This is a genomic window from Paracoccus sp. BR5-17 (assembly GCF_055693925.1).
Window position 1 is genome coordinate 677,438 of the sequence record NZ_JBVFUV010000003.1, and the last position, 97,563, is coordinate 775,000.

Annotated in this window: 105 protein-coding genes, 2 tRNA genes, 2 rRNA genes and 9 pseudogenes (2 of these 118 only partly in view); 54 read left to right on the plus strand and 64 right to left on the minus strand. The window is 65.0% G+C overall.

Annotated elements, in window-relative coordinates; genetic code table 11:
* Positions 1–8, minus strand: the beginning of a protein-coding gene (locus tag ACZ1HC_RS04650; protein ID WP_165054027.1) for a MerR family transcriptional regulator. It extends 418 nt beyond the left edge of the window; 8 of the gene's 426 nt are visible here — the first part of the coding sequence; its start codon is at positions 6–8; its stop codon lies beyond the left edge, outside the window.
* A gap of 231 nt (positions 9–239) precedes the next feature.
* On the opposite strand from ACZ1HC_RS04650, the gene merA reads away from it, so the two are divergent.
* A complete protein-coding gene (gene merA / locus ACZ1HC_RS04655) occupies positions 240–1,661 on the plus strand; it encodes a mercury(II) reductase (RefSeq protein WP_472698954.1) in 1,422 nt (473 codons plus the stop codon).
* 50 nt (positions 1,662–1,711) lie between these two features.
* On the opposite strand, the gene ACZ1HC_RS04660 is transcribed toward merA, so the two are convergent.
* Together ACZ1HC_RS04660 and ACZ1HC_RS04665 are read right to left on the minus strand one after the other, a co-directional pair.
* Positions 1,712–2,341 carry a DUF6441 family protein gene (locus tag ACZ1HC_RS04660; protein ID WP_472698955.1) on the minus strand — a complete coding sequence of 210 codons (630 nt, stop codon included), beginning with the start codon at positions 2,339–2,341 and terminating at the stop codon, positions 1,712–1,714.
* A gap of 5 nt (positions 2,342–2,346) precedes the next feature.
* Positions 2,347–2,661 (minus strand): head-tail joining protein, encoded by a 315-nt coding sequence (locus ACZ1HC_RS04665; RefSeq protein WP_472698956.1) that lies wholly within the window; start codon positions 2,659–2,661, stop codon positions 2,347–2,349.
* Positions 2,662–2,676: 15 nt separating this feature from the next.
* On the opposite strand from ACZ1HC_RS04665, the gene ACZ1HC_RS04670 reads away from it, so the two are divergent.
* Entirely contained in the window at positions 2,677–3,522 is an 846-nt protein-coding gene (locus tag ACZ1HC_RS04670) for a PGN_0703 family putative restriction endonuclease (protein ID WP_472698957.1), read from the plus strand.
* A gap of 1 nt (position 3,523) precedes the next feature.
* Here ACZ1HC_RS04670 and ACZ1HC_RS04675 read toward each other — a convergent pair whose 3' ends face one another.
* From ACZ1HC_RS04675 to ACZ1HC_RS04710, 8 genes and pseudogenes are all read right to left on the minus strand, one after another.
* Entirely contained in the window at positions 3,524–3,928 is a 405-nt protein-coding gene (locus ACZ1HC_RS04675; RefSeq protein ID WP_472698958.1) for a major capsid protein, read from the minus strand.
* Positions 3,929–3,962: 34 nt separating this feature from the next.
* Positions 3,963–4,535, minus strand: a pseudogene (locus tag ACZ1HC_RS04680) (major capsid protein); the annotation flags it as partial.
* Positions 4,536–4,560: 25 nt separating this feature from the next.
* On the minus strand, positions 4,561–4,926 hold the full coding sequence (locus tag ACZ1HC_RS04685; protein ID WP_097031803.1) for a head decoration protein: 366 nt from the start codon (positions 4,924–4,926) through the stop codon (positions 4,561–4,563).
* Between the two features lie 4 nt (positions 4,927–4,930).
* Positions 4,931–5,956 carry a head maturation protease, ClpP-related gene (locus tag ACZ1HC_RS04690; protein WP_097031804.1) on the minus strand — a complete coding sequence of 342 codons (1,026 nt, stop codon included), beginning with the start codon at positions 5,954–5,956 and terminating at the stop codon, positions 4,931–4,933.
* A 4-nt stretch (positions 5,957–5,960) separates the two neighbouring features.
* Positions 5,961–7,481: a phage portal protein gene (locus tag ACZ1HC_RS04695; RefSeq protein WP_472698959.1), complete on the minus strand. Its 1,521-nt coding sequence runs from the start codon at positions 7,479–7,481 to the stop codon at positions 5,961–5,963.
* Positions 7,482–7,485: 4 nt separating this feature from the next.
* Positions 7,486–7,701 (minus strand): phage head-tail joining protein, encoded by a 216-nt coding sequence (locus ACZ1HC_RS04700; RefSeq protein ID WP_472698960.1) that lies wholly within the window; start codon positions 7,699–7,701, stop codon positions 7,486–7,488.
* A 3-nt stretch (positions 7,702–7,704) separates the two neighbouring features.
* Positions 7,705–9,705, minus strand: coding sequence for a phage terminase large subunit family protein (locus ACZ1HC_RS04705; protein ID WP_472698961.1), 2,001 nt, complete (start codon positions 9,703–9,705; stop codon positions 7,705–7,707).
* Entirely contained in the window at positions 9,653–10,249 is a 597-nt protein-coding gene (locus ACZ1HC_RS04710; protein WP_472698962.1) for a hypothetical protein, read from the minus strand. Before ACZ1HC_RS04710 ends, ACZ1HC_RS04705 begins: the two co-directional genes overlap by 53 nt.
* 111 nt (positions 10,250–10,360) lie before the next feature.
* Here ACZ1HC_RS04710 and ACZ1HC_RS04715 point away from each other — a divergent pair, with 111 nt between their 5' ends.
* Together ACZ1HC_RS04715 and ACZ1HC_RS04720 are read left to right on the plus strand one after the other, a co-directional pair.
* Positions 10,361–10,630: a hypothetical protein gene (locus ACZ1HC_RS04715; protein ID WP_472698963.1), complete on the plus strand. Its 270-nt coding sequence runs from the start codon at positions 10,361–10,363 to the stop codon at positions 10,628–10,630.
* A 93-nt stretch (positions 10,631–10,723) separates the two neighbouring features.
* Positions 10,724–11,308, plus strand: coding sequence for a DUF3489 domain-containing protein (locus ACZ1HC_RS04720; RefSeq protein ID WP_472698964.1), 585 nt, complete (start codon positions 10,724–10,726; stop codon positions 11,306–11,308).
* Positions 11,309–11,393: 85 nt separating this feature from the next.
* Here the strand turns inward: ACZ1HC_RS04720 and ACZ1HC_RS04725 are convergent, their stop codons facing one another.
* The 3 genes from ACZ1HC_RS04725 to ACZ1HC_RS04735 form a co-directional block, all read right to left on the minus strand.
* The gene (locus ACZ1HC_RS04725) at positions 11,394–13,415 is read right to left on the minus strand and encodes a DUF2075 domain-containing protein (RefSeq protein ID WP_472700780.1); all 2,022 of its coding nucleotides are present in this window, start codon (positions 13,413–13,415) and stop codon (positions 11,394–11,396) included.
* A gap of 94 nt (positions 13,416–13,509) precedes the next feature.
* On the minus strand, positions 13,510–13,731 hold the full coding sequence (locus tag ACZ1HC_RS04730) for a DUF7220 family protein (protein WP_472698965.1): 222 nt from the start codon (positions 13,729–13,731) through the stop codon (positions 13,510–13,512).
* On the minus strand, positions 13,728–15,059 hold the full coding sequence (locus tag ACZ1HC_RS04735) for a site-specific DNA-methyltransferase (protein ID WP_472698966.1): 1,332 nt from the start codon (positions 15,057–15,059) through the stop codon (positions 13,728–13,730). The genes ACZ1HC_RS04730 and ACZ1HC_RS04735 overlap by 4 nt, the downstream gene beginning before the upstream one ends.
* A gap of 500 nt (positions 15,060–15,559) precedes the next feature.
* Between ACZ1HC_RS04735 and ACZ1HC_RS04740 the strand changes: the two genes are divergently transcribed.
* On the plus strand, positions 15,560–16,720 hold the full coding sequence (locus tag ACZ1HC_RS04740) for a hypothetical protein (RefSeq protein WP_472698967.1): 1,161 nt from the start codon (positions 15,560–15,562) through the stop codon (positions 16,718–16,720).
* A 10-nt stretch (positions 16,721–16,730) separates the two neighbouring features.
* On the opposite strand, the gene ACZ1HC_RS04745 is transcribed toward ACZ1HC_RS04740, so the two are convergent.
* From ACZ1HC_RS04745 to ACZ1HC_RS04755, 3 genes are read right to left on the minus strand one after another with little or no spacing between them, the layout of a single operon-like run.
* Entirely contained in the window at positions 16,731–17,165 is a 435-nt protein-coding gene (locus ACZ1HC_RS04745) for a DUF6362 family protein (RefSeq protein WP_472698968.1), read from the minus strand.
* Positions 17,158–17,358: a hypothetical protein gene (locus ACZ1HC_RS04750; protein WP_472698969.1), complete on the minus strand. Its 201-nt coding sequence runs from the start codon at positions 17,356–17,358 to the stop codon at positions 17,158–17,160. The genes ACZ1HC_RS04745 and ACZ1HC_RS04750 overlap by 8 nt, the downstream gene beginning before the upstream one ends.
* Positions 17,355–17,876 (minus strand): crossover junction endodeoxyribonuclease RuvC, encoded by a 522-nt coding sequence (locus ACZ1HC_RS04755; protein WP_472698970.1) that lies wholly within the window; start codon positions 17,874–17,876, stop codon positions 17,355–17,357. Before ACZ1HC_RS04755 ends, ACZ1HC_RS04750 begins: the two co-directional genes overlap by 4 nt.
* 648 nt (positions 17,877–18,524) lie before the next feature.
* On the opposite strand from ACZ1HC_RS04755, the gene ACZ1HC_RS04760 reads away from it, so the two are divergent.
* Entirely contained in the window at positions 18,525–20,135 is a 1,611-nt protein-coding gene (locus ACZ1HC_RS04760; RefSeq protein WP_472698971.1) for an AAA family ATPase, read from the plus strand.
* 5 nt (positions 20,136–20,140) lie between these two features.
* A complete protein-coding gene (locus ACZ1HC_RS04765; RefSeq protein ID WP_472698972.1) occupies positions 20,141–21,010 on the plus strand; it encodes an HNH endonuclease in 870 nt (289 codons plus the stop codon).
* Positions 21,011–21,125: 115 nt separating this feature from the next.
* Here ACZ1HC_RS04765 and ACZ1HC_RS04770 read toward each other — a convergent pair whose 3' ends face one another.
* The 13 genes from ACZ1HC_RS04770 to ACZ1HC_RS04830 all read right to left on the minus strand — a co-directional run bounded on the left by ACZ1HC_RS04770 (position 21,126) and on the right by ACZ1HC_RS04830 (position 31,256).
* A complete protein-coding gene (locus ACZ1HC_RS04770) occupies positions 21,126–23,717 on the minus strand; it encodes a VapE domain-containing protein (RefSeq protein ID WP_472698973.1) in 2,592 nt (863 codons plus the stop codon).
* Between the two features lie 8 nt (positions 23,718–23,725).
* Entirely contained in the window at positions 23,726–25,045 is a 1,320-nt protein-coding gene (locus ACZ1HC_RS04775; RefSeq protein WP_472698974.1) for an ATP-dependent DNA helicase, read from the minus strand.
* A complete protein-coding gene (locus ACZ1HC_RS04780) occupies positions 25,042–25,791 on the minus strand; it encodes a hypothetical protein (protein WP_472698975.1) in 750 nt (249 codons plus the stop codon). Before ACZ1HC_RS04780 ends, ACZ1HC_RS04775 begins: the two co-directional genes overlap by 4 nt.
* Positions 25,788–26,585 (minus strand): hypothetical protein, encoded by a 798-nt coding sequence (locus ACZ1HC_RS04785; protein ID WP_472698976.1) that lies wholly within the window; start codon positions 26,583–26,585, stop codon positions 25,788–25,790. The genes ACZ1HC_RS04780 and ACZ1HC_RS04785 overlap by 4 nt, the downstream gene beginning before the upstream one ends.
* A complete protein-coding gene (locus ACZ1HC_RS04790; protein WP_472698977.1) occupies positions 26,582–26,797 on the minus strand; it encodes a hypothetical protein in 216 nt (71 codons plus the stop codon). Before ACZ1HC_RS04790 ends, ACZ1HC_RS04785 begins: the two co-directional genes overlap by 4 nt.
* Before the next feature lie 11 nt (positions 26,798–26,808).
* Entirely contained in the window at positions 26,809–27,036 is a 228-nt protein-coding gene (locus ACZ1HC_RS04795; protein ID WP_472698978.1) for a DUF6511 domain-containing protein, read from the minus strand.
* 140 nt (positions 27,037–27,176) lie between these two features.
* On the minus strand, positions 27,177–27,407 hold the full coding sequence (locus ACZ1HC_RS04800) for a hypothetical protein (RefSeq protein ID WP_472698979.1): 231 nt from the start codon (positions 27,405–27,407) through the stop codon (positions 27,177–27,179).
* A gap of 79 nt (positions 27,408–27,486) precedes the next feature.
* A complete protein-coding gene (locus ACZ1HC_RS04805; RefSeq protein WP_472698980.1) occupies positions 27,487–28,254 on the minus strand; it encodes a hypothetical protein in 768 nt (255 codons plus the stop codon).
* A gap of 22 nt (positions 28,255–28,276) precedes the next feature.
* Entirely contained in the window at positions 28,277–29,134 is an 858-nt protein-coding gene (locus tag ACZ1HC_RS04810; protein ID WP_472698981.1) for an ATP-binding protein, read from the minus strand.
* Between the two features lie 104 nt (positions 29,135–29,238).
* Positions 29,239–29,721: a hypothetical protein gene (locus ACZ1HC_RS04815; RefSeq protein WP_472698982.1), complete on the minus strand. Its 483-nt coding sequence runs from the start codon at positions 29,719–29,721 to the stop codon at positions 29,239–29,241.
* Positions 29,722–29,756: 35 nt separating this feature from the next.
* Positions 29,757–30,104 carry a hypothetical protein gene (locus ACZ1HC_RS04820; protein WP_472698983.1) on the minus strand — a complete coding sequence of 116 codons (348 nt, stop codon included), beginning with the start codon at positions 30,102–30,104 and terminating at the stop codon, positions 29,757–29,759.
* Positions 30,104–30,370, minus strand: a complete 267-nt coding sequence (locus tag ACZ1HC_RS04825) for a helix-turn-helix transcriptional regulator (protein WP_472698984.1) — start codon at positions 30,368–30,370, stop codon at positions 30,104–30,106. Before ACZ1HC_RS04825 ends, ACZ1HC_RS04820 begins: the two co-directional genes overlap by 1 nt.
* A gap of 202 nt (positions 30,371–30,572) precedes the next feature.
* Positions 30,573–31,256: a hypothetical protein gene (locus ACZ1HC_RS04830; protein WP_472698985.1), complete on the minus strand. Its 684-nt coding sequence runs from the start codon at positions 31,254–31,256 to the stop codon at positions 30,573–30,575.
* 116 nt (positions 31,257–31,372) lie between these two features.
* Between ACZ1HC_RS04830 and ACZ1HC_RS04835 the strand changes: the two genes are divergently transcribed.
* The 6 genes from ACZ1HC_RS04835 (at position 31,373) to ACZ1HC_RS04860 (ending at position 35,270) form a co-directional block, all read left to right on the plus strand.
* Positions 31,373–31,621: a helix-turn-helix domain-containing protein gene (locus ACZ1HC_RS04835; RefSeq protein WP_472698986.1), complete on the plus strand. Its 249-nt coding sequence runs from the start codon at positions 31,373–31,375 to the stop codon at positions 31,619–31,621.
* 10 nt (positions 31,622–31,631) lie between these two features.
* Positions 31,632–32,048, plus strand: coding sequence for a S24 family peptidase (locus ACZ1HC_RS04840; RefSeq protein WP_472698987.1), 417 nt, complete (start codon positions 31,632–31,634; stop codon positions 32,046–32,048).
* 1 nt (position 32,049) lies between these two features.
* Positions 32,050–32,781 carry a hypothetical protein gene (locus ACZ1HC_RS04845; protein ID WP_472698988.1) on the plus strand — a complete coding sequence of 244 codons (732 nt, stop codon included), beginning with the start codon at positions 32,050–32,052 and terminating at the stop codon, positions 32,779–32,781.
* 322 nt (positions 32,782–33,103) lie between these two features.
* A complete protein-coding gene (locus ACZ1HC_RS04850) occupies positions 33,104–33,559 on the plus strand; it encodes a DUF2924 domain-containing protein (protein ID WP_472698989.1) in 456 nt (151 codons plus the stop codon).
* Entirely contained in the window at positions 33,556–34,881 is a 1,326-nt protein-coding gene (locus ACZ1HC_RS04855) for a recombinase family protein (RefSeq protein WP_472698990.1), read from the plus strand. The genes ACZ1HC_RS04850 and ACZ1HC_RS04855 overlap by 4 nt, the downstream gene beginning before the upstream one ends.
* 77 nt (positions 34,882–34,958) lie before the next feature.
* On the plus strand, positions 34,959–35,270 hold the full coding sequence (locus ACZ1HC_RS04860; RefSeq protein ID WP_472698991.1) for a hypothetical protein: 312 nt from the start codon (positions 34,959–34,961) through the stop codon (positions 35,268–35,270).
* A 526-nt stretch (positions 35,271–35,796) separates the two neighbouring features.
* On the opposite strand, the gene ACZ1HC_RS04865 is transcribed toward ACZ1HC_RS04860, so the two are convergent.
* From ACZ1HC_RS04865 to ACZ1HC_RS04890, 6 genes are all read right to left on the minus strand, one after another.
* The gene (locus tag ACZ1HC_RS04865; RefSeq protein WP_472698992.1) at positions 35,797–37,146 is read right to left on the minus strand and encodes a hypothetical protein; all 1,350 of its coding nucleotides are present in this window, start codon (positions 37,144–37,146) and stop codon (positions 35,797–35,799) included.
* 335 nt (positions 37,147–37,481) lie between these two features.
* The gene (locus ACZ1HC_RS04870; protein ID WP_472698993.1) at positions 37,482–38,081 is read right to left on the minus strand and encodes a hypothetical protein; all 600 of its coding nucleotides are present in this window, start codon (positions 38,079–38,081) and stop codon (positions 37,482–37,484) included.
* A gap of 731 nt (positions 38,082–38,812) precedes the next feature.
* Positions 38,813–38,902: transfer RNA gene (locus ACZ1HC_RS04875), tRNA-Ser, on the minus strand.
* A gap of 311 nt (positions 38,903–39,213) precedes the next feature.
* Positions 39,214–42,360 carry an efflux RND transporter permease subunit gene (locus tag ACZ1HC_RS04880; RefSeq protein ID WP_472698994.1) on the minus strand — a complete coding sequence of 1,049 codons (3,147 nt, stop codon included), beginning with the start codon at positions 42,358–42,360 and terminating at the stop codon, positions 39,214–39,216.
* The gene (locus ACZ1HC_RS04885; RefSeq protein WP_472698995.1) at positions 42,357–43,637 is read right to left on the minus strand and encodes an efflux RND transporter periplasmic adaptor subunit; all 1,281 of its coding nucleotides are present in this window, start codon (positions 43,635–43,637) and stop codon (positions 42,357–42,359) included. The genes ACZ1HC_RS04880 and ACZ1HC_RS04885 overlap by 4 nt, the downstream gene beginning before the upstream one ends.
* A 501-nt stretch (positions 43,638–44,138) precedes the next feature.
* Positions 44,139–45,710: a 4-hydroxyphenylacetate 3-hydroxylase family protein gene (locus tag ACZ1HC_RS04890; RefSeq protein ID WP_472698996.1), complete on the minus strand. Its 1,572-nt coding sequence runs from the start codon at positions 45,708–45,710 to the stop codon at positions 44,139–44,141.
* An 82-nt stretch (positions 45,711–45,792) separates the two neighbouring features.
* Between ACZ1HC_RS04890 and ACZ1HC_RS04895 the strand changes: the two genes are divergently transcribed.
* From ACZ1HC_RS04895 to ACZ1HC_RS04905, 3 genes and pseudogenes are all read left to right on the plus strand, one after another.
* Positions 45,793–46,434, plus strand: a complete 642-nt coding sequence (locus tag ACZ1HC_RS04895) for a TetR/AcrR family transcriptional regulator (protein ID WP_472698997.1) — start codon at positions 45,793–45,795, stop codon at positions 46,432–46,434.
* Entirely contained in the window at positions 46,421–46,954 is a 534-nt protein-coding gene (locus ACZ1HC_RS04900; RefSeq protein ID WP_472698998.1) for an isochorismatase family protein, read from the plus strand. Before ACZ1HC_RS04895 ends, ACZ1HC_RS04900 begins: the two co-directional genes overlap by 14 nt.
* Before the next feature lie 84 nt (positions 46,955–47,038).
* Positions 47,039–47,261 (plus strand): annotated as a pseudogene (locus tag ACZ1HC_RS04905) (transposase); the annotation flags it as partial.
* Here ACZ1HC_RS04905 and ACZ1HC_RS04910 read toward each other — a convergent pair.
* A pseudogene (locus ACZ1HC_RS04910) lies at positions 47,261–47,527 on the minus strand (integrase core domain-containing protein); the annotation flags it as partial. The pseudogenes ACZ1HC_RS04905 and ACZ1HC_RS04910 sit on opposite strands and share 1 nt — an antisense overlap.
* A gap of 313 nt (positions 47,528–47,840) precedes the next feature.
* Between ACZ1HC_RS04910 and ACZ1HC_RS04915 the strand changes: the two are divergent.
* On the plus strand, positions 47,841–49,040 hold the full coding sequence (locus ACZ1HC_RS04915; protein ID WP_472698999.1) for a serine hydrolase domain-containing protein: 1,200 nt from the start codon (positions 47,841–47,843) through the stop codon (positions 49,038–49,040).
* 64 nt (positions 49,041–49,104) lie between these two features.
* Here ACZ1HC_RS04915 and ACZ1HC_RS04920 read toward each other — a convergent pair.
* A pseudogene (locus ACZ1HC_RS04920) lies at positions 49,105–49,365 on the minus strand (transposase); the annotation flags it as partial.
* Between the two features lie 3 nt (positions 49,366–49,368).
* Here ACZ1HC_RS04920 and ACZ1HC_RS04925 point away from each other — a divergent pair.
* The 5 genes from ACZ1HC_RS04925 to ACZ1HC_RS04945 all read left to right on the plus strand — a co-directional run bounded on the left by ACZ1HC_RS04925 (position 49,369) and on the right by ACZ1HC_RS04945 (position 53,248).
* The gene (locus ACZ1HC_RS04925) at positions 49,369–49,818 is read left to right on the plus strand and encodes a hypothetical protein (RefSeq protein ID WP_472700868.1); all 450 of its coding nucleotides are present in this window, start codon (positions 49,369–49,371) and stop codon (positions 49,816–49,818) included.
* A gap of 4 nt (positions 49,819–49,822) precedes the next feature.
* Positions 49,823–51,898, plus strand: coding sequence for a prohead protease/major capsid protein fusion protein (locus tag ACZ1HC_RS04930; protein ID WP_472699000.1), 2,076 nt, complete (start codon positions 49,823–49,825; stop codon positions 51,896–51,898).
* Positions 51,899–51,972: 74 nt separating this feature from the next.
* Positions 51,973–52,308, plus strand: a complete 336-nt coding sequence (locus tag ACZ1HC_RS04935; protein WP_472699001.1) for a DUF2190 family protein — start codon at positions 51,973–51,975, stop codon at positions 52,306–52,308.
* Positions 52,308–52,619, plus strand: coding sequence for a head-tail joining protein (locus ACZ1HC_RS04940; protein WP_472699002.1), 312 nt, complete (start codon positions 52,308–52,310; stop codon positions 52,617–52,619). The genes ACZ1HC_RS04935 and ACZ1HC_RS04940 overlap by 1 nt, the downstream gene beginning before the upstream one ends.
* Positions 52,616–53,248 (plus strand): DUF6441 family protein, encoded by a 633-nt coding sequence (locus ACZ1HC_RS04945; protein ID WP_472699003.1) that lies wholly within the window; start codon positions 52,616–52,618, stop codon positions 53,246–53,248. Before ACZ1HC_RS04940 ends, ACZ1HC_RS04945 begins: the two co-directional genes overlap by 4 nt.
* Here ACZ1HC_RS04945 and ACZ1HC_RS04950 read toward each other — a convergent pair whose 3' ends face one another.
* Positions 53,249–53,623, minus strand: a complete 375-nt coding sequence (locus tag ACZ1HC_RS04950) for a helix-turn-helix domain-containing protein (protein ID WP_472699004.1) — start codon at positions 53,621–53,623, stop codon at positions 53,249–53,251.
* A 5-nt stretch (positions 53,624–53,628) separates the two neighbouring features.
* The gene (locus ACZ1HC_RS04955; protein WP_472699005.1) at positions 53,629–53,982 is read right to left on the minus strand and encodes a type II toxin-antitoxin system RelE/ParE family toxin; all 354 of its coding nucleotides are present in this window, start codon (positions 53,980–53,982) and stop codon (positions 53,629–53,631) included.
* Positions 53,983–54,057: 75 nt separating this feature from the next.
* Between ACZ1HC_RS04955 and ACZ1HC_RS04960 the strand changes: the two genes are divergently transcribed.
* From ACZ1HC_RS04960 to ACZ1HC_RS05025, 14 genes and pseudogenes are all read left to right on the plus strand, one after another.
* Entirely contained in the window at positions 54,058–54,477 is a 420-nt protein-coding gene (locus tag ACZ1HC_RS04960) for an acyl-CoA transferase (RefSeq protein WP_472699006.1), read from the plus strand.
* 24 nt (positions 54,478–54,501) lie between these two features.
* Positions 54,502–55,440: a phage tail tube protein gene (locus ACZ1HC_RS04965; RefSeq protein WP_472699007.1), complete on the plus strand. Its 939-nt coding sequence runs from the start codon at positions 54,502–54,504 to the stop codon at positions 55,438–55,440.
* Between the two features lie 2 nt (positions 55,441–55,442).
* Positions 55,443–55,880, plus strand: a complete 438-nt coding sequence (locus ACZ1HC_RS04970) for a hypothetical protein (protein ID WP_472699008.1) — start codon at positions 55,443–55,445, stop codon at positions 55,878–55,880.
* Between the two features lie 83 nt (positions 55,881–55,963).
* The gene (locus tag ACZ1HC_RS04975; RefSeq protein ID WP_165093516.1) at positions 55,964–56,107 is read left to right on the plus strand and encodes a DUF7697 family protein; all 144 of its coding nucleotides are present in this window, start codon (positions 55,964–55,966) and stop codon (positions 56,105–56,107) included.
* Positions 56,100–58,739, plus strand: coding sequence for a phage tail protein (locus ACZ1HC_RS04980; RefSeq protein ID WP_472699009.1), 2,640 nt, complete (start codon positions 56,100–56,102; stop codon positions 58,737–58,739). The genes ACZ1HC_RS04975 and ACZ1HC_RS04980 overlap by 8 nt, the downstream gene beginning before the upstream one ends.
* A gap of 10 nt (positions 58,740–58,749) precedes the next feature.
* Positions 58,750–59,826 carry a DUF2793 domain-containing protein gene (locus ACZ1HC_RS04985; protein ID WP_472699010.1) on the plus strand — a complete coding sequence of 359 codons (1,077 nt, stop codon included), beginning with the start codon at positions 58,750–58,752 and terminating at the stop codon, positions 59,824–59,826.
* A 19-nt stretch (positions 59,827–59,845) separates the two neighbouring features.
* Positions 59,846–60,133, plus strand: coding sequence for a DUF6127 family protein (locus ACZ1HC_RS04990; protein WP_085378178.1), 288 nt, complete (start codon positions 59,846–59,848; stop codon positions 60,131–60,133).
* A 74-nt stretch (positions 60,134–60,207) separates the two neighbouring features.
* Positions 60,208–60,883 (plus strand): annotated as a pseudogene (locus tag ACZ1HC_RS04995) (YcbK family protein).
* Complete coding sequence (locus ACZ1HC_RS05000) at positions 60,880–61,137, plus strand: hypothetical protein (RefSeq protein ID WP_472699011.1); 258 nt, start codon at positions 60,880–60,882, stop codon at positions 61,135–61,137. Before ACZ1HC_RS04995 ends, ACZ1HC_RS05000 begins: the two are co-directional and overlap by 4 nt.
* 28 nt (positions 61,138–61,165) lie before the next feature.
* Positions 61,166–61,300: a hypothetical protein gene (locus ACZ1HC_RS05005; RefSeq protein ID WP_472699012.1), complete on the plus strand. Its 135-nt coding sequence runs from the start codon at positions 61,166–61,168 to the stop codon at positions 61,298–61,300.
* Between the two features lie 763 nt (positions 61,301–62,063).
* A protein-coding gene (locus ACZ1HC_RS05010; RefSeq protein ID WP_472698529.1) for an IS5 family transposase occupies positions 62,064–62,832 on the plus strand; the annotation gives its coding sequence in 2 pieces (ribosomal slippage) (positions 62,064–62,401 and positions 62,400–62,832; 771 coding nt in all).
* A 133-nt stretch (positions 62,833–62,965) separates the two neighbouring features.
* On the plus strand, positions 62,966–64,168 hold the full coding sequence (locus ACZ1HC_RS05015) for a hypothetical protein (RefSeq protein ID WP_472699013.1): 1,203 nt from the start codon (positions 62,966–62,968) through the stop codon (positions 64,166–64,168).
* The gene (locus ACZ1HC_RS05020; protein ID WP_472699014.1) at positions 64,165–64,713 is read left to right on the plus strand and encodes a hypothetical protein; all 549 of its coding nucleotides are present in this window, start codon (positions 64,165–64,167) and stop codon (positions 64,711–64,713) included. The genes ACZ1HC_RS05015 and ACZ1HC_RS05020 overlap by 4 nt, the downstream gene beginning before the upstream one ends.
* Positions 64,714–65,315: 602 nt before the next feature.
* A protein-coding gene (locus tag ACZ1HC_RS05025) for an IS5 family transposase (RefSeq protein ID WP_472699015.1) occupies positions 65,316–66,085 on the plus strand; the annotation gives its coding sequence in 2 pieces (ribosomal slippage) (positions 65,316–65,652 and positions 65,652–66,085; 771 coding nt in all).
* Between the two features lie 570 nt (positions 66,086–66,655).
* Here the strand turns inward: ACZ1HC_RS05025 and tnpC (ACZ1HC_RS05030) are convergent.
* The 3 genes from tnpC (ACZ1HC_RS05030) to tnpA are packed head-to-tail and all read right to left on the minus strand — an operon-like array spanning position 66,656 to position 69,080.
* Positions 66,656–68,278 (minus strand): IS66 family transposase, encoded by a 1,623-nt coding sequence (tnpC, locus tag ACZ1HC_RS05030; RefSeq protein ID WP_472700781.1) that lies wholly within the window; start codon positions 68,276–68,278, stop codon positions 66,656–66,658.
* A gap of 59 nt (positions 68,279–68,337) precedes the next feature.
* Positions 68,338–68,688: an IS66 family insertion sequence element accessory protein TnpB gene (gene tnpB / locus ACZ1HC_RS05035; RefSeq protein ID WP_472699016.1), complete on the minus strand. Its 351-nt coding sequence runs from the start codon at positions 68,686–68,688 to the stop codon at positions 68,338–68,340.
* Complete coding sequence (tnpA, locus tag ACZ1HC_RS05040) at positions 68,685–69,080, minus strand: IS66-like element accessory protein TnpA (RefSeq protein WP_472699017.1); 396 nt, start codon at positions 69,078–69,080, stop codon at positions 68,685–68,687. The genes tnpB (ACZ1HC_RS05035) and tnpA overlap by 4 nt, the downstream gene beginning before the upstream one ends.
* Before the next feature lie 184 nt (positions 69,081–69,264).
* Here tnpA and ACZ1HC_RS05045 point away from each other — a divergent pair, with 184 nt between their 5' ends.
* Positions 69,265–70,101, plus strand: a complete 837-nt coding sequence (locus tag ACZ1HC_RS05045; protein ID WP_472699018.1) for a protein NO VEIN domain-containing protein — start codon at positions 69,265–69,267, stop codon at positions 70,099–70,101.
* Positions 70,102–70,104: 3 nt separating this feature from the next.
* Here ACZ1HC_RS05045 and ACZ1HC_RS05050 read toward each other — a convergent pair whose 3' ends face one another.
* Entirely contained in the window at positions 70,105–70,545 is a 441-nt protein-coding gene (locus ACZ1HC_RS05050; RefSeq protein ID WP_472699019.1) for a hypothetical protein, read from the minus strand.
* Positions 70,546–70,607: 62 nt separating this feature from the next.
* On the opposite strand from ACZ1HC_RS05050, the gene ACZ1HC_RS05055 reads away from it, so the two are divergent.
* The 5 genes from ACZ1HC_RS05055 to darG all read left to right on the plus strand — a co-directional run bounded on the left by ACZ1HC_RS05055 (position 70,608) and on the right by darG (position 73,755).
* Positions 70,608–71,282: a YcbK family protein gene (locus ACZ1HC_RS05055; RefSeq protein ID WP_472699020.1), complete on the plus strand. Its 675-nt coding sequence runs from the start codon at positions 70,608–70,610 to the stop codon at positions 71,280–71,282.
* On the plus strand, positions 71,279–71,536 hold the full coding sequence (locus ACZ1HC_RS05060; protein WP_472699021.1) for a hypothetical protein: 258 nt from the start codon (positions 71,279–71,281) through the stop codon (positions 71,534–71,536). The genes ACZ1HC_RS05055 and ACZ1HC_RS05060 overlap by 4 nt, the downstream gene beginning before the upstream one ends.
* A gap of 295 nt (positions 71,537–71,831) precedes the next feature.
* Positions 71,832–72,050, plus strand: a complete 219-nt coding sequence (locus ACZ1HC_RS05065; protein WP_093362793.1) for a helix-turn-helix domain-containing protein — start codon at positions 71,832–71,834, stop codon at positions 72,048–72,050.
* Positions 72,051–72,071: 21 nt separating this feature from the next.
* Positions 72,072–72,707, plus strand: coding sequence for a type II toxin-antitoxin system toxin DNA ADP-ribosyl transferase DarT (gene darT, locus ACZ1HC_RS05070; protein WP_472699022.1), 636 nt, complete (start codon positions 72,072–72,074; stop codon positions 72,705–72,707).
* A gap of 7 nt (positions 72,708–72,714) precedes the next feature.
* Positions 72,715–73,755, plus strand: coding sequence for a type II toxin-antitoxin system antitoxin DNA ADP-ribosyl glycohydrolase DarG (gene darG / locus ACZ1HC_RS05075; protein ID WP_472699023.1), 1,041 nt, complete (start codon positions 72,715–72,717; stop codon positions 73,753–73,755).
* A 9-nt stretch (positions 73,756–73,764) separates the two neighbouring features.
* Here the strand turns inward: darG and ACZ1HC_RS05080 are convergent, their stop codons facing one another.
* A complete protein-coding gene (locus tag ACZ1HC_RS05080) occupies positions 73,765–74,247 on the minus strand; it encodes an HNH endonuclease (RefSeq protein ID WP_472699024.1) in 483 nt (160 codons plus the stop codon).
* Positions 74,248–74,451: 204 nt separating this feature from the next.
* Between ACZ1HC_RS05080 and ACZ1HC_RS05085 the strand changes: the two are divergent.
* The 5 genes and pseudogenes from ACZ1HC_RS05085 to ACZ1HC_RS05105 all read left to right on the plus strand — a co-directional run.
* A pseudogene (locus tag ACZ1HC_RS05085) lies at positions 74,452–75,356 on the plus strand (IS256 family transposase); the annotation flags it as partial.
* 42 nt (positions 75,357–75,398) lie between these two features.
* Complete coding sequence (gene tnpB, locus ACZ1HC_RS05090; RefSeq protein ID WP_472700782.1) at positions 75,399–75,683, plus strand: IS66 family insertion sequence element accessory protein TnpB; 285 nt, start codon at positions 75,399–75,401, stop codon at positions 75,681–75,683.
* 59 nt (positions 75,684–75,742) lie between these two features.
* Positions 75,743–77,365: an IS66 family transposase gene (gene tnpC, locus ACZ1HC_RS05095; protein WP_472700781.1), complete on the plus strand. Its 1,623-nt coding sequence runs from the start codon at positions 75,743–75,745 to the stop codon at positions 77,363–77,365.
* A gap of 354 nt (positions 77,366–77,719) precedes the next feature.
* Positions 77,720–77,857 (plus strand): annotated as a pseudogene (locus ACZ1HC_RS05100) (transposase); the annotation flags it as partial.
* Positions 77,824–78,441, plus strand: coding sequence for an IS5 family transposase (locus ACZ1HC_RS05105; protein WP_298948992.1), 618 nt, complete (start codon positions 77,824–77,826; stop codon positions 78,439–78,441). The pseudogene ACZ1HC_RS05100 and the gene ACZ1HC_RS05105, both read left to right, overlap by 34 nt.
* Positions 78,442–78,453: 12 nt before the next feature.
* Here the strand turns inward: ACZ1HC_RS05105 and ACZ1HC_RS05110 are convergent.
* Positions 78,454–78,871, minus strand: a pseudogene (locus ACZ1HC_RS05110) (IS21 family transposase); the annotation flags it as partial.
* Between the two features lie 185 nt (positions 78,872–79,056).
* Here ACZ1HC_RS05110 and ACZ1HC_RS05115 point away from each other — a divergent pair.
* Positions 79,057–79,326, plus strand: coding sequence for a hypothetical protein (locus ACZ1HC_RS05115; protein WP_472699025.1), 270 nt, complete (start codon positions 79,057–79,059; stop codon positions 79,324–79,326).
* 31 nt (positions 79,327–79,357) lie between these two features.
* On the opposite strand, the gene ACZ1HC_RS05120 is transcribed toward ACZ1HC_RS05115, so the two are convergent.
* From ACZ1HC_RS05120 to ACZ1HC_RS05140, 5 genes are read right to left on the minus strand one after another with little or no spacing between them, the layout of a single operon-like run.
* Entirely contained in the window at positions 79,358–80,428 is a 1,071-nt protein-coding gene (locus ACZ1HC_RS05120; RefSeq protein WP_472699026.1) for a DUF1513 domain-containing protein, read from the minus strand.
* 4 nt (positions 80,429–80,432) lie between these two features.
* Positions 80,433–81,419: an imelysin family protein gene (locus tag ACZ1HC_RS05125; protein WP_472699027.1), complete on the minus strand. Its 987-nt coding sequence runs from the start codon at positions 81,417–81,419 to the stop codon at positions 80,433–80,435.
* A complete protein-coding gene (locus tag ACZ1HC_RS05130) occupies positions 81,416–82,987 on the minus strand; it encodes a di-heme oxidoreductase family protein (RefSeq protein WP_472699028.1) in 1,572 nt (523 codons plus the stop codon). The genes ACZ1HC_RS05125 and ACZ1HC_RS05130 overlap by 4 nt, the downstream gene beginning before the upstream one ends.
* Before the next feature lie 49 nt (positions 82,988–83,036).
* Complete coding sequence (locus ACZ1HC_RS05135) at positions 83,037–84,299, minus strand: imelysin family protein (protein ID WP_472699029.1); 1,263 nt, start codon at positions 84,297–84,299, stop codon at positions 83,037–83,039.
* Positions 84,296–84,478: a hypothetical protein gene (locus tag ACZ1HC_RS05140; RefSeq protein WP_472699030.1), complete on the minus strand. Its 183-nt coding sequence runs from the start codon at positions 84,476–84,478 to the stop codon at positions 84,296–84,298. Before ACZ1HC_RS05140 ends, ACZ1HC_RS05135 begins: the two co-directional genes overlap by 4 nt.
* Before the next feature lie 537 nt (positions 84,479–85,015).
* Here ACZ1HC_RS05140 and ACZ1HC_RS05145 point away from each other — a divergent pair.
* Complete coding sequence (locus ACZ1HC_RS05145) at positions 85,016–85,243, plus strand: hypothetical protein (RefSeq protein WP_472699031.1); 228 nt, start codon at positions 85,016–85,018, stop codon at positions 85,241–85,243.
* A 314-nt stretch (positions 85,244–85,557) separates the two neighbouring features.
* Here ACZ1HC_RS05145 and ACZ1HC_RS05150 read toward each other — a convergent pair whose 3' ends face one another.
* The 4 genes and pseudogenes from ACZ1HC_RS05150 to ACZ1HC_RS05165 form a co-directional block, all read right to left on the minus strand.
* Positions 85,558–86,211 (minus strand): plasmid partitioning protein RepB C-terminal domain-containing protein, encoded by a 654-nt coding sequence (locus tag ACZ1HC_RS05150; RefSeq protein ID WP_472700783.1) that lies wholly within the window; start codon positions 86,209–86,211, stop codon positions 85,558–85,560.
* Positions 86,206–86,361 (minus strand): annotated as a pseudogene (locus tag ACZ1HC_RS05155) (ParB N-terminal domain-containing protein); the annotation flags it as partial. The pseudogene ACZ1HC_RS05155 and the gene ACZ1HC_RS05150, both read right to left, overlap by 6 nt.
* Before the next feature lie 27 nt (positions 86,362–86,388).
* Positions 86,389–86,976, minus strand: coding sequence for a hypothetical protein (locus ACZ1HC_RS05160; RefSeq protein WP_472699032.1), 588 nt, complete (start codon positions 86,974–86,976; stop codon positions 86,389–86,391).
* Positions 86,977–87,540: 564 nt separating this feature from the next.
* Positions 87,541–88,767, minus strand: a complete 1,227-nt coding sequence (locus tag ACZ1HC_RS05165; RefSeq protein ID WP_472699033.1) for a recombinase family protein — start codon at positions 88,765–88,767, stop codon at positions 87,541–87,543.
* Between the two features lie 126 nt (positions 88,768–88,893).
* On the opposite strand from ACZ1HC_RS05165, the gene ACZ1HC_RS05170 reads away from it, so the two are divergent.
* Both ACZ1HC_RS05170 and ACZ1HC_RS05175 read left to right on the plus strand, forming a co-directional pair.
* Entirely contained in the window at positions 88,894–89,271 is a 378-nt protein-coding gene (locus tag ACZ1HC_RS05170) for an XRE family transcriptional regulator (protein ID WP_472699034.1), read from the plus strand.
* Between the two features lie 289 nt (positions 89,272–89,560).
* On the plus strand, positions 89,561–90,694 hold the full coding sequence (locus ACZ1HC_RS05175) for a Fic family protein (protein WP_472699035.1): 1,134 nt from the start codon (positions 89,561–89,563) through the stop codon (positions 90,692–90,694).
* A 230-nt stretch (positions 90,695–90,924) separates the two neighbouring features.
* Here ACZ1HC_RS05175 and ACZ1HC_RS05180 read toward each other — a convergent pair whose 3' ends face one another.
* From ACZ1HC_RS05180 to ACZ1HC_RS05190, 3 genes are all read right to left on the minus strand, one after another.
* Positions 90,925–91,575, minus strand: a complete 651-nt coding sequence (locus ACZ1HC_RS05180; RefSeq protein WP_472699036.1) for a hypothetical protein — start codon at positions 91,573–91,575, stop codon at positions 90,925–90,927.
* Positions 91,572–92,357, minus strand: coding sequence for a phage minor head protein (locus ACZ1HC_RS05185; RefSeq protein ID WP_472699037.1), 786 nt, complete (start codon positions 92,355–92,357; stop codon positions 91,572–91,574). Before ACZ1HC_RS05185 ends, ACZ1HC_RS05180 begins: the two co-directional genes overlap by 4 nt.
* Positions 92,358–92,436: 79 nt before the next feature.
* A complete protein-coding gene (locus ACZ1HC_RS05190) occupies positions 92,437–93,540 on the minus strand; it encodes a site-specific integrase (protein WP_472699038.1) in 1,104 nt (367 codons plus the stop codon).
* A 128-nt stretch (positions 93,541–93,668) separates the two neighbouring features.
* Here ACZ1HC_RS05190 and ACZ1HC_RS05195 point away from each other — a divergent pair, with 128 nt between their 5' ends.
* On the plus strand, positions 93,669–94,391 hold the full coding sequence (locus ACZ1HC_RS05195; protein ID WP_472699039.1) for a hypothetical protein: 723 nt from the start codon (positions 93,669–93,671) through the stop codon (positions 94,389–94,391).
* On the opposite strand, the gene ACZ1HC_RS05200 is transcribed toward ACZ1HC_RS05195, so the two are convergent.
* The 3 genes from ACZ1HC_RS05200 to ACZ1HC_RS05210 all read right to left on the minus strand — a co-directional run bounded on the left by ACZ1HC_RS05200 (position 94,315) and on the right by ACZ1HC_RS05210 (position 95,525).
* The gene (locus ACZ1HC_RS05200; protein WP_472700784.1) at positions 94,315–94,971 is read right to left on the minus strand and encodes a phage terminase large subunit family protein; all 657 of its coding nucleotides are present in this window, start codon (positions 94,969–94,971) and stop codon (positions 94,315–94,317) included. The two genes, ACZ1HC_RS05195 and ACZ1HC_RS05200, sit on opposite strands and share 77 nt — an antisense overlap.
* Complete coding sequence (locus ACZ1HC_RS05205) at positions 94,896–95,237, minus strand: hypothetical protein (RefSeq protein WP_472699040.1); 342 nt, start codon at positions 95,235–95,237, stop codon at positions 94,896–94,898. Before ACZ1HC_RS05205 ends, ACZ1HC_RS05200 begins: the two co-directional genes overlap by 76 nt.
* A 78-nt stretch (positions 95,238–95,315) precedes the next feature.
* Entirely contained in the window at positions 95,316–95,525 is a 210-nt protein-coding gene (locus ACZ1HC_RS05210) for a hypothetical protein (protein ID WP_472699041.1), read from the minus strand.
* A 59-nt stretch (positions 95,526–95,584) separates the two neighbouring features.
* Between ACZ1HC_RS05210 and ACZ1HC_RS05215 the strand changes: the two genes are divergently transcribed.
* Both ACZ1HC_RS05215 and ACZ1HC_RS05220 read left to right on the plus strand, forming a co-directional pair.
* Positions 95,585–95,905 (plus strand): terminase gpA endonuclease subunit, encoded by a 321-nt coding sequence (locus tag ACZ1HC_RS05215; RefSeq protein WP_472699042.1) that lies wholly within the window; start codon positions 95,585–95,587, stop codon positions 95,903–95,905.
* A complete protein-coding gene (locus ACZ1HC_RS05220) occupies positions 95,902–96,090 on the plus strand; it encodes a type II toxin-antitoxin system Phd/YefM family antitoxin (protein ID WP_472699043.1) in 189 nt (62 codons plus the stop codon). Before ACZ1HC_RS05215 ends, ACZ1HC_RS05220 begins: the two co-directional genes overlap by 4 nt.
* Positions 96,091–96,415: 325 nt before the next feature.
* On the opposite strand, the gene ACZ1HC_RS05225 is transcribed toward ACZ1HC_RS05220, so the two are convergent.
* From ACZ1HC_RS05225 to ACZ1HC_RS05235, 3 genes are all read right to left on the minus strand, one after another.
* Positions 96,416–96,492, minus strand: a tRNA-Met gene (locus ACZ1HC_RS05225).
* Between the two features lie 50 nt (positions 96,493–96,542).
* Positions 96,543–96,658, minus strand: a 5S ribosomal RNA gene (gene rrf / locus ACZ1HC_RS05230).
* 102 nt (positions 96,659–96,760) lie between these two features.
* Positions 96,761–97,563: ribosomal RNA gene (locus tag ACZ1HC_RS05235) — 23S ribosomal RNA — on the minus strand; it runs 2,031 nt beyond the window's last position.

Below are 97,563 nucleotides of genomic sequence, written 5' to 3' on the forward strand. Positions count from 1 at the left end.
TCGGTCATCGGCCAGTTTCCCCTTGAGCCTGTAGTTGCTACAGACCTTACACCTCTCATCAATAGCAGACGAGAGGTACGCGACGGGGAGCTTGCAGACGACCGAACGGACAGCCCGACCGCGGATCGCCCGGCCCGAAAGGGATGGCTCGCAGCGGGTGCCTGTTGGGCGCCTTTTACAGGTCTAGGCTGTCTGACGGCGGCAGCGGCGACTGAACACTCGAACGGACGGATGACCCCATGAAAGACGACTGCGCCCCGAAAGACGATTTCGACCTTGCCGTGATCGGTGCCGGCTCGGCCGGGTTCTCGGCCGCGATCACCGCCGCCGAAGGAGGCAAGCGGATTGCCCTGATCGGTCATGGCACCATCGGCGGGACCTGCGTGAACGTGGGCTGCGTGCCGTCCAAGACGATGATCCGTGCCGCCGAGGCTGTCCACGGCGCGCAGTCGGCGCATCGGTTCCCGGGCCTCAGGGGCGAGGCGCAGGTCGCCGACTGGGCGGCGCTGGTCGCGGCCAAGGACGATCTCGTCTCGACGCTGCGCCAGAAGAAATATGCCGACCTGCTGCCGGGCTACGATGGCGTGACTTATCTCGACGAGGGTCCGGCACGTCTGGTCGAAGGCGGCGTCGAAATCGGCGGGCGCAAGATCACAGCCCCCAAGGTCATCGTCGCCACCGGCGGGCGGCCCGCCGTGCCCGACATCCCCGGTATCCTGGACGTCCCGACGCTCGACAGCACGTCGCTCCTGGAGCTGGAGCGGCTGCCCGAGAGCCTGATTCTCCTCGGCGGCGGCTATATCGGCGTGGAACTCGCGCAAATGATCGCGCGGATGAGCACACGCGTCACCATCGTCTGCCGCTCGCGCCTGCTGCCGCGGGCAGAGCCGGAGGTCTCTAGGGCACTCGCCGAGGTCTTGCGTGCCGAAGGTCTCACGATCCTCGACGGCGTGACCTATGACGCCGCGCGGCGCGACGGCGACCGCGCCGTTCTGACGGTAACGGTTGACGGCAACGTACGCGATCTGACCGCGGATCACCTTGTCCTGACCACCGGGCGCGCGCCCAACACCGAAGGGCTGGGTCTGGCCGAAATGGGCATCGAGACCGATCGACGCGGCGCGATCAAGGTTGGCGACGACATGGCCACGACACGCCCCGGCATCTATGCGGCGGGCGATGTGACGGACCGGGACCAGTTCGTCTACATGGCCGCCTATGGCGCCAAGCTCGCGTCCCGCAACGCCGTGCTGGGCGGGGCCGAGCGCTACGACAACGCCGCGATGCCCTGGGTGGTGTTCACCGATCCGCAGGTCGCCGGCGTCGGCCTGACCGAGGCGCAGGCGCGCGCGGCGGGTCATGACGTCAAGACCAGCGTGCTGACCCTCGACAACGTACCCCGCGCGCTCGCCGCCCGCGACACGCGCGGCCTGATCAAGCTGGTCGCGGACCGGGCGACCGACCGCCTGCTGGGCGGCGTGATCATGGCGCCGGAGGGCGCCGACAGTGTCCAGACGCTTGTCCTGGCGTTGAAGTTCGGCATGACGACAAAGGCGCTCGGCGAGACGATCTTCCCCTATCTCACCACGGTCGAGGGCCTGAAGCTCGCCGCGCAGACCTTCGACAAGGATGTCGCGAAGCTGTCGTGCTGCGCGGGGTGACCCGAGCCGTCGGTTTCGTGGCTGCCGAGCAAGATTGCGCATCGATGCGATCACAACCTACCCTCCACCCAGTTCGCCACGATCAGCCCCGGCACGCCGTCCAATGCCCGGTCCGCATCCCGCGCCAGGTCCAGCCGCTTCGGCAGCTTCACCTGCGGCACCAGCAGGAAGATCGGCGCGGTGACCTTGCCGCGTCCGGTCTTCGAGCGCGACACTACCGCTTGGCCCTTCGTGTTCAGCCGGCTCTCAGCCACCAGCAGACTCGGGCCCGTCCGGCGATAGACGAACCGTAGCCGCAATCCCCGGCGTCGTTCCCATTCGCCGGGGGTGATCCGGCCGCCGCGCAGGGATTTGCCCGCGGCGGGCAGCGGGATCGCCAGCCAGAACCCGTTCTTCGAGCGGATCAGCGGGCCGGTGTCATGCGCACCGACGATGACCGGCGCCTTCGACCAGACCAGCGCCGCGGCGCTCAGGCTATCGCCGGTCTTTGGGTAGGTCTGGCTGCGGATCGAGCCCGCGAGCCGTCGCCCCAGCCCCGCACCGGTGATCTGCCCGCGCCAGGCGGTTTTGAGCCCGGTGCCGGCCTCGCGCATGGCGGCGGTCACCGCTTTCTCGCCGGCCTTCACCTCCGCGGCCATGGCGGCGACGAGGTCCGGCGTGATGTCGAGCTTCAACTTCATCGCGGTCAGGCCGGACGCAGATACACAGTCCAGACGAGCCGCTCGCGGTCGCGGACGGGCTCGCCCTGGATGAGGAAGGCCTCGCCGTCGATCTCGATGCGGTCGCCGGGACGCGGGTTGGCCACCGCGGAAAGGCGCAGATCCAGCCGGGTGGTTTCCGACCAGATCCGCGCCTCGCCGAAGCCGGTAACGTCATCGGGCCGGCGCAGGATCGCCCGGACCAGCGAAGGCGCGCCGCCCTCGGCGATGTAGACGATGTCGCGCGCGAGATGCGCATCCGCGAAGAGCGCGTCTAGGGCGGATGCGAACGCGCTGGTCATGGCTATACTGCTCCCATGAAACAGGAATCGATTTCAGAGCGCCTGACGAGGGTCCGAGCCGTTCAGGCGCTGTCAGAGGCGTTCATGCGCCAGCACCCGGACACGACCCTCGACCCGAAAGGCTATGCTGCAGATTTCCGTGACACCCTTCTTCCGCAGGTGTTGCCGGAGGATTTCGAAGCAGACCTGTCGTCCGGAGACGGCAATGAGCTGCAGACCAAGTTCCGGGCAGCGCATTCTTCATCCGGGCTGGCAGTCAACTGCTTCGCGCCGTTTCGGAGCCGGATCGCCGACCTCGCCATGCCGATGGCTGCCGGTTTCGACGATCTTCGCTTCGAAAGGAAATGCCCCACCGGACTCCGCGGCGGCCGTGCTCCCAACCTCGACGTCGTGCTGTCGGGCCCCGGCGGCGTGGTCGGGATCGAGTCCAAGCTGACCGAACACCTGTCGGCCCACCGGGCTGAATTTTCACCCGCCTACGAGGAGCAGATCAGGGACGCGCGGCGCCATCAGGGATACTTCCGCGAGATGCTCCGCCTCCGGGATCGCCCGGACCAGTACACATGGCTCGACGCTGCACAGCTCATCAAGCATGCCTTCGGTCTGGCTCGCACCTTTCCAGACCGCCCCGTGACGCTGCTCTATCTGTTCTGGGAGCCTGCGAACCCGGATGCCGGTCCGGAGTTCGCAGCCCATCGTGACGAGATCGAGGAGTTCAGGGCGCGCGTGGCAGGATCATCGCCGGCGTTCGAGGCGATGAGCTATCCGGAACTCTGGCGCTTCTGGCAGGATACCGAACCGGCCGACTGGCTGGTCCGGCATCTCAGCGATCTTCACGCCCGATACGGCGTCACGCTCTGACTCAGGTCCGCCGCGCCGATCGCAGCACCTGCGGTCGGGTGCAGATCGGCAGCGGGTTGCTCTCGATCTCGAGCCGCACCCACTCGTCGCGATCCCGGTCGGGGATCGTGCGGGCGTAGAGCGGCTGGCCCAGGGTGTTGACCGTCTCGAAGGTGTCGGCGGGGGCGTAGTAGATCTCGAAGAGCCCCTCGATGCCTTCGGGATAGAAGAACGCCTTGTCGGTCGGCACGGTGAAGCCGACGCCGCCCCGGTAGCGGCGGAAGGTGATGCCGCCGAAGCTGACCTCGTCGGCCACCCGGCCGCGCAGATCGGCCGCCGCGGCGGTGTTGAGGTAGGTCTCCCGCACCTCCTTGTGGGCGACGAGATCGGCGAAGAAGGCCGAGCCGCATTCGGCGCGGACCTGCACCGCCCCGGCTGAAAGCCCCCCTCGAGTCCTCGACGCTCTCGATCAACGCCTGACAGCGCTTGCGGAGCGCCCCCGAGGCCGGGCTTGCGTTGTCGAGGTCAAAGTCGATCTCGGCCGCCGGAGAGATGCCGAACTCGGTGAAGTAGTTCACCACCGTGGCGTGGTCCTTCGGGTCCTTCACCAGCCCCTGGATGCCGTTCAGCAGGTGGTACTCGAAGGTGGTCTCGGCGTCCTGACGGAGCTTGCGCAGCCGGTAGGCCACCTCGGTCTGCACCTGCTGGGTGGCGCTCTCGGAGCCGAAGTCGCGGACGGACTGGATCTCGGAGGCCCAGAGCACGTCCTGCTTCTTGAACTGGCGGCAGACGAAGGCGCGCATCTCGCGCCGATCGGGAACCTGCTGCTCGTAGGCCGAGCCGCGTTCGGAGAACGGAATCAGCGAGAGTGTGCCATCGCGGCTTTCGATCACGACGGTACGGGCGCGCACGCCGCGCGGGCTGAAGAGGGCCGAGCCCGAGAGCAGCGCGGGCTTGTAGGGAATGTTCTCGAGCGCGCGCGTGAGCTCGACGATGGTGAAGGCATCGCCTTCGAAGATGTCCATGGTGGCCATGAGGATGCCTCCTGTCGGGATTGGATCAGCGGACGAGGATGCCCGCGGCGAGGAGCGCCGTGTGGGCGGCCGCGATCTCGCCCTCGCTGGGGGTGCCCGCGAAGAAGAGGTCGTGGCGGTTGACGATGGCGGGTCCGCGAACGACGGCGACGGCGGGCGCATCGCCGGCGCTCGCATCCGCATTGCCCCAGAGCACCGCGACGGCTGTCTCGGTGCCGTCGACGGCGGCGGGATCGTGCGCGGCGTATTTGCCGGACGCGGTGATCTTGCCCAGCACCGTGCCGGGCTCAAGCGTGCCCGAGGCGACGGTGATCGTCTCGCGGGTGTAGTCGCGGAAGGCTTCCCAGACGAGGAAACCGCCGGGGTGCGTGCCTTCGACGAGCGTGGTCATGGTGTCATCCTTTCAGCTTGAAGGTGCGGGCGACGATCTCGCCCCAGGGGCGCGCGGCCGAGGAGCGGCCGGGCTGCGGGTGATGGGGCACGATCTCGGGTTCGGCCTCGGCCTTGGCGGCGAGGAGCGCGGCGCGCACCTCGTCGAGGCTCGCGTTCTCTTCGAGGAAGCGGCCGGCCATCTGCGCCTGGCCGGCAAGGAGGCAGAGATCGATGACGGCGCGGGCGTGGCCGATGGCATCGGCCCGGATCGCGGCGGGATCCGGCGGCGCGCCGCTGGGAGGTGGCGTCTCGGCCGGAGGCTGAGCGGTGTCGGCGGCGGCGGCCTGCTCGTTTTCGACATCAGAAAGCTGATCGCCTTCGGCGGCCTCGTCGGTGTCCTCGTCCGCTTCGATCTCGACGCAGTCGGCCGCGTCGTCGGAGTCCTGATCCGCTTCGACCTGCTCTACCAACACCGGCGGCGCATTGCGGAAGCGCCCAATGTCGAAGTTCGCGGCGATGCGGACGGGCTCGATCAGCCGGTCGGCGAAGCCCTGCGCCACGGCGTCCGACGCGTCGAACCATGTCTCGGCGGCCATGAGCGCGGAGACCTCTTCCGGCGTCCGGCCGGATTTCGCGGCATAGCCGGAGACGAGGCTGCCCTTCACCTTGTCGAGCGCCTCGGCCATGGCGCGCATGTCCTCGGCCGTGCCCATCACGAGGCCGGCCGGGTCGTGGATCATCAGGAAGGCGTTCTCGGGCATGACGATCTCGTCGCCCGCCATGGCGACGTAGGATGCGGCGGAGGCGGCGATGCCGTCGATCCAGACGGTGACCGTGCCCTCGTGGCGCTTCAGCGCGTTGTGGATCGCCACCGCGTCGAAGACCGATCCGCCGGGGCTGTTGAGCCGCAGATCGACAGGCGTGCCCTCAGGCAGCGCGCCCAGTTCTGCCAGAAACCCCTTCGCCGAGACCCCGTAGGCGCCGATCTCGTCATAGATTGCTACTTCCGCACCGGTCCCCCGGGCGCGGATCGCATACCAGCTTGCCATGTCGTCACTCCTGTTCGGTGGCCGGATCGGTCGTCGCCGCTCCGTCGTCCGTGTCGTTGCCGGCGCCGTTGCCGGGCTCGGCCCGCGTTGCCGGCGTCGCGCGGGCGCCCTGCGTCTCGCCGGGGCTCGTGCGGTAGCGAAGGCCGAGACCTGTCGCGCGGGCGGCGTCGGCGGCGTTCTCGCGGTCGATTTCCTCGATGTCGTAGCCGGTGGCCTCGACCACTTTGCGCCGCGACGTGATGCCGGCCTCCATCGCCAGCACCTGTGCCTGGATGTCCTTCAGCGGATCGACCCAGTCCCAGCGCGGCGGGATCCACTGCACCGGTCGCACCTCTGCCGGATCGGCCTCCAGCGCGCCCGACAGGACCGCGGTCTCCAGCCAGCGCCGCCAGACTGCCCGGCAGAGCTGGTGCACGATGACGCCATGCTGCAGCTGGCCGATGCGGCGACGGAACTCGACGAGTTCGGCCCTGAGACTCGAGTAGTTCGCTTGCCGGACATCGCCGGTGACGAGGTGATAGGGCAGCCCAAGCGAGGCCGCGACCGAGAGCAGCGTCCGGTACTGGAACGCCTCGTAGCCGCCGCCGACATCCGCCGGGGACGAGAACTTCACGTCTTCGCCGGGCAGCAGCACCTGCATCGTGCCGGGCTCGAGGCTCGCGATGGCCGCCCCGTCGAGATCCGCCTCCGCCTCTCCCATCATGGGCTCTTCCGGCGCGGTCTTGGTGATGAAGCCCGCGAACATCGCCGCGGTCTTCTTCCGGTCGAGCTCGGCGTCGTCGTACTGGTCGAGCAGGAACAGCCGCACCATCGCCGGCGCGATATGCGGCAGCCCCCGGATCTGGCCCGCGTCGATGGGGCGATAGATGTGCAGCACGTCCGCCGCCGGCACGCGCACCGTCTCCGGGATGGCCGCCCCCTGGTCGGTGCTGTCGCCCGGGTGGCGGCGGCGGAAGTGATAGGCCACGCGCCGCCCGATGGCGTCGAACTCGATCCCACAGCGGATGCGATTGCCGTTGGCCGCTGTCTCGGTCTTCTCGAAGGGCAGCATTTCCGACTGGAGAAGCTGCAGCTGCAGCGGGACGAGCAGTCCGTCCTCCGAACGCCGGGGACGAAGCCGGACGAAGCATTCACCGGCGACGAACATCTCGCGCGCGACCATGGCCTGCAGGCCGTAGAAGTCGGTCAACCCATCCGCATCGGCCTCGTCGGTCCAGGCGAGCCAGAGCCGCTGGACGCGGTCGCGCAGATCGGCGTCCCCGATCAGCGAGGACGGCTTGATCCCGTCGCCGACGAGGTTCGCCGCGAAGGCCTCGCAGGCGTTGGCGGCATAGCCGTTGGTCACGACCAGTTCGCGGGACCGTGCCAGGAGCCGCGGGCCGCCCGAGGCGACCAGCGCGTTGATGTTCTCGAGCGGCGGGTTCCAGCCGCGCAGCCGGCGCTTCGCCATCGCACCTTCGAGGCGGGCGCGCACGGCAGCGGGGCCGCCGGCGGTCCGGCGGCGGAAGCGGTCGAAGAAGCCCATGGGTTCAGAGCCCCTTCGCCGTCGTCACGCGGACCTGCCGGACGATCCGACGCGCCTCGGCGGCGGCGATCTCGCGGTCCAGCGCCTCGATGGCCCGGTCGATCTCGGCCACGCTCCGATAGTCCACGGTCTTGCCGTCATAGCTTACCCGCGCCACGCCCGAGGACCGCTGCGCGGTCAGCGCGTCGCGGCGGGCGCGGAGCTCGGCGGCCGTGGCCATTGATCACCTCATGTAACTCGAGCGCACCGTGCGCCGGCGCGGCGTCGTTCGTGTCGGGACGGTCGGCGCCGCTGCCTCGCCGGCCTCGGATCCGTCCTGCTTCGCCACCCCGAGCTGCGCTGCCAGATCGGCCCACCGCGCCTCCGGCCAGCGATCGGCGCCCGCGATCCACGCCGCCGCGCGGGCATAGACCCGGCAGTCCAGCGCCTCGTTGCGCTCGCGGAGCTTCTGCCATTCGAGCCGCGCGAAGCCGCGTTTCGTGCGGACCGTCACCAGCTGCTCGGCGGTCAGCTGCTTCAGCCACTCGCCGTCCGCCCATTCCGGCAGGTGGATCGTGCCGGGCGGACACAGCGCGCCCGCCGCCTGTTCTTCCCTCGTCGGCCGGTCCTGCCGCAGGAAGCGATAGGTCTCGGCCTTGAAGGTCGAGGTGGCCACGGTCCAGAGCCGGGCGCCGCGCCGGAGCCGCTTGCCCGCGACGGTCGCATCGACATAGGTCGGGCCGGTCACCGGGCTCGTCCGGGTGAACCCCTCGACGCCCTTGACGGGCGCCACCTGTGCGAACCCAACCTGCCGCGACCAGGCATAAACCGCGCTGGTCTCGTAGCCCGTGTCGATCGCGAACCGGGCGAGCGTCATCGTCTGGCCTGATGCGTGCGCCCATGTCCGCCCCAGCAGGTCGGTCAGCCGCTGCCAGCAGGCCGGATCGCCGGGCCCGCCCTCGAGCACGAGGTGGTCGACGAGCCAGCTTTCCAGCCCGCGACCCCAGGCCCAGACATCGACCTCGATCCGGTCCTTCTGCACGTCGGCCCCGGCCGTCAGGAACAGCCCGCCTGCTGGCACCGTGCCGGATGTCCAGCGCTCGCGCCGGTCGTAGAGCCGCTGCCAGTCCGGCGCCTCCCCCGTCTCGACCCATGTCTCGCCGAGGATCGTGTTGCGGAACGCCTTGATCGCCTCGTCCGACCCTTGGCACCCGTCCCATGCCCGCACGATCCGCTCCCAGCTCAGCCAACCGATCGGCGAGTAAAGCGCCGAGAGGTGATACCCGACCGTGGTCGGATCGGCTGCGGTAGCGGTCGCCCGCCATTCGCCGCCCTCCAGCATGGCCGTCTTGTGGTGCTCCGCGATGGGCGTCTCGCAGCCCTCGCAGTGATATTCCGCCGTTTCCGGGCGGCCCTTCTGCCAGCGCAGCCGGTCGAACTTCAGCCACTGCATCGCCCCGCAATGCGGGCACGGCACGAAGAACCGGCGCTGGTCGCTTGCCTCGAACTCCCGCTCGATCCGGCTCAGCCCCCGGATCGTCGGCGTTGACACCAGCAGCACCTTGCGCCGATGGGCGAAGGTCAGCGACCGGGCCTCGGCCAGCGTGACCGGATCACCTTCCTCGTCGGCCGAGGCCGGATAGGCGTCGACTTCGTCGAGGAAGATGTACCGCGCCGGGGTCGAGCGCAGCCCGACCGCCGAGTTCGCCCCGGTCATGATCAGGATGCCGCCCGCGAATTCCTTGGACAGCATCGTGTTGCCCGCGTCGCGGGATCGCGCAGGCTTCACCCGCTCCCGCAACTCGGGGCTCTCGTCGATCAACGGGTCGATCCGCTGGCGCGAGTTGCGTTTCGCCAGTTCAACCGTGGGCTGGACGGCGAGCATCGGGCCCGGCGCCTGGTGGATGGCGAAGCCGATCCAGTTGTTGCCCGCCTCGGTCGCCCCGACCTGCGCGGCCTTCATGAACACGATCCGCTGCGTGCGATCGCCGGGCGACAGCCGGTCCATGATCTCGCGCATGTAGGGCGTGCGCACCGTACGATATCGCCCGGGCTCGGCCGAGGCGCGGCCCGAGAGCATCCGGTGCCGGTCCGCCCATTCCGAAACGGTCAGGTCCGGGTCGGGCCGCAGCCCGTTGCCCCAGGCGCGCAGGACCTCGCCCGCGCCGTCGAAGCCAGTCAGGCTATCATCGTCACCGGAAGTCGGGCCGGACCTCGGCGAGTTCGTCGAGGTGGGCGCGTACATGTCTCTCCAGCACCTTCTGCATCGCGGCCGGCTCCACGGCGATCTGCTGGCCCGTCGCGTCGCTGCACGTGGCCGAGAGTTCGGCCGCCATCAGCGCCGCCGCGCGCACAGGCCAGGTCACCCACGCGTCCCGTTCCTCCCGCGCCAGGCGGAACACCAGCGCCAGCGCGCGGGACCGCTCGATCAGTTCCCCCTTCAGCTTCTGGAGCCGGATGCGCCGCTCCTGCGCCTTCAGCACCTCGTTCGCCGTCTTCGCCTGCAGGAAGGTCGTGCCACCGCCGACGGCGGGGACCGCCAGACCCTGTTCGCGGAGCGTGTCGCCGACAGCGGCCACCGCCGCCTCGGGGACGGGCTTCAGCTTCGGCGCGGGCGGCTTTCTCGTCTTGGACGGGTCCGTCGTTTCCGCCCGCCGGGCATCGCTGGCGGCCGCGTTGATGCTGCCGTCGGGATAGAGCACCAGCCGCTCGGCCGTCTTCGCCTTCTGGATCGCGCCCCGCGACAGCCCGACATGCGCGGCGTACTGGCGCTCGCTCATGCCCTGCATCGACGGCTCCGATTATCATTCATAATCATGTGCTTATCGAGTTGATAAGCGGTGCGGACAGAGCGAACACGGATGCAGGACAACGATGCAACTCACCACGGAGCCGCCAGAATGACCCGCCCAAACCCGATCACCACCCCGCACCACGAACTCCGCGCCCAAAAGGAGCGCCGGAACAAGGAAGCCGCGCTCGCCGCCTTCATCGGCAAGAAGGCCGAGATCGACGAGATGCTCGCCCGGCTGCAGGCGCTCAGCGACGACCATTTCAACTGCCATCCCGACGAGGTGGGCTGGGCCATGGTCGGTACCCTCGAACACTACGCCAGCCTCCTGAAGCGCATCACCGACAGCGCCTTCGGCGAGGGCGAACACGCCGAATGATCTCCGGCACCGCCGGAACTCCTGCCGCGCCCTGCGCGGCTCGGGGTCGTAGAAGGCACCGCATGACGCGGGCCTCGAACACGGAGACCCCGGATGACCAAGCTTTCCGACACCCAGCTCGTGATCCTCAGCGCCGCCGCGCAGCGCGAGGACCGCAACGTCCTGCCGCTCCCTGGCTCCCTCCGCGGCGGCGCCGCCACCAAGGTGGTCGGTGCGCTCCTCTCCCGCGGGCTGATCGCCGAGACGGCGACCGACACCCAGACCAAGGCGGACGCCGCGCTCAACCGCATCTGGCGCAACGACGAGGACGGCCGCGCCATCCTGCTGCACATCACCAACGCGGGCCTCGCCGCCATCAGCGTCGATCCGGACAGTGGCGACAACGCGCCCACGGGCGCTGACGCGGCGTCGAGCGCGGAGGCATTGCAGGACGCTCCCGCCGAGACCGACCCCGCGCCCAAGGCATGCACACCGCGCACGGGCACGAAACAGGCGAAGCTGATCGAGATGCTGCGCGCCAACGGCGGAGCGACCATCGACGAGATCGTCGCCGAAACGGGCTGGCAAGCTCACACCGTTAGAGGCGCCATGTCCGGCGCGCTCAAGAAAAAGCTTGGGCTGACCATCAACTCCGAGAAGGTCGAGGGACGCGGAAGGATTTACCGAGTCCGCGGCTGATTTGGCCTTCGCTAACTGGAACCGCGGTCAGCCACCCAGAGCCCGACGGTCGAGTGCAATCTCGGCCGTCCACGCTATGGTGAAATCAAACAATTGCGCGGACCTGTGCGGGCACCGCGGGCGATGTATTAACGTTCAGATTTCTCGCAGCAAGATCCTTCAAACCGCAGGCCTTCAAGAACGCATAGGTCTCGTCGTAGTAACTTGGCGGTCGCGTGGGGTCCGATACGTTACCCTCCGGGACAAAAATGATCATGCCCTGCCGGGCCCTCGTCAGGATCACGCGATAGGCGTTCTTGAGGTAGAGTTGCCGCTCATCCTGATTCACCCTCTGCCAGGAAGTGCCGCGGAAGTTGTAGAACCGCCAATCGTCTCCATCATGCCGTAAATCGGCGTCCCAACACACGCCAACCCAGTCAAGTTCAAGTCCCTGGACGTCGAATTCGGTGGCAACCTCTTCGAGGTAGAAGGACGAGCGTACATCTGTTCGGTCGTTCAGGAACCACGTTGAAGCGTCGACCTTTGCCTTCACGTTAAGCCCTTCGGGGCGCAGGCGATGCGCGCCTGAGGATGCAACAAGCCCAAAGCGTTCACTTCCGCGGGCGACGTTCCGAAGCCAATCCCGCGCAGCGTCGAGATCTCGCGTGAGCCAAATCGGGTAGCGATCCTCGACCTGATGATAGACCTCCCTTGCAGCTTCCTTGCGGTTATCGACGATGTGGCCGATGAAGCTCGACAGCGCTTCCGCCCGGAACGATCGCATCGATACGCTCAGATGGAGTTCGGTGGATCGTTGAACGGGCAGCTCGTGCAAAAGCCTCATCGAGGTCGCGTCCGTCACGTAGTCCCCGTCCTCGAGCCGATCTGAGATATAGATGTCCCAGTCCCGAAACCGGCCGTCGAGCGCCGACAACCATTCGCCAAGCCCAGCCTCACCGGTATTGATCTCCTGGCCACCGCCGATCAAGCAAACCACCACGCACCAATCCTCGTGACGATCCATCACGCTGATCAAGAACTCTGGCTCCGACATGTCGAAACCCAGATGCCCGCGTTTTGTCTGCATGAAGCGGCTGGCCTGATCACGGGTCCAAGCGCGTTGTGCTTCATCGAATACCGCGACCTTTTCGTGCGGCGCGCCGGTATTGTTCAGTGCCTCGTCCCGAAAATGGTGGATGTTCTGAATGAAGCTCGAGACTTTACGATGGGCATTCGTCTTTGTCGTTCCTTCACGCGCGGCCTCATCCCGCGCTAAGGCCTCCCGCAGCACCGTGACCAGGGGGCCGTTTCCCGAGAGGAACACGGCGTGCTCATCGGAGTGTTCTTGCGCGCGTTTGGTGGCGATGTTGAGGCCGGCCAGGGTCTTGCCGGCCCCCGGAACACCCGTGACGAAGCAGATTGATTTTCTCCCTTCCACCTTCGAGCGATCGATGATCGCAGAAATGCAGTCGGTCGTATGGCTTAGGTTCTGCGCGCTAGCGTCAGATCGCGCGATCTCCTCGACGGCGTGGTGTTGGTATAGGGCCTGGGCCGCTTCAACGATTGTAGGCGTCGGCTGATAGCCGGACCGCAGCCAATTCTGGACATCGATCGAATCGAGCCCAGGTACGGCGGCGCACCGGGCGATCAACGCCGGTAGCTGCTCAATTCGTGCGAGGACTGGTTCCGCGATGCCATCCGGCGCGAACCGCACGTCTGGTAGCCCGGCGACTGCCGCCTCGGTTGCGAGGACAATAGGGATAATCGGCAGATCGTGGCTGCCCTTGTGAAAGTTCTTCAGGTCCAGAGCGTAGTCATGGACCTGTTCGATGGCCGAGCGGTCAAAGTTCCGGGCGCCCACCTTGAATTCGAGAACAAAGACCGTGCCGTCGACAAGAAGAACAACATCCGCCCGCCTTCCCATTCGCGGGATCGCAAACTCGAACAGGATATGACCGCGTGCGAGGTCCGACAGGACCGGCTTGAGTAAGCGGATCTGGGCAATCCAGGCGCCGCGCTGCTGATGCTCGAGGGCGAAGCCATGATGCTGCACGAGAGTACCCAAGATGGACGCCTCGTCGGCTTCAAGAAACGCTTCAATTGGAGCGTCGTAATACGCCACCTGCATCAACTTCACCCGAGTTCCTCACCTGCCTCCCTATGCGTAAGCCATTGATCTGGTTTTTTCTACTGTGTGCGAACGGACTTTCATGCGCTTTGTGTTATCCCTGGCGAACCCGGATCGCCTCAAATAGCCGCCGAAGGACGAAAGACCGCGCGATGCTCACGACCGTGAACACCGCGCCCATCTTCAGGTTCTGCGCCAGTGTCGTGTGCAGCCCGAAGACCGGGAAGATCAGCATCTGCGCCAAGACGGCGACGCCGTAGCCGACCGCCACGTTGGCGATGGCCTCGACCAGCGACATGGCCCGGCTCTGCTTCATGCGACGGCATCCTCATCCTTCGCAGACTGGTCCAGCCGCTCGGCCTCCACCTGCGCGAAGGTCCGTCCGTCGCCGTCCAGGATCGCGTCGCGGCAAGTGTCGGCCTGCCAGCGCTCTATGGCGACGTCGACATAGGCCGGGCTGATCTCCATCGCGAAGACGCGGCGGCCGTTTGCCTCGCCCGCCATGATCTGCGAGCCGGAGCCCGAGAACGGCTCGTAGCAGAGCCCGCCACGGGCGACGTGTTGGCGCATCGGGATCCCGAAGGCGTCGAGCGGTTTCGGCGTCGGATGGTCGGGGCGCTCGTCCTTGGCGAATGACGGCATCTCCCAGGTCGAGGGCAGCGTCTGCTCGGCGACCTTCGGCGGGCGGTTCGGGCGGCGCCAGCCCATAAAGCAGGGCTCGTGCTTCCAGAGATAGAGGGACCGGGTGAGGACGCCGCGGTCCTTCACCCAGATGATCTGTTGGTGGACGAAGGCGCCGGCCTTCTCCCAGCAGGCCTCGAGCATCGCCTGGCGGCGGGAGGCGTGCCAGCAGTACCAGGCCGCATCCTCGGTGATCGCCTCGGCGACAGCTGCGGCGATGAAGCCGTCGTAGAGCTCCGCGCCTTGCGAACTGTCGTCCCAGGTGACGCCGTAGGACTGCGACCAGTCCTTGTTGCGGGTCGGATGGTTCGAGCCGTCGTAATCGACGAGGTACGGCGGATCGGTGGCGAACAGCACCGCGCGCTCGCCGTTCATCAGGCGGCGGACATCGCCATGGCTGGTACTGTCGCCGCAGAGCAGGCGATGATGCCCGAGCAGCCACAGATCGCCCGTGCGCGACGCCGGGTTGCGCGGCGGCTCGGGGATGGTCACCGGAGGCACGGAGCCGCCGGCGCCACCTGCTTCTTCACTGCCCCCGTCCGGATCGAAGGCCAGCAGCTTGTCCAGCTCGCCGTCGGAGAAGCCGACCAGCGACAGGTCGTAGTCGTCCGCGAGCAGGTCCTGCAGCTCGGCCGAGAGCAGCGCCTCGTCCCAGCTTCCGAGTTCCGTCAGCTTGTTGTCCGCGATGCGGTAGGCCCGGCGCTGCGCTTCGGTCAGGTGCCCGAGCACGATCACCGGAGCCTCGGTCAGCCCGAGCTGGGTTGCGGCCAGCACGCGCCCATGCCCCGCGATCAACTCGCCGTCCTCCGCCACGAGGCAGGGCACCGTCCAGCCGAACTCGGCCATGCTGGCGGCGATCTTCGCGACCTGGTCGGGCCCGTGCACCTTCGCGTTCTTCGCGTAGGGCTGCAGGCGCGCAAGCGGCCAGGTCTCGATCCGCTCGGGGGCGAAGGCGAGGGTCATGCAGGTTCCTGTCGATGGTCGATCGGCATCCGCCGGGTGGACTCCGGCACGGAGGGGTCCACCGGCTTCCGGCCGGACTCCGGCATCCGCGGGGTATCCACCCCGGGCGGCCGGTCAGATGTTTGAATTCACAGTGCTTTCATGGCGTCGCGGCTGGACGCTGGACTCCGGTGGCTTCCCAAAAATCCGGCCCTGTCGCTGGCGAAATGCCGAGCCAAGCCCGCCAGCATACGTTTCGGCCCGGAAAGGAACCGTAAAACAATGGCTTGGCTGCCTGGACCCCGGCTGGACCCCGGAAGCCAGCCCCGGTGTCCACCTCGGGATCAGCGTCGGTTCGCCTGAGCGCACGACCCCGAGTATATCGCCATGGATAGCGTCAGCGGGGCGATCCGTCTCGCCTTGCGGTGTCTCGCAGGAAATTGTCTCATCTCCGCAATGGCGCTTGACATCAGGGGGCGCCAATTCGCCGAAAAATCGCGTAGCCGGGGACGTGGCTGAAAATGGAAACGCTGGATAGGAGCCGGTTCATCGCCGTCTTCAGCAAGTTCAACGATGACCTGCGAGCTTACAATGGCAGCCAGTTCGTATCGTTCACCACAGGGGTTCCAGCGAAGTGGGAGAGCTACAAGGCCATCATAAGGAACATCGCGCTCCAACGCCTCGAGGCAGATGAATGGACCACCAACGACGTCGGCAGCGGAAAAATCCTTGCGGCAGTAATCCGCGCGATCGAAATCAAGGAAAGTCAGGACCTCAGGAACAATCTTGTACCGTGGGAACCTCGACACAATCAGCCGAGCGAAACGGGCCGGCTTCGCGAAGAACTCGGGAACGGCCCCGCACGCCAACGCTTCGAGCGTCACGTATTCGACCTCTTCCGGGAGCGGCGAGAGCCCGCCGACATCCTCGACGATCTCGTCGATCTGATCGGTCGTCGCTACAGCCTGATCGCGTATCTGTTCTACGTCTTCGATGACAACCGGTTCTTGCCGATCGGCACCACCACATTCGACAAGGCTTTCGAGCAACTCGGAATTGACGTTCGAACCACCGGTCGATGCTCGTGGTCGAACTACCAGGAGTTCATCGCGGCGGTGCGCTCTGTCCGAGCAGGGCTGACCAGCTGGGTCGGGGTCAAGGAAGTCCGCCTGATCGACGCGCATTCCTATCTCTGGCTGTTGGTGCGCCTGCCGCAGAAGATCGAACAGATGCAGCAGCAGGGCTTGCAGCGGCCCGGTGATCTCAAGGCGGCTATGATCGGCCTCGCTCAGAGCGTGATCAACCGCGTCGGCAATGCCAACGGGCAGTCAGTCGAGCGGGTGGTGAAGAACAAGGAGCTCTTCGGGTTCTCTTCGACGGAAGCGTTCTATGATTTTCTGTGCCAGGCGTGGGAAGAACAGGACGGGCGATGCTCACTGACAGGTCTGCCGATGCTGCTGCCGCAGAAAGGACGCCCGGTTACCGAATTGGTGGTGTCGATCGACCGAAAGGACAGCGCAGGCCACTATTCGCCGGAGAACATCCAGCTGACCTGTTGGTTCGCCAATCGCTGGAAGGGGACGCAGGCGGATGGCGATTTCGCTGCGCTGATCGATATTCTGCGTAGGGGCGAGGATGCCCAAGGCGATTATCCGCACCACTTTGGGGCCATCACGGAATAGCGGTGTACCTTCAGACACCCGCGCTTGATGCTCGCGCCACCACGAATTCCATCGACCGCTTCTTCGGCACCCGCCTCCCGTTCAGCCGCCAGACGATCACCGCGATCCCGTACTGCCAGCGCCGGTTCGCGGTGGCGCGGCTGATGCCGAGTTCCCAGCAGATCGGCTTCCATGGTTTCCGGTTCGCCCGGAGCCACAGCAGGCGCGCATCGGCTGGGTCGAGCCAGCGTAGCCAGAGCAGAGCATCCTCGGCCTGCGTGATGTCACGCGGGCCGGGCTTCGGCCGACGGGTCTTCGGCTCCTGACCGACCTGGTCGGCAAAGCTGTGAAAGTACTCGGGCCAGGCGTTGAAGTAGCCCTGCGGCTTTACCTCGGGCAACAACTGGAACACGTCGGCCGCGCTCTCGAGCCGGTCCTCGACCATGGCGGGGTTCCAGTCAGCCATTCGCGGCCTCCCGGTCGTCCGCCCGAGGCCCATACAGCTTCTCGCCCAGCTGACGCACCAGTTCCCGCTCCGGCCAGGTCAGGCGGTGATCGTCGACGGAGACGGCGAGCACGCCTTCGTCATGCCAGCCATCGCGCTTCACCTGATCCGGATCCCGGCGCGTGCCGCCGTAGCCTTTCGGGTGCCACCTCATCCCAAGCCCCCGTTCGTCTCGATCGCCCAGTGCAGGATGGCGATGGCATCGGCCTCGTTGTCATCGGTGGGGCTGAACCCACGCGCCCGCGCGGCGGCGATCATCGCCTCCTTGGGAGCGTTGCCCTTGCCAGTGGCGTGCCGCTTGATCGTGCCGACCGGAACGCCCTGGTAGGGAACGCCGCGCAGTTCAGCCCACGAGGTCAGGGTTGCCATCAGCCCGCCGTAGATGTGGGCCGCGTCGGTACCAGCGTGGCGGCGCACCTCCTCGAACCAGATCGCGGCGATGGGCCCGGACAGCCGATCGAGTTCGGTCAACCAGTTGGTGAAACGGAGGTAGCGCATGCCGCCACCGTCGAAGCGTCCGGGCCGGAAGCTGACCGTGCCGCTGGTGGTCAGTCCTTCATGGCTGCGGAGCGCCCAGCCGGTCGTGGTGCCGAGGTCGATGGCGAGGATGCAGGACCGGCTGATCGCGCCCGGTTCCGGGCGGACGTCCTGCGCGAGGATCGGTGTGTTCATCGTGAAGGCTCACAAGCTGTGGGCCTTCGGCTTTGGTCACCGCAAGATGTAGCATCCGGCAGACCGGCGCCAAAGCGAAAACGACCGTGGACGCTGCGGCCGGCGAAGACCGACGCGCTGCCCGTCCCGGTCCCAACCTCCGACCGCGTGGTCCCAACCTTCGAGAGGGTTGGGACAGCCCTTTATCGTTTCGCTCCAATGACTTGAATGGATGTGGTCCCAACCTCGGTGTCCCCAACGGGGGTCCTTCTCTTTTCGTATAGAAAAACATGTTTCCGACCTTTTCCGTTCTCCCACATGAATGTGTAGCAAAAGGTTGGGACCACAGGGTGAGGTTGGGGACACCGTTGTTTTTGAACGGCTTTTCGTGTCCCCAACCCCCTCGGGAGGTTGGGACAGGGTTGGGACCGCCAGGGGGTTGGGACAGGGTTCCAGACCCACGCCAGCCTCTGCCTGCAGCGCTGAAGAGAGAAGCTGCGCGATGCTGGCTGTGGTGCCGAACGTCGGACATCATCGGAAAGCTGGCGCCGAACGGTCTACACAGGTTAAGTCGACGCTGAAGAAGTCATCAGTTTCCACCGCCTACATGAGGTAATCAGCGATTTGGCCATAGCAATCGAGCCACCATCAAGAAGTCTTCTGAAGCGTATGGAAGCGAGATTCGCGCTGCAGCAGGACAACTGGGACGATTACAGTTTCAGAACGCTGTACCATCTGCACTTCCGGCATGGCGACGACCCGGAAGACGTAACCTACGTGGGCGGGGTAAAGATCCTACGTAAAGGTCAGAAGGCCGATGGAAAGCGGCGAATTGAAGAACCCTTCAACAAGCTTTCAAAGGATTGGATCTCGGTCGGTACCAGCCTCGACTACTATCAACGGATGAATGAGCTGCCCCGTGCCAGACGCAGGGCAATCATGAACTCCCTGAACGACGCGGTGGCGCATCCCGAACTTGTTCCACTCTTCGAGGATGAAGACGGGTGGAAGACCTCGCTTTTCCGCGACAATCCCGACTGGCGCAACTTCCTCAACGACGCACGCGCGCTCTTCGAGGGCAACTTCTCGGCCCTCGCGGACATCGAGCAGACATTCTCCTACACGCCAGCCGGCGCGGACGAACCGATCGAGTTCGATTTCGGCTCGCCCGAACCTCCCGGCTACGTCGGCCCCTATCGTCGCTTAGGTCCCGGGCGACGCAAGACGTTGCTCCCCGATCGCATCGTCGTGCTTGTCGGCCGCAACGGATCGGGCAAAAGCACACTGCTATCCCGCCTCGCCCACGTGGCATTCGCTTCGCCGCAGGATAGGGCCACGAAACGGTTGAAGGCACTAGGCACCCTCCAGCCGGCGTCGATCGGCTTCATGCGCGTGATTACAATTTCATACAGCGCCTTCGACAGCTTCACCGTGCCAGGTCTCGACGCCAAGGATCTTTCGCAGACAGCCGAAGACCTAGCCAGTGGCGAGGGACGATTCGTCTTCTGCGGGCTGCGAGACGTCGTCGCGGAGGCCCGGGCGGACGTCGAGAAGGACGAGGCTGTCAATCTAGATGACGACGGCGATGAACCGGTTGAGCGGCGGACGACAACCCGGCTCAAGCCGGTCGATCAGCTCGCTGACGAGTTTGCGGCGCTGATCGCGCGTATCCGCCGGCAGGAGGGCGTCGAGCTGCTCGAAGCGGCGCTGGAGCCTCTGCTTGGCGACCCATCGTTCGCAGAGCTAGAGGACCAAGTGGGCAGATTGACAGCGCGGAGCAGGTCGGCGCGATCCCTCTTCTTGGGCTGGAGTACAGGCCACAAGATCGCTCTGCACGTCGTGGCCTCGCTTGTAGCGCACGCGCAGCCGCGGTCGCTGGTACTCTTCGATGAACCAGAGGCCCACCTTCATCCACCACTGATGGCGGCGCTGATGCATTCGGTGCGCATCGTGCTGAACGAATTGAACGCCCTGTGCGTCGTTGCCACGCACTCGCCGGTGCTTCTTCAAGAAACGCTCTCGCGCCACGTCAGGCGAATACGCAGGACAGGCAAATCACTTGAGATTAGGCAGCCCGGTCTCGAGACGTTCGGCGAAAACGTGGGTGTCCTCACCTACGACACGTTCGGGCTCACGGCATCCAGCACAGACTTTCACAAGGTTCTGGACCTACTCGTCGAGGGCTGCGACTCGATCGAGGAAGTAGATGCCCTGTTCGATCCCGGACTCAGCGCCCAAGCCCGGGCCTATGTCCTCACGCAGTTCGCGCGCAAGGGATGAGGAACTTGCCGGAACCCAACCGGAACAGCGAACGGGCCGACCTGAGGAAGGCTGTGCGCGAATACCGGTATCGCAAGCAGACTTTCGGCCACGCTATCACCGACGACGAGGTGGAAGAGGTTGTGGCTCTCTATGACCTCTACGAACAGGGCCGGGGCGCACCCTGCGCGGAACTCAAGGGGCCCGACCTGCCCGACTCGCTGCGCGAGACGATCCATGCCGCCTACGCGAAGACCCAGCTTGGACGTACACTGCAGCCTTTACGTGAAATGCTCTTCAAGGGCGTGGATCTCTGCCCGGTCTGCGGCATCGATCCGGCTACCGAACTCGACCACCATCTGCCCCAGTCGGAATTCAAACCGCTTGCGATCCACTGTCGAAATCTCGTACCGATGTGCCACGCCTGCAACCATGCCAAGCTGGCCGGCTTCGACGAAGACGGTGAGGGCTTTCTCCACCCCTACTATGACCTGCTGCCGGACCTAGACTTCCTGATTGCGACCGTCGAAATCGATGGACCAATCTTGGTCGTTTCCTTCGGGATCGACCCAGCGGCGGCGCTACCAGCCGGCTTCGCCGACAGGCTCACCGCTGGGATGGAGACGCTGAAGCTGGAGGCGAGATATCAGCAAGAGGTGAACACCTACGTCGCCTCACACGCGGCGGCTTTGCACTTGGCGCATCGCGCTGAGGGCCAAGTCGGAGTTCGGCGAACGCTGCGGCTCCAGGCCCGCTACGAAACTAAAGCGTTCCATCGAAACCATTGGCGGCCTGCCCTACTGCGCGCGCTCTGCGCACATGACGGGTTCACTGATGGAGGGTTCGCGGCAGTTCTGCCGATCCAGAACGACATGCTCAATGACTTGGACGGTTGACCCAAAGGGCACCTACAGCCAACGGTTGAATAATCGCAACCGAACCACATGATCGGCGCGCGAAACGGACGCAGTCCCTGGCCGCTCGAGCGGCCACAAGGGCCGTGATGGATACCTACGTGGACTGCCGTCGATACCGCCACTCCCGCGGCGCCTCACGGCCGCCCTCGTCGCGCCGTCGGTACCGCTCCCAGCCGTTCGCCTTGAGGTAGGCCGAGACGCGCATCTGGTCGCCGCGAGTCCACCGCGCCGCTTCGAGCCCGATGGCTTCCTCCAGGATCTCGCCGACCGACACATCTCTCAGCGGCTCCTGGCGCGGAACGCTCTCGGTGCGGGAGTTGCCGTAGTCGGGGAAGCCGTCGGAGACAGTCCGGATCTCGTGCGTCAGCCAGTGCTCGATCAGGTCGTCCCAGGCGTCGGACTGGTAGCGGCGGTCCTGTTCCTCGCGGGCTTCGGCCAGCAGCGCCGGGTCGTCGATCCACCAGATCGCGCCGGCGCGAAAACGGTGGACGGCTTCGGCCCACAGCTGATCCCGGTCGCGGGCGAGCGCCGCGATGTCTATGGCGCCGCAGCGGAGCGGCCAGAAGCGGCGGTTGCCGGTCTCGTCACGAAGATAGGTGTCGGGGTTCACGGTGCCCGCGAAGACGCATTGGCGCGGGACCTCGACGGTGTAGCGCCCGTAGGGCGGGCGGAAGCGGTCGGTGGTCCGCGTCAGGAACGCCTTGATGCGCGAGACCTCGGCGCGGCCGATGGCATCGAGTTCGGCGATTTCCACGATCCAGACACCCTGCATGTGCAGTGCGGCGTCCTTCGAGCCGAGTTCCGGCAGCTCGTCGGTGAACCACTCCTCACCGGCGAGCACCTTGATCGCGGTTGATTTGCGCGCGCCCTGCGGCCCCTCGAGGATCAGCATGTGGTCGGCCTTCACGCCGGGCCGGTATATGCGGGCGACGGCCGAGATCAGCCAGAGCGCGCCGATGGTGTGATGGAACGCCGTCGGCTCGGCGCCGAGATAGGCGCTGGTCCAGGTCTCGATCCGGGGCGTGCCGTCCCATTTCAGGGTGTCGAGCCAGTCGCGGACGGGATGGATGCGCAGCTCGCGTGCGACGGCGCCGACAGCACGGCTCACGACCACCGGCGCCACGTTGATGCCGCGCAGCTGCAGCCATTCGGCGGTGCGGATGTCGTCGGCGTCCTCCCAGGGGCGCGGCAGGGAGGCGGCGGCGCAATCCCACGGCAGCGGCTGGCGGACCACGATCGCCTGCCCGAACTCGTCGAAGGCGAGAACGCCGGCGAAGGCAGGATCGGAGGTCAGCGCGACGATGACATTGGCCTCGTTGCGCTCGGGCGCGCCGGCGAGGTCGAGCCGGAGGCGCCTGAACCAGACGGGTTTCGGGATCGGCGCGTGCGGGTCGCCGGTGGCGTTCACGCGGCGGCCGAGTTCGGCCAGCTGCTGGGTCAGGACCGAGATGCCGATGCCGGTCGCGGACTTGATCCGCGCGATGACCTGCCGTTCGGGCAGCGGATCGAGCCTCGCCAGCGCGATGCGCCCGAGCAGCGTGGACAGGGCTTCGAACTCGGGCGGGTTAGTCAGCGTCTCGGCCGCGGCGATCAGCGTTGCGGGATCGTCAGCGGAGGCGACGATGGGCGTGGCCGTCTCCGGCTCCACTGGATCCCCGGCCTGTGGCTCCGGTGTGGTGTCTGTTGCGAGCGCATAATCCTCGGCGCGAGCGCCGCGCAGAAGGTCGTCGTTGAAGTCGTCCCCATGGAGCGGTCCAACGATCTCGTTCGGGATGTCGGCCCGGTTCAGACGGTCCGAGAGCGTCGCAGCCGCCTGGCGCCCGGCGTCCCCGGCATCGGCGTAGATGGTGATGCGCCGGGTGTCCTCGGGCCACTGGAACCGCGCCAGACCGTCGGCCGATAGCGCCCCCCAAACCGGCGTGCCGAAGATCGCGTGGGCCGCCAGCGCGGTCTCGATCCCCTCCGCGATGCCGATGTGTCCGTCCTCCGGAATCGGGAAGAGCCGGACCGCGGCGTCCTTCACGCTGCCAAGCATCTTCTTGCCCGGGGGCGCCTTGGCGCTGCCGTCGTCGAGCAGGAAGGTGCGGTGGATGCCCGGCGCGCGCTCCCCGTCCGGCAGCCGCAGGATCGCGATGAGGCCGGGCCAGCCACGGCAGCTGTCGAAGTCCGGAAGATCGGGATGGAACAGCAGGTCGGGCGAGCCGGGATCCGAGACCCCGCGGGCGCGCAGATAGGTCTCGCCAGGCGTACCCGCGATCGGCACGGCCCCGTCGACCAGCCGCGCGATCTCGGCGGTATGGTCGGGGCGCGCGCGCATGGGCGACGCCGGCGCGGGCCGCGGCGCGGGATGGTCGATCCCCGCGAGCCGCGCCGCCTCGTCGAAGAGCGCGCCGTCGCAGAGCCCCGTCGCCTGCGCGATCAGGTCGATGGGGCCGGCCCGCTCGCCGGTGGCGTAGTCGAAGCCCCAGCCGGCATAGGGTCCGTCGAGATGGATGGTGCAGGAGCCCTCCTTGCGCGGCGGGCGCCCGGAGAGGTCTGCGCAGCGCAAGGATCGACGGTCCCGCGCAAGCCGGGCCTCGGGGAAGAGCCCCGGCAACCAGTCGGCGGCCGTGCAGGCCAGCCGCTCCTTCACGGCCGCGAGGTCGTGCCGGGTCTTCGGGGCCGCGATGTCGTTGAGGTCGATCATCGCGCCCCTCAGGCAAGCAGGACGAGCCCGCGCTCGGCCCGGGTGATCGCGGTGTAGAGCCAGCGGCGGCGGTCGATCTCGCTGCGGCCTAGCCCGTCGTCCCAGACGATCACGTTCTCCCACTGCGAGCCCTGCGCCTTGTGCGCCGTGATCGCCCAGCCGAAGGTCGCCTCGGTCAGCAGGCGCTTCTCCTTGTAGTCGCGGTCGTGGCGCTTGTCGTCGTAGGCGACATGGTCCTCGAAATGCCCCTTGTAGATGCGCAGTCGGCCCGGGCGACCGTTCTGATCGGGCTCGCCGATGTGACGCCCGTCCTCGTCGTGCACGACGGCGGAGAAGTGGAGGCTGCCTTCGTCGACGATGTCCTCGAGCGTCACGAACATCCCGTTGATCAGCCTCAGATCGTTCTGGTTCTTCAGGCAGATGATCTTCTCGGCCGGCCCGGTAGGCAGCCAGGTCCCGCCGAGACCGGCAGCCGCGCGCATGGCGTTGTTGATCTGCAGCCGCGTGGCGTTCAGCCCGCAGATCAGCTGGCCGCCGCGCAGGGCCTGTTCCGGCGTGATGTCGCCCTTGCGGAGCTTGGCGACATGATCGTCGTAGACGCCGAAGCCGATGGGCCGCCCCTCGCGCGCCATGGTGGCGAGACGGATGATCGCGCTCTCGGCCGCCTGGCGGTGGATCTCGGTCAGCATCACGTCCGGCTCGTCGCGGGTGAAGGCGCCGTCGCCCCGGATCGGCGGCAGCTGACCGGGATCGCCGAGGACGAGGATCGGCTTGCCGAAGCTCATCAGGTCGCGCGCCATTTCCTCGCCGACCATCGACACCTCGTCGAGCACGATGAGCCGGGCGTCGGCCGCGTCGCTCTGCGGGTTCAAGGCGAAGCGCGGGTGCTTCATGGCCGAGAGCCCCTGGCGCATCGCCTCGATCGCGGCATCGGCCGTGGTGCGCGCGAACCCGGTCAGACGGAGCGCGTCGCGCTCGGCCAGCGCGATCTTCCGGGCGGCTTCCTCGATCTCCTCCTCGGTCGACTCGATCACCGAGTAGATCAGGCTGTGGATGGTGCGCGCCGGCGTGCCCTTGCGGGTCAGCACCAGCGCGGCCTTGCCGGTGAACGTGGCGGTGACGACGCCGGGCACGCAGCGGCCGTCCTTCGCGCTGCGGTGGGGCGAGAGGCCGAGTTCCTCGAGCGCGAACTTCAGCACGGTGGTCTTGCCGGACCCGGCATAGCCGAAGAGGCGGAACACCTGCTGCTGCTCCGTGCGGGTCTCGAACCACTCCTTGATCTCGCGGATCGCGGCGGCCTGCGTGGTGGATGGGGCGAACTCGGTCATGGCTGGGGTATCTCCACTGCGTAATCCTTGACGATCCCGCCGCGGGTCGGATCGCCCACCTCGCACTGGCGGACGAAGACCCGGCGCCCGTCGGCGAGCTGCCGCCAGTGACCGCGGCGGATGTGCCAGCGCGGGCTGGCGTGACTGCCGCCCTGCGGCAGCGTCGCGGCGCGCAGGCGGGCGGGATCGATGGCGACCTGGCGCCAGACCCATCCGCGCACGCCCTCGCGGGCCAGGCGGGACCGTTTCGCGAGCGACACCTTGCGGTCGCGGATGTCCGGGGACGCGCCGAGGATGGTCAGCGCGCGCCAGACGATGCCGGCGGCGACTTCGCCGTGACCGCGGACGGTCTCGTCGTGTCGCTCGGCCGGGTTGCCCTCGATCTCCGCCTTGCCGTCCGGATGCATCCAGATCCGCACGAGGCAATCCGTCCAGCCGCGCGGCGCCCGCTTGCGCATGAGGAACGTGGCCTCGACGAGGTCGCCGTCGGCGCGGGCGCAGACGATCAGGCCCGAGGGAGACGCGCGCTGCTCGCGCACCTCGAAGATCACGGACGGGTGCGGCAGCCGAAGCGGACCGGTAAAGACCCGGGTCATCGCGCGGTCGACGATATCGCCATCGAAGGCGGCCTGATCGTCGAAGAAGTAGATCGGCGCGAACTCCGCCGCTCCGAGCAGGTCGGAGCACCAGAACTGCTCGCGATGCGCGCGCACGATCCGCTTGAGCTCATAGGCGTCGGGGATCATCGCCGCTCTCCCCAGCACCGGACCGCCCATGCGCAGGGCGCGTGCCACTTGCCGGCCGCCATGCCGCCCCGGCAGAGGACTGCGGTGGGCTCGGCCGCGGCGCGCGGCAGCCATTCCCCGGCCTCGGAGGCCCGCACCACGGCGACGGCGCGATCCGACATCTCCTGCGCGAGATGCGCGTCGAAGGGCACGAGCTCGGCGTGCACCTCCATCGTGTCGCGGTTGAGCGCGGTGAACAGTGCCGGCGCCGGCAGCTCCATGTAGGCCTGATAGAGGGCGATCTGGGCGGCATAGACCGGCCGTGCGAGGCTGACGCCGCGCTTGACCACGTCCTTCCAGCTGGCCGCGCCGAGCGCCTTGTTTTCCCAGAGCGCGGGATAGTCCATGGCGACTGGGCCCGCGACGAGGCAGCCGTCGATATGGCCCTTAAAGCGGCCGCCGAGGGCCTCAAACCCGAACTGGCGTCCATCGGGTCGCTCGGTGCGCAGGTCGAACCCGGCGATCCGGAACCAGCCTGCGACGATGTCTTCGGCCCGGTGGCCCGCCTCGAAGATGCGCAGCGTGCGCGGCGCGAACTCCTGGCCCTCGTCCTTCGGCACCGCGAGGAAGTCGTACTGGATCTGGCGCAGGCAGTCGCGGCCGAGACCCGAGGAACTGACATAGGTGCGCGGACGCTCTGCGCGGTTGCGCGCGGACAGCGCCGTGTCGATGGCGGCGGACACGGATTCTGCGATGGGCGGGCGCCGCGCGTCGGCGCCGTAGAGGCAGCCCGAGCCATGGTTCAGGTCGATCATCGCTCGCGCTCCCAGAATCCGCCGGCCTGCGCGATGCAGGTCAGCTTGTGGAACTGCGCATCCGTCAGCCGGGCGCTCTCGCCGAACCGCGCCAGCTTCTCGCGGAGGCTATCGCAGAACTCGATCTCGAAGTCGGTGACGGCGTTCTCGGTGGCCGCCTCGAGCAGGTGCGACCAGCTGCAGGACACGGTGTCGTCGTTAAGGTCGATCATCGCGCGCCCCCTCAGAACGGAATGGGGTCGTCGAGGGCCGTGCCGGTGCGCTCCTTGCGCGCGGCCTGGTCCTGCATGCTGTCGATGTAGCCGGTGACCGCCGCCTCGATCAGGCGGTCGATGTCCTCGGCGCTGCGGTGGAAGAAGGGCTCCATGAGCCCGAGGTCGGTGAGCGCTTCGGCGAAGGGCGTCCGCGCATCGCGGATCGCACGGGCCTCGCGCGCGGTCTTGTCGATCATGCCGTTGTTCCTTTGGGCGATGGCGCTGCCCACGTCCTGACAGCGGCGCGAGCAGAAGCGGTGGTATCGGTGGCGATCCCAGCGGAGGCCGTGGCAGTAGCCGAAGCCGCGCGCCTCGCGGGCGCAGACGGCGCAGAGCGCTACCCGAGCAAGAAGGTCGCGATCGGGTCCTCGGGCGGCCAACCCGCCTTCTGGAGCTTTTCGGACTGGAGCACGATCCAGCGCGAGATCGCGTTGCTGGCCATGGCTTCGAGGTCGCCGAGGCTGAGGCTTGCGATGGGGGCGTGCAGTCTTCCTCGGGCCTCCAGCCATCGTCCGATCTCCAGCGCCGCTTCGCGCGTCACATGCGCCTGCCATTCATCCGGGGTCATCGGCCCGGCAGGATCGCGCCGGGCCTCGGGCAGCGGCGAAAGCCGATCGGACCTCCGCCGCCGTGCTGCCGACCGTGCCTCACCCATTGAGCCAGGCGGGCATGCCGGTCGCCGGCGCTCCGGACGGCGGGGACGCGGGCGACTGGTGGGCGGGCGGCTGCTGCGTGGGCTGCTGCGGGGCCGCAGCCTGCGTGCCCCAGGCCGGGGCCGTGGCGGGCGCTTGCGGTTGTGCACCCCATGCCGGCGTCGGCGCCTGCCAGCCCGGCGCCGGCGCGCTCGCGGCCTTGCGCGGCGGGGCGTTGACGGGCTCCGGGGACACGGTTTCGCCGCGCATGATCGGGCCGTGCTGCGGCTCGTCGGGCAGAACGACGTTCGCGATCCGGTTCTGGTCGCGGTACTGCGGGTTTGAGGCGGGCTCCACCATGATCCGCGCGGCGAAGACGATGCCGTCGAGATGCTTGAGCCCGGGCAGCACCCGCTTGGCCTTGGCGTCGGGGCTCTCGTCCCTGGGATCGAGCCCGAGAGCGCTGTCGACCATCGCCCGAAAGGTGGACTTCGAAATCTTCCAGCCGATCGACTGGCCCTTCTCGTCGACCTTGCCGCCCGCCACGGTGAAGCTCTGCCAGAACTTCCGTCGGGCATGCGGGCCCTCGAGGATGGTGAACTCGCAGTCCAGCATCTTCGCGTCGCTCGACTGCGAGGCCTTCAGGAGCTTCGCATCCATCGGCGTGGCACCGTCGACGCCGCCGGGGCGCACTGTCAGGCGGACCTTGGCGAAGGTGCCGTCGGGGATCAGCTCGCCAATGGGGGCCATCTGCGGCTGGGCGTCGTTGAGATCGTAGCTCATGGGTCTGTCCTTTGCGTCTGGATCAGGAGGGGATTGCGGATTGGGCGGGCGCGCGGCCGTCGATCTTCGCGATCAGCGCGCCGAGATCGGGCGCCTCGGTCACATCGAGGCGGCCGGAGCGGTCCTTGGCGGGAAGGCCCCAGGGGTTGCCGGAGCGGCAGACGAGGCGGCGCTCGGCGGAGGTATCGTCGAGGGTCCAGTCGCCCTTGGCGTCGCGGCCGAAGAGTTGCATCGAGACCACCTGATCGACGATCCCCGGTAACTCGCGCCCGGCCTTCGTGCCCTCCATCTGCGGCTGCCATGTCGTCGCGCCGAACTCGTCGGTGACCTTCTCGAGCACGCCGACGAAGATCACCGTCTTGCCGCGGGCATGCTGTAGGTGCTTGAGCGCCTGGATTACCTCGCGACCGAGCAGCCCATAGGCGCCGCGGATATCGGGCTTGCCGGTCCGCTCGGAGAAGGCCTCGGGCTGCTGGCGGGCATAGGCCATGGCCTGCCGCGTCAGGTCGGTGATCGAGTCGACGAAGACGATCCGTTTCCGGGCGAGAAAGTCCTCGATGCCGGTGCCGAGATACTGCTGCTGCAGCCAGGCGTGATACTCGGCGCCGTACCAGGACTTCGGATGCTGCGCGGGGTCATGCCCGCCGATCAGTACGGCGAGGTCGCGGAAATCGGTGAAGCTGCGCACCGGGATCGAGTCCCCGCGCCAGTCCTGCACCGACTTCATGCCGGCCTCGAGGTCGAGGCAGACCGTCTCCTCAGCGGGCAGCGTCTTCAGGAGCGTCGTCTTGCCGACGCCGGGCGGGCCGAAGATGGCGAGGGACGTCTTGTTCTCGGCGGCCGAGAGCCGTTCGTCGGCGGTGATGATGCGGAAGGCCATGGGGTTCTCCGGAAGTTGCGTTCAGGGTGCGCGGCGGCGGGGGTGACCGGGTGCCGAAGGGGAACCTGCCCGGCGTTTCCGACCGGGCGTCCCGCCGCCGCGCGTCACCGGTCTCGAGCCTCGAGCCGGAAGACGGGTTTGCCGGTGGTCTCGCTGCGCGCGTCCGCGAAGCCCTCGCGCATCGCCGCGGGCCAGGCGCCGTAGCGCCGCTCGGGCACGCGGTAGGCGATCTCGAGATACTCGGTCGGATCGTCGCCGGCGGCGCGGATGCGCTCCGCCATGCCGGCGAGCCGGTCCTGATCCCACGTGATCTTCTTCGGCAGGTCGGCGACGATCACGACGCCCTCGTCCTCGACGCGCACGGTGCCGCTGGTCTTGCCCTGAGCGGCTCGCTCGGCCGCGACGGCGGCCTCGTAGCGCTGCGCGATGCCGGCCTCGAGCCGGTCCCGCAGCCGCTTCACGCGGGCGGTCTCGGCGAGCGCCGTCGTCTGCAGATTCAGTAGCATCTCGGGCGGCAGCGCCGCGATGTCGCCGAGGGCGAGACGTTCGAGATCGTCGAAGCGGGGGGCATTGTCGGGATGCGGCATGGTGGGGTCTCCGTTGGAAGGGAATGGCAGGGCCATCACGCGGCGCGCTCTTCGAGGAGCAGCGCCGAAAGCGAGGTGGCGGCGGCCTCGGGTCTCGGACGGGCGACGGCGATGTAAGCGAAGCGATCGGGGCCCACGCGCTCCTGCACGAGGTGGACGAGGCCCTTCTCGAAGGCGCCCAACGCGGCCTGACCGAGATCGGCAAGCTGACGGCGTTCCGGCTCCGGCAATGTCGAAATCACCGGTGTGACGTCGATCCCGAGAAAGCCGCGGTGATACTCGATCCGGGCGCCAGCCTCGGCCTGTGCGATCCAGGCATAGAGTTCGACGTCGGTGAGCTTCGGGGGCGCCACGCGGGCGCCGACAGGGATCGCGGCGACCATCAGCATACCCGTGGGGCCCGCGCGGGATCCGCGGTCAGACGGCGGGACGCGTGGCCAGCGCGCGCGACGGCGTCGCTGATTTTCAGGGCGCGCTGAAGCTGGCTCTGCTCGAACGCTTCGATGTCGGCGAGCCGGTAGAGCACGCGTCCGCCGAGCTTGAGGAAGGTCGGTCCTTGGCCGCCGTAGCGCCAACGCTCGAGCGTGCGATGGGAGATTCCCCAGCGCCGGGCCAGCTCCTTCTGGTTCAGGCAATGCCTCTGCAGCATCGGTGTCCCCTCTCGTGTCGTCGTTGAGGAGACAGTGCGAAATTGCGGTGTGGGATGTCGTGGGGACTGGCGGGGGATACGGAGGGGGATCAGTCGGTCCTTGCAGGACTGGCTCTTGGCCGTTGGCGGGGCACCGTCATCCCCCACCATCCCTCACCCATCCCCCTCCCGATCCCACAGGGACCGGGCGGACGGGGATCGCTCAGTCGAGATTCAGACGGTATCCGCCGCGCCGGTCGGAGCGGATCAGATGCCGCCAGTCCTTCTGCGACTTGAAGACGTCGGCCATGCGCAGGCTCTTCGAGCCGGCGCGCGACAGGATCGCCTTGCCGTTCTGCCAGGGCTCTGCAGCCTGCGCTGCCTCGTGCAGCGCGCGCACGACCTCCGCCTGGATCGGGCCCAGCTTGAACCGGCAGCCGTTGCAGCGAACCTCGAGATAGTCGGCCGAGTGGATGAAGGTCGCCTCCTCCATCGGCTGCCCACCAGGCGAGAACCCGGTCTCGATCTCGAAACGGTCGCGTTCATCACGCCTTAGCAGCAAGTCGCCGATCATGACGAGGACGGGCTGCGCATCGCCCCATGTCTCCGCGTAGTCGGCCCTCGGCGTCCGAAAACTCGCGAGATGAACCTCACCGCACCGGAAAAGCTGAAACACATCACGGGCATGGAGATCGAGCAGGCCGCTGTAGTAGTTCTGTTCCCACGGCACCCGGCAGGGTTCGCCGTCCGCACCTTCCTCGTAGTCGCCGAACTCCATGGGCACGCCGAACACGCGAACCGACAGCCGGAGCTTGTCGTTTTCCGCGAGGTAGATCAGGTCGGCCTCGGTGATCTGCCACCGCTCGAGGATCTCGGGGAGCGTGAAGTACGATTTATCGATGTGCATTCGCTGACCTCCGCCCCGATTCCCGCGTAAGATGTTTACTTTCTGTTCTTATTCGCTTGACGGGCTTCGATCAATCCGATTTTATCCTATTTCATCCACAGATGGGTGGGGATGACATGACCGAGCACCACACGCTTTCCGACCGCCTCAGAGCCCGGGCCAATCAGCTCGGCATCAGTCCCGCGCACGTCGCCGAGATGGCAGGCGTGAACCGGTCCTTTATCTACGACATCCTCCGTGGCCGTTCAGCCCGACCTGGCATAGACCGGCTGGCCGAGGTCGCCCGCGTGCTGAAGGTGGATCGCGACTGGCTGATCCATGGCATCGGCGAGGTGGAGGGAAGCCCCCTTCCTGGACAATCCTGACGACGCCTTCGTGGCTATCGCCCACGCCACCCCGCGCCCCGCGATGGGCGGCGGCGCGGTCGTGACCGAAGATGGCGACACGCCCGGCCGGGTCTATCATTTCCGCCGCTCCTGGATCCGAAACAGCCTCAAGGCCAGCCCGTCGCAGCTGCGCATCATGCACGTCGAAGGCGACAGCATGGCGCCGACGCTCCTGAGCGGTGACGCGGTGCTTGTCGACATGACCCGCCGCGCGCCCAACCCGCCCGGCATCTTCGTGCTGGACGACGGGATGGGGCTGGTCGCCAAGCGGCTCGAGCACATCCCGAACAGCGACCCGCCTGCGGTGCGAGTCATCTCCGACAACAAGCACTACCCCGAATACGAAAGAACGGCCGACGAGATCCACATCGTCGGCCGCATCCGTTGGTTCGCGCGGGAGATCTGAGGTGATCGCGTTCCGGGATATCGACGATGCTGATCCGGCGCTTGCGTTCTCGCCGCTGGTGCGCGGGATGGAGAAGACCGTCGCCTGGATCGGCGAGCATGGCGGCATTCCCCTGACGCCGTCCAAAGGGTTCAAGCGGGTGTTCGTGCACTGGGCCGCGTCCGAGTTCGACTGGCCCGGCCACACCGAGGCGGACCTCTTCGCAGTCAACAAGGTGCTGAACGAGCCCGACTTCGCCCCGCTTATGGTGCTGCACGACCTGATGATCGCGATGAAGCTTGGCCGGCACTACAAGGGCGAGTTCCGGCTGACCAAGGCAGGCCAGGCACTGGCGGTCCATCCCGGCCGCATCTTCGGAACGGTCGTCCCGTTCTTCCTGTTCCGGATCAATCACGCCAGCATGTCGCGGTTCGACGACGCGCCGATCCTTGGCAACTGGGAAGTGTTCCTGAACGTGCTCAACGTCGAGATCGAGGACGGGGCCACCGGCGCGCAACTCCGCCGCGTGTTCTTCGGCGAGCCTGAGACGGGACCTCTCCCGCGGCACGACGAGGTGATGGGCCAGCTCTACATCCAGGTGCTGCGTCCGCTCTGCTGGGCAGGGCTGCTTCAGCAGGGACGCGGAACGGCCAGCTATCGCTTCGAGGAGGCCGTGTTCATGAAGACGCCGCTGTGGAGATCGGCGCTGGTTCTTGACACCGATGCCCAGGTCGCGCCGGCGATTCGTCACTGAGGCTCCGCCGGTTCCTATCCTCTGCGCAGGCTTACGCGGTACCCCCATAAGCCTTTGAATCCGGTTGTTTTCAGCGGTCGCGCGGGTAGCGTTTCTTCATGCAAACCGCGCCAACATATCCGCGGCTGGGCTCGAACCCGCTGCCGCCCGCCCAGATGACGTCCGCAGAGCGCCGCGCCGAATTGTGCAGGCTGCTCGCTCTCGGGCTGGTCCGCCTGCAGCTGCGGGAACAGTGCGAACATTCTGATGAGGATGGAGAAATTCGCCTACACTCTCCGGCCGACCGATGCCGTCATGCAACTCCAACTCACCGGAGAACCGCATGACGACCCACGATCCCATTCCCGCGCGCCTGGCTGCGCTGAAGACCGCCAGGACGCCAGACCTGAAGGCGCAATGGCGCGACCTGTTCGACAGCGAGCCGCCGCCGTTCAACCGACGCTACCTGGAGAGCCGACTTGCCTATCGCATCCAGGAGTTGGCCTATGGTGGCCTGAAGCCCGAGACGATCCGGCGGCTGGAACGGCTGGGCGAGGAACTCGACGGCGGTGACAAGAAGAAGCGCGGCACGCGCCTCGACCGTGACCGCCCCATCACCGGCACACGGCTGCTGCGCGAGTGGCAGGGCGTCGAACAGATCGTCACCGTCACCGCCGACGGCTTCGAATGGCAGGGGCGTCCCTACAAGTCGCTGTCCGCTATCGCCCGCGCCATCACCGGCACCCGCTGGAACGGCTGGGTCTTCTTCGGGCTCAAGAACCACCGAGGGCGGACATGACGAAGCCGCCCGAGAAATCGAAGGTCGTCCGCAAGCTGCGCTGTGCGGTCTACACCCGGAAATCCTCCGAGGAAGGGCTGGAGCAGGAGTTCAACAGCCTCCACGCCCAGCGCGAGGCCTGCGAGGCGTACATCGCCAGCCAGCGCTCCGAGGGCTGGGTGCTGGTTCGCGATCAGTATGACGACGGCGGCATTTCGGGCGGCACGCTGGACCGCCCCGGCCTTCAGCGGCTGCTGGAGGATATCGAGGACGGGCTCGTCGATGTGGTCGTGGTCTACAAGATCGACCGTCTCAGCCGCTCGCTCGCCGACTTCGCCAAGCTGGTGGAGGTGTTCGACCGCAACGGCGTGACTTTCGTCTCGGTCACGCAGTCGTTCAACACCACCACCTCCATGGGCCGGTTGACGCTGAACATCCTGCTCTCCTTCGCCCAGTTCGAACGCGAGGTGACCGCCGAACGCATCCGCGACAAGGTCGCAGCCAGCCGCAAGAAGGGCATGTGGATGGGCGGGGTGCCGCCCTACGGCTATCGCGTCGAGAACCGGAAGCTGGTGGTCGACGAGGAGAGCGCCGCGCACGTGTGCTGGATCTTCGCTCACTTTCTCGAGATCGGGTCCTGCACGGAACTGGCGCGGGAGGTCGGCACGCGCGGGATCCGCACGCCGCGCGGCAACCGGATCGACAAGAAATACATCTATCGGATGCTCAGCAACCGCGCCTACATCGGCGAGGCGGTCCACAAGGGCGACAGCTATCCCGGCGAGCACGACGCGATCATCGACCAGGAGACATGGGACCGCGTCCACGCCATCCTGCAGGAAAGCCCTCGGAAACGCGCCGCGCGCACCCGCGCCGACACGCCCGCGCTGCTGAAGGGGCTGCTGTTCGGGCCGGACGGGGCCGCGTTTTCGCCGACCCATACGCGCAAGGGCGCCAGGCTCTACCGCTACTATGTCAGCCAGACTGTGCTGAAGCATGGCGCAGGATCCTGCGCGGTGGGTCGCGTGCCCGCAGGCGAAATCGAAGCGGCCGTGATCGACCAGTTGCGCTCCGTGTTCCGCCAGCCAGAGATCGTGGCGGGGACATTGAAGGCGGCGAGCGCCCACGCCACCGACATCACCGAGGCCGACGCCCGCGCGGCGCTGCAGCAGCTCGATCCGCTTTGGGACGAACTCTTCCCCGCAGAGCAGGCGCGCATCGTGGCGCTGCTGGTTGAACGGATCGGCATCGGTACCGACGGCCTGAACATCCGGCTCCGCGTCGACGGGCTCGACGGCCTCGCGCGCGAGATGCTGGCCGGCGGAATCGGAGAAGCTGCATGACCCTCGGGGCTCTCATCCCCGCCACCGTGACGCTCCACGTCCCGTTCCGCGTCGTAAAGCGCGGCGGGCGAAAGGAGATGCAGCTGCCAGACAGCGCTGCGCCGCCGCGCAAGACCGACAACACGCTGGTCAAGGCTTTGGCCCGAGCATTCCGTTGGAAGAGGTTGCTGGAGTCAGGCGATTTCGCAACCATCGCCGAACTGGCCGAGCACGAGGGGATTGCGCCTTCATACATGACCCGCGTCCTACGGCTCGCGCTGCTCGCGCCTGACATCGTGGAGGCGATCCTGGATGGGAAGCAGGGGCCAGAGGTGACGCTGGTGAGGGTGCTGGAGCCTTTCCCAGTTGATTGGGAGAAACAACGATTTTCAAAGAAAGAAACTACGTGAACGGCCCATTGCGGTCGGTAGGGACGGTATTTTTGCTACCGTGCGGCTTCCCAAGAGCAGACGTTCATGCCCGGCGCAGCAAGATCGACAGGTCACAGTCTGCTATGCGGGACATTGCTGCCGCTTGTAGATGCAGCGAGGTCTAGCCCTTCGTTGCCGCGCGATCTATCAGTAGGGCGGAAGCCAACATGGAGCGGTGTGGAGTGGCAGCCGCCGCGTGGATTTGGCCGACCGCTTCGTTGAGGTTATCCATTTTTTGCAACTGACAATGGAAATCCAGTCACGTTGAAAATTGTGGATTGAAGTTCGACGATTTCTCCGTAGGTATCAAAATCCGGGATGGCGAGGCGGTTCGCCCCCAGATAGGCCTAGATGTTCTCGTTCAGACCCAGGTTGCCTATGAAAAATGAAAGAGGCCCGCCTAGATGGCGAGCCAAGTGCCGTTACGGGGTCTCTGCGAGTGACTCTGACAAATGTTGGCGCCCACCTCGGCCAGAGTCCTGCTGAGCTGGATAAACGAAGGACCTCATAGCCCGTCCCCCTGGGAAGCTCCTCTGATAAGAGCGTCAATATCACTAGCTTGATTGAAGGTTTTTACAATGCCAGGTAAAGCCCCTACAAGCGCTGGATCAATGCCGACTGCCTCACTAACACGTTCAACAGCAGCAGCCTGCTCAGCCGTTACATTTGATGTCGCAACCTCGCCGAACGCAATGGGTCCGCTTAACAATTTAAAAAGACTCAAGAGATCTGTATCCAATTCGCCGCTCGACAGGGCCGCTGCAACAACGGCGCTTCCTTCCGATGCATTTTGCCCTGTTGCCCCGGAAGCTGCGCTGAGAGATGTCAGTGCCTGAGATTTCGCATCAGTCAAAGCATAAGCACCAGCATTCTGCAAATCTATGCTCGACGACGCCGTCTGACTCTCCGTCAACTCATCAACATTTTTTGCGACGAGGACGGATGTGCTGATCTCCTTCAGAAATGCAGTCGCCTGTTCGTCACGATATCGTGCCGCAAGGAGACCAAATGCATCAAGCGCAGCCGTTTTTCCCTTGCCATAAGATTCTTGTAGGGCTTCAGGAGGCGTAAGATTGCGACGAAGCACCCACTTAACGAACTCGATATCTTCATGTGGGCCGTACGTTCCTATCGTCAACAATGCATTAGGCCACCACACGATCTCGTCAGGATCTAACACGATCCCACGTGCCTCGTTCAAGACGCCGTCGATGTCCCCAATGGCCTCAATCGCTTTATATGGAACTCCCTCAGCCCAGTGCCCTCGAAAAATATCGTAGGGGTTATCCTGGATTAGTTGGATAGTCTCAGATGCTTCTTCTGAAACTCCATTCTCCCCTGAAGCAGCAAGCAAGATCGCACCCGGGCTTGGAGGCGAAATCGCAACAGGGCTAAACAGGCTACTGTTCTCGGAAAAATAACTGCATTGCGATGTAGGAACAGCTCGTCCGCCGCTTGCCGATTCAAACATCAAATGGTCCATACTAGAAGAATGTGGGTTCCCATTCCCAAGCGGTCCCCACATTAAATTCGCGTGATGGCCAAACTCATGTAGCCATATCGCGGCAGTTCCTCTGTTATCGATGTTACCTTTTTTATCTTTCGTCACCTCAACCGTGAGAGCACCTAACGGGCCAGCACACCCTAAAATGTTGGCGCCTTTCAAACCCTCACAAACGCTAAGCTCTCGAACAACTAAAATATTTCCTTTCTCTTTTATCAGAGTTTCGGTGTATTGGTCTCGAACGGACTCTATCGTTATTGGAAAGGCGCTCTTATTTAAGTTTTCGAATTTTCTGACGAAGCCGATATCGAATTTTAAATTACACCCACTTTCGGAGAGTATTGTATTCATTTCGTCTATTATTCTCTTGGTGTTGACCGCCGAGGTATCTACGTCCGCGGCGAATATGACGCGCGCCTGATGCGCTGAGACGGGAATGGTGGCAGCGCCCATAAGTAGGGAAGAAAGCAATGAGACTCGTCGTGATCTGTTTCATTTAGTGCGCCTCCACATTAACCATCCACAGAAAGCCGCAAATTTTTTCCTCAACCCAGTTCTATAAAAGCCGTGGCCAGTTAGTGCTGTCAACTTTAGTAAGTACAAAAAAGCTTTCTCTTACCGTTCAGTATAAGTCCAACCACTGATGTGCTCGAATAAGCAAGGTCGAGATTATACTAATGGGCCCATCAGCGTCGCCGCTGCACAATCACACCAGCAGGGAGTCCATCAGATACTTGCGCATCAAGTTCCGGCTGGGTTAAAGCAGCTGACCCTGAAGGCGGCACTCTCTGCGTGACTGTGCAAACCCCAAGTGGCTTGCTAAACGTTTGTTCTGGCGAGTCAATTCTTTCTGCCGCAGCGCTTCCCGAGTTTGACTCACCGACTACGACGGTGGAAGTTGTAGATATTGAAACCGACGCACTGGAAGCAGACACAGACTCTCTGATCAAATAAAATTCTGAATCCGAATTGGCTATTTCCTGCGAAATCTCTTTGAATGCTTGCTGTGTGCCTTCTCCTCCCAAGACGGTTTTGACCGCTCCTCCGTATTTTGTTGTCACTGAATAGCTACCGGTGGTGCTGAGGTCTACGGGCAAGTCAATCCCGAGCGAGGTCAGGAGAATATTGAGCGCCGAAAGGCTGTAATTGCTTTGAAGTTGCAAGTGCGGAAGGCTAAATTCCTCTTCTAGCCGCGGAATATTTTCACTGACCGCTTTGTAAAAGAAAAACTCGTTGTCTGGAGTTTTTTCAATTACGACTCCAGCCCTCTTGAAACCATCGGGCATAGTATGGCACTTCCATGGAGGCTCGAGTAGCAAAGCAATGGGGTCTGGAGGGGGGTGGCACACGACGCCAGCATAACCGTGGACACACAAAAAAGAGCCTGAGATCTCATTAACCACCTATCATTTGCATATGATAACGATCTCTTTCGCAACTAAATTACAAAAGAGGATGCGAAACGGTGCTCTTGTAACTTTAAAGTGAGGCCTCACCTCGATTCGGTCAAGTCTTATAGTGGGTTTTGCATCATGCGGCGGCCGCGATGCCGTACTGCCTTCAGGCTGCTCTCCTCCCTTCGGGTCGGTCAAAGCGCCAACGGTGCTGCGCTTGCAACGAATGACCGCTCCTGCGTTCTGAGGCCGCTGGTTCGCCGCGCCGCCGCAAGTCCGCTCACCGCCCTTCCTTCTGATGCGGTGGAGTATGAAAAACTCCGCAACTTGATCGACGCCGCCTGGTCAGCAAGGAGCGAACGTTCGATTTCTGTTCCTTCTTGCCGAACGCCACCGACGTAGGAGTGTTCAGGTCCTGACTCTGGAAAGTGGTTTATTTTCAAGGCACTGAAAGAAATTCACCAAATGGGGGAAGTCATGAGGTCCAGAGAAAAGCCCGCCGAGAGAACGAATTTTGGGCCGATAGCTGCCACGGCAGTGTTCAGCCTGTTCTGCAAACCCCTTTGAAAACACGATAAAATCCGGCCGCGGCCGGATCGGGAGAATGATTTCGCAAGGGCAAGTGGCGGAGTGGAAGGGATTCGAACCCTCGAGACGGTTTCCCGCCTGCACCCTTAGCAGGGGTGTGCCTTCGACCACTCGGCCACCACTCCGTCGGCGGGTATATGGGCCGGCAAACAGGGAAACAAGGGCTTTTTCCGTCATTTCACCGGAATGTCGCCAGTTCCACGAACGGCTTCTTCGGCGGGATCCACCGGGCGACGGTTCCTTTTCCGCGCCTCGGTCGAAGTTTCCCACGTCCGCAATCCGAACGGTATCCGGCTTTCCGCGCCCCTGATTGCGGGGATCGTCGCCGACAGGGTCGGCGCGCGCAACAGCCGCACCGGATGCGGCACGACAGCCATCCCTTGCGCCGACGCTGTCGGCCATGCCCGGCCGGCAAGGGATGGCCGTCCGGCGCGGGCTACTCGGCCGGTCTGGTTTCGGCGGCCTTGGGCGCGCCCGATCCCCATTCGGCCAGACGCTGGATCACCGCGAACAGGGTCGGGATGATGAAGATGCCGATCACCGTCGCGGCCAGCATCCCGCCCAGGATCGTCACCCCGATCGCCTGCCGCGCCCCGGCGCCCGCGCCGGTCGCAAAGGCCAGCGGGATCACCGCCAGGATGAAGGCCAGCGCGGTCATCAGGACGGCCCGGAAGCGCTGCTCGGCCCCCTGGCGCGCCGCATCCGCGATCGGATGGCCCTCCTCCTCGCGCTGCACGCGGGCGAACTCGACGATCAGGATGGCGTTCTTTGCGGCAAGGCCGATCAGGACGACGATGCCGATCTGCGCATAGACGCTGTTCTGCAACCCGAACAGCCACAGGGCGCCCACTGCGCCAAAGGCTGCCACACCCAGCGACAGGATGATCGGCAGCGGCAGCATCCAGCTTTCGTACTGCGCCACGAGGAACAGATAGGCGAACAGCAGCGCCAGCGCGAAGACGATCACCGCCTGTCCCGACGTCTGCGCCTCCTGGTAGGACAGGCCGGACCAGGCGAAGCCGTAGCCTTCGGGCAGTTCCTCGGCCGCCACGGCCTCGACCGCCTCGATGGCGGCGCCAGAGCTTCCGCCGGCGGCGGCCTGGCCATTGATCGGCGCCGCCACGGACAGGTTGTAGCGCGAGATGGTGTAGGGCGCGAGAACGGTGGTCGTCGAGACCACGGTGCGCAGCGGCACCATCTCGCCCTGGTCGTTTCGCACATACAGGTCAAGGATATCCTCGACGCTGGCCCGATAGTCGGCATCCGCCTGGAGGTTGACCTGGAAGACCCGGCCTTCCAGCGTGAAGTCGTTGACGTAGCGCGTGCCGATGAACGAGCCCAGCGTGGTATAGATGTCGGCCACGCTGAGGCCCAGCGCCTCGGCGCGGGTGCGGTCCACATCCACGAAGACCTGCGGCACGTCGGCCGAGAAGGTGGTGGAGGCGCCATCGACCTCGGGCGTCGCGTTGATGGCCGAGATAAAGGAGCGCGCCACCTGGGCGATCTCCTCGGGCGGCTGGCCTTCCAGCGCCTGAAGCCGCAGGTCGAGGCCGCCGACCGCGCCGATGCCGGGGATCGCCGGGGGCGCGAAGACGGCGATGTTGGCGCCCGGAATGGTGGCGAACTCGGCGCGCAGGCGGTCGAGGATGGACTGAAGCTGCAACTCGGGCGACTCGCGTTCCTCCCACGGCGCCAGCGAGGCCAGGGCCAGCCCCCCGTTCGGGACGAGCGAGCCCTGGAGCAGGCTGAAGCCCGCAACCGAGATGACGTTTTCCACCCCTGGCGTCTGCGAAAGCGTCTCCTCGATATCCGCCATGATGGCGGTGGTGCGGTCCAGCGAGGCGGCATTGGGAAGCTGGATGTCCAGGAACAGCGAACCCTGATCCTCGTCGGGCAGGAAGGTCGAGGGCAGGCCCGTGAAGAGCGTGTAGGCCCCGAAGAAGGCGGCGCCCAGAATTGCCAGCGGCAGGATCGCCACGCGCACCAGGAAGGCCACCACCCGGCCATAACCCCGGCGGGTCGCGTCCAGCCCCCGGGTGAACCAGCCCAGCGGCCCGCGGCGGTGTCCGCTCTTGGGCCGTTTCAGAAGCGTCGCGCACAGCGCCGGGCTGAGCGTCAGCGCCACCACCGCCGAGAGCAGGAGGGCCGAGGACATGGTCACCGCGAACTGCCGGTACAACTGGCCGTTGATGCCGGGCAGGAAGGCGGTCGGCACGAACACCGCCAGCAGCACCAGGGTGGTTGCGATGATCGGCCCGGTGATCTGGCTCATGGCCCGCCGCGTCGCCTCTGCCCGGTCCAGGTCTGGATGATCCTCCATGATGTGCTGGACGTTCTCGACCACCAGGATCGCATCGTCCACCACCACGCCGATCGCCAGGATCAGCGCAAGCAGCGTGATCGTGTTGGCCGAAAAGCCGATCGCCAGCAGAATGGCCAGCGTGCCGAGCAGCGAGACAGGGATGGCGATCAGCGGGATCAGCGTGGCCCGCCAGTCCTGCAGGAACAGATAGACCACCGCAACCACGATGACGAAGGCCTCGACCAGCGTCTTGATGATCTCGTCCACATTGGCGCTGACGAAGCGCGTGGCGTCATAGACGATCTGGTATTCCAGATCCGCCGGGAAGGTCGCCGAGAGCCGTTCCAGTTCGGCCAGCACCGCCGCGCCGGTTTGCAACGCGTTGGCGCCCGGCGCCTGCGAGATCGTCAGCATCGTGGTCGGCTGGCCGTTCAGCGATGCGCTTGCCGCATAGCTCTGGGCGCCCAGTTCGATGCGGGCGATGTCCTCCAGCCGCACCAGGGCGCCGTCGTCCCCGGCCACCACGACGATGTTGCCGAACTCCTCGGGGGTCTCCAGCCGGCCCTCGGCCACCAGGGTGTACTGGACATCCGTACCTTCGGGTGCGGGCTGCGCGCCGATCGAGCCGAGCGACGCCTGGATGTTCTGCGCCTCGATCGCGGCCGCCACGTCGTCGGGCGTCAGGCCCAGCGCCGTCATCTGCGTCGGGTCCAGCCAGATCCGCATCGAATATTCCGATGCCCCGACCGCGGAAGCCTCGCCCACGCCGTTCACGCGCGACAGGTTGTCGACGATGCTGGTGGCGACGTAGTTGGTGACCTCCAGCGGGCTCAGGCTGCCCCCGGCCGAGAAGAAGCCCAGCGCCATGAGGAAGTCCGGCGAGGAGGCGTTGACGGTGACGCCCTGTTCGGCCACGGCGGCGGGCAACTGCGACAGGGCAAGCTGCGCGCGGTTCTGGACGTTGACTTGGGCGATGTCGGGGTCGGTGCCGACGGCGAAGGTGACGGACAGCGAATACTGCCCGGCGTTGGAGCTGTTGGAGGACATGTAGATCATGTCCTCGACGCCGTTGATCGCCGTCTCCAGCGGGCCGCCGACGACGTCGGCGATCACTTCGGCGCTGGCCCCCGGATAGGTCGCCGACACGTTGATCGTGGGCGGCGTGATCTGCGGATACTGCTGGACCGGCAGGGCAAGAAGCGCCAGGCCGCCGGCCAGCGAGATGACGATGGAAACCACCATCGCCAGGCGGGGGCGGGTGATGAAGGTCGAGGAGATCATTGCGCGGCCTCGTCTCCTTCGGCTGCCGGTTCGGCCGGCTGCGCCGGCGCCTCGGCGGCAGCCTGGGCGCCAGCGCCGCCATCCGCTGCCTCCTCCTCCGTGGCGCCGCCTTCCGCTGCGGCGGCAGGCGCTTCATCGTCCTCGGCCGCCTCTCCGGCGACCGGCTGCCCCTCGCTCGGCTGCACCTGCATCCCATCGCTGAGCCGCTGGATCCCCTCGACGACCACCGGCTCGCCCGCCTCAAGGCCCGACAGCACCGCCCAGCCTCCCTCGACCTGGGCGCCGATCTCGATGCGTCGCTGCGAAACGGTGCCGTCATCCTCGAGAACGTAGACGAAGCGGCCCTCGCGGTCCTGGAGAACGGCCGTCTGCGGCACGACGGGGCGCCGTTCGGCGTCGGCCTCGCGCACGATCAGCGTGACAAACTGGTTGGGGATCAACAGCGCATCGGGATTGGGGAAGGTCGCCCGGACGGCCACCGTGCCAGTGGAGGGATCGACCTCGGCGGCCACGAAGTCGAAGACGCCCTGCTGGTCGTAGATCGTGCCGTTCGGCAGCTCCAGGCTCAGCACCAGTTGCGCGGGATCGGCACCGGAACTGCCATTGGACTGCGCCTGGCGCAGATCGACCAGCTCTCCTTCGGTCACCGCGAAGACCACGCGGATCGGATCAAGCTGAACGACCCGCGCCAGGGCGCCGACATCGGGGCCGACCAGGCTGCCTTCGGTGAAGATAGGGCGGCTGATCTGCCCGCTGATCGGCGATTCGATGCGCGTGTAGCCCAGTTCCAGTTCGGCCTGCCGCACCGCCGCCCGGGCGATCTGGACATTGGCTTCGGCCGCTTCCGAGGCCGCGATGACTTCGTCAAGGGCCGCCTGGGCGATGGTGCCGCTCTCGCTCAACTCCTGGTTCCGGGCCAGGTTGCGCTGCGCCTCGCGGAATGCTGCCTCGGCGCTTGCAAGCTGCGCCTGCGCCGCGGTCAGGTTGGCCTCGTATCCGTCGGGCTCGATCGTGAACAGAAGCTGTCCCACCTCGACGGCTTCCCCGCCCTCGAATTCGACCGACTCGACGAAGCCCTGGACCCGGGCGCGGATGTCGACGGCCTGGATCGCCTCGACGCGCCCGCTGAAGCGGACCGGGTCGGTGATTTCCTGCGCCACGATGCGTTCCACCACCACGGCGGGCGGCGGCATCTGCCCCTGCTGCTGAGCCTGCGCCGCCCCCAGGGCAACACAGCAGAGACAGGCCACGGCGAGGACCCTCGAGGCAAGATTCATGAGGTTGGCCTTCCCAGATGAGACCGCCGCTGCGGTCGGTACTGCACGAACGAACGGGTTGCGATCATCGCCAGAATCTTAGAGTGACAGGTCATCGGGTACGGTCGGGCTCGACGGCCACTGCATCGCCATCCTGCGCCTCCCTTCACGGTCCCGCCCGGACGGGTGCCCACCACGCACCCGCTGCCTAAGTCCCGAACCCCGTCACCGGTTCCGCTGCCACGCCGTCGCCGTTTCGCGCGCTGAGGGCATGGGCGCCTCGCTCGAGGCGAGGAGCGGCAACGGACCCAACCGAGCGGCGGATGACACGACGCCGTTCCATGCCGATCACGGCAAAAGCGGGCACCGGTGGCCATCTTGGATGCAGGCTGCAGGCCTGAGCGTACATCATCAAGGCCGTTCGTTCGTGCCCTTGCTCGACATTCGCCGCTTCCGCGGCGGATGCGGGCGTAGCAAGAGCGGCCGGCCGGAGCAGCCGTGCGTGCTTTCCGGGACTGATGGTCAGAGACCTCGCCGCAAGAGTTCGACGCGTTCAAGATGTGAAGCAATTGGTTCCGAAGGTTCCATCGGCTTCGGAACCTCACAGCCCGTCGTGCAGCATCGGCCCGGCTGCTTCGAGACCCGCCGGCCATCGTTGAGGACGCCCCGGTCAAGCAAGCTTTCCACCAGTTCCACCTTTTCCATGACCGGGTAGTTGCGCCAGATTTCCCGCTTCATCGCCTCGGGCGAACCACCGCCGTGAAGCGAGATCACCGAATACCAGCCCGCCTCGTGCGAGATCGTCAGGTCCTCAATGAAACGGGCAACTTCGGCGCGCTGCTCGAAGGGGATGTCGGCACGCCCGCCCATCACCGCGGCGATGGAGGCGGCGGTTTCGGGGTTGTGGTCTTCGTCGGGACCCGGCAGCGCGACGATCAGCCCGCCCGAGACATAATGCGCCACCCGGTGCATATCGTAGATCTTCGTCGCCAGAAGCAGCTTGCCGATGTTGGAAAAGACCGCATCGGGCATCACCGAACCGGCCGGATCCTTCGTGCAATAGACCGACGATGCGACGCCACAGGCGAAGAAGCTCTCGGTGATGGTGATGAGCTCCACCATCTGATCGCGGATATGACCGTGACGATCCGCATCGAGTCCGTTGGCCTCGATCATCAGTGCTCCTGCCCCGATCAGCAGGTCGCCGAAGCCAGCCCGCGCACCGATGCAGGAATGGCGATGATGGGTCGCGTAGGACGTGGTCAGAAAGCCTCCTGCGACGGTTTCTCCGGCCAGGAATACACGGTCATGCGGCACGAAGACGTCATCGAACACCACCATGGCCACCGCTTGTCCATACTTGGCCGAGAACTTCGCCGCCGCATTCCCCGGTTGGCCCGCGGGGCGCGAGATGATGGTTACGCCCGGCGCGTCGCAGGGGACGGCGCAGCAGACGGCGAAGGCGCTGTCCTCGGGCACATGGGTGCGGCAGGGCATGACCAGGAACTCGTGCATGTAGGGCGCGCCTGTCACGATGGCCTTGGTGCCGCGGATGACGATGCCCTCCGGGCGCCGCTCCTTGATGTGGACATAGACGTCCGGGTTGACCTGCCTGCCAGGCCGCAGCGACCGGTCGCCCTTGGCGTCGGTCATCGCAATCCCCAGCGTCATGTCGCGGTCCTGGACCTCGTGCAGGTAGTTGAGGAACCGCTGGCTGTAGTCGGTCCCGTGATTGGCGTCGGTCAGATGCGTCGCCTGCCAGATGCCGTTCAGGGCATCGTGGGTGAGATAGCGCTGCGCGCAGCCCGAGACCTTGCAGACCAGCCGCACCGCCTCGAGCTTGTCGAGCAGGTCCTGCGAGGTTTCGTTGATGTGCAGCATTCGGTTGACGGTCTTGCCGGAACTGCCCTGCCGCGCGGTCATGATGGGCGCATGCTGCGCTTCAAGCGCGAAGTCGTAGGTGACGCCGACACCGGCGATGCCGGGCGCGAGCATCGGCTCGTCGGCGACGCTTTCGACAGCTTGCCCGCTGACGAAGACGCGGGGTTTATAGGCCCGGAGCGAGTCCCGGTATTCGGCGGCTGACATGAGCATGGCGATTCTCCCGGTTGCTCGAACACCTGAACACCGTTAGAATACCGGACAGCGTCAGATTTTTTGTCAAGAGGAGTCGCGCATGGCTGCAGAGCGGCAGAGGCGGCGTCTGGCGGATGGCGAACAGAAGCGCGCGCTGATCCTCGATGCCGCTCGGCAGGTGTTCGCAGAGGAAGGGCTGGACGGGGCCAGCTTGCGGGCCATCGCAGTCCGTGCCGGCTACACGCCCGCCGCGCTTTATTTTCACTTCGACTCGAAGGAGGCGATGTACGCCGAGGTGCTGCATGACTCGCTGCTGTCCTTGGGCGCCGCAGTCGGAGAAGGCGTGGCGGGGCCGAAGACCCCACAGCAGCGGCTGAAGGCAGCCGCGATGGCGTTCTTCCGCTTCTATGCAGCGAACCCGCGCGACCTGGATCTGGGCTTCTATCTGTTCCGCGGCGGCATGAAGCCGGCGGGCCTGGGGCGCGAGCGTGACGAGCGGCTGAATGCAGCGCTTGAAGCCGCCCTGCAGCCGATCGCCGAGGCGGCCATCGCGCTTGGCGCCTCGGCAGAGCGTGCCAACCTGCTGATGGTGGATTGCTTCGCCCATGCCACGGGGCTTTTGCTGCTGCTCCATACCGGCCGCATCCGTATGTTCGGAGCCTCTGCGCCCGAGCGGATGGAGGCTTATGTCGATGAGCGTGTCGAGCGGCTTGTGGAAGGACAGGACCATGATGACCATTGATCCCGCACGCGCGCTGCTTCTGGTCATCGACTTTCAGGACCGCCTGATGCCGGCGATCCATGATGGTGAACTTGCGGTCCGTAACGCGAAGCGGCTGACCGATGCAGCAGCACTGATGGGCATCCCCTGCCTTTACACCGAGCAGAACTCCAAGGGTCTCGGGGCAACCGTGAATGCTATCCCGGTCCCGGCAGATCGCCTGGTTCACAAGCAGTCTTTTGATGCGTGCCGCGAGGAGGGCTTTCTCGAACGGGTTCCTGCCGACGCCCATGTTGTCGTCGCCGGTTGCGAGGCGCATGTCTGTGTGTTGCAGACAGTGCTGGGCCTGATCGCCGCCTCGAGGCAGACCTGGGTAGTGCAGGATGCGCTCGGCTCGCGTCGGCCCGAGAGCAAGGAGGCGGCCCTGCGCCGGATGGAGCGTCAAGGGGCCGAGATCGTCACCACAGAGATGGTGGTCTTTGAATGGCTGCGGACTGCCGAGCATCCAAAGTTCCGGCAGGCCGTCGCATTGATCAAATGACGCCCCGCCCTGGATGAGCCATCCTGGAGAGTGTCCGATCTTCTGTGGATGAGTGATCCGGTCCATGCGTCACCGAAAGGAAGCATGCATGACGATCTTCAGGAACTTCTTGATGAACTGCTGAAGGGTGTTGAGCGCCCTGATGATCTGCTCGGCAATGCCGGGCTGATGAAGGAGCTGAAGATCCGCCTGATGGAGCGGATGCAGAGCGCGGAGCTGACCGCATCTGGGCTATGAGGAGGGCAAGGAAGCACCTCCGGGTCAAGCGAACCGGCGCAACGGCTCGTCAACAAAGGTGCTGAAGGGCTAGCTGTCACATCCCGCGAGATTGTAGACGCGTTTCCTGAACAGCTCGGGTCTGTGACGTTGCCAGTCCTTGAGAGCGCCGATGGGTGTTCGGGCGTTCAGGGCTGATTGCGGGAGCTGTGTGTTGTAGAGGTGGACATATCGCAGGATGGTCTGCTTCAGGTCCTCGCCGCTGTGGAAGCGATGGCTCTGCAGGTCATCCTCTATCCGGCCGTTGAAGCGCTCGGCCATTCCGTTGGTCTGCGGGTGCATCGGAGGCGCGAGGCGCGCTACACCCGTGCGCTGTCGCTGTCGCGGCTGGCCTACGATCTGGAGAACATCGTCAGGAGGATCCTATGAACCCACCCCGATCCGAGGGCTACGTGCGCATGCCCGACGCCGAGTTCGAGGCAGTCCACCTGGAATTTTACTGGCCAAATCCCTTGTTCTCGCGGACTCTGCTCGAGATGCTTGCCACGACACGCGCCGCTTACTGTTGGTCGGTGACCGAACTTTCTCATTCGCGGTCGAACCAAGGGATCGAATGCAATCTGTTTGCGAGCGGAATTCAGAGGCAGTACCCGACCCCGAGCCGGGGCACGTGGCTATCGAGCTGATCCATCACACTCTCGCAAGCCAGGCCGAACGCTCGGTTAACCATAGAACGTGCGCCGCGATATTCCGCAAAGGACGACTTTTGTTTGAGGGCTCCTACTGCGGAAACGAGACGTGCGACCTGAAAGCGGGTGGATACTTCGCGATTGGATCGCAATCAAAAATGATTGCATCCGTCACGCTGGCAGACCTGATCGACCGAGGATTGCTGTCGGATGCGGTGCGCGTTTCAGACTTCCTCCCCGAAGTCAGCGCCGGGTGCCAAGGAAGACTTGGCGAACGCCGGCTGGGTGAGTTGATGCGCCATCGCTCACCTTTCGGGCAACTCGAGGAGCGAAGTAAGGCAGAAACCGTGAGCAGTCTACTCCCGCTTGCGAGGCCCGGTGCTGGGCGAGAACAGATTGTGAGTCTTATAAAAAGTGCAAGGTTCACGCCCAGCGCTGTGGTGAGTCCGGCGTTCCAATATGGCGATATCAATTACGCTCTGATCGGTCTAGCTATCGAATGGGCGATTGGCCGAAGCTATTGGAAAACGGCGCTAGGACTACTACAAAGAATAGGGGGATCAGAAATTGATCCCGCCGGTCCAACTGTAGGAACGACGGCGGCGAAAAACCTTGTGGAAGGCATTGCCTTTGATGCAATAGGCGAAAGGATCACCATCCGGCCAAAGACAACAACAGTGTTCGGCCCGGCACAAGGTGCTGTATCGAGCGCGCGGGGCATTTGTGGTTTCGTTGATGCTTTGGTGAACGGAAAGGTATTATCTCCCCGCGGAACCAACTTCGTGCTCTCAGGAAGACTTCCCTTTGGACCAAGCGAAGCGGGGCTTGGGTACGGCAGGGGCCTGACGTTCTTTCCGGCACGAAGCCGCAAGGTCCCCCGGTTCTTTCTTGGGCATGTCGGCATCCTGCGCGGTTACTGCGGAGCGACTTTGCACGATCCGTTGACCGCCCTTACCGTAACAATTTTGATGAATCACTGGACAACAGTGGAGACGTGCTGTTCACCCTATACGCTGCATGCCCACCCAGACGGGCTGATCCGGAGCGTGTTTAGGCAAGTTGAGCTCACAGCGTGTTCCGTCGGACGCGCCCGGAAGCCGCTCATCGACCAGCCGGTGCCGCTGGAACTCTGGAGAAGTTTCATCCCTTCCGGCTTCACCCCTGAAACCGCTCCCGCTTGAAACCTTGGATAGTGCCCCAGGGCATGGTGTATGAGCGCCGACCCCCGGAAAGATTAGGGTTCGATCAGGATGCCACGGCGGGCAGCCTGACGTTGGGATTGTCGGTGACGCGGGCGAGCGTTTCAAGGCTCATATAGCGCCGGGCGACGGTCCACTCGTCGTTTGTCTCGAGCATCAGCGCGCCGACGAGACGAATGACTGCATCATCGTTCGGAAAGATGCCGATCACGTCAGCGCGTCGCTTCACCTCGCGGTTCACCCGTTCCAGTGGATTTGTGCTGGCGATCTGAGCCCAGTGTTCGCGGGGGAAGGACATGTAGGCCAGCTGGTGGAGTTCCGCCGCCAGATCGACGCGGTGCAGTGGCAGCTCTTCATCCCGATGTTCTGCGCGCCGGTCTGGCGCTGGTTCACCGAGGCCGCGTGGGCGGCGGGCCAGATCCCGTCGCCCATCGTGCCGGTCGAATGGTCGCCGCCCAAGTTCGAGGCGGTCGATCCGCAGAAGGACGCGATGGCGAACCTGCTGTCGATCCGCTCCGGCACCATGACGCTGGCCGAGGTGATCGCGAAGCAGGGCCGGAACCCCGACGCGGTGCTGGCCGAGATCGCTGCGACTAACGCCAAGCTCGACGCGCTGGGGCTGGTGCTCGACAGCGACCCGCGCCGCGTCACCAAGACCGGCAGCGCCCAGACCGGCGATCCGTCGGCCGATCCGAACGATGACGAACCGGCCGACGACGCGGATGAAACCGACCCGGCGCAGGCCGACCAACAGGACTGACCCCATGGACACGATGATCGAACTGCCGGCCATGCGCCGGTCGGCGGAGCTTGCGCCGAACACGGCCGATGCCGACACCCGCACCGTCGAGGTGGTCTGGTCGGCCGGGGCCCGCGTCCGCCGCGCCACTTTCTTCGGCGAGCCCTATGACGAGGAGCTGAGCCTCGATCCGGCGCATGTCCGCCTCGACCGGCTGAACGCGGGTGCGCCATTCCTGAAGGTGCACGAGCTCGACACGCTCGACGCGGTGATCGGCTCGGTCGTGCCGGGCTCGGCCCGGATCGAGAACGGCCGCGGCATCGCGCTGGTACGGATCAGCGAGCGCGCCGACGTCGAGCCGATCTGGCGCGACATTCAGGCAGGGCACATCCGCGCGGTCTCGATCGGCTATCAGGTCCACCGCTTCGAGGTCTCCAAGCCAGAGGCCGCCCGCGAACTCTGGCGGGCGGTGGACTGGACGCCGTTCGAGGTCTCAGCCGTCGCGGTTGGCGCCGACCCCGCCGCGGGCTTCCGCGCCCAGCATCCCCTTCACGACTGCGTCCTCCACCGCCGGGACGCCCCCACACCGCAAGGAGCATCCCCGATGACGGACAAGACCCCGACCCTGGCGAGCGACGCCGCAACCCCCGCCACCACCCAGCCGACCGAGCCGGTCGAAACCGAGGGCACCCCCATGACCGAGCCGAAAGCGGCTGCGCCCGACCCGAAGGTCGCCGCCAGCGAACCGAAGGTCCACGCAAGTGAGACGCGCAGCCAGCCGAAGACGCAGGCGACGCCCGCGCCCGACACCGAGGCGGTCGCGACCCGCGCCCGCGAGGCCGAGCGCGACCGTGTCTCAACGATCTACGATCTGGCCGGGCGGCTGAACCTCGAGCGCGGCTTCGCCGAGGATCTGGTCAAGCGCGGCGTCAGCGTCGACGAATCCCGCCGCCTGATCCTCGACCAGGTCGCCGCGAAATCCGACGAGACCCGGACCTTCCCGCACGTCTCCGTCCCGCTCGGCGGCCGGGACGAGCGCATCACCCGGCGCGACGCGGTGGCGAACGCGCTGCTGCACCGCTACAGCCCGACGCTGTTCCAGCTGGAGGACGCCGCGCGCCAGTATCGCGGCATGACGCTGCTGGAGCTCGCCCGCGAAAGCCTCGGCAATGCCGGGGTGAACACCCGCGGCCTGTCGCGCGACGAGGTGGCGACGCGGGCGCTGCACTCGACCTCGGACTTCCCCGAGATCCTCTCGGCGGTCACCAACAAGACCCTGCGGCAAGCCTACGAGGCCTATCCCCGCACCTTCATGCTGTTCTGCCGCCAGGTGCTGGCGACCGACTTCAAGGCGATGCACAGGGTCCAGCTCGGCGAGGCCCCGCAACTGCTGGAGGTCGGCGAGAGCGGCGAGTTCAAGCGCGGCACGCTGGGCGAGAGCAAGGAGAGCTACAAGGTCAAGACCTATGGCCGGGTGGTCGCGATCACCCGCCAGACGCTGATCAACGACGATCTCGACGCCTTCACCCGGATCCCGGCGATGTACGGCAACTCCATCGCCCAGCTGGAGTCGGACGTGGTCTGGGGCATCATCACCTCCAACCCGGCGATGGCCGACGGCAACGCGCTGTTCCACACCACGCACAAGAACCTCGCGGGCACCGGCGCGACGCTCGATGTCGGCAGCGTCGGTGCGGCCCGCGCCGCCATGGCCAAGCAGACCGGCCTCGACAAGAAGACCGTGCTGAACGTCCGCCCCGCCTTCCTGATCGTGCCCGCCTCGCTGGAACTGAAGGCCGAGCAGCTGGTCGCGCAGAACCTCGTGCCCGCCGCGACGTCCAGCGTGGTGCCGCAATCGATCCGCACGCTCGCGCCGATCAGCGAACCCCGGCTCGACGCCGCCAGCGAGACCGCCTGGTATCTGGCGGCCAGCCCGAACCAGATCGACACCATCGAGTACGCCTATCTCGAGGGCCAGCAGGGCGCCTACATCGAGACCCGCAACGGCTTCGATGTCGACGGGGTCGAGATCAAGTGCCGCCTCGACTTCGGCGCCAAGGCCATCGACTGGCGCGGCCTCTACAAGAACCCGGGCGCGTAAGGCACCCACCCTGAACCCTGACACACGGGCGGTCCTGCCGGGCCGCCCTTCGTCTTTCCACGAGGATCACGTCCATGAAAAACTACGTCCAGCCCGGCAACACCATCACCCTGACCGCGCCCTATGCCGTCGCCTCCGGCGATGGCCTGCTCGTCGGCTCCATCTTCGGCATCGCCGCCGGAGCGGCCGCCCTCGGCGAGCCCGTCGAGACCGCGCTCGTCGGGGTCTTCGACATCACCAAGGTCGGCTCGCAGGCCTGGACCGTCGGCGCTAAGGTCTATTGGGACGACACCAACAAGCGCACCACGACCGTCGCGACCGACAACACGCTCATCGGCGTGGCCGTCGAGGCGGTGGCGAGCGGCGCGGGCGACACCATCGGCCGGGTCCGCCTGAACGCGACGTTCTGATGAGCGCCTTCGCCGCTGCGCTCAGTGCGCTCTTCGCCGATCCGAACATCGGCCGGGACGCGGTCTACATGGCCGACGGCGGCGCGCCCGTGCTGGTGCGCGTCGTCGCCCGACGAGCCGATGCGGTCACCGACTTCGGCGATGCCCGGCTCTGGTCCGAGACCACCCGGATCGACATGCGCGTGGCCGAGGTGGTGAACCCACGCCCCGGCGACCGCATCGAGATCGACGGCGACGCCTTCCTCATTCAGGGCGAGCCCGTCCACGACCGCGAGCGGCTGGTCTGGACCGTCGATCTGAGGCCCGCGTGAAACTGAAGCTCGACATCGATCCCGACATCGTCGCGATGATGGCGGCGGAGGTGGCGGCGGGCGAACGTGCGGTCACCGCAGCCATGCGCGAGGCTGGAATCGGGCTGAAGTCGGCATGGCGGCTGCAGATCACCGGCGCGGGGCTCGGCACGCGGCTGGCCAACTCGATCCGCAGCCAGAGCTTCCCGAGGTCGGGCGAGAGCCTGGACGCCGCAGCACTGGTCTGGTCGAAGGCGCCGGTCATCGTCGGCGCGCATGACACGGGGCCGCTGATCCGCTCGAAGGACGGGTTCTGGCTGGCGATCCCGCTGCCCGCCGCAGGCGAATCCCTGCGCGGTGGCAGGATCACGCCCGGAGAATGGGAACGGCGACGCGGGCTGCGCCTGCGCTTCGTCTATCGCCGTAGCGGGCCTAGCCTGCTGGTGGCAGAGGGGCGGCTGAACACCAAGGGCCAAGCGGTCGTGTCGCGCTCGAAGACCGGGCGCGGCAAGGTCACCGTGCCGATATTCCTGTTGGTCCCGCAGGTCAAGCTGCCGAAGCGGCTGGACCTGGCGCGGGACGCGGACCGGGCGCTGGACAGCGTGCCGGGGCTGATAGTGGCGAATTGGGTGGACGAAAGGATTCGATGATCAGGCGCGCGCCTCGACCTCTCGCTCTTCTTGCGCCGCGCGGCGCCGACGACGGGGCTCCTCCGTATCTCCGAGCCCCTCGAGTGCGACAGGAGCCTTGCCGGGGAATTCGACCATCAGCTTGAGGTTGCCACCCATTGCACGCACGTAGCTCGTGAGCGTCGAGAGGAGCAGATCGCTCTGACGCTCGTATTTCGCCACCGTCGCCTGCTGGATGCCGAGAGTTTCGGCAAGTTGGACCTGTGTCATCTCCTTGGCTTTCCGCAGCTCCTGCAGTGTCAGGTATTCTGTATGCAGACGATCCGCCTCGGCCTCGACGCCTGCACGCCGGGCGGGATCGAGGGCAGCCAGCTTGTCCTTGAGAGTCCGTGCCATGATCGTCATCCTTTCCGTCTCTCGAGATGGCGGTCGAACCGTTCGTCGGCCCGGGCGATCAGCTGCTTGTAGAAGCGCTTCTCGTTGCCACCTGACTTGTCCCCGCCGACAAGCAGGATCGCCTGCCGGTCGGGATCGAATGCGAAGGCGATGCGCCATACGCCGTCAGCGGCGTTGCAGCGCAATTCCTTCATGTTCGCATGCTTCGACCCCGTCAGGGTGTCGGCATGCGGTCGACCGAGCGATGGCCCCTCGCGTTCCAGCAGGAGCGCGCGTGCCAGGATCGCGTCCTGCACCTCTTGCGGGAGCTCGTCGAACTCCGGCTCGAACTCCTCTGCGAACGAAACGGTCCACGGCATCCGGTCCTCATGTCTTGGAGGCTATATAGCCTTGAAGCACTAATTTTGCAATAACGACTCTCAGAGCGTCCGTACATGCCAACCCCCCGCGAAACCATCCTCACCGCGCTACACGCGCGGCTCTCGGCGCTGCCCGCCACCGCCCTCCGCGGCGAGGTGCTGCCCGAGCGCGTGCCGGCCGCGGGCCTGCTGATCCTGCGCGATGGCGAGCCGGGCGAGCCGGAGGTCACGCTGTCGCCCCTGCGCTACCACTACCAGCACCGAGCCGAGATCGAGGCGGTCGTGCAGGGCGCGGCGCGTGACGTCGCATTCAACACGCTGACCGCCAGCATCGGCACAGCGCTTGCCGCCGACCGCACGCTGAGCGGGCTCTGCGACTGGGTCGAGGCCGAAGCGCCGCGCCCGGTCGATCTACCGGTCGAGGGCGCGGCAAGCCTGAAGGCCGCCGTGATCCCGGTCGTCCTGCACTATTCCACGGCCGATCCGCTCGGCTGACCCAGACAACCCGAGGAGAACACGATGGCACGAGGCCAAGGGGCGCGGGCGCTGATGGCGCTTGCGTTCGAGACGACCTATGGAACGCCGCCCGCCAGCGGCTTCACCCGCATGCCCTTCGCCAGTACCTCGCTCGGCGCCGAGCAGCCGCTGCTGAACTCGGAGTTGCTGGGCTACGGCCGCGACCCGCTGGCGCCGATCAAGGATGCGGTGACGGCTGACGGCGACGTCGTCGTGCCGCTCGATGCGGAGGCCTTCGGCTTCTGGCTGACGGCGGCGTTCGGCGCGCCGACGACGACGGGCACTGGCCCATGGACGCACGAGTTCCAGTCGGGTGCCTGGACGCTGCCCAGCCTCTCCATCGAGACCGGCATGCCCGAGGTGCCGCGCTACGCGATGTATTCCGGCTGCGTGCTCGACCAGATCACCTGGCAGATGCAGCGATCTGGCCTGCTGACGGCAACCGCGCGGCTGGTGGCGCAGGGCGAGACGGTGGCGACGACCACCGGCGCGGGGACGCCGGCCGCGCTGGAGCTGAAGCGCTTCGGCCATTTCAACGGGTCGATCAGCCGAAATGGCACTGCGCTCGGCAACGTGGTCTCGGCCGAGATCACCTATGCCAACAACCTCGACCGGATCGAGACCATCCGCTCGGACGGGCGCATCGACGGCGCGGACCCGTCCATCGCGGCGCTGACCGGTCGGATCGAGGTGCGCTTTGCAGACCAGACACTGGTCACGCAGGCGATCAACGGCGAGGCCTGCGAGATGGAATTCGCCTACGTCCTGCCCTCGGGCGAGAGCTTCACATTCACCGTGCACGCCGTCTACCTGCCGCGCCCGCGCATCGAGATTTCCGGGCCGCAGGGCGTCCAGGCGACCTTCGATTGGCAGGCCGCCCGCGACAGCGTGGTCGGCCGGATGTGCACCGCAACCCTGATCAACGACATCGAGGTGTACTGACGATGCTGACGCTCGACCTCACGAATGAACCGCGCTGGCATGATCTCGCGCCCGGCGTTCGGGTGCAGCTGCGTCCACTGACAACCGCGCTGATGGTGGCGACGCGCAGCGACCCGGCCGTGGAAGCCGTGCCCGACGATGCTTCCGACGAGGAGCGCGCGGTCGCCTTCGCTAAGGCACTGGCCCGCCGCGCGGTGATCGCCTGGGACGGCATCGGCGATGCGGACGGCAACGCCATTGATCCCAGCCCCGAGGCCATCGACGCACTGCTCGATGTCTGGCCGATCTTCGAGGCCTTCCAGCTGACCTACGTCTCGAAGGGCCTGCTGCTGGAACAGGAAAAAAACGCCTCCGCGCTCTCGCCGAATGGTCCTTCGGCGGGGGCGACCGATACTGCCAAGCCTGTGCGCAAGCCTGCCCGGACTGCCCGGCGCGGCTGAACCGTCCGGAAACTCCGGAGGGTTGGCAGGTCTGGGACCTGGTCGGCCGTCTCGGCGGCCAGCTCCGTGTCCTGCCCGGCGCGGTGATCGGCTGGGACATGTCGGCAGCACTCGCGCTCGGTGACGCGCTTGGCGTGCCGCCGCTCGCCATGGCCGAACTGCTGCCGGTCATCGAAGCGGTGATGGTCGCGAAGCTCAACGAACAGATGGATCACTCCCATGGCTGAGAAGAGGGTCAGCGTCCGCCTCGCGGCCGTCGGCGGACGGCAGGTGCGCGCCGAACTGGAAGGGGTGGGCGAAGCCGGGTCGCGCGGCTTCGGACGGCTGAGCCGGGAGATGGAAGCGGCCAACGCTCGGCTCGCGGCCTTCTCGCGGCGCGTCCGCGTGGCGGCTGCCGCAGCCGTAGCAGCCGCTGCCGCCGCTGGCGTGGCGATGATCCGCTCCGGCCTGCAGACGGTCGATGCGCAGGCCAAGCTCGCGCAGTCGCTCGGCACCACCGTCGCCTCGATCCAGACGCTGGAGCGAGCGGGCGAGCTGGCGGGCGTGTCGATGTCCGGCATCGAGCAGGCCACGAAGGACCTGACGCGCCGTCTCAGCCAGGCGGCCGCCGGGACCGGCCCCGCCGCCGACGCACTGGACCGGCTCGGGCTTTCGGCCAACGAGCTGATCGCGCTGCCGCTGGACCAGCGCGTCGGCGCGATCAACGCGGCCATCGAGAGCTTCGTGCCGGCGGCCGAGCGCGCGGCGGTCGCGGGCCAGCTCTTCGGCGAGGAAGGCTCCATCGCCATGTCGCGGATCGACACGGCGACGCTGCGCCAGGCGACCGAGGACGTGCTTGCCTTCGGGGTCGTCGTCTCCGAACAGGATGCGGACCAGATCGAGCGGACGAACGACGCCATCTCCCGGCTCGGGCTGATCTGGCGCGGGCTGGCGAACCAGCTGGCCGTCGCCGCGGCGCCAGCACTCGAGGCGGTTGCCAACGCCATGGCCGCCATTTCCAGCCGCACCGGCCCGCTCGGCATCGCGATCCGCGGTCTCTTCGACAACATCGGCCGCCTCACCACCTATGCCGCGACCTTCGCAGCCTTCCTCGCGGGCCGCTGGGTCGCCGGCATGGCCGCCGCCGCGCTCTCGGTGCGCGGGCTCGCCACGGCGCTCGTCGTCCTGCGCGGCGCGCTGATCCGCACCGGCATCGGGGCGCTGATTGTCGGCGCGGGCGTCCGCCACCTCTGCCTGCGCGCGGGCCTGCCCGAAGATCGCATCGACGTCACCGGCCTCTGGGGCGCGGTCGAAGGTCACGCCATCACGGCGCTCGAGAGCCCGCGGGCCTCGATCACCACGCTGTCGCGCCACTTCGGCTTCGACGCGGTCGAGACCGAGGGGGTGATCCGCTTCATCATGCGCGGCCGGGCCTCTGTCGCCACTCTCGGCCCCGACGACCTGGTCGCCGTCCGCGAGGGCGACGTGCTGGAACTGACCCGCGGCCAGGAGACCGAGCTGCCGCAGGCGCTGAAGTGGCAGGTCGCGCGGGCGGACGAGGATTACGACGCCGCCCTCGTCGAGACGCGGCGCATCACCGTGGACACGACCCGGATCGCCTCCGAGTCTTTCCCGATGGCCGTGCCGCCCGAGGAAGCCGAGCGGCGCTGCCGCCGCGCTCTGATGGAGGCGTGGGTGGGGCGCGAGACGGCGGCGTTCCGTCTGCCGCCGTCTCGCCTTGCGCTCGATCCAGCCGACGCGATCCGGCTGGAGCATGACGGGCGGCTGGTCGACCTGCGGCTCGTCTCCATCGCCGACGCAGAGGCGCGTGGCATCGAGGCGGTGCGCTCGGACCGCGCGACCTACGACCTACCGCCTGGCGATCCCCGCGCAGCCTCACTGACGCGGGCCGTGGTGTTCGGCGCGCCGGATGCGGTGCTGATGGACCTGCCGCAGCTGACCGAGGACCAGCCCGCGCATCGCCCGCTTGTCGCCGCGCATGCGGCTCCCTGGCCGGGCGAAATGGCGGTGTTCCGCAGCCCCTCCATGGATGGTTTCGAGTTGCTGACGACGTTTGGCAGCCGTGCCAGGATCGGCGCGCTGGTCTCCGACCTCTATCCGGGCCCCACCTCGCGCTTCGACCTCGGCAATGCTCTGGTCGTCGATCTGCTGACCGGCACTTTGGAGAGCGTCACGGACCTGACGCTCTTCGGCGGTGCCAACGCACTCGCGATCGAGAGCGCGCCCGGCGTCTGGGAGATCGTGCAGGCGGGCGCGGCCGAGCTGCTGGCGCCGGGACGCTACAGCCTGACGCGCCTGCTTCGCGGCCAGCGTGGCACCGAGGGCGCCATGGGCAACCCGGCTCCGGCCGGCGCACGGGTCGTCGTGCTGGACACCGCGCTGGCGTCCCTGCCAATCGCCGAGGCCGATCTCGGCATCCCGTGGAACTGGCGCATCGGCCCGGCGAGCCGCCCGGTCAGCGACGAGACCTACGTGGCGCAAGCCTTCACGCCCGCAGGCATCGGACTGCGGCCGTTCTCCGTCGCCCATGTCGAGCAGCCGTGGCGAAAACCCCGCACACCCGGCGACTTGGCGATCCGCTGGACGCGCCGGTCGCGCGCACTCGCGGCCGACAGCTGGGGCGGGCTGGAGGTGCCGCTGGCCGAGGAGATCGAAGCCTACGAGGTCGAGATCCTCGACGGCGCCACCGTGAAGCGGGTGCTGAGCACCGCCACCACCAGCGCGGTCTACACCGCCGCCCAGCAGACCGCCGATTGGGGCGCGCCGCTCGGCCCCGGCGACACGCTCGACGTCCGCATCTCCCAGCTCTCCGCCTTGGGCGGGCGGGGCGCGCCGAAAACCGTCACGCTCACGTTCTGAAAGCCAACCCATGTCCGACGCCACGACCCATCTCCTGCTGCCCTACATCCTCGCGGCACAGGCGCAGAAGCACGTCACCCACAACGAGGCGCTGCGGATCCTCGACGGGCTCGTCCAGCTTTCTGTCCTCGACCGGAATCTGACAGCGCCACCCGGTTCGCCTGCAGATGGCAACCGCCACATCGTCGGCTCCGGCGCGACGGGCGACTGGTCCGGCTGGGATCTGAACGTCGCGCTCTGGACCGACGGCGCCTGGCTGCGTCTGCCGCCGCGCACCGGCTGGCGCGCATGGGTCGAGGACGAGGGCCTGCTGCTGGTCTACGACGGCGCGGGCTGGATCGGCACCACGCCATCGACGCTGCAGAACATGGCACTGCTCGGGATCGGCACCACGGCCGACGCCTCGAACCCGTTCTCGGCCAAGCTCAATGCGGCGCTCTGGACGGCGAAGACCGTGGCCGAGGGCGGAACGGGCGATCTGTTCTACACCATGAACAAGGAGGCCGCGGGCGACGATCTCGGGCTCACGCTTCAGACTGGCTTCGTCACCAAGGCGCTGGTGGGCCTCTTCGGCTCCGACCGCTTCCGGCTCGCGGTCTCGGCCGACGGCAGCACCTTCTTCGACGGGCTCAGCGTCGACAACGCCACCGGCATCGTCGACCAGCCCCGGCTGCCCCGGTTCAAGGCGTACACGAACTACGACAACTACGTGGGCGTCGGAGCCTGGACGAAGATCGGCCTGAACAACACCGACTACAACGATCAGGGCGCCTTCGACGCCGTGAACAACCACTTCGTGGCGCCGGTGGACGGCACCTACCTCTTCGGCGCGACGCTGCTCTACAAGATCAACGCCAGCGCCACGGCGCGCATGCGCGGGCGGCTCGTGCTGAACGGCACGACCGAAATCCGCGGCTCCCTCGGCGAAATCTCCGCCACCCACGTTTCGCTCGCCACCGCGATCTGGCTGCAGACCATGGTGCCCCTCACCGCGGGCGATACCGTCGAGCTGCAGGGGTATTTCCGGGTCGCGGACGGCTACTTCGCGGCCGACCACACGTCCTTCTGGGGCTGCAAGATCGGCTGAGCGGCGGAAGGAGGATCCGATGACACCACCCCGATCCGAGGGCTTCGTGCGCATGCCCGACGCCGAGTTCGAGGCGATCCTGACGCGGGCGGCCGAGGAAGGCGCGAAGCGCGCGCTGGCAGATGTCGGGCTCGACGGCGACGAGGCCGCGCTCGACATCCGCGACCTGCGTTCGCTCGTCGACTGCATCCGGCTGGTACGCCGCACCGCGATGCAGACCGCCGTCCGCATGATCACGACCGGCGTCATGCTGGCGCTGCTCGCAGGCATCGCCATCAAGCTGAAAATCTTCGGCGGCAGCCCGTAGCCGCACCCCGTCCCCATTTATCAGCCCGCAATGACCCGCCCTCGAGGCGGGTTTTTTCGTTTCGGAGGATCACCATGACCACCACCTTCCACCGCCACTGGCGGGATTTGCCCTGAGAGCACCTGGCGCTGGCCGAACTTCAGCCCGGCCGAGATCGCCTGCCGGGGCACCGGCAAGCTGCTCGTCAACGATCCCGCGCTCGACAAGCTGCAGGCGCTGCGCGACCGGCTGGGCAAGCCGCTGATCGTCCGTTCGGCCTATCGCAGCCCCGAGCACAACCGCGCCGTCGGCGGTGCCACGGGCTCGAAGCACCTCGACGGCGCCGCCTTCGACATCGCCATGGCGAATCACGACCCGGTGGCCTTCGAGGCCGCGGCACGCGAGGTCGGGTTCCTCGGCTTCGGTTTCTACCCGCGTTCGGGTTTCATGCATATCGATCTCGGCCCCGCGCGGCAGTGGGGCGAGCGGTTCCCGGTCCGGGCGACGGCATTCGCAGCGGAGACGCCGCCCGCGCGCGAGGTCCTGGCGCAGAGCCGCACCCTGAAAGGCGGCGGTGCTGCGGGCGTCGCAACGCTCGGAGCGGCCGGTGTCGAGGTGGCGCAGAGCGTCCTCGCCGAGACCCAGACCGCCATCCTCCCGCTAGTGCCTTATCTCGATACCCTGCGCTGGGTGTTCATCGCGGTGGCACTCGGTGGCATCGCGGTCACCATCTATGCCCGTCTCGACGATTGGCGCCGGGGGCGGCGGTGATCGCCGCGCTTCTGACCGGGTTCGCCGCCAGCTCGTGGACGCGGGCGGCGCTGCGCTACGGCGCCATCGTCCTCGCCGTGCTCCTGTTCCTGCTGTCGCTTCGGCGGTTCGGCGAGCGAGCGGGACGCCTCGCCGAACGCCTTGAGACCACGGAGAAGACCAATGATATCCAACGCCAGATGCTGGAAGCAGCAACTCGCCGTCCTCGCGATCTCCACGAGCTTGCTGAGCGGTTGCGCGAAGGGTGCTTTTGACGGCGGTGGGTTCGGGGCCTGTCCGCCGATGGTCGAGTATGGCCGGGAGTTCCAGGCGCGCGCGGCCGAGGAACTGGCCCTGCTGCCGCATGGTTCGGCCATCGTGAAGATGCTGAGCGATTACGCCGTGATGCGGGAGCAGGCGGGAGCATGTATCCCATAGGATTTAGATGGGGCTGACGTGCTGGGGCAGGTCCCCATTGCTTCAGTGTGTTGTCCCGCGCAGGCCTGACCACATCGTGGCCAGTCATCACGTGCAACCAACCGTGCGGCCATCTTCTGGGGTAACCTCCGTCAGCCCGCGTGAGCGTGGACAGCCGCGAAACCGTGCAAACACCGCTTCGGTGGACCGCTGGTGGGGCACAAAAGAACACTCATCGGCTTCAAGAGCGGGAATTTTGAGTGTCTTTCTGCTTGACCTGTGTACTCTATTATTGAGCTTTTGGAAGCCGCGCCATCGATTCTCCGGAGTGCTGCGATGATGTCGTTGATTATCGAGAGGCGTGAGACGAAGTATAATCACAAGCTTTTTTGTCAGCGATGGCGCTGCTTTTTTTGGTGGCAATGGCAAGAATGGCGGTGGGCCAGAGTATTGATGTCGAGATAGAGACGAGGATCCTACCGCCAGATCGCCAAGCAGGCGTAAAATCGACGCAGTCGATTGAGGTCAATTTCGACGCCAGGACTATAGATTGCAATTCCGAGACTGGTACTACTAATTTTTGCATCGCGGGAGTTGGCTTCGAGTTCGACAGTGTCCGCGATAATTTCAGGCTAAGCAATATTTCATTCGAAGATGATGTAGCTCGTTTCACGGCCACTGGAGAGACGGCCTCTGGCGTTAGGGTGCTAGGGTCAGGACCCATTAATCGGCTTGCGGTCGCCTTGGCTGCGTGATTCACGCTCCCGAACTGATGGGGGCAATGATGAGCAATCTTTTCTGGCTGACCGACGAGCAGATGGAGCGTTTGAAGCCGTTCTTTCCGAGGAGTCATGGCAAGCCGCGGGTTGATGATCGTCGGGTCTTGAGCGGCATAATCTTCATCAATCGTAATGGGTTGAGATGGTGCGATGCGCCGCGTGAATATGGACCTCCGAAGACGCTCTACAACCGATGGAAGCGGTGGGGCGACATGGGAGTCTTCGCCAGGATGATGGAAGGACTGGCCTCCGAGGGTGCCGAGCAGAAGACCATCATGATCGATGCGACCTACCTGAAAGCGCACCGCACGGCTTCGAGCCTGCGGGCGAAAAAGGGGGCCCGACGACCAGCGCGGACGTTTGATTGGCAGAACGAAGGGCGGGCTCAATACCAAGCTACATGCCGTTACCGACGCCAAGGGACGGCCCCTGAAGTTCTTCATGACCGCGGGCCAAGTGAGTGACTACACCGGAGCCGCCGCCCTGCTGGGCAGCTTGCCCGCTGCCGAGTGGATGATCGCGGATCGCGGTTACGACGCCGACTGGTTCCGGGAAGCGTTGAAAGACAAGGGGATACGCCCTTGCATCCCGGGGCGGAAGTCGCGCGGCAAGGCGGTCCGCTACGACAAGCGGCGCTATCGCCGCCGCAACCGCATCGAGATCATGTTCGGTCGCCTGAAAGACTGGCGCAGGGTCGCAACCCGCTATGACAGATGCGCCAAGACCTTCCTGTCCGCTGTCGCACTCGCGGCAACCATCATGTTCTGGCTTTGAAGATCAATGAGTCTGGACCCTAGTCAGCGCCGCAATCTTGTATGCTACTTTGCAGGGACGCTATCAGGCACGGCTTCTTGACAGGGCAGCCAGTGCTGACTTCATCATTGAATCGTGCCGGCGACTACCTTCGGTGGATACAGAGGCGTGCGGGGCAGGTAAGAATCGAGAAGACGCACTAATCTGGTCGATCCTGCTTGAGTCGGGAATTATAGACAAGTCTGAGTACGATACCCCTGCGGCCCTTTCAGTTGGTGTTGCTTCCGAGCCTGCACTACGACTGACGCGTGACGTATTGCGCGACAGGCTGCCAAAAAGCGGCACGGGTATCGGGCTCTTGATAGAAATAAGTCGCGGACTTTGCGCGGCAGAAACCGAAGGTCTAGATCAAGACCGTCCATACGAACTTGCTGTTGCCTATTACATTGCGGGACTTTATCCCGCCGATGCAAGCACTGTCGTGTTGGACATCGGCCAGGCCGCAACAAAAGATGGTGCCGCCCTTCCATGGTCGGCGCTGTCCAGAGCTCGCGTCACTGCTCCCCGCAGTCTTTCAGACTTTCAAATTGCAGAAGCAATGCTGCGGCCGGTCATTGCTGGCACAAGCGAGTGCAGCCTCGTTGAATTGGGCGATCCCGCGACCGATCAAACGGCTCTGTTAAACATTGAGCGCCTATTGGTCTGGGGCATTGGACAGATTCGGACCACTGCAGACTATCGTAGGGCCGCCTACACATTGACGCTATTTACGGGGCCGGAACAGTTCTTCATTTTCTTCGTTGGCATTTTTGCTGCAGTATTGTCCATCTTGCGGATGGCCGCCGCGGTTAGCATGAAGCATATTTCAGATATGATGATTGAACGCGACGTGAACTTCATCGCGTCAAGCGACCAGGGGATACTTGAACTGCTCAGCCGTGCAGGCCAACAAGCGAGGACAATGTCGCCCAGTGGCCGCGGCTACTGGAAAGATCAATTGATGGATCAGGTGCTTTCTGCACGCTGGCCCATGCGGTTAGCCATAACCACACTGCCTGCCATCGGCTTCATTGGAACTGTTCGTGGGATTATGAAGAGTCTCACTGGCGCGGATTCCATCGTCTGGGCTACGACCTCGTCGGAGCGGGCACAAGCAATCAATGCCCTCTCCGCTGACCTCGGCCTCGCTTTTGCAACGACGATGCTTGCGCTGATCTTCGGCATTGGACTGAGCTTTTTGTCGGCAATCGAGATTCGAATGTTCGAGCGAGCGATCCTGCCACTGTTTGGCGCTCAGGCGTTTCGGGATGAGCCAAGTCCAGACGACGGCCGACCAGAGGCTGGTGAGGGCAAATGACCGAGGACGAGGATGACGTTCTCATGGTCAGCCTGACCGATGCGCTTACATGCGTCCTGGCCGCATCTATCGCGCTGTTCCTGATCTTCGTCGTCTTCGCAAAGCTGGTGCCTGCGGAGGCGCAGGGCGACACGCTGAGCCGATCAAAACTTATGAGCCGGGCCGTCAGCGAAGACATGAAGGCAGGTTTTTCGACTGCCGTCTTGCGAGTCCAGTCCACCGACTGCTCGCTGATCGAGGGCCTGTCGCTGAGCGTCAGTGACGTTGACGACTGGATTTTGAGGGATGCGCGAAGCGGTGATTGTGCGCGAATTTTCGGTTTGCGTGCAGGGCTTTCTTCCCCGGTCCACCTGTACAGCCACAAGTACCCGGGCCAAGAGGTTCGCGCCTTTCTCGAGGTTGGCGCCGCCTACTGGCCGCCGATAGGAGCGCAGACTCTGTCCGAAGCCGGCTATCGCTCCTGCGTAGATGGCCGCTACGTACTGGTACTAATCGACCAGCGGCGCGACGACTACCTCTCCCACCGAACGGAGGGCGGATGCTAAGTGACCGAAAACGCCGAGCAAGGTTGCGCGAGGCCTCACCTGGGTTCGGTCTCAGCTTTGTGGATATGGTGTCGGGCGGTTTCGGCGCGGCTTTTTTCTTGTTCCTCATCTTTGCCTCCCTGCCGGTCGACAGTCCGGCTCTGTCTGCCGGTGGCGGAGCACGCTTCTTGGAAGTGCAAGTGCACTGGGAGGCGGGGCCCCGGCGGGTCGAAGTCTATCTTGATGTTGATGGCAGCGCACCGCCGATTCTGCTTAAGCAGCGGGTCGTTCGACGTCGATGCAAATACTGGAATTCTGAGCCATAGGAGTGGCCCGCGTCCATTCTGGCGAACAGCGACTGCATCGGGCTTTTCGTGGTTTGGGCAAGGTTCGATGGAAGAGAAAGGACCAGGGAATCGCAACGCGCTGCGATTCCGTCTTATCGACCCTTGCGGAGTAACATTGCGGATAGGAGCCGCGGTCCATGGCACGTCTCGGGGGCTAGACTGGCTGGAGTCAGTCCGGCAGCCAGACATCACCGCCGCACTAGGGTCAGGACCCATTAATCGGCTTGCGGTCGCCTTGGCTGCGTGATTCACGCTCCCGAACTGATGGGGGCAATGATGAGCAATCTTTTCTGGCTGACCGACGAGCAGATGGAGCGTTTGAAGCCGTTCTTTCCGAGGAGTCATGGCAAGCCGCGGGTTGATGATCGTCGGGTCTTGAGCGGCATAATCTTCATCAATCGTAATGGGTTGAGATGGTGCGATGCGCCGCGTGAATATGGACCTCCGAAGACGCTCTACAACCGATGGAAGCGGTGGGGCGACATGGGAGTCTTCGCCAGGATGATGGAAGGACTGGCCTCCGAGGGTGCCGAGCAGAAGACCATCATGATCGATGCGACCTACCTGAAAGCGCACCGCACGGCTTCGAGCCTGCGGGCGAAAAAGGGGGGCCCGACGACCAGCGCGGACGTTTGATTGGCAGAACGAAGGGCGGGCTCAATACCAAGCTACATGCCGTTACCGACGCCAAGGGACGGCCCCTGAAGTTCTTCATGACCGCGGGCCAAGTGAGTGACTACACCGGAGCCGCCGCCCTGCTGGGCAGCTTGCCCGCTGCCGAGTGGATGATCGCGGATCGCGGTTACGACGCCGACTGGTTCCGGGAAGCGTTGAAAGACAAGGGGATACGCCCTTGCATCCCGGGGCGGAAGTCGCGCGGCAAGGCGGTCCGCTACGACAAGCGGCGCTATCGCCGCCGCAACCGCATCGAGATCATGTTCGGTCGCCTGAAAGACTGGCGCAGGGTCGCAACCCGCTATGACAGATGCGCCAAGACCTTCCTGTCCGCTGTCGCACTCGCGGCAACCATCATGTTCTGGCTTTGAAGATCAATGAGTCTGGACCCTAGTAATTGTACAATCGGGCGAGAATGGCGTGCGCGAGGTTTATGAAGGCAGAATAGACCTGACCAATTCAGCTACCTATCCCACTACGCTTACATCAAATGGCCAAACACTAAGCCCCGCACTAGACATCCCGCCGCCTAACACCGAAGCGCCTTGGTGCGATCCCTAGCAACCGCATGCGTAGAAATCGTTCTGAATCAGTATCTTAGAGTGGAGAAGGTTGGATTTCAGGCCCATCCCCTCCGCCACATTCAGACACCGGATCCGTTCAATGGCCCCGCTTGCGGCCTTTTTTCCTTTTGTTTCAAAGGGTGTTGGCAGCGCCATCCGCCCTTCGGAGACCGGGCGCTTGACGCAGAATGGGTCCGGATGGCCTGCGTCTCTCTTCGAGCGCCCCTCGACGGCCACAGGACGGCGCAAAACATCCTTTCATTTTCAATGAGTTGCCACGTTCATGGGGTCGCCCCGTTCGCGAGATAATCCGGTGACGGAGACCGACGAAGGCGCAGGGCGGTCAGAAGGACGGTAAGCATCCGGCGTAGGCGGCGGTCATGCAGCGAGTTGGCGCTCCGATGGCTGCCACGTCCATGGCAGAAGGTCCTGCACGCGTGAAGCCGTTGTGTTGGGGAGCTTGGCAAGGACGTCGGCGAGCCAAGCCTGCGGGTCGATGCCGTTCATCTTGGCGGTGACGATCAGAGAATACATGAAGGCGGCGCGGTCTGGGCCGCGCTCGGATCCAGCGAAGAGCCAGGACTTCCGTCCCAGCGCGATACCGCGCAGTGCGCGCTCGGCCGCGTTGTTTGTCAGGCAGACGCGCCCATCCTCGAGGAAGAGCGTGAAGGCGTCCCATCGGTTCTTCTTGAACATGTAGGCGATCGCCTTGGCGACGGGGTTGTGCTTCGACATGGTTCCCTGTTCGGCCCGCATCCAGTCGTGCAGCTCCTCGACCAGGGGGCGGACCAGCCGGTGCCGGGCGTCGAGCCGGCTGGCGATGTCCAGACCGTTGATCTGACGCTCGATATCGAAGATGGCGTCGATCTTCCTCACGGCTTCCAGCGCGACAGGCGATATGTCGTGCGCGGGCTTCTTCTGACGGGCATTTTCCTTGATGTCGGCGAGCTCGAAGAGCTTCCGTCGGGCATGGCTCCAGCACAGGGCGCTCAGCACGGCCCCCGGATCACGATCACCGCGATAGAGGTCGTTGTAGCCACCATAGGCATCGGCCTGGAGAACGCCCTGCCACCCCGCAAGATGCCGGTTCGGATGCGCCATCTCCCTGTCGCGCGAGAAGTGGAACAGCGCGGCCGGTGGCGCGCCGCCGCCAAAGGGCCGGTCGTCGCGGACATAGGTCCAGAGCCGCGCTGTCTGCGTCCCTCCCTTCGCGAGGAGGGGGACCGTTGTGTCGTCGCCGTGGAGGCGCTCGGCCGCCAGAACATGGTTCCGGATCAGGGCGTGGATCGGTGCCAGAGCCGCGGTGCAGGCCCCGACCTGGTCGGCCAGCGTCGAGAGGCTGAGATCGACGCCTTCCTTTGCATAGCGTTCTGCCTGTCGGTTGAGCGGCTGATGCTGACCGAACTTCTCGAACAGAACCATCGCCAGCAGGTTCGGTCCAGCCCATCCCCGCGGCGTGGGATGGAAGGGCGCCGGCGGCTGGCTGATCTTCTCGCAGGCCCGGCAGGTGAACTTCTCACGCACCGTCTGGATCACCTTCCACTGACGCGGGATGACCTCGAGCGTCTCGGTAATGTCCTCACCCATCTTCACGATACGGTCCGAGCCACAGCAGGAGCACGCTGTCGGTGCCTCGATCACCACCCGCTCGCGCGGCAGATGGTCCGGGAACGGCTTGCGCACCGGGCGGCGACGCTCGAACCCGGCGACCGCCGTGGTCTTCGCCTTCCCGGCGGCAATCTCGTCCTCGGTGGCGGCGGCCTCGAGTTCCTCGAGCTGCAGCTCCATCTGGTCGATCAGGCGGGCGCGGCGCTCGGCGCTATGGCCGTAGTGGTCGCGCCGGAGCCTGGCGATCTCCAGCTTGAGGTGTTTGATCATCGCTTCCGAGGTGGAGACCACCGCCCGGGCCTGCGCCAGTTCGCTCTCGGCGGCCTCGGCACGGGCTTGCGACGCCGCAAGTGCGGCACGCAGTCGGGCAATCTCGGAAGCGGTATCGGACATGCCCGAAGCATACCTCGAGTTGGCGAAACGCCCAACAAAATATGGGCTTTCGCAAACTATTATCCCGCCTTTGTCGGGCGTTGTGTCCACCGCGGATTGCGCCAGTCTATCCCTTCCAGAAGATAGCCGAGTTGCGCCGCCGAGATCTGCACGGCCTCGCCGGTGCCGCTGCTCGGCCAGATGAACTTCCCGGCCTCCAGCCGCTTGGTATAGAGCGACATGCCGACGCCGTCGTGCCAGAGCAGCTTGACCAGGTCGCCCTTGCGACCGCGAAAGCAGAATATCTCGCCCGCATGTGGATCGCGCCCCAGACCCTGCTGCACCGTCAACGCCAAGGTGTTCATGCCGCGCCGCATGTCGGTGACCCCGCCAGCGATCCACACGCGCACCCCCGCCGGGAAGGCGATCATCGGCCCTCGATAACCAGCAGGAGCCGGGCTAATGCGTCCGGGTCCACCGACGAGGACACGAGCAGGCGCCGTCCGTTCCGCAGAACGATCTCGAGCTGGACGTCGGGGGCCGGCTGCCGCGGCGACTGCGCATCAATGTCCGGCGCCATCTTCACCGGCACGAAAGCAGGACCGCTTGCGATCGCAAGTTCGCCGTTCCGATACTGTCGCCGCCAGACGGTCAGCAGTGAACGCGAGATACCATGCCGCCGCGCCGTCGCGGTGACCTGGCGAGACCCCCGATGGCTTTCCTCGACCACCCGGATCTTGTCCGCGTCGCTCCAGTGCCGCCGCCGCGGCGCGTCCTCGGCGGACAGGATCTCGATCTGGGGTGTGAACGTAAGGTCGACCATAAGGTCGGACTTATCATCCCCCACAGCGCCCCGTCAGACGGCCCCCGCCGAAGGGTTACGAAGGACGGCTCCGTGGCGGCCGATCACCAGGCCGGTGCACTGGTGCATGGGGCCGGCAAAAGCAGTGAGGTCCCTGCCGGAAGTCTCTGATGACAAACAGACTTCGCGCCCATAGCCTGGCGCAATGTCGAACGGGCCCTGGACGGATGAAGAGAACGACCTGATCGTCGCGGATTACTTCGCGATGCTGGCCGACGACGTCTCCGGGCGCCGCTACAGCAAGGCCGAGCATCGCCGCGCACTCCTCCCGCGGCTGAACGACCGGTCCGAGGGGTCCGTCGAGTTCAAGCACCAGAACATCAGCGCGGTGCTGAAGGGGCTCGGCGAGGACTGGATCCCCGGCTACAAGCCCGCTTTCAATTTCCAGATGACCTTGGTGGATGCCGTGGCGCGGTGGCTGGCACTGAACCCGGCCTGGCTCGGGCGCCAACCGGGGCTGCAACCCGCAGGCGGTTTGCGCGAGGCGGCGCAGATCTGGGTGGGGCCGCCGCCGACGCTGTCGAACCTGCCGCCGCCGCAGGAACTGGAGCAGATGCTGCACATCGCCCGCAAGTTCGACGTGGCGGGCCGGGACGAACGCAACCGGGCCCTCGGCCGCGCGGGCGAGGAGCGTGTGCTGGCGCATGAGCGCGCGGCCTTGCGGACCGCGGGACGGGACGATCTGGCGCGCAAGGTGCGTTGGGTGTCGGAGGAGGATGGCGACGGCGCGGGCTACGACATCGCGAGTTTCGGGCCGGACGGCCGGGCACGGCTGATCGAGGTCAAGACGACGAACGGATGGGAGCGCACGCCATTCCACATCACCCGCAACGAACTGGCCGTGGCCGAGGAGCGTCGGTCGGAATGGCGTCTGTTCCGCCTTTGGAATTTCTCACGCGAGCCGAAGGCATTCGAACTGCATCCGCCGCTGGACGCGCATGTCTCGCTGACGGCGACGACGTTTCAGGCGAGCTTTCACTGAGGATCAGTCGAACACCCTCTCCGGCTGTTCGTGCCACGGCAGGGCCGCGACGTCAGTCAGGTTCAACAGGGTCACGGCAGGCACCTCGCGCTTGTAGACCAATCGCTTGAGGACACCCGGCGCGAGATAGGCGAGCCGCAGCTGGCGGCTGACATGGCGTTCGGCCAGCCCCACGGCTTTTGCCAGATCGGTGACCGTATTGAACTCGCCAGCTTCCATGCGCCGCCGCCAGCCCCACGCCCGGCCAATGGCGCGCAGGATATGCGGATCCTGCGTGCGGTCTTCGCTGGGCAGATAGGTGGCGGGCGACTGCATCCGCCTGGTGCGGCGCACCGCCATGCAGACGGCCGTCCGCATGATCACCACCGGCGTCATGCTGGCGCTGCTCGCGGGCATTGCCATCAAGCTGAAGATCTTCGGCGGCGGCCCGTAGCCGCGCCCCATCCCCATTCATCAGCCCAACCGCACCCGCCCTTGAGGCGGGTTTTCGTTTTCGGAGGACCCCCATGACGACGACCTTCCACCGCCATTGGCGCGAAGTGCCCGAGAGCAACTGGCGCTGGCCGAACTTTTCGCCCGCCGAGATCGCCTGCCGAGGCACCGGCAAGCTGCTGGTCAACGAGCCTGCGCTCGACAAGCTGCAGGCCCTCCGCGACCGGCTGGGCAAGCCGCTGATCGTCCGCTCGGCCTATCGCAGCCCCGAGCACAACCGCGCCGTCGGTGGCGCCACGAGGTCGAAGCACCTCGACGGCGCCGCCTTCGATATCGCCATGGCGAACCACGACCCGGTGGCGTTCGAGGCGGCGGCACGGGAGGTCGGGTTCCTCGGCTTCGGCTTCTATCCGCGCTCGGGGTTCATCCATGTTGATCTCGGGCCCGCTCGCCAGTGGGGCGAGCGCTTCCCGGTCCGGGCTACCGCGTTTGCAGCGGAGACGCCGCCCGCGCGCGAAGTGCTGGCCGACAGCCGCACGATGAAGGGTGGTGGCGCGGCAGGCGTGGCGACGCTGGGCGCTGCCGGGATCGAGGTTGCGCAGAGCGTCCTCGCTGAGACCCAATCCGCGATCCTGCCGCTGGTGCCGTATCTCGACACGCTGCGATGGGTGTTCATCGCCGTCGCGCTCGGCGGCATCGCGGTCACCATCTACGCCCGCCTCGACGACTGGAAGCGGGGGCGACGGTGATCGCCGCGCTCTTGGCCGGGTTAGCCGCCAGCCCGTGGATGCGGGCGGCGCTGCGCTACGGAACCATCGTCCTCGCCGTATCTCTGTTCCTCCTTTCGCTTCGGCGGTCCGGCGAGCGAGCGGGACGCCTCGTCGAACGCCTTGAAGCCACGGAGAAGGCCAATGACGTCCAACGCCGGATGCTGGAAGCGGCAGCTCGCCGCCCTCGCCATCGCGACGAGCTTGCTGAGCGGCTGCGCGACGGTCGGTTCTGACGGTAGCGGGCAAGGGACGTGTCCGACTATCGTCGAGTACAGCCGCGACTTCCGGACGCGCGCAGCAGACGAGCTCGATCTGCTGCCGGAGGGGTCGGCTATCGCCGAAATGCTCGCTGACTACAGCGTCGTGAGAGATCAGGTTCGGGCGTGCCGTTGAATCGGCATAATGACAGACTGGATGAGCTGCCTTCCGCGAAAGAACTTTAGAGGAACACCGGTACGTGCTATACGGGTTTCGTCGACTCTTGTCGATTCAAGGCGATAAACACGGGCCGAAGAGGACGGCGGCGGGATGACTGAACCATGGGTTTCCGTTGATCAAGTGGCCGCCCACCTGGGGGTCGCGAAGGACACGGTCTACCGTTGGATCGAATCCAAGAGCTTGCCCGCTCAGCGAGTTGGACGGCTTTGGAAGTTCAAGCTGAGCGATGTTGATCGCTGGGTCATGGACGGGATGGCAGCGGAAGATGCACCAGCCGTTGCCGCGAAATTAACGAGGGAAGGTGAATGATGTGAGAATGGATGCCTAATCATGCCGACACCTGACCGGCCAAGGATTTACCACATAGTCCATGTCGACAACCTGGCGTCGATTGTCGGGGACGGTTGCCTGTGGCCTGACGCCGTGATGGTCAAGCGGCAGGGGGCGGCGGTGATCGGAAACAATGAGATCAAGGCTGACCGCCTTGTTCTACCCGTACAATGTAATCCCGGCACTTGCGTGGGCGACTATGTTCCGTTCTATCTCTGTCCGCGTTCCGTGATGCTCTATGTGATTTCACGGCGAAACCATCCGAATGTGGCATACAAGGATGGGCAGGGTCCAGTCGTTCATCTCGTCGCGGATATGCTTGAAGTCGTAGATTGGGCAACCGCGAATAATCGCCGCTGGGCATTTACTGATATTAATGCCGCAAACCGCGCCGCTGACTTCTACAACGATCTCTCAAAGCTTGATCAAGTGAACTGGGATGCGATCAATGCAAGAAACTGGGTTTCTTGTCGCGATCACAAAATGGCAGAGTTTCTCATGCATGAGAGCTTTCCTTGGGAGCTTGTTCGCGGGATCGGTGTACATTCGGAACATGTTGGCGCTCGTGCAATGGCGGCGTTCGGGAAGAGTCAGCATAGACCGCAAGTAAAAGTAAAAAGAGAGTGGTACTACTGAGGGGAGGATGATCATGATCAGATATGTGACAGGCGACATTTTGCAGGCGGACGCAGAGGCGATCGTCAACACGGTGAACTGCGTCGGAATCATGGGCCGTGGCATCGCCCTCCAGTTCAAGAATGCATTTCCGGCGAATTTCAAGGCTTACGAGGCGGCCTGCAAGCGCGATGAAGTTCAGCCGGGCAAGATGTTCGTCTTCGAGAGCCATACACTGACAAACCCCAAGTACATCATCAATTTCCCGACGAAGCGGCATTGGCGCGGGAAAAGTCGGATGGAGGATATCGATTCCGGGCTTGTCGCCCTTGCCGAAGAGGTTCGGCAACGTGGCATCAGATCGATCGCCATTCCGCCGCTTGGGAGCGGTCTTGGTGGCCTGAACTGGGAGGACGTTCGTCCCCGGATCGAAGCCGCGCTGCGCGACCTGCCGGACTTGGAGATCATTGTCTTTGAGCCAAATAGTGCGCCAGTAATAACGAAGTCGCGGGAAGTTCCAACGATGAGCCCCGGACGAGCAGCGCTGGTGGTTCTAATGAACCGCTATCTCGGCGGGCTGATGGACCCGTTCGTGACGCTACTTGAAGTGCATAAACTGATGTATTTTATGCAGGAAGCAGGCGAGCCACTCCGCCTCAAGTATGCGAAGGCGCCGTATGGTCCTTACGCCGAGAATCTGCGACACGTCCTTCGCGCGGTCGAGGGGCATCTCGTGTCGGGATACGCCGATGGTGGCGATGCGCCCGAAAAGCAGCTTGAACTGGTCCCCGGCGCGGTGAAAGACGCGGAGTCTTTCTTGTCGGATAACCAAGATACAGCCGCGCGCTTCGATCGTGTGGCGGAGCTTGTAGAGGGGTTCGAGACACCATTTGGCCTAGAACTTCTCGCAACCGTGCACTGGGTGACGACGCGGGAAAAGGCTGTCAGCGCAGAGGATGCAATCGAAACGGTTTATGCGTGGAACGAACGCAAGAAGCGTTTCTCCCCGCGCCAGATCGGCATCGCTCTCCAGAACTTGCAGAACAAGGGGTGGCTCGCAAGCGCCTGAACCAGTGTCTTACGCTCCTCCTTGTCTGACGAAGAGGTTGGTGCGGTGCCAGGTCAGTCGCCTCCGATGCTTGTCGGTCAACGGGATCGCTTCCTGCCAGCGCAATTCAGCGCGAGCGCTGTCGCTGAGGAAGGGTGATAGTTGCGGCTGGCCCTCGTCGTCGAACGTTACTAGCCCACGATCGAAGGCAGCATCCCACAAGGCCGAGAGCAGGAGGCCGTTATGGACGTCGAGGCGTTCTGCATCGCTCGCGCAATCCTTCCATGGAATTATGTGCGACGCGCGCAACAGCGCTGTATCGGTAATGCCGGTCAGCGGGCATCGCCCCTGCCAATACTCGATCAGGCCAGCGCGGAAGATGTCCTGGCCGATGCGCTGGACGACGAGGCGTTCGGCCTCCGTCGTTTTCGGAAGGTCCTTGATCTTCGTCGCGAACTCCCGCAGCGGCGCATCGGGCAGGCTCGCCGCCAGCTGGTAGATCCGCGGTAACACGGCGTAGACTTGGTCGAGTGTCCCGAATGCGTAGCGGATATGGCCTGGGCTTGGCATCGGCTGTGTCCCATGTGGTGGTGTAGGAGGCCGCGCGCGGAGCCTTTGGCGTAGCGCAGCGCGCGGCCGTAGGTAACGCTGGCGGTCATCGCCGATCTTCGGAGTAGGTTTGGGTTGCAAGACCTGAAACCTGGAATGGAGACGACGATGACCAATGACAGAATGGCGCTAATCGAGCTGGTTGAGAAGCAGGCTGATGGCGATCTCGTGCGCGAGATGCTGGCCTTTGCGGCCGAGCGGATCATGGAAGCCGAAGTTGAGGCGCGGACAGGGGCTGCCAAGGGGGCGCGAACGCCCCTGCGGGAGGTTCAGCGCAACGGATACCGTGACCGCGATTGGGACACCCGTGCCGGGCGGATCACGCTGGAGATCCCGAAGCTCCGGAAGGGCAGCTACTTTCCCAGCTTTCTGGAACCGCGCCGCACAGCCGAGAAGGCCTTGGTGGCGGTGATCCAGGAAGCCTATGTTCACGGTGTCTCAACCCGCTCGGTCGACGACCTGGTCAAGGCCATGGGCGCAGGCGGCATGTCCAAAAGCCAGGTCAGCCGCCTCTGCGCCGAGATCGACGAGCGGGTGAATGCGTTCCTGAGCCGTCCGTTGGAGGGCGCTTGGCCCTACCTGTGGCTCGACGCGACCTACCTGAAGGTGCGCGAAGGCGGGCGGATTGTCAGCCATGCCGTGATAATCGCTGTCGCCGTGAACGAGGATGGCAAGCGCGAGGTGCTGGGGGTCGCGACTGGCCTCTCTGAGGCCGAGGCGTTCTGGATGAAGTTCCTGCGCTCCTTAGCCGACCGCGGTTTGCGCGGCGTGAAGCTGGTAATCGCCGACGACCACAAGGGTCTGCGGGCCGCCGCGCGCCGGGTCTTCAACGCAACCCACCAGAGATGCCGGGTTCATTGGATGCGCAACGCCTTGGCCCATGCTCCAGCCAAGAGCCGCACCGCCATGGCGGCGATGCTGAAGACGATCTTCGCTCGAGGCAAACCAAGGCCGAGGCGGAAAAGCAGTGGGATATCGTCGCGGATGCGTTGCGTGAGAAGCAGTCGAAGCTGCGCGTGTGGATCGCTGGCGGGGTCACCGACATGCGGCGCGGCATGAACACCTTGGCGTTGACGGTGCAGCAGGGTCTGGGGCGCGATCCACATGCGGGCGAGATATTCTGCTTTCGCGGTCGCAAGGGCGACCTGGTCAAGCTGCTCTGGCACGACGGCGTCGGCATGTCGCTCTATACCAAGCGGCTGGAGGCCGGGAAGTTCATCTGGCCGAGCAGCGGCACCGGCGAGGCCGTGCAGATCTCGGCGGCGCAACTCGGCTATCTTCTGGAAGGGATAGACTGGCGCAATCCGCGGTGGACACAACGCCCGACAAAGGCGGGATAATAGTTTGCGAAAGCCCATATTTTGTTGGGCGTTTCGCCAACTCGAGGTATGCTTCGGGCATGTCCGATACCGCTTCCGAGATTGCCCGACTGCGTGCCGCACTTGCGGCGTCGCAAGCCCGTGCCGAGGCCGCCGAGAGCGAACTGGCGCAGGCCCGGGCGGTGGTCTCCACCTCGGAAGCGATGATCAAACACCTCAAGCTGGAGATCGCCAGGCTCCGGCGCGACCACTACGGCCATAGCGCCGAGCGCCGCGCCCGCCTGATCGACCAGATGGAGCTGCAGCTCGAGGAACTCGAGGCCGCCGCCACCGAGGACGAGATTGCCGCCGGGAAGGCGAAGACCACGGCGGTCGCCGGGTTCGAGCGTCGCCGCCCGGTGCGCAAGCCGTTCCCGGACCATCTGCCGCGCGAGCGGGTGGTGATCGAGGCACCGACAGCGTGCTCCTGCTGTGGCTCGGACCGTATCGTGAAGATGGGTGAGGACATTACCGAGACGCTCGAGGTCATCCCGCGTCAGTGGAAGGTGATCCAGACGGTGCGTGAGAAGTTCACCTGCCGGGCCTGCGAGAAGATCAGCCAGCCGCCGGCGCCCTTCCATCCCACGCCGCGGGGATGGGCTGGACCGAACCTGCTGGCGATGGTTCTGTTCGAGAAGTTCGGTCAGCATCAGCCGCTCAACCGACAGGCAGAACGCTATGCAAAGGAAGGCGTCGATCTCAGCCTCTCGACGCTGGCCGACCAGGTCGGGGCCTGCACCGCGGCTCTGGCACCGATCCACGCCCTGATCCGGAACCATGTTCTGGCGGCCGAGCGCCTCCACGGCGACGACACAACGGTCCCCCTCCTCGCGAAGGGAGGGACGCAGACAGCGCGGCTCTGGACCTATGTCCGCGACGACCGGCCCTTTGGCGGCGGCGCGCCACCGGCCGCGCTGTTCCACTTCTCGCGCGACAGGGAGATGGCGCATCCGAACCGGCATCTTGCGGGGTGGCAGGGCGTTCTCCAGGCCGATGCCTATGGTGGCTACAACGACCTCTATCGCGGTGATCGTGATCCGGGGGCCGTGCTGAGCGCCCTGTGCTGGAGCCATGCCCGACGGAAGCTCTTCGAGCTCGCCGACATCAAGGAAAATGCCCGTCAGAAGAAGCCCGCGCACGACATATCGCCTGTCGCGCTGGAAGCCGTGAGGAAGATCGACGCCATCTTCGATATCGAGCGTCAGATCAACGGTCTGGACATCGCCAGCCGGCTCGACGCCCGGCACCGGCTGGTCCGCCCCCTGGTCGAGGAGCTGCACGACTGGATGCGGGCCGAACAGGGAACCATGTCGAAGCACAACCCCGTCGCCAAGGCGATCGCCTACATGTTCAAGAAGAACCGATGGGACGCCTTCACGCTCTTCCTCGAGGATGGGCGCGTCTGCCTGACAAACAACGCGGCCGAGCGCGCACTGCGCGGTATCGCGCTGGGACGGAAGTCCTGGCTCTTCGCTGGATCCGAGCGCGGCCCAGACCGCGCCGCCTTCATGTATTCTCTGATCGTCACCGCCAAGATGAACGGCATCGACCCGCAGGCTTGGCTCGCCGACGTCCTTGCCAAGCTCCCCAACACAACGGCTTCACGCGTGCAGGACCTTCTGCCATGGACGTGGCAGCCATCGGAGCGCCAACTCGCTGCATGACCGCCGCCTACGCCGGATGCTTACCAATAAGGAACCGAAATCGAAAGTGAACAAGGCCCTGTACTAGCTTCTTTCATCGCTTTGGCGCCAACTTGGGCTATGCCCTCTTCATTGGTTGTCGACGGTTACGTTCAGGGGAACCATCAGCCCTCAGGTGCGGCCTAGGCGCGCGACAGGAAGGCCCGACTGTGCGACAGCTTGATATGCGCCATCTGAAGCTTGGTGCGATCGACGGCCAGATGCCCGTAGGGTCAGGACCCATAAACCTGTTTGAGGTTGCGCGGGCTACATGATTCAAGCTCCCAAAGATGGGGGCATGAGATGAGCGAGCACTTCTGGCTGACCGAGGCGCAGATGGATCGGTTGCGGCCGTTCTTTCCGAGATCCCGAGGCAAGCCGCGCGTGGATGACCGGCGGGTGTTGAGCGGCATCATCTACGTCAAGAAGAATGGGCTGCAGTGGAAGGACGCTCCTGGCGTCTACGGGCCGCCGAAGACGCTCTACAACCGGTTCGTACGCTGGTCGCGCCTGGGTGTGTTTGCCCGGATCTTTGTCGAGCTTGCACGCCCGGGGCCGGATGGCGATGTCATCATGATCGACAGCACGCACCTCAAGGCTCACCGGACGGCGGCAAGCCTCTCAAAAGGGGGACTCGGCCGCGGGCCATCGGGCGGACCAAAGGCGGCCTGAACTCGAAGCTGCATATGATCTGCGACGGGCTGGGGCGGCCGCTGACCTTCTTCCTGTCACCCGGACAGATGAGCGACGCCAAAGGTGCGCTGGCCCTGCTGCGTGATCTGCCTCCCGCCAGGACGCTGTTGGCCGACAAAGGCTATGACGCCGACTGGTTCCGTCAGGCGCTTGAGGACAGGGGGATCGCAGCTTGCATCCCGGCCCGGCGTGGGCGCCGAAACCCTGCCAGCCACGACCGCAAGCTCTACAGGCAGCGCCACCGGATCGAGAACCTCTTTGCCCGTCTCAAGGACTGGCGCCGCATCGCGACCCGCTATGACAGATGCGGCGAGCTCTTCCTCTCCGCCATCTGCATCGCCGCAACCGTCATGTTCTGGTTGTGAGTCCTGACCCTAGTCTTCGCTCCAGTCGAACTGGAAGGCTTCGCCCGGTCGGAAGGACAGCGGAACGAAGGTGTTGCGTTCCCGTGGTCTGCTGTTCGCGCTGGCGATCTGTCCGCCATTTCCGCGCAAACGCCGCAACCCGGTTGTAGGAGCCGGTGAAGCCGAGCTTGACGAGATCGGCATGCATCTGTTTCAGCGTCCGCCGCTGCTTGCGCGACTTGCCGGCTTCCGTCTTCAACCAGCCGGTCAGCTTCTCGGCGAAAGGATCAAGCTTGCTCGGGCGATCCGGCGTGGCGAACTTCGGCTCGATCGTGTCTGCCGCCAGGTGCTTGGTAATCGTGTTGCGCGACAGACCGGTGCGCCGCGCAATCTCGCGGACCGACAGCTTCTGCCGCAAGTGCATGCGTCGGATGATGTTCAAAAGTCCCATGTGGATCACTCCGTTGCCCCCGTTGCTCACCGCTCTGGGGAAAGGTTCACATGGCTCAATTATCAGTGGAAATTACGCGCCTATCCGGCTCAGTTCTGGGTGGAAATCAACACTGCTGTCCCTGCGCCGCTCCGGTGAGCGCGCCGGCCGACTGGCCGAGCGGCTCGAGACCGAGGAAAAACCCCATGACGCGCAACGACGGATGCTCGAGGCGGCGGCGCGTCGCCCTCGCTCTCGCGACGATCTGGCTGACCGGCTGCGCGACGGGCGCTTCGGACGTCGGAGACCTCCGGGCCTGTCCTCCTGTCGTCGAATACAGCCCAGAGTTCCAGGCGCGGGCGGCCGAGGAACTGGCTCTGCTGCCGGAGGGCTCGGCGATCGCCCAGATGCTGGCAGACTATGCCGTGATGCGGGAGCAAGCGCGTATGTGCGTCAGGGGTAGACGGATCTTCTGAACAAACCGCCGGGCAAGGCGCATCACCCGCATTAAAGCGAAACGATGTGGTTGTCCCACGCACAATTTGCCCGAGCGAGCGGGGTCGGACCTGTCGCACCGATCGAGACGAGTCCACCAAGCCCGTCGCTTGCCAGATATCCGTTCCCCGTGGGCGCAAGACCGCAGACATCCGCGCGCGACAGGGCCCCGAGGAAAGCGCCATCGTCGGAGAACCGGTGCAATCGGCCGCCACGGGGCGAGGTGATGGCGATCTCGCTGCCCTCGCCGCTGAACGCCACGCTGCCAGCATAGCCCTGCATCGCGAGCTCGTCGGCGAGCGGAGCTTGCGCCAGAACGGGGGCATCGCCCATGCGGTGCAATCCCAGCAGTGGCGTCGCGGCGCCGAACTCGCCCTCCCATTGCATGGCAAAGCCGACGAGGCCGTCGTGCCGCACCGCCAGGTGCCGGATGGAGTTCTGATGAAGCTCTGCCTCCAACTCTATCCGGTCCCAGATCGTCCCTGATAGCGACAGATACGTCAGGTTGGGCCGCATGGTGGCGAGGTTCAGCTTCCGGCGGTCGGTGGGGTCGGTCGCGATGCCGCCATTGGCGACGACCAGCGTCTCGCCGTCGGGCATCAGGCGCAGGTCATGCGGGCCGATCCCGCCGCTCGGGAATTCGTCGTAGCGGGTATAGCCCGCCCTCGCGTCCCAGACGCCGATCACGCCCTCGCTGGTATCGCTGCGCTGTTCGCTGGTGAAGTGGGCGGTGCCATCGGCGGAGAAGACGCCGTGGCCGTTGAACTGGCGGCCTTCCGGAGGGGTCAGCCGGTGCAGCACGTCGCCGCGCGCGCAATCGAGGACGAGGGCGAAGGCGCCGGGACGGCGCGCGAAAGCCACCGCCTCGGCGACGGACGGATGGCCGGCCCCGGCGTGGCCCCGTGCAGGCAGAGGCACACGGAAGGTCGAGGCGCCGTGGGCGTCGAGGCCGTAGAGCGCGAAGCTGCCATCCGGTTCCCGTGCCGCAGCGAGATAGGACGGGTTGCCGACGGCCGCCCAGCCGAGGCGCGGAGCGGCTCCGGCTGCGAGGAGAGACGCGAGAAAGCCGCGGCGGTGGATCATGGCCTCAGTCTCCGTCCTGTGAATTGAAGCCCGGCGCGATGCCGAGCTGCGCGCCAATCTCTGTCTGTATCGCCGCGTTCAACGAGCGCACCGCCTGTTGCAGCACCTCGACGCGCAGCCGGGCCTGCGGGTCGGTCGCATCCTGAAAGGACGGATCTTCGATCCGGGCGGCGGCCTCGCGGACGCGCGCCAGTGCAGCGTTGGTTTCTGGCAGTTCCCAGTCCGCGAGTGCGGTGGCAAGGCCATGGGCGGCCTCGGCGGCCAGAACGGCGTTGCGCAGGCTGCGCTGGGACCGGCGAGCCTCGGCGCGGGCCGGGCGCGGGCGGTCGAACGTGCCCATCGGCGCACCGAGCCGCTGGTCGGCGGTGAATTCCAGCGAGGAAAGGATCTGGGTGTAGATCGCCCGGACCGCCTCCTGTTCCGTCATGTAGGTGGCGTTGCCCGCTTCGCCCGCCGTTCGGAGCGTGTCCGCAAAGGTCTCCGTCCAGACGCCGGCGAGCGCATCCGCCTGCCGGTCCAGATCGGCCGCAATGGTCGCGACGAGTCGGCAGGTATAGCTGTCCGGCGCGTAGCCGGAGAACTCGGGATCGAAGATCAGCATCTCCAACGCAAAGAGCCCGCGCGCCGCGATCGACACCTCGGCGTAGCCGTCCACATCGCTTGCGACGGAATCTTCCTCAGCAATGAAGCGCCCAAGCGTCCGGGGCGTGAAGCCGCGCGCGTCGGGCCAGAAGGCGATGGAGAGCGCGCCGGTCTCCGACGGCCCGAGCCGGATGTCGGCCACTGGCATCCAGGCGTCGAAGCCCGCGTGGAACGCAGGCGCCAGAGCTTCTGCGCGGCAATCGTCCCGGGCGGCCTGCGCCAGATCCTCCGTCGCCTCTGCAAACCCCACATAGCCCGGCAGGATGTGATCGTTCAGCGCCTCGTCCACGCCCGCCAGCGCGGGGGCTGCGAGGCCGACACTCAGAAGGGCAGCGGACATCAGTCTCATAGGCTCTCCAGGAAGCGGATCAGGGCCGCGCGGTCTTCGGGCGGCATCTCGACGACACGGTCGCGTGCGGCTTGCGCCTCGCCGCCATGCCAGAGCACCGCCTCGAGCAGGGAACGCGCACGGCCATCATGCAGGAAATAGGTGTGGCCCGACACCGTCTCGGTCATTCCGATGCCCCAGAGCGGAGCCGTGCGCCATTCCTGCCCGTTCGCGCGGCCCTCGGGGCGGTTGTCGGCAAGGCCCGGCCCCATGTCGTGGAGCAGCAGGTCGGTGTAGGGCCAGATCAGTTGGAAGCTCGCCGGGTCGTCGCCCTCCAGCCGGTCGGTGACGTAGTTCGGCCGGTGACAGGACGCGCAGCCGGTTTCGAAGAAGACCTCGCGCCCGCGGAGGACGTCCGTGTCGTCCACGTTTCGCCGTGCCGGCACGGCGAGCGTCTGGCTGTAGAAGGTCACGAGGTCGAGGCCCACCTGGTCGATCTCGAAGCCGCCCTGTTCCGCGTCGCCGCCGTGGAGCGCGGCCGTGCAGTCGGTCTGCGCGTCGGTGCATTCCCCCGAACCCGCGGTGTGGATCGGGTTCGAGATGCCGATGTCGCCCGCGAAGGCGCTTGCGGTTTGTTCGAGCACCGTCGGATTGCCCGCCTTGTGGCCGAACCGGCCGAGCATCGGCCGGTCGTGCACGTCCGACCACACGATCTGCGGGGTGCCGGAGATGCCGTCGCCATCGGCGTCGTCGGGATCGGCGAGCGCGAGGATATCCTCGGCCGGGATCGCCTCCAGAAGGCCCATGCCGATCATCTGCGGCGCAACGCGCGGGCTGAGCATCGCGTCCGGGTGCAGCGGTCCATAGCCAAGGTCGGACGCGGTGTAGGTGGGGCGGCGGAGATGCACGACCTCGCCACCCGAGAGGGGCACTTCGATTTCGTCGTAGTCGATCTGCAGCCGGTATTCGGGCGCGTGGCCCGGCAGGCTGAAATCCTGCAACTGTGTGCCGTAGGTCGGCTCGGGCGCCGTCGGATGGGTGCCGGCGATGTAGCGTTCGATGTCGGCGATCTCGGCTTCATCCAGTTCCGGCGCCGGGATGGACACCCGCAGGAACATCGAGACGGCGGTGTCCTCCGGCCCCTCGGGCGGATGGCCGCGCCCGTCCTTGAGGTGGCAGCGCTGGCAGGAGCGCGCGTTGTAGAGCGGGCCGAGACCGTCCGAGGCGATGGTGGACGCGGGCGCAGAGACCCAGATGCGCCGGAACATCCCGTTGCCGACCCGGAAATCCAGTTCCTGCTCGAAGGTGAGGTTCGCGGCCGGTTGCGAGAACGTATCCGCCATGTCGCGCGCGCGGACGGTCTGGGCGCCGCCCGAGTTTTCCTCGAAGGGCCAGGCAGAACTGAAGTCCTCCGGCCACGCGGTCACCGCGGCGATGCGCTCCCGCTCCGCGTCGGTGCGCGGAATGACGTTCAGATGCACGTCGTCGAGCCCGGCCCACGGCGGTTCCGTCGCCTGCTGGGCCAGCACGAAGGCCGGAAGGGCGAAAGCCGCCATCACGGGCAGCAGGGCGATGGATGCACGTTTCATGGCACGACTCTCAGGGGAGGCACGGGTGACCGCACCTCCCCACATTGTCTCACTGGAACACGGCGGAGGGGTTGTCGAGGCTGTCGGAGCCCTCGAACTCGATGCCGCCGAGGCCGAGATCCGCCACGACCCGCTCGATGGACCGGGTTTGCGCGATCAGCGCGTCGACGCCGCCCATGATCAGCCGCTCGCCAGCCTCGTTGCCGGGCGCCAGCATCTCGTCATAGGCAAAACCCGCCTCCGCCGCGGTCTTGATGCGGCCGAGCGCCATCATCGTCTCCATCAGCCGGGTGCGCATCTCGGCATCGAGGTCGGGATTGTCCGCCGCAACCAGGTCCGAAAGCGACGGCCCGGAGACGAGCGAACCGTCGATCCGGACGTATTCGCCGAGATAGACGTTCTGGATGCCCAGCCCGTCATAATAGTGGCTGTTGTGCGTGTTGTCCGAGAAGCAGTCATGCTCTTCCTCAGGATCGTTCAGCATCAGGCCCAGCCGCATCCGCTCGCCCGCCTGCTCGCCATAGGAGAGCGAGCCCATGCCCGTCAGGATCGCCGAGAGCCCGGCCTGCTCGTCGGCCATGACGTTGGCACGCGCGTCCCCGCCTTCGGCCCATTGCGCGGCCATCCATTCCAAGTCGGACACCAAGAGGCCGGTCGCCGCGGCAAGATACTCGGCCCGCCGGTCGCAATTGCCTCCGGTGCAAGCGTCGCCCTGCGCGAAATCGGTCCAGGGCCGGTCACCCGCACCGTCGCCGTGCCCGTTCAGGTCTTGGCCCCAGAGCAGGAATTCAATAGCGTGATAGCCGGTGGCGACGTTCGCCTCGATGCTGTCGACCTCGTGTAGGGTATCCTGAAGGAGTGCAGGCGTGATCTCGGCGGCGTCGATCTCTGCGCCCGACAGCGTGAAGGTCCGATTGGCGATGACATTGAGCGTGGCAAGCTGGTTCTCGTCGGTCGGTCCGCCATACGCGCCGTCGACGTAGTCGATCAGCCCCTCGTCGAGCGGCCAGGCGTTCACCCGACCTTCCCAGTCGTCCACGATGGGGTTGCCAAAGCGGTAGACCTCGGTCTGCTGGTAGGGCACGCGCGCCTCGAGCCAAGCGGCACGGGCAGCCTGAAGCGTCTCGGCGGACGGCGCCTCGATCAGCGCCGTGACGGCGTCCTCGAGCGCCCGTGCGGCGATGAGGCTGTCCTCGTATTTGGCGGCGGCGATGTCGGCATAGGTGTCGAGCACATTGGCGGCCGTCTGCGCTTGTGCGCCGGTAGCGAGCGCGGCGGCGAGAGCCGTGGTCGTCAGAAGTTTGTGGATCATCTGGAGGTCCCTTCGTTCTTGGAAAGATTGCGCGCCCAGTCAGACCCGCGCCCCGACAGGCCCGTCAGACGATCGAGCAGGTGCTCCATGGACATGATCGGCCACAACGCGCCCTCGAACGCGACCTGAAGCAGCTTGCAGCGGCACGGCTGCAGCGCTGTCCGATCCATGCGTGCCATGGGTTGTTCTTCCGACTCGGCGACTCCTTCCTGATAACTGACTGGATTGGTCGGGTTGCGCAATGCCCGAGTCGTTTGGTTAACTTTGTCTGCCTGCTGTTGGGCGAATAGCGCACCGCAGCGCGGAGTGGCCGCTAGTGAACAACTGTCATGGCCGTTTCTGCAAACGCCGGCGAGCCAATTCGCGATAGAGCGCCTCCCGCGTGACGCCCAGTTCTGCAGCCACCTCCTGCCAGCGCCCCTTTTCTGGCAGGCTTTGGCCTTCGGCGAGCCAGGCATCGAGACGGTGCGCGACCCGCGGGAGCGACCGGATCTCGGCCCTGAGGCGCGCCGGCTGGACTGCGCGCGCCAGGTTCTTGCCCAGTGCTCCGCAAGGCCGGGGTCTGACTTCAGCTTTGCCCGAAACACCTGTCGCGGCAGGAGCGCCGCCGCGCAGGGCTCCGTCGCGACTGCATCGCAATGATAGGTGTCCGACCAGGCAGACGCCTCGGCGAGGATCTGCCCGGACCCGGCGCGCTGCAGGATCATCTTCAGGCCATGGCCCGTGTGACGGATCAGATCAGGCTGGTGCAGGTGATCGTGATGGTCGTCGGCGCGACGGGCGGTTCTGACGCCCGCGCGCCATGTCCGCCTGTGGTCGAGTACACGGCCGCGGATCAAGCGCAGGCGGCCAACGAGGTCGAAGCGTTGCCGGAAGGCGCCCTCATCGTCAGGATGCTGATCGACTACGCTGTCTTGCGCGACCAGGCGCGGGCGTGCCGGTGAAAGCTGTTCCAGGCAGCTGAGCGAATGCAACTCCGTCTGCCTCAGAGAATTCGGGTTCAAGTGGAACAAGAAATTTAGGAGCTTCGCTATGATAAACGGGCGCATTCACCTCCGGCGGAGAATGCGCCCACTTGTTTCAATGGCCGGACACCGACCATTGGGCCGGTGAAAACTCAAACCAGCCTGGCGGGCTCCGAGCGGGTTCGCCGCCATCCCCGCCGCCGCAATTGATCCGGCCCTCTGTCCGGCGTCTCCTGCGGTCCCCGCGCTTTCGGGTCCGGGTCCCCATCGTCGAAAGAAGGACAGTTGCCGAACTACTCGGTCTCGATCCTCATCGCTTCCGTCGTGGACGCAGGCTGCACGAGGCCCGCCACGATCTGGCGAAACTCGCCGAGGATTTCACCGTGGTTCTTGTCGAGGTAGCGGGCGAGACGGTCATTCTGCAAAAGCCGCTCGACATAGCGACCGGCCACCACCAGCCGAAGGTGATCGGGTCCAAGGGTGCCTTCGATCAGCTTGATGTTCTTTTGCAGGTTGGCCATCTCGGCCTTCATTCGCTCGGCTTGTTCACGCGTTACGCCTGCAGGTGGCTTCTTTGCAGCCGGGTCAACCAGCTCAGTGGCGTCAGATGCTGCGAGGATCGCCTCGACATAGGGCACCGTGTAGTTGTTAGCCGCGATCATCAGTTCCGCCGCCTGAATCTGCCGCAGGGGCTTCATCTTCCGCAGGGACCGGAAGCTGTTGATCGGGCAGTGCCTGGCCTTCAGCAGTTCGGCTGCCTCCGGACAGATGCCGTTCAGCAGGGTCCGCTTCTGTCGGATCAGCGCGATGTTCACATTCAAGGCTGCCGCGATGCGGGCTTCCGACACGCCGCGCTCGACCGCGCGCAGGATCATCTTGTGCTCCTGGATCGTGGCGAGGCGGCTGATGCGCTTGTTGTAAGTGAAGGATTCGTCGTCAGTCGCCACGAGGCAGGTGACGGTCGTCTCGCCCATTTCCTTCAGAACATGCAACCGAACATGGCCATCCAGAAGGATGAAGGATCCGTCCTGCCCAGCCGCGCGGGCGACCACCGGCGGTTCGATCAGCCCGACCTCGCGGATCGACGCGGCGATCTGCCCATATTTCTGGCTCTTGGGCCTGCTTCAGATCAACGGATCACGGTCCTCTTCGTCATTGGCAGTGTCATCAAAACGTTCTGTTTCAACGGCTTCCTCGTCCGTGATGAGTCGGTATCCTTGCCCACGCTCGCTAGAAATCCGGTTTTTTGGGTCTTGCGCCATCCGGTAAACGCGAGCCGACAATGCGTTCAAGTCCTTGTCGCGGCCACCGTCACCGATCACAATGCCGCGCGCCGTCAATGCATCATAAAGAGCCACACGATCCATCGGCTGCCCAGATTCACGCAAAACATCAATGACCGCCGCCTCAAAGACCGGAATTGGCGTCTTCCTTCCAGTTACCACCGGCGCGGACGCCGAACGCACCCTGATCCTGACGTTACCATCTTGGCGGAAACTCGGTTGATCTGGCACTTCAGACTCCGCGCTTAGAGGCGTATAACTGGGCGCGGCACGAGCTTCACGCAATTCACTTTCGACCGCACAAGTAAGTGACAGCAGCCGTTGCGCCTCACGGCCCCACTCGTCATACTGCTGCAACATCTTGTCGATCTGAGAGACACGGGCCACAAGTGCTTCCCGTTCTTCGCGCAGGCGGGCAATGATTTCCATGTCCAGTCCCTTTCTCCAAGGCTGAGAACGGCTGTTGAAAATTTTTGCCGTCGCCCGCGTATGTAGCGCTTGCGCGTACCATCGTCAACGGGTATGTATGTGAAGTGGGCGCCTCGCCCCGCCCACCAACATGCGCGGAGAATCGTATGGAAAGAAGACGCCGGGGTCCGTCGCGTTGACAACTGCCCGACGCGGGGGACCTTAAACGGGAAAAGCCAGACCGAAGGCCTGGCTTCCCATAGTAGGTGGAAATCAGCGCGGGCCGAAACCCGTGGAAGTCCTCCTGTCTCGCAAACAGAGTATTCCATAAATCCAGGCCCGCATCAAGCGAAACCCTCATCCGAGAAGGAGAAGGGCATGATCGGCCACATCTGGATCAGGCGCTATACGCGCCGCCGGTTCGGTTGCATCGAGCATGTCTGCGCCCATTGGCGCGGCTTGCCGAAGTAACCTGACGGCGCAGGTGGTCTGCCGCGCCATGCGTTAGCGGCCCGGCAGGCGGAACTTTCATCAACCTACCTGGGCGGTGCTTCGGCACCGCCATTTTTCACTTACGTCACCATTTCATGCAGTCTCGCGGATCACACGCTCCACCTCGTCGCTGTGGAACAGCCGCAGCAAGCGATTCACTTCGATGTAGTGGTAGTCCCGGTCCGGTGTGAAGCCAACGAGGGAATAGGCCCGGATCAGGCTGCCGAACCGGTGGGCATAGGCGCCGCTGGACGGCATCCCGTCGGCCTCGTCGATCACCAGACCGGATATGTAGCCGTGGCGCTGGAACAGCCGCGTCAACCGTTCCAACATCTCGTCGTCCGAGAACCGGCGGTTCCGGGCGGCGATGATCGCCTGCACCTTTTGGAACTGTTTCGGCTCGACGATGGCATCGAACGCCCCTTCCGAACGGATCCACATCTCCGGACCATTCGCCACCCGCTTCTGCTTCAGTTTGAAGGAGCGCCGGTTGTAGACGTTGTTGCCGATGTATTTTTCGTTGGTCAGGATCTGATGGACGGTGGCGCGGGTCCAGGCCCGGCCGAGATCGGTCAGGATCCCGCGCTCATTCAGTTCGGCCGCGATTTCGCTTTCCGTACGGCCGTGCTTGAGGAACCGGCTGTAGATCCAGCGAACGGTCCGGACCTCGGCGTCGGGTCCTGGCACCAGGATCACCCGGTCTGTCTGCAAGCTCTTGTGCTCACCGCGCTTCAGTTCGGCCTTCACTTCACCCCGTTCGTCAAGCAGGACCCGGCGAAGGCCAAAACCCGCCGCACCGCCCTGACGGAAGCCGCGTTCGATCAGGCGGCACTGCCCGATGAAGACCTTGTTGGAAAGTTCCCGGCTGTATTCCCCCGCCATCGCGCGCTTGACGCTCTTGACGATCGTAGCAACCGGCCCGCCATCATTTTCAAATTGCTCGGCGCAATACTCGACCTGCTTGTTGGCGCGACGGCAGATGTATTCGTAATAGGCGGATTCATCGGCGTCCTGAAAACGGCCCCATCGGCTGACGTCATAGACAAGGATCACCTCGAAATCCGCGGTGCCGTCCTGCACATCCTGGATCAGCTGCTGCAGCGCCTCGCGACCCTCGATCCTGAGCCCACTCTTGCCTGCATCGGCATAGGAACGGACCAATTCAAAGCCGCGTTCCTCCGCGTACTTGCGGATCGCGTCCGACTGGTTTTCGGTCGAATATTTCTGATGGTCCGTGGACATGCGGACATATTCAGCCGCACGGCGCTTTGGCGGGGAGTTCGCCGGTTCTTTTCTTGAGGGCAGCTCTCTGCCTGCCATGCCCGTCTCCAAATCAGTTCATGCAGGCGTCTCCGTCTGGTCGGACCCGGGGTATTGGCTGGGGCGCAAAATGGAATCTGCCGCTGTGTTGTCTTCTCCACTGGTTTACCGGAGGAGGACGCCGTGATGCGGATCAAGATGGGCACATCCGTGCCGAAAATGGGCACAACTGTGCACCTGGACGCCGATCAGACCGCGTATCGCACGGCCATTGCCGATGCCCTGCGGCGCGAACTGGGACCGACGCATCAGGCCATCAAAACGGTGATGCGCTGGACCGGAGCGAGCGAGCGGACGGCGAAGTACTGGCTGTCTGGCGAACGCGGGCCTAGCGGAGAGCATCTGATCCGGCTCGCGCAACATTCGGATGCAGTGCTGATCACCATCCTGATCATGGCCGAGCGACTGCCGGATCAGCGGCGGCACAGATGTACCGACTGTCCTGCGCGCGAGCTTGTGTTGCAAGACCTCGGACAGGAACAGAAATCGTCCGGGGGTTCCTGACATGCAAGGAAGCGGCTGGATTCCACCCCGCCCAAGCGTTCACGAAACAAGTCGCGACAATGTTCATGCGGAGATTAGAACCCCTATTCTCCGCATGTCTTGCGGCGAATGAGAGGGGATCATGCTTTGATACCATTTTCCTGTCAGTCTCTGTCACCAATCTGGCTTGACGGCAGACTGCTGGCGACAACGCCCCTTGATGTCAGAATAGAGCCATATTCTGTTGCCAAGCGATCTTCGTGTGACTAGGTTGGCGTCAAATCCCGTTGATGACAGAATCGGCACAACTATGATCACCAAAACCTACGATCTTACGGATGCCGTCACCTATCACATCGGCGGCTTTCCCCCTGGCTCACTCGACTACGAGGTGCTTCTCGGACCCCTTGAAGAGGCAGCGGCCTCGCTTGCACGATACGATGCAAAGATGTCGGGAATGGTGAACAGCGAGTTGTTCCTCGCCCCGCTGCGTCGCCAGGATGCGGTCACCTCGTCCCGGATGGAGGGGACGATCTCGACCATCGAAGAGCTGTACCGCCTTGAAGCCGAAGAAGACGCGGGCAGCGCCGACCCTTATCGGGAAGCGCGCAACGACGACGTCGAGACCTACCTTTATTCCCGCGCACTGCGGAATGCTCAGCAAGCCCTCGCCGACGGCGCCCCGCTTGGCGAACACCTGATCCGGACTGCCCACCAGCAGCTGCTGTCCTTTGGCCGGGGAGCCCGCAAGCGCCCCGGCAGCTACAAGGTTGAGCAGAACTACATCGGGGATGAACGGCAGGGAAGGATCTACTACGTTCCGATTGCCCCGGAGCAGCTGGGCCCGGCGATGGGCGAACTGGTCCGCTACATCAACGAAAGCACGATGCGGCCATTGATCCGCACCGCCATCGCGCATGTCGAATTCGAGGCTGTGCATCCGTTCGAAGACGGCAACGGTCGGATCGGCCGGATGCTGATCACCCTGATGCTGTGGAAGCTCGGCGTCCTGCATCAGCCGAACTTTTTCGTGTCGGGTTACTTCGAGGCCAACAAGGACGAGTACATCGAGCGGATGCGGGCCGTTTCCGCCAAGGGCGATTGGACCGGCTGGGTGGTATTCTTCCTCCAGGCGATGCACGCCCAGGCGACGGTCAACATTCAGACGGCCGACGCGATCTTCCGCCTTCACGGCGAGATGCGGGAGCGGTTCCGCGAAGTCCTGAACTCGCAGTTCCATGATCAGGCGCTGGACTTCGTCTTCGCAAGCCCGATCTTCCGCAACGACCGCTTCGTCGAACGCTCAGGCATCCCACCATCCTCGGCGCGCGCGCTATCCCGACGGCTGGTCGAGGCGGGCATGCTGCGCACCATTGAACCGGCTTCCGGACGACGTGCGGCGATGTACGCCTTTGATCCGCTGCTCGATCTGCTGAAGGTGTGAGGGTCATGGCGACGATTATCCGCCCCGTCGATGGGGGGCTCGGTAAACGTTGACCAGGTGTTGACAAGAATACCAAACGACAAAAGCCGAGCGTTATGCTCGGCTTTGAAGTCTTTGATAGTATTGTAAGATTTGGTTGCGGGGGCAGGATTTGAACCTGCGGCCTTCAGGTTATGAGGGCTACCCCTACAGCCAAAATAATGGCGTGACTTCCGATTGTTAGCTGATTTTCAGGCTCGCAACGTCGGCGTCGTGTCGCACGGAACAGCCGCAAACCGTTGGGATAAAACGGAAATCCGCAATGCCAGACCTCCGAGGCTAGCTTGGGAGCTATGGCCCTGGGTCACAGGGCCGCTCGAACCACCCCCGATCTCGCAGGCCTTCATTGCTGATGTTTCGCCATGCGCAGGGGGGACGAACGGGTATCGTCCGTCGTGCAGCAAGAGGCCCGGGCCAACCCAGCCCGTGTAGTATCCGTCGCAGCCCTCTCCCGGCTTGTGTAGGCCACTGATGTCCATGGCTTCCGAATAGTCCGCGCTCACCCTGCTGTCTGTCTCGGCGTCATAAAGACCCTCAGAAGCGCGCTCACGCGCCTGCACGTAGATGAACCGGTCGTTGAAGCAGACGAACTCTATGTCGCGCGCCAGCCTCGTTCGCTCATCTGTTGCGAACAGATCCCAGCGGCCGTAGCGGTTCCAATCGAACTCTCGGCCCAACTTCATTCCATTCGGCAGGTTCACAGATTCACGGAAGCTTGCCGCCCACCAAGCGCCGGCGACCAATGCCCAGACGAGGATCAACCCGGTCAGTCCGATCAGCGCGGATCGGGTCAGCGCGGATCGGGCAAGCGCGCCCGCGAGAGATCGCGCTCTGGAGGTCATCGCTCGCCGATCCCGCCGTACTCGCTGCGCCCGGCATCCTTCATCACCTCGGCGACGAAGCGCGCTGTCCAGTTGCCGGTGATCGGATAGGGCGTGCCCCCGGCCTCTATGCCGACGTCCAGCGGATCCTCAAAAATGTCACTGAACTCGAAGGTTGTCTCGCCGGTGATCCGAAGCATCGCGCCACGATCTTCAACACGACCGACGAAGCTTCCACGAACCACGCCATCACCATGGGAGAATGCGACATCACCGAAATCATACGGAGCGCCAAAGTCGTAGCTGAGCAAACCCACGCCCGACGCCCGCGCTTCATCCGCGATCTGGTCCATGAGTCGGCGGAACGCACCCTCGATCCCATCGCCATACGCGTAGTGTTCGGCAATTTCTTGCAGGTGTCCTATCTCCAGAAGAGTGACGGCGCGCCCGCCGCCATTGTAGTAGTGGTAGACGAAGTCGCTGTTGGTCCACCGATCATAGCTCGACGCGAGGCTCGTGGTGAACTCGTGATATCCGAACTCGGTTTCACCGACCACGAAGGGGACCGCGGCGCAACGGCAGTTGTAGTCCTCGCCTGGATGCCCGGTGACGGGAGGATCGGACCACGAGAACACGCGGCCGTCGTTCATCCGGTGAGACGGGCGCACACGCTCGTCGCGCAGCGTACGCCAGACATATTGATCCGTGACCCCGGCCTGCTTCAGCGACAGGCGGATCGGCGTTCCCCGGCGAAGGTATTCAACGAAGGCCGTCCGATAGGCCTCGGTGTACGTTGTGGTCATTATGGAAGGCCTCTGCGGTCGGCCACGCAATCTTCGAAAAATTGGGTGAAGATCGCGTTAACCGACAGCACGGTGAAGATCACCCCAACAGCTTCGCCTCGACCATGGCCATGGCCTTCTGGTGGTCGGGCGAGGGGAACAGGTGGCCGTAGCGTTCCATGGTCATCTGGATCGAGGAATGGCCCGCGAAGGTCATGACCTCCTTGATCGAGAAGCCCTGCTCGATCCACAGCGATACGGCGAAGTGGCGCAGGTCGTGCCAGCGCATCGTCACCTCGACCTTCTCAAGCAACTTGCGGAACCGGGCCTGCGTCTTGGTGTGCTGCAGGATCCCGCCCTGTGGCGCGGGGAAGACCAGATCGAGGGCGTTCGTCGGGCAGCGCAATTTCCAGCGCCGCAGGGCGTTCAGCACCATGGGCCCGGCCGGGATGTCGCGGAACCCGGCCCGCGATTTGGGCTCGCCCATCTGGTTGTAGGCGTCGGCGCGTTGGCGGATGTGCAGGAAGCCCTTGTCGAAATCCACGTCCTGCCAACGCAGGCCGCGCAGTTCGGATGCGCGCAACCCGCCTAGGGCCGACACGATCAGATGCGGTTTGAAATCCTCGTCGGCCGCCTCGATCAGGGCGCGGATCGCCTCCTTTGTCGGTACCGGAGCCTTGTGCTCGATCCGGCTGGACTTGATCACCCGCACGCCTTGGGCAGCGTTGGTGAACAGCTGGCCGTTGTCGATGGCGTGGTCCAGAGCCAGCTTCAGCACCGACAGCGCGCGCCGCGTCAGGTGTTCGGATCGACCGTTCAGCAGCATCCGGTCGCGGAACTCGTTGACATGGCGGCGGGTCAGTTGGGCGATCAGCTTGTCCCCGATGCCGATCTCGGGTGCGGTGATGTGCAGGCGCACGTAATCGCTGTAGCCGCGCAGGGTGGACCGCTCCATCCGCCTCCCTGTCTTGCAGCGCACCTCGCAATGGTCGAGCCAAGCCTTCGCGGCCTCGGCCACGGTCGTGCTGTCGCTGTCGGCCAGATAGGTATGGTTGGCGACCAGCGACCGGACCTTGACCAGATAGACGTCGGCATCCTTGCGGCGCGGGAACAGCTTTGATCGACGCTTGCCTGCCTGGTCGGTGAAGTCCACCTGCCACCGGACAAGGCCCGAGGGCAGCGTGCGTTTGCGGATCGTGGCCATGGGTTCCCTCCGTGAGCGTAAGAAACGGGACCAGTTGTCAAAGCCCGTTAATTGGTGATATGAACCGTCTCACCTGCACTTGCAACGGATTGTTGCGTGTGTAAAGCCCTCGTTCATGATCGGAGCGCATGACAATGACAGCCAGCGAACGGAACGGTGCGGAAGCGCCCGAACCGCTCTTTCATGGCGACGCGGAAGCGGTGGCGGCATCGGGGATGCCCCTGCCCAGCCTGCGTGTCCTGCAAGCTGCCGGTGCCATTCAGGCGCAGAAAACCCCCAAGGAGCACGGCGGCTTCAAGCGAATGTGGCGCGAGGAGGATGTGCTGATCGCCTCGATCGGCGCAGCAATCAGCGAGCACTTCGCCTGGAACATACGCATCGTGGCCGAAGCCATGGCCAAGACACGCCCCGGCACATGGGCTGCGCTGACGTCCTCGATTGCGGGGACCATCTCACCCGAAGAGGGACCGCTGGTGCGATCAACCCCGGACGACTGGTATCTCGACCTGATCGACCGGAAGTTCCTGTTCCTGCGACTGCCGCCACTTTTCGCCACCATCTTCCACGACGCGCCGCCCGGCGAGAGCGACCTGATCATCGGCTACGCAACATCGAAGGACACGTTCCAGATGCTGCCGTGGCTGGCTGGAAGTCCGCAGGGCCTCGCCAAACTCTCGAAAGCATCTTCCCCGGCGCAGGCCACCGCCGCCGAACGCATCTACAAGCTGGCCATGGTCACCCGAGCCAACGCGCTGAGCACCGCCAGCATCAACATCAGCATGCAGGTTCGCGCCGCGTCGCGCCGCCTCCACGGACTTGACGCCCACTTCCTGCAGGACGCCCTGCCCTAGAAAGGAGACCCAGCCATGACCAAACACCCTCGGCCCACGTTTCCCACGGGGAATAGAGCGACGACAGGTGGAACCCTGCCGTGCGGCCATCGCCCGGCGCGGTCGGTCGCCATTCACCAGCGGCCAGCAGGCGGGGTTTGTCGTGCTCGTGATGCACGCCACCACAGGCATCGCAGATGAGATAGGCGCCGTCTCGCTGCCCCTCGGGCCAACGGATGCGTGCCCAGGTGATCGGGGCCATGTCACCACAATACAGGCAGGGCACATGGAAATACCGCTGGTCGCTGTCGAGGAAGGCTGCCTCAATGCGGGAATGGCCTTTCAGGGTGGGCGTGGAGACCATGTATATCTTGCGCCGCCCCCGGAAGGTGGTGGTGCGCTGGATTGCCAGATCGACGGGATCGCCTTCGCCATCTGCATCGCCCGGATAGCCGTCCACCTCGTCCAGGAACAGATATCGGACGGGCGTGGACCTCAGGCCAACGGCGCTGTTGGCGCCGGTCATCACCAGCTGGCCGCCGGGGAAGGATTTGCGGAACAGGCTGTTTCCGGCGTCGCGGGACCGGGGCGCGGATACCAGATCGCGGAGGGCAGGGGTCTGGCTCTTGCCGTTCTCGGCGGTCTTGCCATGCAGGACGACGGCACGGGGCTGCCCTTGGTCCCGAAGCGCAACTGGTGCGCGTTGGACAGCGTGCGGTTCGGGGTGCCGAGCAGTTCCACGGCGAGATCGGCGATCCGGTCGTTCAGCAGTTCCACCACCCGCGCCACGGACATGCGCCGCGACGTACGACCTTTGCGCGCGGGCGGCACGTCGTTGAAGTCGAGCGGATTGTCCTGAAGTGTCATGGGGCGGGGTTCGCTATGCATCTGATGGAAGGGGAGCCCGCGACCGGATCGCGGACCTCAGGACATTTGCGGCTTCCGTTACTCGCCTGGGGTGAAACGCTCCTGCTGCGCGATCCAGTTCAGCAGCGTGCTTTTGCGGGCGCAGATCACTGAGCCCATTTTGAAGTGCGGCATGCCCCTCGGGGCCTCGCCGGTGAGGTAGTAGACCTTGCGGCGGTGCTTCGCGTCGCCGAACACGAACCTGGCGATTGCGTCTGCGCCGTGCGGCAGATCATCGCCGAGAGTCACCTCGGTCGCGGTCTGCTGAAGGTTTTCGACGGGGCCAGATCGCGCAAGAACATGCCCGCGTGGCCAAGGATCCCGCCCGCCTGCAGGTCTGGGTCAACACCAAGCTGGGCGAGTCCTGGGAGGACCAGGCGGGCGATACCGTTCCCGCCGATCCGCTGATGGCGCGGCGCGAGGACTGGGGCAGCGACCTCGCCCCCGGCGTGGCCGTGCTGACGGCGGGCGTGGATGTGCAGGGCGACCGGATCGAGGTGCAGATCGTCGGCTGGGGCCGCGACGAGGAGGCGTGGGTCATCGACTACCGCGTGCTCTGGGGTGATCGCGGATTGACCGGGCCGCCCCGTTGTGGTCATTCTGACCACAAATTAGGGAGGGGCCGATGAAGGCCATGTCTGCCCGCGAAGCCAAGCACCACTTTGGCCAGCTGATCGACGATGCGCGCGCCGAAGCGGTGGTGGTGGAAAAGCACGGTCGTCCGGTAGTCGTGGTGCTGGCGGTCGAGGAATATGAACGGCTGACGGGACGGACAGTTTCGCCCTCCAACAAGACCAACAAGGACGAACAGTAACCGATGCCCATTCTGAACTGGCTGAAGGCTGTTTCCAACTTGGGATTTACCGAAGGATCAACACCTCGTGGGCGCCCATGCTGCCATCAGCAAGCTGGCCATGGGGACGTGCTTTGGCCTGCAGGGAGGCAACTCGATCAGCTGAAGGAACATCGCGCAAACATCCAGCGTGTCCCATGTCGCATGGGTGTTGCACGGAGGAATCGGGGCTGACCGTAAGCCTTTGGAATCTTTGGGGAGCATTCGGGACGGGCTCGCGACACGGTGCGACACGCAAAAGCCGCCCGGAGGGCGGCCTATGTGTTTGATATCTCGCAGGAAGATTTGGTTGCGGGGGCAGGATTTGAACCTGCGGCCTTCAGGTTATGAGCCTGACGAGCTACCGGGCTGCTCTACCCCGCGGCAGGGATGTTTGGCGGGCTCGTTTCAGAGAGGGTTGCGTGTCTTTCCAGGTCTGGCGGTGACCTACTCTCCCACGTCTTGAGACGCAGTACCATCGGCGCCGCGGCACTTAACGGCCGAGTTCGGGATGGGATCGGGTGTTTTGCTCGCGGCTGTAGCCACCAGACCGGGAAAGACACGCTCAGCGTTGTCCCGCGCGCCCTTTTGGGGGTGTGCGGGATGGTGTTGTCCAAGGATGCGGGGAGGAAGGGTCTGCCTTCTTCCGGATCAAATCAAGCCTATCGAGCCATTAGTACCGGTCAGCTGAACGTGTTGCCACGCTTACACCTCCGGCCTATCGACGTGGTGGTCTTCCACGGCTCTCAAGGGAGACCTTGTTTCGAGGGGGGCTTCACGCTTAGATGCCTTCAGCGTTTATCCTGTCCGTTCATAGCTACCCTGCACTGCCGTTGGCACGACAACAGGTCCACCAGTGGAACGTTCACCCCGGTCCTCTCGTACTAGGGGCAACTCCTCTCAAGTCTCCAACACCCACGGCAGATAGGGACCGAACTGTCTCACGACGTTCTAAACCCAGCTCACGTACCTCTTTAAATGGCGAACAGCCATACCCTTGGGACCTGCTCCAGCCCCAGGATGAGATGAGCCGACATCGAGGTGCCAAACGATGCCGTCGATATGGACTCTTGGGCATCATCAGCCTGTTATCCCCAGCGTACCTTTTATCCGTTGAGCGATGGCCCTTCCACTCGGGACCACCGGATCACTATGGCCGTCTTTCGACTCTGCTCGACGTGTCAGTCTTGCAGTCAGGCTGGCTTCTGCCATTGCACTCAACGAGCGATTTCCGACCGCTCTGAGCCAACCTTCGCGCGCCTCCGTTACTGTTTGGGAGGCGACCGCCCCAGTCAAACTCCCCACCACGCAGGGTCCCGGACCCGGATGACGGGCCGCGGTTAGACATCAGAACAGCGAAGGGCGGTATCTCAAGGGCGGCTCCACGGGAACTGGCGTCCCCGCTTCAAAGCCTACCGCCTATCCTGCACATCGCAATCCTGATGCCAGTGCGAA

What these genes read in the sequence shown, in the direction of transcription:
- ACZ1HC_RS05195 (WP_472699039.1), top strand. Translation starts at nt 93,669, where the DNA reads ATGACAATGACAGCCAGCGAACGGAACGGTGCGGAAGCGCCCGAACCG.
- ACZ1HC_RS04745 (WP_472698968.1), bottom strand. Translation starts at nt 17,165, where the DNA reads ATGGCTGACTGGAACCCCGCCATGGTCGAGGACCGGCTCGAGAGCGCG.
- tnpA (WP_472699017.1), bottom strand. Translation starts at nt 69,080, where the DNA reads ATGGTCGACCTTACGTTCACACCCCAGATCGAGATCCTGTCCGCCGAG.
- ACZ1HC_RS05125 (WP_472699027.1), bottom strand. Translation starts at nt 81,419, where the DNA reads ATGAGACTGATGTCCGCTGCCCTTCTGAGTGTCGGCCTCGCAGCCCCC.
- ACZ1HC_RS04700 (WP_472698960.1), bottom strand. Translation starts at nt 7,701, where the DNA reads ATGGCCACGGCCGCCGAGCTCCGCGCCCGCCGCGACGCGCTGACCGCG.
- ACZ1HC_RS04860 (WP_472698991.1), top strand. Translation starts at nt 34,959, where the DNA reads ATGCAGCTGCCAGACAGCGCTGCGCCGCCGCGCAAGACCGACAACACG.
- ACZ1HC_RS04900 (WP_472698998.1), top strand. Translation starts at nt 46,421, where the DNA reads ATGATGACCATTGATCCCGCACGCGCGCTGCTTCTGGTCATCGACTTT.
- darG (WP_472699023.1), top strand. Translation starts at nt 72,715, where the DNA reads ATGATCATGATCAGATATGTGACAGGCGACATTTTGCAGGCGGACGCA.
- ACZ1HC_RS04705 (WP_472698961.1), bottom strand. Translation starts at nt 9,705, where the DNA reads ATGTACGCGCCCACCTCGACGAACTCGCCGAGGTCCGGCCCGACTTCC.
- ACZ1HC_RS04685 (WP_097031803.1), bottom strand. Translation starts at nt 4,926, where the DNA reads ATGACCACGCTCGTCGAAGGCACGCACCCCGGCGGTTTCCTCGTCTGG.
- ACZ1HC_RS05120 (WP_472699026.1), bottom strand. Translation starts at nt 80,428, where the DNA reads ATGATCCACCGCCGCGGCTTTCTCGCGTCTCTCCTCGCAGCCGGAGCC.
- ACZ1HC_RS05170 (WP_472699034.1), top strand. Translation starts at nt 88,894, where the DNA reads ATGCGGATCAAGATGGGCACATCCGTGCCGAAAATGGGCACAACTGTG.
- ACZ1HC_RS05220 (WP_472699043.1), top strand. Translation starts at nt 95,902, where the DNA reads ATGAAGGCCATGTCTGCCCGCGAAGCCAAGCACCACTTTGGCCAGCTG.
- ACZ1HC_RS05045 (WP_472699018.1), top strand. Translation starts at nt 69,265, where the DNA reads ATGTCGAACGGGCCCTGGACGGATGAAGAGAACGACCTGATCGTCGCG.
- ACZ1HC_RS04665 (WP_472698956.1), bottom strand. Translation starts at nt 2,661, where the DNA reads ATGACCAGCGCGTTCGCATCCGCCCTAGACGCGCTCTTCGCGGATGCG.
- ACZ1HC_RS04980 (WP_472699009.1), top strand. Translation starts at nt 56,100, where the DNA reads ATGGCTGAGAAGAGGGTCAGCGTCCGCCTCGCGGCCGTCGGCGGACGG.
- ACZ1HC_RS04940 (WP_472699002.1), top strand. Translation starts at nt 52,308, where the DNA reads ATGAGCGCCTTCGCCGCTGCGCTCAGTGCGCTCTTCGCCGATCCGAAC.
- ACZ1HC_RS05050 (WP_472699019.1), bottom strand. Translation starts at nt 70,545, where the DNA reads ATGGGGCGCGGCTACGGGCCGCCGCCGAAGATCTTCAGCTTGATGGCA.
- ACZ1HC_RS04810 (WP_472698981.1), bottom strand. Translation starts at nt 29,134, where the DNA reads ATGGCCTTCCGCATCATCACCGCCGACGAACGGCTCTCGGCCGCCGAG.
- ACZ1HC_RS04835 (WP_472698986.1), top strand. Translation starts at nt 31,373, where the DNA reads ATGACCGAGCACCACACGCTTTCCGACCGCCTCAGAGCCCGGGCCAAT.
- ACZ1HC_RS04985 (WP_472699010.1), top strand. Translation starts at nt 58,750, where the DNA reads ATGTCCGACGCCACGACCCATCTCCTGCTGCCCTACATCCTCGCGGCA.
- tnpB (WP_472700782.1), top strand. Translation starts at nt 75,399, where the DNA reads ATGAACACCTTGGCGTTGACGGTGCAGCAGGGTCTGGGGCGCGATCCA.
- ACZ1HC_RS05115 (WP_472699025.1), top strand. Translation starts at nt 79,057, where the DNA reads ATGACGCGCAACGACGGATGCTCGAGGCGGCGGCGCGTCGCCCTCGCT.
- ACZ1HC_RS04870 (WP_472698993.1), bottom strand. Translation starts at nt 38,081, where the DNA reads ATGCCCGATGGTTTCAAGAGGGCTGGAGTCGTAATTGAAAAAACTCCA.
- ACZ1HC_RS04790 (WP_472698977.1), bottom strand. Translation starts at nt 26,797, where the DNA reads ATGATCGACCTTAACGACGACACCGTGTCCTGCAGCTGGTCGCACCTG.
- ACZ1HC_RS04930 (WP_472699000.1), top strand. Translation starts at nt 49,823, where the DNA reads ATGGACACGATGATCGAACTGCCGGCCATGCGCCGGTCGGCGGAGCTT.
- ACZ1HC_RS04720 (WP_472698964.1), top strand. Translation starts at nt 10,724, where the DNA reads ATGACCAAGCTTTCCGACACCCAGCTCGTGATCCTCAGCGCCGCCGCG.
- ACZ1HC_RS04780 (WP_472698975.1), bottom strand. Translation starts at nt 25,791, where the DNA reads ATGATCCCCGACGCCTATGAGCTCAAGCGGATCGTGCGCGCGCATCGC.
- darT (WP_472699022.1), top strand. Translation starts at nt 72,072, where the DNA reads ATGCCGACACCTGACCGGCCAAGGATTTACCACATAGTCCATGTCGAC.
- ACZ1HC_RS04785 (WP_472698976.1), bottom strand. Translation starts at nt 26,585, where the DNA reads ATGATCGACCTGAACCATGGCTCGGGCTGCCTCTACGGCGCCGACGCG.
- ACZ1HC_RS04960 (WP_472699006.1), top strand. Translation starts at nt 54,058, where the DNA reads ATGCCAACCCCCCGCGAAACCATCCTCACCGCGCTACACGCGCGGCTC.
- ACZ1HC_RS04715 (WP_472698963.1), top strand. Translation starts at nt 10,361, where the DNA reads ATGACCCGCCCAAACCCGATCACCACCCCGCACCACGAACTCCGCGCC.
- ACZ1HC_RS04770 (WP_472698973.1), bottom strand. Translation starts at nt 23,717, where the DNA reads ATGATCGACCTCAACGACATCGCGGCCCCGAAGACCCGGCACGACCTC.
- ACZ1HC_RS04750 (WP_472698969.1), bottom strand. Translation starts at nt 17,358, where the DNA reads ATGAGGTGGCACCCGAAAGGCTACGGCGGCACGCGCCGGGATCCGGAT.
- ACZ1HC_RS05005 (WP_472699012.1), top strand. Translation starts at nt 61,166, where the DNA reads ATGGTCGAGTATGGCCGGGAGTTCCAGGCGCGCGCGGCCGAGGAACTG.
- ACZ1HC_RS04880 (WP_472698994.1), bottom strand. Translation starts at nt 42,360, where the DNA reads ATGATCTCCTCGACCTTCATCACCCGCCCCCGCCTGGCGATGGTGGTT.
- ACZ1HC_RS04670 (WP_472698957.1), top strand. Translation starts at nt 2,677, where the DNA reads ATGAAACAGGAATCGATTTCAGAGCGCCTGACGAGGGTCCGAGCCGTT.
- ACZ1HC_RS04970 (WP_472699008.1), top strand. Translation starts at nt 55,443, where the DNA reads ATGCTGACGCTCGACCTCACGAATGAACCGCGCTGGCATGATCTCGCG.
- ACZ1HC_RS05165 (WP_472699033.1), bottom strand. Translation starts at nt 88,767, where the DNA reads ATGGCAGGCAGAGAGCTGCCCTCAAGAAAAGAACCGGCGAACTCCCCG.
- ACZ1HC_RS04890 (WP_472698996.1), bottom strand. Translation starts at nt 45,710, where the DNA reads ATGCTCATGTCAGCCGCCGAATACCGGGACTCGCTCCGGGCCTATAAA.
- ACZ1HC_RS05140 (WP_472699030.1), bottom strand. Translation starts at nt 84,478, where the DNA reads ATGGCACGCATGGATCGGACAGCGCTGCAGCCGTGCCGCTGCAAGCTG.
- ACZ1HC_RS05175 (WP_472699035.1), top strand. Translation starts at nt 89,561, where the DNA reads ATGATCACCAAAACCTACGATCTTACGGATGCCGTCACCTATCACATC.
- ACZ1HC_RS04695 (WP_472698959.1), bottom strand. Translation starts at nt 7,481, where the DNA reads ATGGGCTTCTTCGACCGCTTCCGCCGCCGGACCGCCGGCGGCCCCGCT.
- ACZ1HC_RS04760 (WP_472698971.1), top strand. Translation starts at nt 18,525, where the DNA reads ATGGAAGCGAGATTCGCGCTGCAGCAGGACAACTGGGACGATTACAGT.
- ACZ1HC_RS05205 (WP_472699040.1), bottom strand. Translation starts at nt 95,237, where the DNA reads ATGACACTTCAGGACAATCCGCTCGACTTCAACGACGTGCCGCCCGCG.
- ACZ1HC_RS04710 (WP_472698962.1), bottom strand. Translation starts at nt 10,249, where the DNA reads ATGCAGGGCATGAGCGAGCGCCAGTACGCCGCGCATGTCGGGCTGTCG.
- tnpB (WP_472699016.1), bottom strand. Translation starts at nt 68,688, where the DNA reads ATGATCGCCTTCCCGGCGGGGGTGCGCGTGTGGATCGCTGGCGGGGTC.
- ACZ1HC_RS04950 (WP_472699004.1), bottom strand. Translation starts at nt 53,623, where the DNA reads ATGGCACGGACTCTCAAGGACAAGCTGGCTGCCCTCGATCCCGCCCGG.
- ACZ1HC_RS04690 (WP_097031804.1), bottom strand. Translation starts at nt 5,956, where the DNA reads ATGGCAAGCTGGTATGCGATCCGCGCCCGGGGGACCGGTGCGGAAGTA.
- merA (WP_472698954.1), top strand. Translation starts at nt 240, where the DNA reads ATGAAAGACGACTGCGCCCCGAAAGACGATTTCGACCTTGCCGTGATC.
- ACZ1HC_RS04820 (WP_472698983.1), bottom strand. Translation starts at nt 30,104, where the DNA reads ATGGTCGCCGCGATCCCTGTCGGCGCCCGCGTGGCGCCCCCGAAGCTC.
- tnpC (WP_472700781.1), bottom strand. Translation starts at nt 68,278, where the DNA reads ATGTCCGATACCGCTTCCGAGATTGCCCGACTGCGTGCCGCACTTGCG.
- ACZ1HC_RS04895 (WP_472698997.1), top strand. Translation starts at nt 45,793, where the DNA reads ATGGCTGCAGAGCGGCAGAGGCGGCGTCTGGCGGATGGCGAACAGAAG.
- ACZ1HC_RS04850 (WP_472698989.1), top strand. Translation starts at nt 33,104, where the DNA reads ATGACGACCCACGATCCCATTCCCGCGCGCCTGGCTGCGCTGAAGACC.
- ACZ1HC_RS04730 (WP_472698965.1), bottom strand. Translation starts at nt 13,731, where the DNA reads ATGAAGCAGAGCCGGGCCATGTCGCTGGTCGAGGCCATCGCCAACGTG.
- ACZ1HC_RS04805 (WP_472698980.1), bottom strand. Translation starts at nt 28,254, where the DNA reads ATGAGCTACGATCTCAACGACGCCCAGCCGCAGATGGCCCCCATTGGC.
- ACZ1HC_RS04865 (WP_472698992.1), bottom strand. Translation starts at nt 37,146, where the DNA reads ATGAATACAATACTCTCCGAAAGTGGGTGTAATTTAAAATTCGATATC.
- ACZ1HC_RS05185 (WP_472699037.1), bottom strand. Translation starts at nt 92,357, where the DNA reads ATGACCACAACGTACACCGAGGCCTATCGGACGGCCTTCGTTGAATAC.
- ACZ1HC_RS04795 (WP_472698978.1), bottom strand. Translation starts at nt 27,036, where the DNA reads ATGATCGACAAGACCGCGCGCGAGGCCCGTGCGATCCGCGATGCGCGG.
- ACZ1HC_RS04935 (WP_472699001.1), top strand. Translation starts at nt 51,973, where the DNA reads ATGAAAAACTACGTCCAGCCCGGCAACACCATCACCCTGACCGCGCCC.
- ACZ1HC_RS05130 (WP_472699028.1), bottom strand. Translation starts at nt 82,987, where the DNA reads ATGAAACGTGCATCCATCGCCCTGCTGCCCGTGATGGCGGCTTTCGCC.
- ACZ1HC_RS05020 (WP_472699014.1), top strand. Translation starts at nt 64,165, where the DNA reads ATGACCGAGGACGAGGATGACGTTCTCATGGTCAGCCTGACCGATGCG.
- ACZ1HC_RS04775 (WP_472698974.1), bottom strand. Translation starts at nt 25,045, where the DNA reads ATGACCGAGTTCGCCCCATCCACCACGCAGGCCGCCGCGATCCGCGAG.
- ACZ1HC_RS05145 (WP_472699031.1), top strand. Translation starts at nt 85,016, where the DNA reads ATGGCCCGTGTGACGGATCAGATCAGGCTGGTGCAGGTGATCGTGATG.
- ACZ1HC_RS05160 (WP_472699032.1), bottom strand. Translation starts at nt 86,976, where the DNA reads ATGGAAATCATTGCCCGCCTGCGCGAAGAACGGGAAGCACTTGTGGCC.
- ACZ1HC_RS04830 (WP_472698985.1), bottom strand. Translation starts at nt 31,256, where the DNA reads ATGCACATCGATAAATCGTACTTCACGCTCCCCGAGATCCTCGAGCGG.
- ACZ1HC_RS04735 (WP_472698966.1), bottom strand. Translation starts at nt 15,059, where the DNA reads ATGACCCTCGCCTTCGCCCCCGAGCGGATCGAGACCTGGCCGCTTGCG.
- tnpC (WP_472700781.1), top strand. Translation starts at nt 75,743, where the DNA reads ATGTCCGATACCGCTTCCGAGATTGCCCGACTGCGTGCCGCACTTGCG.
- ACZ1HC_RS04755 (WP_472698970.1), bottom strand. Translation starts at nt 17,876, where the DNA reads ATGAACACACCGATCCTCGCGCAGGACGTCCGCCCGGAACCGGGCGCG.
- ACZ1HC_RS05055 (WP_472699020.1), top strand. Translation starts at nt 70,608, where the DNA reads ATGACGACGACCTTCCACCGCCATTGGCGCGAAGTGCCCGAGAGCAAC.
- ACZ1HC_RS05180 (WP_472699036.1), bottom strand. Translation starts at nt 91,575, where the DNA reads ATGACCTCCAGAGCGCGATCTCTCGCGGGCGCGCTTGCCCGATCCGCG.
- ACZ1HC_RS04740 (WP_472698967.1), top strand. Translation starts at nt 15,560, where the DNA reads ATGGAAACGCTGGATAGGAGCCGGTTCATCGCCGTCTTCAGCAAGTTC.
- ACZ1HC_RS04725 (WP_472700780.1), bottom strand. Translation starts at nt 13,415, where the DNA reads ATGCAGGTGGCGTATTACGACGCTCCAATTGAAGCGTTTCTTGAAGCC.
- ACZ1HC_RS04855 (WP_472698990.1), top strand. Translation starts at nt 33,556, where the DNA reads ATGACGAAGCCGCCCGAGAAATCGAAGGTCGTCCGCAAGCTGCGCTGT.
- ACZ1HC_RS05190 (WP_472699038.1), bottom strand. Translation starts at nt 93,540, where the DNA reads ATGGCCACGATCCGCAAACGCACGCTGCCCTCGGGCCTTGTCCGGTGG.
- ACZ1HC_RS04815 (WP_472698982.1), bottom strand. Translation starts at nt 29,721, where the DNA reads ATGCCGCATCCCGACAATGCCCCCCGCTTCGACGATCTCGAACGTCTC.
- ACZ1HC_RS04800 (WP_472698979.1), bottom strand. Translation starts at nt 27,407, where the DNA reads ATGACCCCGGATGAATGGCAGGCGCATGTGACGCGCGAAGCGGCGCTG.
- ACZ1HC_RS04660 (WP_472698955.1), bottom strand. Translation starts at nt 2,341, where the DNA reads ATGAAGTTGAAGCTCGACATCACGCCGGACCTCGTCGCCGCCATGGCC.
- ACZ1HC_RS05065 (WP_093362793.1), top strand. Translation starts at nt 71,832, where the DNA reads ATGACTGAACCATGGGTTTCCGTTGATCAAGTGGCCGCCCACCTGGGG.
- ACZ1HC_RS04965 (WP_472699007.1), top strand. Translation starts at nt 54,502, where the DNA reads ATGGCACGAGGCCAAGGGGCGCGGGCGCTGATGGCGCTTGCGTTCGAG.
- ACZ1HC_RS04990 (WP_085378178.1), top strand. Translation starts at nt 59,846, where the DNA reads ATGACACCACCCCGATCCGAGGGCTTCGTGCGCATGCCCGACGCCGAG.
- ACZ1HC_RS04885 (WP_472698995.1), bottom strand. Translation starts at nt 43,637, where the DNA reads ATGAATCTTGCCTCGAGGGTCCTCGCCGTGGCCTGTCTCTGCTGTGTT.
- ACZ1HC_RS05135 (WP_472699029.1), bottom strand. Translation starts at nt 84,299, where the DNA reads ATGATCCACAAACTTCTGACGACCACGGCTCTCGCCGCCGCGCTCGCT.
- ACZ1HC_RS04955 (WP_472699005.1), bottom strand. Translation starts at nt 53,982, where the DNA reads ATGCCGTGGACCGTTTCGTTCGCAGAGGAGTTCGAGCCGGAGTTCGAC.
- ACZ1HC_RS04825 (WP_472698984.1), bottom strand. Translation starts at nt 30,370, where the DNA reads ATGCTGCAGAGGCATTGCCTGAACCAGAAGGAGCTGGCCCGGCGCTGG.